Origin of the sequence: Streptomyces sp. NPDC021356, assembly GCF_040641015.1 — a bacterium.
In the GTDB taxonomy this organism is placed as follows: Bacteria; Actinomycetota; Actinomycetes; order Streptomycetales; family Streptomycetaceae; genus Streptomyces.
Window position 1 is genome coordinate 56,981 of the sequence record NZ_JBFACU010000002.1, and the last position, 111,352, is coordinate 168,332.

At 73.0% G+C, this 111,352-nt stretch carries 105 protein-coding genes, 4 pseudogenes and 1 riboswitch (1 of these 110 only partly in view); of the genes and pseudogenes, 49 read left to right on the forward strand and 60 right to left on the reverse strand.

The genetic code is table 11. From position 1 onward, the window contains the following. The first annotated feature begins 48 nt into the window (after positions 1-48). From AB0G56_RS02420 to AB0G56_RS02430, 3 genes are read left to right on the forward strand one after another with little or no spacing between them, the layout of a single operon-like run. The gene (locus tag AB0G56_RS02420; protein WP_360962392.1) at positions 49-282 is read left to right on the forward strand and encodes a hypothetical protein; all 234 of its coding nucleotides are present in this window, start codon (positions 49-51) and stop codon (positions 280-282) included. A 49-nt stretch (positions 283-331) separates the two neighbouring features. Next, positions 332-1,159, forward strand: a complete 828-nt coding sequence (locus AB0G56_RS02425) for an SURF1 family protein (RefSeq protein ID WP_360962395.1) — start codon at positions 332-334, stop codon at positions 1,157-1,159. Positions 1,160-1,209: 50 nt separating this feature from the next. After that, positions 1,210-1,965 carry an SDR family oxidoreductase gene (locus tag AB0G56_RS02430; RefSeq protein ID WP_360962398.1) on the forward strand — a complete coding sequence of 252 codons (756 nt, stop codon included), beginning with the start codon at positions 1,210-1,212 and terminating at the stop codon, positions 1,963-1,965. 137 nt (positions 1,966-2,102) lie between these two features. Here the strand turns inward: AB0G56_RS02430 and AB0G56_RS02435 are convergent, their stop codons facing one another. From AB0G56_RS02435 to abc-f, 3 genes are all read right to left on the reverse strand, one after another. Further along, entirely contained in the window at positions 2,103-2,939 is an 837-nt protein-coding gene (locus tag AB0G56_RS02435) for an enoyl-CoA hydratase/isomerase family protein (protein WP_360962401.1), read from the reverse strand. Between the two features lie 175 nt (positions 2,940-3,114). Further along, on the reverse strand, positions 3,115-3,336 hold the full coding sequence (locus AB0G56_RS02440) for a helix-turn-helix domain-containing protein (RefSeq protein WP_018567695.1): 222 nt from the start codon (positions 3,334-3,336) through the stop codon (positions 3,115-3,117). Between the two features lie 373 nt (positions 3,337-3,709). Then, a complete protein-coding gene (abc-f, locus tag AB0G56_RS02445) occupies positions 3,710-5,308 on the reverse strand; it encodes a ribosomal protection-like ABC-F family protein (protein ID WP_360962404.1) in 1,599 nt (532 codons plus the stop codon). A 233-nt stretch (positions 5,309-5,541) separates the two neighbouring features. On the opposite strand from abc-f, the gene AB0G56_RS02450 reads away from it, so the two are divergent. Beyond that, on the forward strand, positions 5,542-5,955 hold the full coding sequence (locus AB0G56_RS02450; protein ID WP_360962407.1) for a VOC family protein: 414 nt from the start codon (positions 5,542-5,544) through the stop codon (positions 5,953-5,955). A gap of 49 nt (positions 5,956-6,004) precedes the next feature. On the opposite strand, the gene AB0G56_RS02455 is transcribed toward AB0G56_RS02450, so the two are convergent. The 3 genes from AB0G56_RS02455 to AB0G56_RS02465 all read right to left on the reverse strand — a co-directional run bounded on the left by AB0G56_RS02455 (position 6,005) and on the right by AB0G56_RS02465 (position 9,966). Beyond that, on the reverse strand, positions 6,005-7,468 hold the full coding sequence (locus AB0G56_RS02455; RefSeq protein WP_360962410.1) for a hypothetical protein: 1,464 nt from the start codon (positions 7,466-7,468) through the stop codon (positions 6,005-6,007). A 432-nt stretch (positions 7,469-7,900) separates the two neighbouring features. After that, positions 7,901-9,028, reverse strand: coding sequence for an alpha/beta fold hydrolase (locus AB0G56_RS02460; protein WP_360962412.1), 1,128 nt, complete (start codon positions 9,026-9,028; stop codon positions 7,901-7,903). 107 nt (positions 9,029-9,135) lie between these two features. Next, entirely contained in the window at positions 9,136-9,966 is an 831-nt protein-coding gene (locus tag AB0G56_RS02465; RefSeq protein WP_360962415.1) for a class II aldolase/adducin family protein, read from the reverse strand. Between the two features lie 166 nt (positions 9,967-10,132). Here AB0G56_RS02465 and AB0G56_RS02470 point away from each other — a divergent pair, with 166 nt between their 5' ends. The 8 genes and pseudogenes from AB0G56_RS02470 to AB0G56_RS02505 form a co-directional block, all read left to right on the forward strand. Beyond that, positions 10,133-11,434, forward strand: coding sequence for an inorganic phosphate transporter (locus AB0G56_RS02470; protein WP_360962418.1), 1,302 nt, complete (start codon positions 10,133-10,135; stop codon positions 11,432-11,434). 48 nt (positions 11,435-11,482) lie between these two features. After that, positions 11,483-11,704, forward strand: a complete 222-nt coding sequence (locus AB0G56_RS02475; protein ID WP_360962421.1) for a hypothetical protein — start codon at positions 11,483-11,485, stop codon at positions 11,702-11,704. Between the two features lie 274 nt (positions 11,705-11,978). Next, positions 11,979-12,123, forward strand: a riboswitch (cobalamin riboswitch). Between the two features lie 97 nt (positions 12,124-12,220). Beyond that, positions 12,221-13,174 (forward strand): cobalamin biosynthesis protein, encoded by a 954-nt coding sequence (locus AB0G56_RS02480; protein ID WP_360962424.1) that lies wholly within the window; start codon positions 12,221-12,223, stop codon positions 13,172-13,174. Next, the gene (locus tag AB0G56_RS02485; RefSeq protein ID WP_360962427.1) at positions 13,171-14,691 is read left to right on the forward strand and encodes a cobyric acid synthase; all 1,521 of its coding nucleotides are present in this window, start codon (positions 13,171-13,173) and stop codon (positions 14,689-14,691) included. The genes AB0G56_RS02480 and AB0G56_RS02485 overlap by 4 nt, the downstream gene beginning before the upstream one ends. A 295-nt stretch (positions 14,692-14,986) precedes the next feature. Further along, positions 14,987-17,041, forward strand: a complete 2,055-nt coding sequence (locus AB0G56_RS02490) for a putative cobaltochelatase (protein WP_360962430.1) — start codon at positions 14,987-14,989, stop codon at positions 17,039-17,041. Further along, positions 17,041-17,649, forward strand: coding sequence for a cob(I)yrinic acid a,c-diamide adenosyltransferase (cobO, locus tag AB0G56_RS02495; protein ID WP_360962433.1), 609 nt, complete (start codon positions 17,041-17,043; stop codon positions 17,647-17,649). Before AB0G56_RS02490 ends, cobO begins: the two co-directional genes overlap by 1 nt. A 7-nt stretch (positions 17,650-17,656) precedes the next feature. Then, a complete protein-coding gene (locus tag AB0G56_RS02500) occupies positions 17,657-19,192 on the forward strand; it encodes a cobyrinate a,c-diamide synthase (RefSeq protein WP_360963273.1) in 1,536 nt (511 codons plus the stop codon). A gap of 50 nt (positions 19,193-19,242) precedes the next feature. Next, positions 19,243-19,416, forward strand: a pseudogene (locus tag AB0G56_RS02505) (precorrin-2 C(20)-methyltransferase); the annotation flags it as partial. Between the two features lie 32 nt (positions 19,417-19,448). Here AB0G56_RS02505 and AB0G56_RS02510 read toward each other — a convergent pair. After that, the gene (locus AB0G56_RS02510; RefSeq protein WP_360962436.1) at positions 19,449-20,180 is read right to left on the reverse strand and encodes a ZIP family metal transporter; all 732 of its coding nucleotides are present in this window, start codon (positions 20,178-20,180) and stop codon (positions 19,449-19,451) included. Between the two features lie 95 nt (positions 20,181-20,275). On the opposite strand from AB0G56_RS02510, the gene AB0G56_RS02515 reads away from it, so the two are divergent. The 4 genes and pseudogenes from AB0G56_RS02515 to cobC all read left to right on the forward strand — a co-directional run bounded on the left by AB0G56_RS02515 (position 20,276) and on the right by cobC (position 24,357). Further along, positions 20,276-20,620, forward strand: a complete 345-nt coding sequence (locus AB0G56_RS02515) for an SAM-dependent methyltransferase (RefSeq protein WP_360962439.1) — start codon at positions 20,276-20,278, stop codon at positions 20,618-20,620. Then, positions 20,617-21,963, forward strand: a complete 1,347-nt coding sequence (gene cbiE, locus AB0G56_RS02520; RefSeq protein ID WP_360962442.1) for a precorrin-6y C5,15-methyltransferase (decarboxylating) subunit CbiE — start codon at positions 20,617-20,619, stop codon at positions 21,961-21,963. The genes AB0G56_RS02515 and cbiE overlap by 4 nt, the downstream gene beginning before the upstream one ends. Beyond that, positions 21,960-22,886: pseudogene (locus AB0G56_RS02525) on the forward strand (cobalamin biosynthesis protein); the annotation flags it as partial. The gene cbiE and the pseudogene AB0G56_RS02525, both read left to right, overlap by 4 nt. 307 nt (positions 22,887-23,193) lie before the next feature. Continuing rightward, a complete protein-coding gene (gene cobC, locus AB0G56_RS02530; RefSeq protein WP_360962445.1) occupies positions 23,194-24,357 on the forward strand; it encodes an Rv2231c family pyridoxal phosphate-dependent protein CobC in 1,164 nt (387 codons plus the stop codon). 108 nt (positions 24,358-24,465) lie between these two features. On the opposite strand, the gene AB0G56_RS02535 is transcribed toward cobC, so the two are convergent. Further along, positions 24,466-25,422, reverse strand: coding sequence for an SCO1860 family LAETG-anchored protein (locus tag AB0G56_RS02535; RefSeq protein WP_360962448.1), 957 nt, complete (start codon positions 25,420-25,422; stop codon positions 24,466-24,468). Between the two features lie 289 nt (positions 25,423-25,711). Beyond that, positions 25,712-26,809, reverse strand: coding sequence for an amidohydrolase family protein (locus AB0G56_RS02540; protein ID WP_360962451.1), 1,098 nt, complete (start codon positions 26,807-26,809; stop codon positions 25,712-25,714). Positions 26,810-26,925: 116 nt separating this feature from the next. Here AB0G56_RS02540 and AB0G56_RS02545 point away from each other — a divergent pair, with 116 nt between their 5' ends. From AB0G56_RS02545 to thpD, 6 genes are all read left to right on the forward strand, one after another. Next, positions 26,926-28,029, forward strand: a complete 1,104-nt coding sequence (locus tag AB0G56_RS02545) for an aminotransferase class V-fold PLP-dependent enzyme (RefSeq protein ID WP_360962453.1) — start codon at positions 26,926-26,928, stop codon at positions 28,027-28,029. A 275-nt stretch (positions 28,030-28,304) separates the two neighbouring features. After that, entirely contained in the window at positions 28,305-28,403 is a 99-nt protein-coding gene (locus AB0G56_RS02550; RefSeq protein ID WP_360962456.1) for a DUF664 domain-containing protein, read from the forward strand. 318 nt (positions 28,404-28,721) lie between these two features. Further along, complete coding sequence (gene ectA, locus AB0G56_RS02555; RefSeq protein ID WP_360962459.1) at positions 28,722-29,261, forward strand: diaminobutyrate acetyltransferase; 540 nt, start codon at positions 28,722-28,724, stop codon at positions 29,259-29,261. Positions 29,262-29,401: 140 nt separating this feature from the next. Next, a complete protein-coding gene (gene ectB, locus AB0G56_RS02560; RefSeq protein WP_360962462.1) occupies positions 29,402-30,673 on the forward strand; it encodes a diaminobutyrate--2-oxoglutarate transaminase in 1,272 nt (423 codons plus the stop codon). A 91-nt stretch (positions 30,674-30,764) separates the two neighbouring features. Further along, on the forward strand, positions 30,765-31,169 hold the full coding sequence (locus tag AB0G56_RS02565; protein WP_037860869.1) for an ectoine synthase: 405 nt from the start codon (positions 30,765-30,767) through the stop codon (positions 31,167-31,169). Between the two features lie 7 nt (positions 31,170-31,176). Then, positions 31,177-32,070, forward strand: coding sequence for an ectoine hydroxylase (gene thpD, locus AB0G56_RS02570; RefSeq protein WP_360962465.1), 894 nt, complete (start codon positions 31,177-31,179; stop codon positions 32,068-32,070). A gap of 97 nt (positions 32,071-32,167) precedes the next feature. Here thpD and AB0G56_RS02575 read toward each other — a convergent pair whose 3' ends face one another. The 5 genes from AB0G56_RS02575 to AB0G56_RS02595 form a co-directional block, all read right to left on the reverse strand. Beyond that, positions 32,168-33,253, reverse strand: a complete 1,086-nt coding sequence (locus tag AB0G56_RS02575) for an aminotransferase class V-fold PLP-dependent enzyme (protein WP_360962468.1) — start codon at positions 33,251-33,253, stop codon at positions 32,168-32,170. An 89-nt stretch (positions 33,254-33,342) separates the two neighbouring features. Continuing rightward, positions 33,343-34,065: a DsbA family oxidoreductase gene (locus AB0G56_RS02580; RefSeq protein ID WP_360962470.1), complete on the reverse strand. Its 723-nt coding sequence runs from the start codon at positions 34,063-34,065 to the stop codon at positions 33,343-33,345. A 101-nt stretch (positions 34,066-34,166) separates the two neighbouring features. Beyond that, positions 34,167-34,697, reverse strand: a complete 531-nt coding sequence (locus AB0G56_RS02585; protein ID WP_360962472.1) for a GNAT family N-acetyltransferase — start codon at positions 34,695-34,697, stop codon at positions 34,167-34,169. A 93-nt stretch (positions 34,698-34,790) separates the two neighbouring features. After that, entirely contained in the window at positions 34,791-35,408 is a 618-nt protein-coding gene (locus tag AB0G56_RS02590; protein ID WP_360962475.1) for a DUF1349 domain-containing protein, read from the reverse strand. Positions 35,409-35,474: 66 nt separating this feature from the next. After that, a complete protein-coding gene (locus tag AB0G56_RS02595) occupies positions 35,475-37,004 on the reverse strand; it encodes an aldehyde dehydrogenase (NADP(+)) (RefSeq protein WP_360962478.1) in 1,530 nt (509 codons plus the stop codon). A 199-nt stretch (positions 37,005-37,203) separates the two neighbouring features. On the opposite strand from AB0G56_RS02595, the gene AB0G56_RS02600 reads away from it, so the two are divergent. From AB0G56_RS02600 to AB0G56_RS02625, 6 genes are all read left to right on the forward strand, one after another. Continuing rightward, positions 37,204-37,977 (forward strand): IclR family transcriptional regulator, encoded by a 774-nt coding sequence (locus AB0G56_RS02600; protein ID WP_360962481.1) that lies wholly within the window; start codon positions 37,204-37,206, stop codon positions 37,975-37,977. Positions 37,978-37,980: 3 nt separating this feature from the next. After that, positions 37,981-38,451, forward strand: a complete 471-nt coding sequence (locus AB0G56_RS02605) for a GNAT family N-acetyltransferase (protein ID WP_360962484.1) — start codon at positions 37,981-37,983, stop codon at positions 38,449-38,451. Between the two features lie 161 nt (positions 38,452-38,612). Next, positions 38,613-39,332: a hypothetical protein gene (locus AB0G56_RS02610; protein ID WP_360962488.1), complete on the forward strand. Its 720-nt coding sequence runs from the start codon at positions 38,613-38,615 to the stop codon at positions 39,330-39,332. Continuing rightward, the gene (locus AB0G56_RS02615; protein ID WP_360962490.1) at positions 39,329-40,741 is read left to right on the forward strand and encodes a histidine kinase; all 1,413 of its coding nucleotides are present in this window, start codon (positions 39,329-39,331) and stop codon (positions 40,739-40,741) included. The genes AB0G56_RS02610 and AB0G56_RS02615 overlap by 4 nt, the downstream gene beginning before the upstream one ends. Further along, complete coding sequence (locus AB0G56_RS02620; RefSeq protein WP_360962493.1) at positions 40,738-41,469, forward strand: response regulator transcription factor; 732 nt, start codon at positions 40,738-40,740, stop codon at positions 41,467-41,469. The genes AB0G56_RS02615 and AB0G56_RS02620 overlap by 4 nt, the downstream gene beginning before the upstream one ends. A gap of 72 nt (positions 41,470-41,541) precedes the next feature. Beyond that, positions 41,542-42,990: a penicillin-binding transpeptidase domain-containing protein gene (locus AB0G56_RS02625; protein ID WP_360962496.1), complete on the forward strand. Its 1,449-nt coding sequence runs from the start codon at positions 41,542-41,544 to the stop codon at positions 42,988-42,990. Positions 42,991-43,044: 54 nt separating this feature from the next. On the opposite strand, the gene AB0G56_RS02630 is transcribed toward AB0G56_RS02625, so the two are convergent. The 13 genes and pseudogenes from AB0G56_RS02630 to AB0G56_RS02690 all read right to left on the reverse strand — a co-directional run bounded on the left by AB0G56_RS02630 (position 43,045) and on the right by AB0G56_RS02690 (position 57,074). Beyond that, positions 43,045-43,845, reverse strand: a complete 801-nt coding sequence (locus AB0G56_RS02630) for an HAD family acid phosphatase (protein ID WP_360962499.1) — start codon at positions 43,843-43,845, stop codon at positions 43,045-43,047. A 258-nt stretch (positions 43,846-44,103) separates the two neighbouring features. Continuing rightward, a complete protein-coding gene (locus tag AB0G56_RS02635) occupies positions 44,104-45,387 on the reverse strand; it encodes a pectate lyase (protein WP_360963276.1) in 1,284 nt (427 codons plus the stop codon). 116 nt (positions 45,388-45,503) lie between these two features. Continuing rightward, a pseudogene (locus AB0G56_RS02640) lies at positions 45,504-46,042 on the reverse strand (hypothetical protein). A gap of 8 nt (positions 46,043-46,050) precedes the next feature. Further along, positions 46,051-47,439 (reverse strand): sugar ABC transporter substrate-binding protein, encoded by a 1,389-nt coding sequence (locus tag AB0G56_RS02645; protein WP_360963278.1) that lies wholly within the window; start codon positions 47,437-47,439, stop codon positions 46,051-46,053. Positions 47,440-47,524: 85 nt separating this feature from the next. After that, positions 47,525-49,057, reverse strand: coding sequence for a glycoside hydrolase 43 family protein (locus AB0G56_RS02650; protein ID WP_360962502.1), 1,533 nt, complete (start codon positions 49,055-49,057; stop codon positions 47,525-47,527). After that, positions 49,054-49,899, reverse strand: coding sequence for a PmoA family protein (locus AB0G56_RS02655; protein ID WP_360962505.1), 846 nt, complete (start codon positions 49,897-49,899; stop codon positions 49,054-49,056). Before AB0G56_RS02655 ends, AB0G56_RS02650 begins: the two co-directional genes overlap by 4 nt. Beyond that, on the reverse strand, positions 49,896-51,113 hold the full coding sequence (locus AB0G56_RS02660) for a Gfo/Idh/MocA family oxidoreductase (protein ID WP_360962508.1): 1,218 nt from the start codon (positions 51,111-51,113) through the stop codon (positions 49,896-49,898). The genes AB0G56_RS02655 and AB0G56_RS02660 overlap by 4 nt, the downstream gene beginning before the upstream one ends. Further along, on the reverse strand, positions 51,110-51,982 hold the full coding sequence (locus AB0G56_RS02665) for a carbohydrate ABC transporter permease (RefSeq protein WP_360963281.1): 873 nt from the start codon (positions 51,980-51,982) through the stop codon (positions 51,110-51,112). Before AB0G56_RS02665 ends, AB0G56_RS02660 begins: the two co-directional genes overlap by 4 nt. Positions 51,983-51,990: 8 nt before the next feature. Beyond that, on the reverse strand, positions 51,991-52,926 hold the full coding sequence (locus AB0G56_RS02670; RefSeq protein ID WP_360962511.1) for a sugar ABC transporter permease: 936 nt from the start codon (positions 52,924-52,926) through the stop codon (positions 51,991-51,993). A gap of 96 nt (positions 52,927-53,022) precedes the next feature. Continuing rightward, positions 53,023-54,756 (reverse strand): L-arabinonate dehydratase, encoded by a 1,734-nt coding sequence (araD, locus tag AB0G56_RS02675; protein WP_360962514.1) that lies wholly within the window; start codon positions 54,754-54,756, stop codon positions 53,023-53,025. Beyond that, complete coding sequence (locus tag AB0G56_RS02680; protein WP_360962517.1) at positions 54,753-55,664, reverse strand: dihydrodipicolinate synthase family protein; 912 nt, start codon at positions 55,662-55,664, stop codon at positions 54,753-54,755. Before AB0G56_RS02680 ends, araD begins: the two co-directional genes overlap by 4 nt. Next, a complete protein-coding gene (locus AB0G56_RS02685; RefSeq protein WP_360963283.1) occupies positions 55,661-56,344 on the reverse strand; it encodes a GntR family transcriptional regulator in 684 nt (227 codons plus the stop codon). The genes AB0G56_RS02680 and AB0G56_RS02685 overlap by 4 nt, the downstream gene beginning before the upstream one ends. Before the next feature lie 133 nt (positions 56,345-56,477). Next, positions 56,478-57,074, reverse strand: coding sequence for a TIGR03086 family metal-binding protein (locus tag AB0G56_RS02690; protein WP_360962520.1), 597 nt, complete (start codon positions 57,072-57,074; stop codon positions 56,478-56,480). Between the two features lie 246 nt (positions 57,075-57,320). Here AB0G56_RS02690 and AB0G56_RS02695 point away from each other — a divergent pair. Further along, a pseudogene (locus AB0G56_RS02695) lies at positions 57,321-58,562 on the forward strand (MFS transporter); the annotation flags it as partial. Here the strand turns inward: AB0G56_RS02695 and AB0G56_RS02700 are convergent. Both AB0G56_RS02700 and AB0G56_RS02705 read right to left on the reverse strand, forming a co-directional pair. Beyond that, entirely contained in the window at positions 58,528-59,691 is a 1,164-nt protein-coding gene (locus tag AB0G56_RS02700) for a hypothetical protein (RefSeq protein WP_360962523.1), read from the reverse strand. The pseudogene AB0G56_RS02695 and the gene AB0G56_RS02700 sit on opposite strands and share 35 nt — an antisense overlap. Next, positions 59,688-60,629, reverse strand: a complete 942-nt coding sequence (locus AB0G56_RS02705; protein ID WP_360962525.1) for a 5-dehydro-4-deoxyglucarate dehydratase — start codon at positions 60,627-60,629, stop codon at positions 59,688-59,690. The genes AB0G56_RS02700 and AB0G56_RS02705 overlap by 4 nt, the downstream gene beginning before the upstream one ends. 242 nt (positions 60,630-60,871) lie before the next feature. On the opposite strand from AB0G56_RS02705, the gene AB0G56_RS02710 reads away from it, so the two are divergent. The 7 genes from AB0G56_RS02710 to AB0G56_RS02740 all read left to right on the forward strand — a co-directional run bounded on the left by AB0G56_RS02710 (position 60,872) and on the right by AB0G56_RS02740 (position 68,427). Next, positions 60,872-61,681, forward strand: coding sequence for an NAD(P)-dependent oxidoreductase (locus AB0G56_RS02710; protein ID WP_360962528.1), 810 nt, complete (start codon positions 60,872-60,874; stop codon positions 61,679-61,681). Positions 61,682-61,978: 297 nt separating this feature from the next. Then, positions 61,979-62,749 carry a DeoR/GlpR family DNA-binding transcription regulator gene (locus AB0G56_RS02715; RefSeq protein WP_360962531.1) on the forward strand — a complete coding sequence of 257 codons (771 nt, stop codon included), beginning with the start codon at positions 61,979-61,981 and terminating at the stop codon, positions 62,747-62,749. 112 nt (positions 62,750-62,861) lie between these two features. Next, positions 62,862-64,235, forward strand: coding sequence for a sugar ABC transporter substrate-binding protein (locus AB0G56_RS02720; protein WP_360962534.1), 1,374 nt, complete (start codon positions 62,862-62,864; stop codon positions 64,233-64,235). Continuing rightward, entirely contained in the window at positions 64,232-65,170 is a 939-nt protein-coding gene (locus AB0G56_RS02725) for a sugar ABC transporter permease (RefSeq protein ID WP_360962537.1), read from the forward strand. Before AB0G56_RS02720 ends, AB0G56_RS02725 begins: the two co-directional genes overlap by 4 nt. Beyond that, positions 65,167-65,991: a carbohydrate ABC transporter permease gene (locus tag AB0G56_RS02730; protein WP_360962540.1), complete on the forward strand. Its 825-nt coding sequence runs from the start codon at positions 65,167-65,169 to the stop codon at positions 65,989-65,991. The genes AB0G56_RS02725 and AB0G56_RS02730 overlap by 4 nt, the downstream gene beginning before the upstream one ends. Continuing rightward, positions 65,988-66,977, forward strand: coding sequence for a zinc-dependent alcohol dehydrogenase family protein (locus tag AB0G56_RS02735; RefSeq protein ID WP_360962543.1), 990 nt, complete (start codon positions 65,988-65,990; stop codon positions 66,975-66,977). The genes AB0G56_RS02730 and AB0G56_RS02735 overlap by 4 nt, the downstream gene beginning before the upstream one ends. 238 nt (positions 66,978-67,215) lie before the next feature. Next, positions 67,216-68,427, forward strand: coding sequence for a TerD family protein (locus AB0G56_RS02740; protein ID WP_360963285.1), 1,212 nt, complete (start codon positions 67,216-67,218; stop codon positions 68,425-68,427). 69 nt (positions 68,428-68,496) lie between these two features. Here the strand turns inward: AB0G56_RS02740 and AB0G56_RS02745 are convergent, their stop codons facing one another. Both AB0G56_RS02745 and AB0G56_RS02750 read right to left on the reverse strand, forming a co-directional pair. Beyond that, positions 68,497-69,081 carry a helix-turn-helix domain-containing protein gene (locus tag AB0G56_RS02745; RefSeq protein WP_360962546.1) on the reverse strand — a complete coding sequence of 195 codons (585 nt, stop codon included), beginning with the start codon at positions 69,079-69,081 and terminating at the stop codon, positions 68,497-68,499. Between the two features lie 405 nt (positions 69,082-69,486). Beyond that, positions 69,487-71,028: a hypothetical protein gene (locus AB0G56_RS02750; RefSeq protein ID WP_360962549.1), complete on the reverse strand. Its 1,542-nt coding sequence runs from the start codon at positions 71,026-71,028 to the stop codon at positions 69,487-69,489. Positions 71,029-71,335: 307 nt separating this feature from the next. On the opposite strand from AB0G56_RS02750, the gene AB0G56_RS02755 reads away from it, so the two are divergent. Next, positions 71,336-73,171, forward strand: a complete 1,836-nt coding sequence (locus AB0G56_RS02755; RefSeq protein ID WP_360962552.1) for an endonuclease/exonuclease/phosphatase family protein — start codon at positions 71,336-71,338, stop codon at positions 73,169-73,171. Positions 73,172-73,210: 39 nt separating this feature from the next. Here AB0G56_RS02755 and AB0G56_RS02760 read toward each other — a convergent pair whose 3' ends face one another. From AB0G56_RS02760 to AB0G56_RS02780, 5 genes are all read right to left on the reverse strand, one after another. After that, positions 73,211-73,930 (reverse strand): antibiotic biosynthesis monooxygenase, encoded by a 720-nt coding sequence (locus tag AB0G56_RS02760; RefSeq protein WP_360962555.1) that lies wholly within the window; start codon positions 73,928-73,930, stop codon positions 73,211-73,213. Between the two features lie 241 nt (positions 73,931-74,171). Next, positions 74,172-74,591, reverse strand: a complete 420-nt coding sequence (locus AB0G56_RS02765) for a DUF3618 domain-containing protein (RefSeq protein ID WP_360962557.1) — start codon at positions 74,589-74,591, stop codon at positions 74,172-74,174. Beyond that, positions 74,588-74,962 (reverse strand): phage holin family protein, encoded by a 375-nt coding sequence (locus tag AB0G56_RS02770; protein ID WP_360963288.1) that lies wholly within the window; start codon positions 74,960-74,962, stop codon positions 74,588-74,590. The genes AB0G56_RS02765 and AB0G56_RS02770 overlap by 4 nt, the downstream gene beginning before the upstream one ends. Before the next feature lie 132 nt (positions 74,963-75,094). Next, a complete protein-coding gene (locus tag AB0G56_RS02775) occupies positions 75,095-75,826 on the reverse strand; it encodes a hypothetical protein (RefSeq protein WP_360962559.1) in 732 nt (243 codons plus the stop codon). Next, positions 75,823-75,975, reverse strand: a complete 153-nt coding sequence (locus AB0G56_RS02780; protein WP_360962562.1) for a hypothetical protein — start codon at positions 75,973-75,975, stop codon at positions 75,823-75,825. The genes AB0G56_RS02775 and AB0G56_RS02780 overlap by 4 nt, the downstream gene beginning before the upstream one ends. A 120-nt stretch (positions 75,976-76,095) precedes the next feature. Between AB0G56_RS02780 and dapA the strand changes: the two genes are divergently transcribed. Beyond that, positions 76,096-77,097 carry a 4-hydroxy-tetrahydrodipicolinate synthase gene (dapA, locus tag AB0G56_RS02785; RefSeq protein WP_360962564.1) on the forward strand — a complete coding sequence of 334 codons (1,002 nt, stop codon included), beginning with the start codon at positions 76,096-76,098 and terminating at the stop codon, positions 77,095-77,097. 16 nt (positions 77,098-77,113) lie between these two features. Beyond that, positions 77,114-77,617: a hypothetical protein gene (locus AB0G56_RS02790; protein ID WP_360962567.1), complete on the forward strand. Its 504-nt coding sequence runs from the start codon at positions 77,114-77,116 to the stop codon at positions 77,615-77,617. Between the two features lie 73 nt (positions 77,618-77,690). On the opposite strand, the gene dapD is transcribed toward AB0G56_RS02790, so the two are convergent. The 11 genes from dapD to AB0G56_RS02845 all read right to left on the reverse strand — a co-directional run bounded on the left by dapD (position 77,691) and on the right by AB0G56_RS02845 (position 86,305). Continuing rightward, positions 77,691-78,677, reverse strand: coding sequence for a 2,3,4,5-tetrahydropyridine-2,6-dicarboxylate N-succinyltransferase (gene dapD / locus AB0G56_RS02795; RefSeq protein ID WP_360962569.1), 987 nt, complete (start codon positions 78,675-78,677; stop codon positions 77,691-77,693). Between the two features lie 44 nt (positions 78,678-78,721). Continuing rightward, the gene (locus tag AB0G56_RS02800; RefSeq protein ID WP_360962572.1) at positions 78,722-79,276 is read right to left on the reverse strand and encodes a TetR family transcriptional regulator; all 555 of its coding nucleotides are present in this window, start codon (positions 79,274-79,276) and stop codon (positions 78,722-78,724) included. After that, a complete protein-coding gene (locus AB0G56_RS02805; protein ID WP_360962574.1) occupies positions 79,276-79,596 on the reverse strand; it encodes a multidrug efflux SMR transporter in 321 nt (106 codons plus the stop codon). Before AB0G56_RS02805 ends, AB0G56_RS02800 begins: the two co-directional genes overlap by 1 nt. A gap of 114 nt (positions 79,597-79,710) precedes the next feature. Next, a complete protein-coding gene (locus AB0G56_RS02810; RefSeq protein ID WP_010039749.1) occupies positions 79,711-80,043 on the reverse strand; it encodes a metal-sulfur cluster assembly factor in 333 nt (110 codons plus the stop codon). After that, positions 80,040-80,507: a Fe-S cluster assembly sulfur transfer protein SufU gene (gene sufU / locus AB0G56_RS02815; RefSeq protein WP_360962577.1), complete on the reverse strand. Its 468-nt coding sequence runs from the start codon at positions 80,505-80,507 to the stop codon at positions 80,040-80,042. Before sufU ends, AB0G56_RS02810 begins: the two co-directional genes overlap by 4 nt. Before the next feature lie 11 nt (positions 80,508-80,518). Then, positions 80,519-81,775 (reverse strand): cysteine desulfurase, encoded by a 1,257-nt coding sequence (locus tag AB0G56_RS02820; protein WP_360962580.1) that lies wholly within the window; start codon positions 81,773-81,775, stop codon positions 80,519-80,521. After that, positions 81,772-82,536 (reverse strand): Fe-S cluster assembly ATPase SufC, encoded by a 765-nt coding sequence (gene sufC, locus AB0G56_RS02825; protein ID WP_037860799.1) that lies wholly within the window; start codon positions 82,534-82,536, stop codon positions 81,772-81,774. Before sufC ends, AB0G56_RS02820 begins: the two co-directional genes overlap by 4 nt. A gap of 7 nt (positions 82,537-82,543) precedes the next feature. Next, a complete protein-coding gene (locus tag AB0G56_RS02830; RefSeq protein ID WP_360962584.1) occupies positions 82,544-82,867 on the reverse strand; it encodes a non-heme iron oxygenase ferredoxin subunit in 324 nt (107 codons plus the stop codon). Next, complete coding sequence (sufD, locus tag AB0G56_RS02835) at positions 82,864-84,087, reverse strand: Fe-S cluster assembly protein SufD (protein WP_360962587.1); 1,224 nt, start codon at positions 84,085-84,087, stop codon at positions 82,864-82,866. The genes AB0G56_RS02830 and sufD overlap by 4 nt, the downstream gene beginning before the upstream one ends. A 59-nt stretch (positions 84,088-84,146) precedes the next feature. Beyond that, a complete protein-coding gene (sufB, locus tag AB0G56_RS02840; protein WP_360962590.1) occupies positions 84,147-85,568 on the reverse strand; it encodes a Fe-S cluster assembly protein SufB in 1,422 nt (473 codons plus the stop codon). Then, positions 85,565-86,305 carry an ArsR family transcriptional regulator gene (locus AB0G56_RS02845; RefSeq protein WP_360962593.1) on the reverse strand — a complete coding sequence of 247 codons (741 nt, stop codon included), beginning with the start codon at positions 86,303-86,305 and terminating at the stop codon, positions 85,565-85,567. Before AB0G56_RS02845 ends, sufB begins: the two co-directional genes overlap by 4 nt. Positions 86,306-86,466: 161 nt before the next feature. Here AB0G56_RS02845 and AB0G56_RS02850 point away from each other — a divergent pair, with 161 nt between their 5' ends. The 4 genes from AB0G56_RS02850 to AB0G56_RS02865 all read left to right on the forward strand — a co-directional run bounded on the left by AB0G56_RS02850 (position 86,467) and on the right by AB0G56_RS02865 (position 90,098). After that, on the forward strand, positions 86,467-87,279 hold the full coding sequence (locus tag AB0G56_RS02850) for an AAC(3) family N-acetyltransferase (RefSeq protein WP_360962596.1): 813 nt from the start codon (positions 86,467-86,469) through the stop codon (positions 87,277-87,279). Positions 87,280-87,310: 31 nt separating this feature from the next. Next, on the forward strand, positions 87,311-88,234 hold the full coding sequence (locus AB0G56_RS02855; protein WP_360962599.1) for an ABC transporter ATP-binding protein: 924 nt from the start codon (positions 87,311-87,313) through the stop codon (positions 88,232-88,234). Next, positions 88,231-89,016: an ABC transporter permease gene (locus AB0G56_RS02860; protein WP_360962602.1), complete on the forward strand. Its 786-nt coding sequence runs from the start codon at positions 88,231-88,233 to the stop codon at positions 89,014-89,016. Before AB0G56_RS02855 ends, AB0G56_RS02860 begins: the two co-directional genes overlap by 4 nt. A 68-nt stretch (positions 89,017-89,084) precedes the next feature. Beyond that, positions 89,085-90,098, forward strand: coding sequence for a COX15/CtaA family protein (locus AB0G56_RS02865; protein WP_360962605.1), 1,014 nt, complete (start codon positions 89,085-89,087; stop codon positions 90,096-90,098). 33 nt (positions 90,099-90,131) lie between these two features. Here AB0G56_RS02865 and AB0G56_RS02870 read toward each other — a convergent pair whose 3' ends face one another. The 3 genes from AB0G56_RS02870 to AB0G56_RS02880 form a co-directional block, all read right to left on the reverse strand. Further along, positions 90,132-91,238, reverse strand: a complete 1,107-nt coding sequence (locus AB0G56_RS02870) for an amidohydrolase family protein (RefSeq protein WP_360962608.1) — start codon at positions 91,236-91,238, stop codon at positions 90,132-90,134. 85 nt (positions 91,239-91,323) lie between these two features. Beyond that, positions 91,324-91,656: a hypothetical protein gene (locus AB0G56_RS02875; RefSeq protein WP_360962611.1), complete on the reverse strand. Its 333-nt coding sequence runs from the start codon at positions 91,654-91,656 to the stop codon at positions 91,324-91,326. Positions 91,657-91,779: 123 nt separating this feature from the next. Next, entirely contained in the window at positions 91,780-92,733 is a 954-nt protein-coding gene (locus AB0G56_RS02880) for a heme o synthase (RefSeq protein ID WP_360962614.1), read from the reverse strand. 433 nt (positions 92,734-93,166) lie between these two features. On the opposite strand from AB0G56_RS02880, the gene tkt reads away from it, so the two are divergent. From tkt to pgl, 5 genes are read left to right on the forward strand one after another with little or no spacing between them, the layout of a single operon-like run. Next, positions 93,167-95,269 (forward strand): transketolase, encoded by a 2,103-nt coding sequence (tkt, locus tag AB0G56_RS02885; protein ID WP_360962616.1) that lies wholly within the window; start codon positions 93,167-93,169, stop codon positions 95,267-95,269. A 34-nt stretch (positions 95,270-95,303) separates the two neighbouring features. Further along, positions 95,304-96,422: a transaldolase gene (tal, locus tag AB0G56_RS02890; RefSeq protein WP_360962619.1), complete on the forward strand. Its 1,119-nt coding sequence runs from the start codon at positions 95,304-95,306 to the stop codon at positions 96,420-96,422. Positions 96,423-96,426: 4 nt separating this feature from the next. Continuing rightward, on the forward strand, positions 96,427-97,950 hold the full coding sequence (gene zwf, locus AB0G56_RS02895) for a glucose-6-phosphate dehydrogenase (RefSeq protein ID WP_360962622.1): 1,524 nt from the start codon (positions 96,427-96,429) through the stop codon (positions 97,948-97,950). Then, positions 97,947-99,005: a glucose-6-phosphate dehydrogenase assembly protein OpcA gene (gene opcA / locus AB0G56_RS02900; RefSeq protein WP_360962625.1), complete on the forward strand. Its 1,059-nt coding sequence runs from the start codon at positions 97,947-97,949 to the stop codon at positions 99,003-99,005. Before zwf ends, opcA begins: the two co-directional genes overlap by 4 nt. Next, positions 99,002-99,784: a 6-phosphogluconolactonase gene (gene pgl / locus AB0G56_RS02905; RefSeq protein WP_360962628.1), complete on the forward strand. Its 783-nt coding sequence runs from the start codon at positions 99,002-99,004 to the stop codon at positions 99,782-99,784. Before opcA ends, pgl begins: the two co-directional genes overlap by 4 nt. A 206-nt stretch (positions 99,785-99,990) precedes the next feature. Here pgl and AB0G56_RS02910 read toward each other — a convergent pair whose 3' ends face one another. The 9 genes from AB0G56_RS02910 to uvrC form a co-directional block, all read right to left on the reverse strand. After that, on the reverse strand, positions 99,991-100,326 hold the full coding sequence (locus AB0G56_RS02910; protein ID WP_003957010.1) for an RNA polymerase-binding protein RbpA: 336 nt from the start codon (positions 100,324-100,326) through the stop codon (positions 99,991-99,993). Between the two features lie 209 nt (positions 100,327-100,535). Further along, positions 100,536-100,772 carry a preprotein translocase subunit SecG gene (secG, locus tag AB0G56_RS02915; RefSeq protein ID WP_360962631.1) on the reverse strand — a complete coding sequence of 79 codons (237 nt, stop codon included), beginning with the start codon at positions 100,770-100,772 and terminating at the stop codon, positions 100,536-100,538. Between the two features lie 107 nt (positions 100,773-100,879). Continuing rightward, positions 100,880-101,656, reverse strand: a complete 777-nt coding sequence (gene tpiA, locus AB0G56_RS02920; protein WP_360962634.1) for a triose-phosphate isomerase — start codon at positions 101,654-101,656, stop codon at positions 100,880-100,882. A gap of 5 nt (positions 101,657-101,661) precedes the next feature. Next, positions 101,662-102,873 carry a phosphoglycerate kinase gene (locus AB0G56_RS02925; RefSeq protein WP_360962637.1) on the reverse strand — a complete coding sequence of 404 codons (1,212 nt, stop codon included), beginning with the start codon at positions 102,871-102,873 and terminating at the stop codon, positions 101,662-101,664. 164 nt (positions 102,874-103,037) lie between these two features. Then, complete coding sequence (gap, locus tag AB0G56_RS02930; protein ID WP_360962640.1) at positions 103,038-104,045, reverse strand: type I glyceraldehyde-3-phosphate dehydrogenase; 1,008 nt, start codon at positions 104,043-104,045, stop codon at positions 103,038-103,040. Between the two features lie 432 nt (positions 104,046-104,477). After that, entirely contained in the window at positions 104,478-105,467 is a 990-nt protein-coding gene (whiA, locus tag AB0G56_RS02935) for a DNA-binding protein WhiA (RefSeq protein WP_360962643.1), read from the reverse strand. Then, positions 105,458-106,552 carry a uridine diphosphate-N-acetylglucosamine-binding protein YvcK gene (gene yvcK, locus AB0G56_RS02940; RefSeq protein ID WP_360962646.1) on the reverse strand — a complete coding sequence of 365 codons (1,095 nt, stop codon included), beginning with the start codon at positions 106,550-106,552 and terminating at the stop codon, positions 105,458-105,460. Before yvcK ends, whiA begins: the two co-directional genes overlap by 10 nt. Continuing rightward, positions 106,549-107,706: an RNase adapter RapZ gene (gene rapZ, locus AB0G56_RS02945; RefSeq protein ID WP_360962649.1), complete on the reverse strand. Its 1,158-nt coding sequence runs from the start codon at positions 107,704-107,706 to the stop codon at positions 106,549-106,551. Before rapZ ends, yvcK begins: the two co-directional genes overlap by 4 nt. Further along, positions 107,703-109,907 (reverse strand): excinuclease ABC subunit UvrC, encoded by a 2,205-nt coding sequence (gene uvrC / locus AB0G56_RS02950; protein WP_360962652.1) that lies wholly within the window; start codon positions 109,905-109,907, stop codon positions 107,703-107,705. Before uvrC ends, rapZ begins: the two co-directional genes overlap by 4 nt. Before the next feature lie 383 nt (positions 109,908-110,290). Here uvrC and AB0G56_RS02955 point away from each other — a divergent pair, with 383 nt between their 5' ends. After that, positions 110,291-111,238 carry a hypothetical protein gene (locus AB0G56_RS02955; protein WP_360962655.1) on the forward strand — a complete coding sequence of 316 codons (948 nt, stop codon included), beginning with the start codon at positions 110,291-110,293 and terminating at the stop codon, positions 111,236-111,238. 28 nt (positions 111,239-111,266) lie between these two features. Here the strand turns inward: AB0G56_RS02955 and AB0G56_RS02960 are convergent, their stop codons facing one another. Further along, on the reverse strand, positions 111,267-111,352 hold the 3' end of the coding sequence (locus AB0G56_RS02960) for a Rieske (2Fe-2S) protein (RefSeq protein ID WP_360962658.1). It continues 343 nt past the right edge of the window; 86 of the gene's 429 nt are visible here — the last part of the coding sequence; the start codon falls outside the window, past its right edge; its stop codon occupies positions 111,267-111,269.

The window sequence follows — 111,352 nt, forward strand, 5'->3', positions numbered from 1 at the left end:
CCCGCTGCCCGCTCGCCCGCGCGGCGGTCACGGCTCACCCTGTGGCGCATGGCGAGATGTGAAGTATGCGGCAATGACTACGGTATGACCTTCGAAGTGCACGCCCAGGGCGCGGTGCACGTCTTCGACTGCTTCGCCTGCGCGATCCACCGCATGGCACCGATCTGCGAGCACTGCCGTGTGCAGGTCATCGGCCAGGGCGTGGAGGTCGACGGCCACTGGTACTGCGGCGGCCACTGCGCCCGCGCGGAGGGGAGGGTCGGAATCGTCGACAGTGTCTGAGGGCACCCCTGCCGGAATCGCCCGGTGGCCCGGAAGGTACCGTCGTGGGGTGTACCGCTTCCTGTTGACCCGCCAGTGGGTGATCCTGACGATCATCGCGATCGCACTGATCCCGACGATGATCTGGCTGGGCTTCTGGCAGTTGCACCGTCACGATCACCGGCAGGCGCTGAACAAGGTGATCGCCGCTTCGCAGGCGGCGAAGCCGGTGCCCGTCGAGACGCTGACCTCGGTCGGCGGCTCGGTCGCGCACGAGGACATCTACCGCACGGTGACGGCGAAAGGGCACTTCGACGCGGCGCACGAACTGGTCGTGCGCCGGCGCACGAGTGCCGACGACAAGGTCGGCTACCACGTCCTGACCCCGTTCGTCCTGGACGACGGCAAGGTGCTCCTCGTCAACCGCGGCTGGATCCCCTCACCCGACTCGCAGACCGCCTTCCCGCGGATCCCGGCCCCCGCCCAGGGCGAACTCACGATCACCGGCCGGCTGATGCAGAACCAGACGACGGCGGCCAGCGGCATCAAGAACGTGAAGGGACTGCCGGACCGCCAGATCATGCTGATCGACAGCGAGCAGGTGGGCACACTGCTGCGTGACTCGGGCGACGCCTCGGCCAAGGCGGTGCTCGGCGGCTACGCCGACCTGCTCACCCCGGCGCCCAAGAGCGGCAGCCCCGAGCTGATCCCCGCGCCCCAGGGGGACACCAGCTGGATCGGCAACGCGGACGTCAACCTGCCGTACGCCGTCCAGTGGTGGCTGTTCGCGGCGTGCATCCCGGTGGGCTGGCTGATCCTGGCCCGGCGCGAGCTGCGGGACCGGACAGGCACGGCCAGGGAAGCCGTGCGGGAGGAATCGGAACCCGCCGCGGTGTAGCCGAGGTCCCGGCCCTCGCCCTGTTCGAGGCCAGCGGGCAGGATAGGGCCATGGATCTTGGACTGAAGGACCGGGTGTACGTCGTCACCGGGGCCACCCGCGGGCTGGGCCACGCCGCCGCACGTGAGCTGGTCGCGGACGGGGCGAAGGTGGTCGTCACCGGACGCGACGAGAAGCGGACCGCCGACGCGGCGGCCGAGCTGGGCCCGAACGCCGTCGGCGTGGCCGTGGCCAACGCGGACCCCGAGGCCGCCGCACAGCTGATCGCCGCCGCGCGCGAGCACTTCGGCGGCTTCGACGGCGTTCTCGTCAGCGTCGGCGGTCCGCCGCCGGGCTTCGTCGCGGACAACACGGACGAGCAGTGGCAGGCGGCGTTCGAGTCGGTGTTCCTGGGCGCGGTGCGGCTGGCCCGGGCAGCGGCGGCGGAGCTGGAGGAGGGCGGTGTCATCGCCTTCGTGCTCTCCGGTTCGGTGCACGAGCCGATCGCCGGGCTGACCATCTCCAACGGTCTGCGGCCCGGTCTCGCGGGGTTCGCCAAGTCCCTCGCGGACGAGCTGGGCCCGCGCGGCATCCGGGTCGTCGGCCTGCTGCCCGCCCGGATCGACACGGACCGCGTGCGCGAGCTGGACGGTCTGTCGGCGGACCCGGCGGCGACGCGGGCCGCGAACGAGTCCCGCATCCCGCTGCGCAGGTACGGCACCCCGGAGGAGTTCGGGCGTGCGGCGGCCTTCCTCCTCTCCCCGGCCGCGTCCTACCTGACGGGCGTCATGCTGCCCGTGGACGGTGGTTTCCGGCACGGCTTCTGACCCGGCAGGCGCCCGCCCGGCCGCCTGCCCGCCGTCGCCCTCGTGACCACGGCAGGCACAGCGGCCACGGCGGCCACGACGGGCTGTCGGCCGGGCGGCGGCGGAGACGCCGACGGGTGCCGCGGGTGCCGGGTGGGCTATTCGCCGAGGCCGGCCAGGTCCCGCAGGCGGCGGGCCTGGGCCTGCCGTTCGGCGGCGCGCTGCTCCTCGTACGAGCGCCCCTGGGCGCCCTGGAGCAGGGCCTTGGTCTCGATGACCGCGCTACGGGGCGCGGCGAGGACCGCCGAGGCGAGGTCGGCCGCGGCGGCGTCCAGCTCGTCCCGGGGCACGGCGAGGTTGGCCAGCCCGGTGGCGACCGCCTCCCCGGCGGTGACGAAGCGGCCCGTGGCGCAGATCTCCAGCGCGCGGCCGTAGCCGACCAGGCCCACCAGCGGGTGCGTGCCGGTGAGGTCGGGTACCAGGCCGAGGCTGGTCTCGCGCATGGCGAACTGCACGTCGTCCGCGACGACGCGCAGGTCACAGGCGAGCGCCAGCTGGAAGCCGGCGCCGATGGCGTGGCCCTGCACGGCGGCCACGGACACGACGTCACCGCGCCGCCACCAGGTGAACGCCTCCTGGTACTCGGCGATGGCCGCGTCCAGCTCGGCGTCGCCGCCGCGTGCCAGGTCGAGGAAGGACGGCTCGCCGTCGAAGCCTTCGGGCGTGAACGCCTGCCGGTCGAGCCCGGCGGAGAACGACTTCCCCTCGGCGCGCAGCAGCACGACGCGGACGGAGCCCGGCAGCAGCCGACCGGCCTCGGTGAGCGCCCGCCACAGAGCGGGGCTCTGCGCGTTGCGCTTGGCCGGGTTGGTCAGCGTCACCGTGGCGACCGCGCCGTCCACGGTGAGCCGTACGCCGTCCTTGGCGAGAACTGTGTCGAGTACTGATGTGTCGAGTACCGGTTCGAGGTTGTGCTCGTTTCCGGGCGAAGCCATGGTGCGCCTCCGGTGGGTGCGGTCAGCCTGGACGCCGTACTTTCGCACTGCTGTACCGCTGCACTGCTGTACGAAGGCGTACGGGAATCCGTAAGTGACTGCACAGTAACCACCCGGCCGACCGGTCAGCCGACCGGGTGGCCACCATCGAAGCCGATGGACCGCCCGCGGTCGGTCAGGCCGATGCGGCCTTCTTGCCCCGGGTCGCGCCGCCACGCCCACGGAGCGTGACGCCCGACTCGCTGAGCATCCGGTGCACGAAGCCATACGAGCGGCCGGTTTCCTCGGCCAACGCCCGAATGCTCGCACCGGCGTCGTACTTCTTCTTCAGGTCTGCCGCGAGCTTGTCGCGCGCGGCGCCGGTCACCCGGCTGCCCTTCTTCAGAGTCTCGGCCACCCGTGCCTCCTCATGGGAAGTGCGCTCTGGTCCCCTCATGATCACCCCTCCGGGGCCTCATGGCCACCCATTCGGCAAGGTCCGTGAGACAGGGTTGTGACGACAGGAGCGCGTCCCCACATGCGGAATCTCGAATTCCGCGCCCTGTCGTCCGTACGGCCGAACGGGTTGTTCCGCGAAGTGCCAGGTCAGGGACGCACGACGGCCGAGCCCTTGGTGCATAAGGGCTCGGCCGGAAAAACCGGGGAGGACACACCCCGATACGAGGAGATCTCACGCAGATGATGGATCACCGATGGGCCGAATGATCCATACGCCGTCGACCGGGCTCCCGGTCGCGGCCCCGACCTCGGTGGCAGAGCCTCGGCCGGGGTCAGGCGAGGGCGACGAGGTCCGCGTAGCCCGCGCCCCACAGGTCCTCGACGCCGTCGGGCAGCAGGATGATGCGCTCCGGCTGCAGCGCCTCGACCGCGCCCTCGTCGTGCGTGACGAGGACGACGGCGCCCTTGTAGGTGCGCAGCGCACCGAGGATCTCCTCGCGGCTGGCCGGGTCGAGGTTGTTGGTGGGCTCGTCGAGCAGCAGGACGTTGGCGGACGACACGACCAGGGTGGCCAGTGCCAGCCGGGTCTTCTCGCCGCCGGAGAGGACGCCGGCCGGCTTGTCGACGTCGTCGCCGGAGAACAGGAAGGAGCCGAGCACCTTGCGGACCTCGACGAGGTCCATGTCGGGGGCCGCCGAACGCATGTTCTCCAGGACGGTGCGGCCCGGGTCCAGGGTCTCGTGCTCCTGCGCGTAGTAGCCGAGCTTGAGGCCGTGCCCGGGGACGACCTGGCCGGTGTCGGGCTCCTCCACGCCGCCGAGCAGACGCAGCAGGGTGGTCTTGCCCGCGCCGTTGAGGCCGAGGATGACGACCCGGGAGCCCTTGTCGATGGCCAGGTCGACGTCGGTGAAGATCTCCAGCGAGCCGTACGACTTCGACAGGCCCTCGGCCATCAGCGGGGTCTTGCCGCAGGGCGAGGGCTCGGGGAAGCGGAGCCGGGCGACCTTGTCCTCCCGGCGGACCTCCTCCAGGCCGGACAGCAGCTTCTCGGCACGGCGGGCCATGTTCTGCGCGGCGACGGTCTTGGTGGCCTTGGCGCGCATCTTGTCGGCCTGGGAGTTGAGCGCGGCGGCCTTCTTCTCGGCGTTGGCACGCTCGCGCTTGCGGCGCTTCTCGTCGGCCTCGCGCTGCTGCTGGTACAGCTTCCAGCCCATGTTGTACACGTCGATCTGGGAGCGGTTGGCGTCCAGGTAGAACACCTTGTTGACGACCGTCTCGACCAGGTCGACGTCGTGGGAGATCACGATGAAGCCGCCGCGGTAGCTCTTCAGGTAGTCGCGCAGCCAGATGATCGAGTCCGCGTCGAGGTGGTTGGTCGGCTCGTCGAGCAGCAGCGTGTCGGCGTCGGAGAAGAGGATCCGCGCCAGCTCGATCCGGCGGCGCTGACCGCCGGAGAGGGTGTGCAGGGGCTGGCCGAGCACCCGGTCGGGCAGGTTGAGCGCGGCAGCGATCGTGGCGGCCTCGGCCTCGGCGGCGTAGCCGCCCTTGGTGAGGAACTCCGTCTCCTGGCGCTCGTACTGCTTCATCGCCTTGTCGCGGGTGGAGCCCTTGCCGGTGGCGATGCGCTGCTCGTTCTCCCGCATCTTGCGGATCAGGACGTCCAGGCCGCGGGCGGAGAGGACGCGGTCGCGGGCGAGCACGTCGAGGTCGCCGGTGCGGGGGTCCTGCGGGAGGTAGCCGACCTCACCGGAACGGGTGATGGTGCCCGCGGCGGGGATGCCCTCGCCCGCGAGGCACTTGGTGAGCGTCGTCTTGCCCGCGCCGTTGCGGCCGACGAGCCCGATGCGGTCGCCCTTGGCGACGCGGAAGGTGGCGTTCTCGATGAGGATGCGGGCACCGGCGCGCAGCTCGATGCCGGAAGCGGAGATCACGGACAGACTCCAGGGCAGGTCGGGGCGGGTTTGGGCGGCTGAGGACGTTCCCGCCGTCTAATGCGCGAGGAGAATGGCCATGGGAAACAGTCTAACGGGGGTGTGCAAGCAGTTTTCCCGGGTGTTTGCGAGGGGGCGCGACGCTCGCGCCGGGGCATTGTCGGTGGCCGGTGCCAGACTGGTCGGCGCACCGGACTTCCCGGGCGAGCACGAGTCACGAGGGAGTGATCGGCATGGCAGACACGGCCGGCGGACGCCCGAGCATCTACCCGACGCTGCTGTACGCGGACGCGAAGGCCGCCGTCGAGCAGCTCACCGAGGCCTTCGGTTTCACCGAGCTGTCCGTGTACGAGGGCGAGGACGGCCTCGTGCACCACGCCGAGCTGGTGCAGGGCAACGGCGCGGTGATGCTCGGTTCCAAGGGGCACGGCGGCCGCTTCGACGAGGCGATGCGCGGCTGCGGGCCGGTGGGGGTCTACGTCGTGGTGGACGACGTGGACGGCCACCACCAGCGGGCGGTGGACCACGGCGCGGAGATCCTGATGCCCCCGACGGACCAGGAGTACGGCTCCCGGGACTACATGGCCCGGGACGCCGAGGGCAACGTCTGGAGCTTCGGCACGTACGCGCCGCGGACGGAGGGCTGAGCCCCCGGGCCGGAGGGCTGCCGGCACGCGGGTGCCGCCTCCGTCGGCGCTAGCTGCCGCCGGTGTGCACCTGGAAGGCGGCCCTGCGGACGGCCTTGGCGAGGGCGGGGTCGGGGTGCGCGGCGGCGAGGGCGACCAGCACCTGCACGGTGCGGGGGTGCCCCACCGAGCGCACCTCGTCCAGCAGGGCGGGGACGGTTGGCTGCAGCGCCGACTCCAGGTGCCGCACCAGCATCGGGGACTCACCGTGATCGGCGACGGCGGCGGCGGTGTCCACCCACAGCCACGTGGCCTCCTCCCGGGTGAGGACCTCGTGGGCGTCCTCCGGGTCGACGCCGTCGTGCTCGGCCAGCCACAGCAGGGCGTACGGGCGCAGGGCGGGCTCGTCCAGCACGGCCCGCACCTCGGGCTCGGCAGGGGCGCCGACCACCCGCAGCGCCTCGAAGGCGAGGCCGCGCAGCAGGGCGTCCTCGCCGCGGGCGGCGCCGAGCAGCTCGGTGATGGCGCTGCCCACGGGGCGTGCGGCGAGCCAGGCCCGGTACTCGGCGCGGGCCGCGTTGGGGCGCAGCTGGGCGCAGCCGCGCAGCATGTCCTCGGCCGCCTGCTCGATGTTGCCGGCGGGGCTCTGGGCGGCGACGCAGATCTGCTCCAGCTTGACCCAGACCGCCCAGCTGCCCAGCGGGGTGAGCGTGGCCTGCCCGTCGCCGTAGGTGAGCGCGCCGACGGAGGCGAGGGCCCCCAGCGCCCAGTCGAGCAGCGGGGCGAGGGGGGCCGGCGGGGCGGACCGCGCGGCCTCGGACGGCGCGGTGTGCGGCGGGGTCCCGGCCCCGGTGTCCGGCGCGGAGGTCAGGGGCCGGGCGGGTTCGAGGTGCGGGTCGTAGGGGACCTCGCAACGTTCGGTGCGCAGCTCGGTGACGCGCTGTTCCAGGAGGTCGAGGAGCTGCGCGACGGGGACGGGGCCCGCGGAGAGCTGGAGGAAGGAGAGCACCTGCGGCATGGCCGAGACGACCTCGGCGACCGCGGCGGCTTCGTGCCCGTCGGGTTCCGGGCAGGCGAGCGACCAGGCGTCGAAGAGGGCGACCCAGCCGCGCAGCACCGCGCTGTCGTCGCGGTCCCAGGCCCGCAGCCGCCAGCCGGGGCGGGCGTTGCCGCCGTGCACCTCGATGAGTCCGGCGAGGCGGGCGGTGTCCCACTCGGCGCGGACCTGAGCGGAGGTCAGGCCCAGGTCGTCCGCCGCCTGTCGGGCGGTGCCGGCGGAGAGGGTGGCCTTGCCGTCGGCGGTCGCGCCGGCCCGGCCGGGCCCGAGGGCGGCGTCGGCCCAGCGGGCGACGCGGGCCGCCCCGGCCAGGCCGGAGCGCGCCATTCTGGCCAGCTCCGCGGGTGCCGGGGTGCCCTCCGGGGGGCGCGGGGCGGGGCGGCGCGAGCGCCGCTGGTTCACGGCTCGGGGGGCGGCGGCCAGGGGTCGCGGGCGGACGAGTCGAAGCCTGGAGTCGCGCGGGATACGGGACGTCACGGGTGCAGTCTTCCGGTTGACGGTCCGAAAACCCAAACGGAATGTCACGGCGGGCAATGGAGAAGGCCAAGGCAGGCGCCCGGAAGGGCGTCGGCACCCGGGGGAACAGGCCGTCCCCGCGAGCAGAACCGGAACCTTCGGCACGGCCCTCGCGGCAGGGTGGCGGCGGGGGCCTGAGGACGTCCGGTCGGCCTGGGCCGCCGCGGGCGTGCGGGACGGTCGGGGCGCCCGACGCGCCCGGGGACCGACGGTGCCGGAGCGGCCGGGGGCGGCAACCGGGCGCCCTCGTCAGGGCGACGCCTCCGGACGCCGCAGGGCGCCGTCGGCGGCCGCCTCCGGCCCGGGGCCCGGTAGGAGTCGGGGCGGCGTCGGCCCGCCGTGCTCCCACCCGGTGCCCCGGCGGAGGGCCGGGGCTTCCCGGCCCTCCGGGGTTCACATCAAGGGGGTCAGGAAGCGGCGCAGGGCTTCCTCGTAGCCCTTGGGGTCGGCGTTCCACATGGCGCCGTGGGGGGCCTCGCGGACCGTGTGGAGGGCGATGAGGTTGGGGCGGCGCTCGGCCAGGCGGCGGGAGAAGCGCCAGGGCGCCACCTCGTCGCCCGGCCCGTGGAAGATCAGCGTGGGGGCGGTGAGCCGCGCCGGGTCGGTGGTGTCGGCGAGCCGGTCGGCGTACAGGCCCGTGCGTCCCTGGGCGGCGCGCACCGCGAGCGGCAGCAGGGGGCCCGGGGTGTGCCGTGCCCTGGCCAGGGCACGCAGGGTCGCCTCCCAGTCGAGCACGGGCGAGTCCATGATCAGCCCGGAGACGCGGTCGCGCAGCTCCGAGTGGAGGGCCGCGCGCAGCGCCATCGTGGCGCCGATGGACCAGCCGTGCAGGACGACGCGCTGGGCGCCGTGGTCGACGGCATAGCGGATCGCGGCGTCCAGGTCGCGCCACTCGGTCTCGCCGAGGTGGTTCAGGCCGTCCGCCGGGCGGGGGGCGCCGAGGTCGCCGCGGTAGGTGACGTCCAGCACCGGGAAGTGTCTGCGGTGCAGGAACTTCATGATGTTCAGGGGGTGTTCGCGGGTGGCGCCCAGGCCGTGCACGGTGATCACCCAGGTCTCGCGGACGCCGGGCACGAACCAGGCGGGCAGCGGGCCGAGTTCGCCGGGTACGTCGATGTCGGCGTGGTCGAGGCCGAGGGCGGAGCCGGGGTCGCCGACGTACAGGTTGGGCGTCAGCCAGACCCGGTCGCGGGGGTGCAGCAGCCCGTGGGTGACGCGTTCCAGGCGGCGTACGACGGTGTCCGGCAGGTGCGGGGCGCCTTGCAGGACGGGACCGACGACGGCGTGGGAGCCGTCGCCGGCCAGGCCGTAGGTGCCCGGGCGCAGCGAGGCCAGGTCCCGGGTGAGGGTGATCTGCCCGGCGGCCGTGCCGTGCACGGTGAGCCGGGGCTCGGTGGGCAGGGGCCGGCCAGGAGGTGCCTTGAGCGCGGCGTCGCTGGCGAGCCGGCCGGCGGCGACGCTCGCCGCGCCGGCCGCCAGGGCCGCGGTGACGGCCGCGGCCGTCGCTTTGACTGTGCGCACGGGTCCAGTGTCCTGGCGTACCGGGTCACCGGCCAGCGGAAGGAACGGTCGGGGTGACATGCCCGTGCGAGTTCCAGAAACGGCGGCCTTCATCCCTGCCGCGGTCGTCAGGCTTCCGGCCGGAGCTCCGGCCGGCCGTATCCGCGCAGCCGTTCCTCCGCCCGTGCCAGCTCTTCCGGGGAGAGCAGGGAGGGGGTCAGGCCGGGGACCGAGGAGGCGGTCAGCCACAGGCGGCACATCCACTCCAGCTGGGCGGTGCGGTCGTACGCCTGGTCGAGGGTGGCGCCGTGGGTGAGGGTGCCGTGGTTCCGCAGCAGGCAGCCGGAGCGGTCGGCGAGGGCGCGCAGCACGTGCGCGGCCAGTTCCTCGGTGCCGTAGGTCGCGTAGGGGGCCACGCGCACCGGGCCGCCGAGGGCGCCGGCCATGTAGTGGATCAGCGGCAGTTCGGGGACGAGCGTGGAGACGGCCGTGGCGTGCACGGCGTGGGTGTGGACGACTGCGCCTGCGGAGGTGGAGCGGTGGACGGCGAGGTGCATGGGCAGCTCGCTGGTCGGCAGCAGGGTGCCGAGCACCTGCCGGCCGTCGAGGCCGACGCCGGTCACGTCGTCCGGCGTGAGCCGGTCGTACGGGACGCCCGACGGCGTGACCAGGACGGTGTCCCCCACTCGCACGGACACGTTGCCGGAGGTGCCGACGACCAGTCCGTCCGCCACGGTGCGGCGGGCGGTGGCCACCAGGTCGCGCCACGCGCGGCGCTCGTCTTCCCGGGGCTCGCGTGGCGCTCGGGGCTCGTGTGACTCCTGGCGCTCAGGGGGCTCATGGGACCACTCGGAGGGCTCACGGGACCCGCGTGACCCCTGCGGCCCGCGCACCGCCTGTGCTTCCCGCGGCTCCCGCGCGTCCCTCGTGTTTCCTGTGTCCCGCTGCTGTTCGGCCATGCGGCGATCCTGCCAGCCGTCTGCCGGAGCGCCGGGCCGCCCGGCCCGCGGACGGGAGGGAAGCCAGGAGAACCGGACACCGCCGCGACCGTCCCAGTTCATCTTCCGTTCACCCGGGTTACCTACGTTCGACGAGCCAATGACGCTCGAACGATTGCCTGGGTAAATGGAAAGCTTCTCGCTGATCCTCGCGATTGTGGTGGTTACCGCACTCGCGTTCGATTTCACGAACGGTTTCCACGACACCGCCAACGCGATGGCCACCACCATCTCCACCGGCGCACTCAAGCCCAAGGTCGCGGTGGCCATGTCCGCCGTGCTCAACCTGGTGGGCGCGTTCCTCTCCGTCGAGGTCGCCAACACGATCTCCAAGGGTCTCGTCGACGAGACCGGCATCCGCCCCGAGGTCATCTTCGCCGCACTGGTCGGAGCGATCCTCTGGAATCTGCTGACCTGGCTGGTCGGACTCCCGTCCAGCTCCTCCCACGCCCTCCTGGGCGGTCTGATCGGCGCCACCATCGCCTCGGCCGGCGTCGGCGCCGTGCACGGCGACGTCCTGATCACCAAGGTCATGCTCCCGGCGGTCGCCGCCCCCGTCGTGGCGGGCGTCGCCGCGGTGGCCGCGACCCGGCTGTCGTACACGATCGGCCGGAAGACGGAGGGCAAGGCGGCCGAGAAGGGCCACCGGGTCGGACAGATCGCCTCTGCCGGGCTCGTCTCGCTGGCGCACGGCACCAACGACGCGCAGAAGACGATGGGCATCATCACCCTCGCCCTGATCGCCGGCGGCGCCATCGCCCCCGGCTCCAACCCTCCCACCTGGGTCATCCTCTCCGCGGGCCTCGCCATCGCGCTGGGCACCTACATCGGCGGCTGGCGCATCATCCGCACCATGGGCACCGGCCTGACCGACCTCCAGCCGCAGCAGGGCTTCGCCGCCCAGACCAGTGCGGCGGCGGCCATCCTGGCCTCCTCCCACCTGGGCTTCTCGCTCTCCACCACCCATGTGGTGTCGGGCTCGGTGATGGGCGCGGGCCTCGGCCGCAAGGGCGGCGTGGTCCGCTGGTCCACCGCGGGCCGCATGGCCGTCGCCTGGGTGCTCACCCTGCCGGCCGCGGCGGTGGTCGGCGCGGGCGCGGAGGCCGTCACCGGCCTCGGTGACTGGGGCACCGCGCTCGTCGCCGTGTTCCTGGTGGCCGCGAGCGCAGCGATCTGGAAGATCTCCCGCCGCCAGGTCGTCGACCACACGAACGTCGCCCCGGCCACGCCCGCCACGGGCGCGACCGCGGCCGAGGAGCCGGCCGGTGTGGTGACCCAGGCGATCGCCGCCGTCTCCCCGCCTCCGGCGGCACCTGTGCCGGACGGCCTGACGGCCACCATCCCCGCTCCGGCGTCCGCGCTCGGCGCGGTGCCGGCGCCTCCCGCGAGCCCGGCGACGGCGGCGTCCCCGCCCGCCGCGGCGGTCTGACGCCCGCCCCTCCACCCGGTTATCGAGCATCGAGAAAGCAGCTTCGACATGAAGATCGACTGGGCAGCCCTCGGCTCCGTCTTCGGCGTCAGCCTCGTGGTCACCGTCGGCCTGGTGGCCCTGTTCACCCTCGGCATCGCGGGCCTGTCCCGCCGGGAGGCGGCGTCGACCCGCGGCGATTCGGCCGCGGCCGCGACCGCCGGCGCGTATGCGTGTTTCGCCCTGTGTGCGGCAGCCGTCGCCTACGGAATCTCCCTGATTCTGGGCTGACAACGATTCTGGGCTGACGAGAGGAAACGCCCTGGCCACAGGGGGCGCGTGGTCACGCCTCGCACCTTCTGCACCAACCCCCGTAAGCCCTTCTGGGGCGCTTACGGGGGTTTTTGCCGCATTCGGCTCGCCTTCGGGAGCTCAACCGAGAGGCGTCTTCCTCGCTTCACCGCGCGGAAAGAGGCCGAAAGCAGCCGTTTCAAGTCACTGACCGTGTGTCAGGGCTATGAGCCTCGGCACACCACCCCACCGCAGGTCAACGGCAAGTTGACGGCTGTTCCGGAGGCGTGGTGGACTTCCGGGGCCATGTACGGCGGCAGAAGAGGAAGCCGGTGCGAATCCGGCGCGGTCCCGCCACTGTCACCGGGGACGAACACCCCCGGGAGCCAGGAACTCTCTCCGCCGGTCTCGTCGAACCAGGGCGCGGACACCCTGAGTGAGGACCCATCGCCATGCGCGGCTGCCGACCGAGGTTCATCAGCGACTTCCTGACCGACCCCGCGGCCGGCTGACCCAGTGGGTGCCGATCGCGTCTTCGCGTACGGTGCCGCCGCCGGCCTCCTCGGTGACCTGCTCCTCGGCGATCCCCGCCGTGGGCATCCGGTCGCCGTGTTCGGGCGGGCCGCGGGCGCCGTGGAACGTGTGCTGTGGCGGGACCACCGCGGACGGGGCGCGCTCCACACCGCAGTGTGCGCCGGTGGCGCCGTCGCACTGGGGGCCGCCGCGGCCCGCGCCGTCCGCTCCTCCCCCACCGGCTCCGTCCTGCTGACCGGCGCCGCCACCTGGGCCGTCGTCGGCGGTACTTCGCTCGCCCGCGAGGCGGGCGCCATCGGGCGGGCGCTCAGGTCGGGTGACGTCGAGGCCGCCCGGGCGCGGCTGCCGCACCTGTGCGGGCGCGATCCGCAGGCCCTGGACGCCGACGGGATCGCCCGCGCGGTCGTCGAGTCGGTCGCCGAGAACACCTCGGACGCGGTGGTGGGTGCGCTCACCTGGGGCGCCCTCGCGGGCGTGCCGGGCCTCCTCGGCTTCCGGGCCGTCAACACCCTGGACGCCATGGTCGGTCACAAGTCACCGCGGTACCGGCGCTACGGGTGGGCCTCCGCCCGGCTCGACGACGTGGCGGGCTGGCCCGGTGCCCGGCTGACCGCTGTCCTGGCCACCGTGGCAGGGGGCGACCCGCGGGGGGCCGTACGGGCCTGGCGCGCCGACGCCGCCCGGCATCCGAGTCCCAACGCGGGGCCGGTGGAGGCGTCCTTCGCGGGGGCGCTCGGTGTGCGCCTGGGCGGCACGTTGTCGTACGGGGGGCGGGTGGAGCACCGGCCGGTGCTCAACGGCCGAGGGCGCGCCGTCCAGGTGGGCGACGTCGACCGGGCCGTACGGCTCTCACGGCGCGTGAGCTGGCTCGCGCTCGGCACGTGCGCCGCCGCGAAGCTGCTGTGCAACCGTCTGACGAAGGGACGTACGTCATGAGCAGCGGTCGGGGCGGCGGTCTGCTCGTCGCCGGGACCACCTCCGACGCCGGGAAGAGCGTCGTGACCGCCGGGATCTGCCGGTGGCTGGTGCGACAGGGCGTCAAAGTGGCGCCGTTCAAGGCGCAGAACATGTCCCTCAACTCGTTCGTCACGCGGGAGGGCGCCGAGATCGGGCGGGCGCAGGCCATGCAGGCGCAGGCCTGCCGGATCGAGCCGACCGCGCTGATGAACCCGGTGCTGCTCAAGCCGGGCGGCGAGCAGAGCAGCCAGATCGTGCTGCTGGGCCGGCCGGTGGGCGAGATGAGCGCCCGCGGCTACCACGGCGGACGCCAGCGGCAGTTGCTGGGGACCGTCCTGGACTGCCTGACCGAGCTGCGGGACGCCTACGACGCGGTGATCTGCGAGGGGGCGGGCAGCCCGGCCGAGATCAACCTGCGCCGGACCGACATCGTCAACATGGGGATCGCACGGGGCGCCGGGCTGCCCGTGGTCGTCGTCGGCGACATCGACCGCGGCGGTGTCTTCGCCTCCTTCTTCGGTACCGTCGCCCTGCTGGCCCCGGCGGACCAGGAGCTGGTCGCCGGGTTCCTGGTCAACAAGTTCCGGGGTGACGTCTCGCTGCTGGAGCCCGGCATCGACATGCTGCGCGGGCTCACCGGCCGGCGGACGTACGGGGTGCTGCCCTTCCGGCACGGGCTCGGCATCGACGAGGAGGACGGCCTGAGGGTGTCACTGCGGGGCGCCGTACGGGAGTCCGCGGTCGCGCCGCCGGTCGGTGAGGACGTGCTGCGGGTCGCCGTCTGCGCCCTCCCCCTGATGTCGAACTTCACCGACGTGGACGCGCTGGCCGCCGAACCGGGCGTGGTCGTGCGGTTCGTGGACCGGCCCGAGGAGCTGGCCGACGCCGACCTCGTGGTGGTCCCGGGCACCCGGGGCACCGTACGGGCGCTGGACTGGCTGCGGGAGCGGGGCCTCGCCGGCACGCTGCGGCGCAGGGCGGCCGAGGGGCGGCCGGTGCTCGGGATCTGCGGCGGCTTCCAGGTGCTCGGCGAGCACATCGAGGACGAGGTCGAGAGCCGTCGCGGGCACGTCGACGGGCTCGGCCTGCTGCCGGTACGGGTCCGGTTCGCCGCCGGCAAGACCCTCGCCCGGCCGGTGGGCGAGGCCCTCGGCGAGCGGGTCGAGGGGTACGAGATCCACCACGGGGTCGCCGAAGTCACCGGCGGTGAGGCGTTCCTGGACGGTTGCCGGGTGGGGCCCGTCTGGGGCACGCACTGGCACGGTTCGCTGGAGTCGGACGGTTTCCGGCGGGCGTTCCTGCGGGAGGTCGCCTCGGCCGCGGGCCGTCGTTTCGTGCCCGCGCCCGGCACGTCGTTCGCCGCGCTGCGCGAGGAGCAGCTGGACCGGCTCGGCGATCTGGTCGAGGAGCACGCGGACACGGACGCGCTGTGGCGGCTCATCGAGTCGGGCGCGCCGCGCGGACTGCCGTTCATCCCGCCGGGGGCACCCGCATGAGCACGGTGCCGCCGTCGGCGACCGCCGGCACCGGCCTGCCGGCGGCCCGCGCCTCGGGTACCTCCTGCCGGACACACCCCGTCCCGCGTGCGGGGTGGCCGGCCCGCGCCGGTCGGCGGCCGTGCGGCGGCACGGCCGCGAGGGTGCCCGGGAGACCGCGCCGACCGCGGACCACCTGTCCGGCCACGACGCCCCGGCGGGCGTGGCCGGCGACCGGATGTACGAGAAGCTCGGCGCGGAGTACGTCTCCGACGCCGGGAACGGAGCTCGAGGGCGACTTGGAGGGCGAGGAGAAGTGAGTACCGCGTTTCCGTTCACGGCCGTCGTGGGTCAGGACGACCTGCGGCTGGCGCTGCTGCTGAACGCCGTCTCCCCGGCGGTCGGCGGGGTGCTGGTGCGCGGTGAGAAGGGCACCGCGAAGTCCACCGCCGTGCGGGCGCTGTCGGCGCTGCTGCCCGCGGTGGACGTCGTCGCCGGGTGCCGTTTCTCCTGCGACCCGGACGCTCCCGACCCCGGCTGCCCGGACGGGCCGCACGAGCCGGGGGCGTTCGAGACGCGGCCGGCGCGGATGGTCGAGCTGCCCGTGGGGGCGTCCGAGGACCGGCTGGTCGGTGCGCTGGACATCGAACGGGCGCTGGCGGAGGGCGTGAAGGCGTTCGAGCCGGGGCTCCTCGCCGACGCCCACCGGGGGATCCTCTACGTCGACGAGGTCAACCTCCTCCACGACCACCTCGTCGACCTGCTGCTGGACGCCGCCGCCATGGGTGCCTCCTACGTCGAGCGCGAGGGCGTCTCCGTACGGCACGCCGCGCGCTTCCTGCTGGTGGGGACCATGAACCCCGAGGAGGGCGAGCTGCGCCCGCAGTTGCTCGACCGGTTCGGGCTGACCGTCGAGGTGGCCGCCTCGCGCGAGCCGGAGCAGCGCGTGGAGGTCGTGCGCAGGCGGCTGGCGTACGACGACGATCCGGCCGCCTTCGCCGCGCGCTGGGCCGACGACGAGGCCGGCGTACGGGCGCGGATCGTGGCCGCGCGGGAGCTGCTTGCGCAGGTGCGGCTCGGCGACGGGGCGCTCACGCAGATCGCGGCGACCTGCGCCGCCTTCGAGGTGGACGGCATGCGCGCCGACATCGTGATGGCGCGTACGGCGACCGCGCTGGCCGCGTGGGCGGGACGCACGGACGTGCTCGCCGAGGACGTGCGGCAGGCGGCGCTGCTCGCGCTGCCGCACCGGCGGCGCCGCAACCCCTTCGACGCCCCCGGACTCGACGAGGACAAACTCGACGACACCCTCCGGGAGTTCGGCGGCGGACCGGAGGACGACGATCCGCACGACGACGGCCCCCATGACGACGGCCCCGGCACGGACGGGCCCGGTGGAGGAGGCGGGCAGCCCGCACCCGACGACGGTGCCCCGCAGGACGGGAGCGGCGCCCTGCGGGACGAGGACGCCGGGCGGCCCGAGGACGAGGAGAGCGGCGGTCGGCCGCAGCCGTCCGGGGCCGGCGCGGGCGAGCAGTCCGCGGTACGGGCCGCGGAGCCGTTCCGCACCAAGGTGCTCAGTGTTCCGGGCCTCGGCGAGGGCGCGGCCGGGCGGCGGTCGCGGGCGCGGACCGAGCACGGGCGGACGACCGGCGCGCGGCGCCCGCGCGGCACGCTGACCAAGCTGCACCTGGCGGCGACGGTGCGGGCGGCCGCACCGCACCAGCGGGCGCGGGGCCGGTCCGGTCCGGGGCTGGTGGTGCGGCGGGACGACCTGCGGCAGGCGACCCGGGAGGGCCGCGAGGGGAACCTCGTGCTGTTCGTGGTGGACGCCTCCGGGTCGATGGCGGCGCGGCAGCGGATGAGCGCGGTGAAGGGCGCCGTGCTGTCCCTGCTGCTGGACGCCTATCAGCGGCGGGACAAGGTGGGGCTGGTGACCTTCCGGGGGACCGCGGCGGACCTCGCGCTGCCCCCCACCTCGTCCGTGGACGCGGCGGCGGTGCGGCTGGAGTCGCTGCCCACCGGCGGGCGTACACCGCTGGCGGCCGGGCTGCTGCGGGCGCACGACGTGCTGCGCGTGGAGCGGCTGCGGGACCCGGCGCGGCGGGCGCTGGTGGTCGTCGTGACCGACGGGCGGGCCACCGGGGGCCCGGAGCCGGTCGCGCTCGCGGAGCGGGCGGCGCGGCTGTTCGCCGCCGAGGGGACGGCGTGTGTGGTCGTGGACTGCGAGTCGGGGCCGGTGCGCCTGGGCCTGGCCGGGCGGCTCGCCGGTGAACTGGGCGGTACGGCGGTGACGCTGGACGAGCTGCGCGCCGACAGCATCGCCGGACTGGTACGGGATGTGCAGGGGACTTCGAGGAGGGCCGCGTAATGCCGCAGGGACAGCCGAGTGTCGTACCGGACGACGGACTGACGACCCGTCAGCGCCGCAACCGGGCGCTGGTGCTCGTGCACACGGGCGTCGGCAAGGGCAAGTCGACCGCCGCGTTCGGGCTTGCGCTGCGCGCCTGGAACCAGGGCTGGCCGATCGGGGTGTTCCAGTTCGTCAAGTCGGCGAAGTGGCGGGTCGGCGAGGAGCGGGCGCTGCGCGTGCTCGGCGACTCGGGCGAGGGCGGCAGCGTCGTGTGGAACAAGATGGGCGAGGGCTGGTCCTGGGTCCAGCGGGACATCCAGGGTGACAACTCGACCAACGAGGCCAAGGCCCGCGAGGGCTGGGAGCAGGTCAAGCGGGACCTGGCCGCCGAGACGTACCGGCTGTACGTGCTCGACGAGTTCGCCTACCCGCTGCACTGGGGCTGGATCGACACCGCCGAGGTCGTGCAGGTGCTGCGCGACCGGCCGGGGACCCAGCACGTGGTGATCACCGGGCGGAACGCGCCCCAGGAACTGGTCGACTTCGCCGACCTCGTCACCGACATGTCCAAGGTCAAGCACCCGATGGACGCGGGGCAGAAGGGCCAGAGGGGCATCGAGTGGTGACGCCGTGGTGACCTCCTCCTCGCCGTCCGCGCCCCGGCCGGCGCCCTCCCCCGCCGCCGTGCCCCGGCTGGTCGTCGCCGCGCCCGCCTCGGGCAGCGGCAAGACCACCGTCGCCACGGGGCTGATGGCCGCGCTGGCCCGGCGGGGGCTCGCCGTGTCCCCGCACAAGGTCGGCCCGGACTACATCGACCCGGGGTACCACTCGCTCGCCACCGGGCGGGTGGGGCGCAACCTGGACGCCTACCTGTGCGGGCCGGACCTGGTCGGGCCGTTGTTCCTGCACGGCGCGCGCGGGTGCGACATCGCCGTCGTCGAAGGCGTCATGGGGCTGTTCGACGGGGCGGCGGGGCAGGGCGAGCTGGCCTCCACCGCGCAGGTGGCGAAGCTGCTGCGGGCGCCGGTGGTGCTCGTGGTCGACGCCTCCTCCCAGTCGCGGTCGGTGGCGGCGCTGGTGCACGGGTTCGTGTCGTGGGACCCGCAGGTGCGGATCGGCGGCGTGATCGTGAACAAGGTCGCCTCGGACCGGCACGAGGCGCTGGTGCGGGAGGCGCTGGAGTCGGTCGGGGTTCCGGTGCTGGGGGTGCTGCGGCGGGCGCCGCAGGTGGACACGCCGTCGCGGCACCTGGGACTTGTGCCGGTCGCCGAGCGGCGGGGCGCCGCGGTGGAGGCGGTCGCGGCGATGGCGGCGCAGGTGGAGGCGGGGTGCGATGTCGCCGCGCTGGTGGCGCTGGCGGGGAGCGCGGGGACGTTGTCGGGTGCGGCCTGGGACGCGGCCGAGGTGGTGGGGGTCTCGCCCCCGGCGCCCCTTCCCGCCCCGGACCCGGGGGCCGGCGCCCCCGGAGCCCCGCTTCGGCCCGGACGGCCCCGTCCTCAGGTTCTCCCCCACTCTTCGAGCGGGGGGTGCCCCCAGGACGGGCTGACAGACGCCGGTCAGGGGACACCGGTGAGGGTCGCCGTCGCCGGCGGGCCCGCCTTCACGTTCTCCTACGCCGAGCACACGGAGCTGCTGTCCGCCGCCGGTGCCGACGTCGTCCCCTTCGATCCGCTGCGGGACGAGGAACTGCCCGAGGGGACCCGCGGTCTGGTCATCGGGGGCGGGTTCCCGGAGGTCTACGCCGCCGAGCTGTCCGCCAACGAACCGCTGCGCGAGGCCGTCGGCGACCTCGCGCGCGCCGGTGGCCCGGTCGCGGCCGAGTGCGCCGGGCTGCTGTACCTGTGCCGGGAGCTGGACGGGAAGCCGATGTGCGGGGTGCTGGACGCCTCCGCGCGGATGAGCGGGCGGCTGACTCTGGGCTACCGGGACGCCGTGGCCGTGAGTGACAGTGTGCTCGCGCAGGCCGGGCAGCGGATGCGGGGGCACGAGTTCCACCGGACGGTCGTGGAACCGGGCGCCGGCGCCGCCCCCGCCTGGGGGCTGCGGACGCCCGTCCGGCGGGTCGAGGGGTTCGTGCAGGACACCGTGCACGCGAGTTACGTGCACACGCACTGGGCCGCCGCGCCCGGTGTCGCCCGTCGCTTCGTGGAGAGGTGCCGGACGTCGTGAACGGCAGGCCGGCCGGCGCGGGCGCCTGGGACGCCGCCGGGGAGCGGGCGCGGGCGGGCGATACGGTCGAGGCGCCGCGCGAGGGCGGGCGGATCGGTGCCGCCGTGCGAGGGCCGGCGCCGGCGCTGTCGCAGGAGCCGGTCCGGCCGGCCGCCGCGCTGCCCTGCCCGTCGACGCGCATCGCGCCGGCCCGGCGCGCGGGCGGGCGGGGCGGCAGGCCGTGAGTCCCGTGTGCGGGCTCCGCGCGCGGTCGCGCTCAGGCCGCCAGGCCCACCACCAGCCAGATGAAAGCGGCGCCCGCGATCGTGCACAACAGGGTCGAGCGGGCCGGGTGCTCGTGGTGGGCCTCGGGCAGGATCTCGGCGGCGGCGAGGTAGAGCAGTACGCCGCCGAACAGGCCGAGGTAGCCGCCGAGGAACCATTCGGGGATGCGGACGAAGGCCGTCGAGGCGGCGCCCACCACGGGGGCCAGCGCGTCCGCGACGAGCATCGCCACCGCCTTGCGGCGGGCGTTGCCGTAGAGGCTGGTGAGGGTGAAGGTGTTGAAGCCGTCCGCGAAGTCATGGGCGATGACCGCGAGGGCGACGGCGGCGCCCATGCCACCGCCGACCTGGAACGCGGCGCCTATCGCCACGCCGTCCATCGCACTGTGGCCGACCATGGCGGCCGCCGCCGTGAGGCCGACCTCGGGGGCGCGGTGCTGATGGTGTTCGTCGCCGCCGTGCGCGGCCTGCCGGGCGGCCAGCAGGCGCTCCACCAGGTGGGCCAGCAGGAAGCCGGCCACGAAGAGCAGCAGGGCCGCGGGTACGCCGAACACCTCCCGGCCCACCGCGCGCAGTGCCTCGGGCAGCAGGTCGAGACCGACCACACCGAGCATCAGGCCGCCGGCCAGTCCGAGGACCAGATGGCGGCGGTCGGTGACCCGCTGTGCCGTCCAGCCGCCGGCCAGCGTCATCAGGAACGCGCCGAGCGCGACGAAGACCGCCATGTGCCCTTGCTATCCGATCACCCCCCGATCGCGCACATCCGGCCATGGCCCGACCCCCGCACACCATGACATTCCGTACGAGAGGACCCGTCCCCATGGTCGATGCCCTCACCGCCGAGGTGACCTTCGCCGGTGCCGGTCCCGGCGCCGCCGACCTGCTGACGTTCCGCGCCGCGCGCGCGATCGCCGGGGCCGACGTCGTGACGCAGGCGGCCGGCCTCGCCCGGGCCGACGCGCTCGGACACGCCCGCGAGGGCGCGGACACCGTGGACGTGGCGGCGACGCCGGTGCCGCCGGGCGAGGAGGTGTGCGAGTCCGGCCGGCACGGCGCCGCCCCGGCCGTCCTCCCGCCGGCGGCCCGCAGCGGCCGGCGGGTGCCGGAACCGCTGGGCAACTGCCCGGCCCGCGGGGCCCTGCGCGCGCGGGGGGCGAGTTCGTGATCACGGTCATCGGCACGGGTACGGGGGCGCCTGCGGACAGCGGGGCGCTCGACGGCGCCGACCTCGTCGTGGGCGGACGCAGGCACCTGGAGGCCGTACGACTGCCGGAAGGCGTCCGTCGGGTCGTGCTGGGGCCGCTTCCGCCCGCCCTCGACGTGATCGAGCGGTACACCGGTGCGGGGCGGCGCGTGGTCGTGCTCGCCTCGGGAGATCCGGGGTTCTTCGGGATCGTACGGGCGCTGGCGGAACGGTTCGGTGCCGGGGCGCTGGAGGTGCGGCCGGGGGTCTCCTCCGTCGCCGCCGCCTTCGCGCGCGCCGGGCTGCCGTGGGACGACGCCGTGGTGGTCAGCGCGCACGGACGGGAGCTGCGGACGGCCGTCAACGTGTGCCGGGCCCGGCCGAAGGTCGCCGTGCTGACCGGGCCGGGCGCCGGGCCCGCCGAGCTGGGGGCCGCGCTGGCCCGTACCCCGTCCGGCGAGCGGGTGCTGGTGGTGGCGACGGCGCTGGGCGACCCCGCCCGCGAACGCGTCGAACGGGTCACGCCCGCCGAGGCCGCCGCCCGGGACTGGGGGACGGCCGTGAACGTGGTGCTCTGCCTGGACGAGGAGCGGGCCCTCGGTCCCATGCCGACGCTCGCCGGGCCCGAGGCGCCCGGCGCGGGCTGGGCGCTGGAACAGGACGCCTTCGCGCGCCGTGAGGCGGGCGTCACCACGGTGGAGGTGCGGGCGCTGGCCCTGGCCCGGCTCGGTCCGCGCCCGGGCGACCTGGTCTGGGACGTCGGCGCCGGGACGGGCCCGGTGGCCGTGGAGTGCGCCCGGTTCGGTGCGGCGGTCGTCGCGGTCGAGGAGGAGGCGGACGGCGCCGCACGGGTGCGGGCCGACGCCGCCGCCCGCGGGGTGGACGTCGCGGTCGTGCAGGGGGCGGCGCCCGGGGCGCTGTCCGGGCTCGCCGACGATCCCGACGCCGTGTTCGTCGGGGAAGGGGGCGGGGGCCGGGGCGGGGACCTGCCGGTCGTCGTCAGCGCCTGCGCGCGCCGCGCCCGGCGGACCGTGGTCGTCGCCCTCGCCGCCCCCGACCGGGTGCCGGCCGTCCGTCAGGCACTCACCGACGCCGGTCTGACCTGCGACGGCGTGGTGCTCCAGGCGTCCCGGCTCGCGCCGCAGCCGCCGGAGGAGGTGAGCCGGCCGGCGGCGGACCCCGTTTTCCTGCTGTGGGGCGTACGGCCCCCGGCGGCCGGGTCCGTACCCGGGTCCCGATCCGGGGCCGCGGCCGCCTCCCGGTCCGGGTCCGGGTCCGGGTCCGGGTCCGGGTCCGGGTCCGGGTCAGAAGGATTCGACCGGTGATCGGCCTCATGTCCGCGGGCGTGGCGGGGGCGGTGGCATGCGGCCGGCTCGCCGCGGCGTGGCCGGAGCGTGCCCGGACCCACGCCGGAGGCGTCACGGAGGCCGTACGGGCCGCCGTCGCCGAGTGCGAACAGCTCGGGTGCCCCCTGGCCGCGGGCGCGGTGGCCGGGCTGGTCGAGCCGCTGCCCGGCGGGCACGACGGCGGCGCCGGCGTCCTCGCCGACGCGGTCGCCGCCGTGCCGGGAACGGCTTGGGTGGTGACGACCGCGACGGACGCCGTGGGCGCGGCCGGGTTCCTCGTCCGGCTGCCGGTGGAAGGGGATGTGGCCGGGGTGTCGCGGGCGCTGCTGGACCGTGAGCCGGTGGCCCTCGCCGCCGAGGTGCCGTGGTCGCTGCCCGTGCTGCCCCCCGCGCCCGGGGGAACGGCGGCGGAGTACGCCGTCCGGGTGACGGACCGGGCGCTCGCGCCGGGCGGGCGGGAGGTGGTCCCCAGGCCGCGGTCCCTCGTCGTCGGGGTGGGCGCCTCCACCGGAGCGCCGGCCGACGAGGTGCTGGGGCTGATCGAGGGCACGCTGCGGGACGCGGGACTGTCCGCGCGCGACCTCGCCCGGCTGGCCACCGTGGACACGAAGGCGACCGAGCCCGGCGTCGTCGCGGCGGCCGAACGGCTGGGGGTGCCCCTGGTGACGTACTCCGCAGGGGAGCTGGCCGGGGTGGCGGTGCCCAACCCGTCCGCCGCGCCGCTCGCCTCCGTCGGCACCCCGTCGGTCGCGGAGGCCGCCGCGCTCGCCGGCGGCGGCGAACTCCTCGTACCCAAACGGAAGTCGCGGCGGGCGGACGGGCGTCCGGCCATGGCGACGTGCGCGGTCGTACGGCGGCCCGTGCGCGGGCGGCTCGTGGTGGTCGGCCTCGGGCCCTGCGCCGGGAACGCGACCGTGCTGCCGGCCGGGCCCGGCTCGACCGACCCGGACGCCGGCGCCGAGGTGTCCAGGGCGGCACGGCCGCTGTGGGAGGGGCGCGGGTGCGCGGGCGTGGAGACCGCGGTCCTGCCCGACGGGGTCCGGCGGCAGACCTCTGAGCAGGCGGCTGCGCACCCGGAGGCCGAGGCGCGCCGGCCGCACTGTCACCCGGAGAGCGAGGCGCGCCGGCCGCACTTCCCCCCGGACGAGGACGGACGGCACGGGCACCACCACCACGAGCACCTCCCTTCTGAGGGGCACAGGCATCCGCATGCGCAGTGAGGACCACCAGATGGCGTACCAGGACGGCGGGCACGACCTGCGGCACCACGGCGACGCGGAGGTGCGGGACGACGGTTCCGCGCTGGTCGATCTCGCCGTGAACGTGCGCACCGGCACCCCGCCCCCGTGGCTGCGGGAGCGGATCGCCGACTCGCTGGGCTCGCTGGCCGCCTATCCGGACGGGCGGTCCGCGCGGGCCGCGGTGGCCGCCCGGCACGGGCTGCCGGTGGAGCGGGTGCTGCTGACGGCGGGCGCGGCGGAGGCGTTCGTGCTGCTGGCGCGGGCGTCGGGGGCGCGCCGGCCGGTCGTCGTGCATCCGCAGTTCACGGAGCCGGAGGCGGCGCTGCGGGACGCGGGGCACCGCGTGGACCGGGTGCTGCTGCGCGAGGCGGACGGCTTCCGGCTGGACCCGGCGGACGTCCCCGAGGACGCGGACCTCGTCGTGGTCGGCAACCCGACGAATCCGACCTCGGTGCTGCATCCGGCGGCGGTCCTCACTCAACTGGCGCGGCCGGGGCGGACGTTGGTGGTCGACGAGGCGTTCATGGACGCGGTGCCGGGCGAGCGGGAGGCGCTGGCCGGGCGGACCGACGTGCCCGGCCTCGTGGTCCTGCGCAGCCTGACCAAGACCTGGGGTCTGGCCGGGCTGCGGATCGGGTACGTGCTGTCCTGCCCGGAGACCGTCGCCGCACTGGAGCGGGTCCAGCCGCTGTGGCCGGTGTCCAGTCCGGCGCTGGCCGCGGCCGTGGCCTGCGTGGAGCCGCGGGCGCTGGCGGAGGCGGCGCACGCGGCGCACCGGATCGCGGCGGACCGGGCCCACCTGGTGGCGGGCCTGGCCTCCTTCGCCGAGCGCGGGGTGCGGGTGGCCGGGCCCGCCGAGGGCCCGTTCGTGCTGGTGCGCGTGGCCGGGGCGGTGGAGGTACGGCGGCGGCTGCGCGCGCTGGGGTACGCGGTGCGGCGCGGGGACACGTTCCCGGGGCTGGGGGAGGATTGGGTGCGGGTGGCCGTGCGGGGGCGGGGGGTGACGGAGGGGTTCCTGGACGCGCTGGACACGGCGCTGGACGCCGTGCCGGGTGCCGCGTCGGGTGCGGTACCGCGCGCCGCGTCGCGCTCCGTGCCCGGCCGGCCGGGCACGGAGCACACGCCGGGCTGATCTCCCCAGGCCCTTGGCCCTTGGGCCGCCCGAACGCCCGTGCCCGCGCCCGCGCCTGAGGCCGTGTCCGTGCCCCGGGGCCCGTGGCGCGGGCGCGGGCGCGCCGGCTCAGCCCCTGCGCCTGCGGGTCAGCGCGACCGCTCCCCCGCCGACGGCCAGCAGCACCGCCGAGCCCGCCGCGAGGTAGGGCGTCAGGGAACTGCCTCCGGTCTCCGCCAGGTTCGCGTCCGCGGCCTTCGTGGGCCTGGCGGACGGCGTCGGGTCGACGGCCTCGGTGGCGGCGGCGCCCTGGGGCTCCGGGTGCGCGGCGGGGGTGGTGGCGGGCTGCGGTGACTCCTCGGGGGCCGCGGGGGACTCGCAGGTCGCCCGGGCGAGGGTGAGCGTGCCCTCGACCTCCGCCACGTTGAGCTTGAGCGGGTTGACGGAGATCTTGAGCCGCAGGGCCGTCGCCGCGGCCGTACGGGAGGCCGTCTCGTGCTGGGACAGGTCGAGGCGGACCTCGCCCACGGCCGGGACCCGCACGCGGGTCGCGCCCCCCGCCAAGAGCGTCACCTTCTTGCCGAGCACCGTCACGGCGCCCAGGACGTCGCTGGTGGCGACCGGCGGCTTGCCGGCCGCGCAGGTCGCCCTGGCGGTGACCTGGTCGACCTCGATGACGGACAGCAGGGGCAGACCGGGCACGTGGACGCGGGCGTGGGCGAGGTCGACGCTGCCCTCGGCCCTGTCCGCCGAGACCGTCGCGTCCGCCTTCGCCACGTCGGCGCGCAGCACGCTGAACGGCTTGCCGCCGTCGACTCCGTCGAGGTGGGCGCCGAGCGCGGTCTCCCGGGCGCTCGCCGGTGCCTGGACCTCGTCGAGGGAGAGGGCGAGCGGGACGTTCACCGTCTTGTTGAGCAGGGAAACGTCGAGGTCGGTGCGCAGGACGGAGGCGCTCGCGCGGCCGTGGTCGGCGCTCGCGTGGGCGGAGCCCGCGCCGGCCAGCGTCACGGGGCCTGCGGCCAGGACGGTGGCCGCGGCCGCGGTGACGAGGCGGCGTGCGGGCATGCGGAAGATGTGGCCGTTCACGGTGTGGGACCCCCAGAGAGGATTGCTTGGGACCCGGAAAGAATTACGCACCGAGAGTGAACGGTCAGCGATCCTGGGTGACTTCACTCCTTCGTGGGGTTTCCGTCCTCGTTTTCGATTTGCCCGGTACGGGTGTTCGCCTCTTCCACCCTCCGGTTCCCCTCCCGCGAGCGCCCGCCCGGACGCACCGGCGCGCGCGACGGAGTGCACAACGATCCACACGGGGCGACGGTCACCTTCGGTCAACCCGCCGGACCGGCCGCGGCGACCCCGCCGAGCCCCGTTCCGGCTACGCGACGACGCGGCCGTTCAGGACCACCCGCCGTGGCCCCGCCAGCACCCGTACGTCCGCCCGCGGGTCGGCCTCGTACACCACGAGGTCGGCCGGCGCGCCCTCGTCCAGGCCGGGCCGGCCCAGCCACGACCGGGCGCCCCACGTCGTGGCCGACAGGGCTTCGAGGGCCGGGATGCCGGCGGTGACCAGTTCGGCGACCTCGGCGGCCACCAGGCCGTGCGGCAGCGAGCCGCCCGCGTCCGTGCCGACGTACACCGCGATCCCGGCGTCGTGGGCGGCGCGGACGGTGTCGTAGCGGCGCTCGTGGAGCCGGCGCATGTGCGCCGACCAGCGCGGGAACCTGCTCTCGCCGCCGGCCGCGAGCGAGGGGAAGGTGGCGATGTTGACCAGGGTGGGGACGATGGCGACGCCCCGCTCGGCGAAGAGGGGGATCAGGTCCTCGGTGAGGCCCGTGGCGTGCTCGACGCAGTCGATGCCCGCCTCCACCAGATCGCGCAGGGAGTCCTCCGCGAAGCAGTGCGCGGTCACCCGGGCGCCCAGCCGGTGCGCCTCGGCGATCGCCGCCTCGGCCGCCTCGCGGGGCCAGCAGGCGGACAGGTCCCCGAGGTCGCGGTCGATCCAGTCGCCGACCAGTTTCACCCAGCCGTCGCCGCGCCGGGCCTCCTGGCCGACGTACGCGACCAGGTCCTCGGGTTCGATCTCGTGGGCGTAGTTGCGGATGTAGCGGCGGGTGCGGGCGATGTGGCGGCCGGCCCGGATGATCTTCGGCAGGTCGTCGCGGTCGTCGGTCCAGCGGGTGTCGGAGGGCGAGCCCGCGTCGCGCAGCAGCAGCGCCCCGGCCTCCCGGTCGGTGAGCGCCTGCTTCTCGGAGACGTCCTCGGGTACCGGGCCGTGCGCGTCGAGGCCGACGTGGCAGTGCGCGTCGACCAAGCCGGGCAGCGCCCAGCCCTCGACGGTCCGTACGTCCCGGGCGCCGGGCGGGCGCTCGTAGGAGATCCGGCCGCCCACCACCCACAGTTCGTCACGGACCTGGTCGTCGCCGGGGCCGGCGAGGACCCTCCCCTTCACGTGCAGCACCGCGCCATCGCTCATGCACCGCACCCTAGCCCTGGCGGCCCGGTCGGGGCCGGGCCGGCCGGGAGGCGGGCGCCGGATACTCTCGACTGCGTCGACTCCACCGACCTCGTGACCGAGAAGAGAGCACTGCCGTGACCCACCCCTTCCTGGACCTCGCCCCGCTGAGCGCCGCCCGCTTCGCCTCGATCGAGGACCGGGTGGCACGGCTGCTCGGCACCGCGCAGGACGTCGTGATCACGCAGGGCGAGGCGCTGCTGCCGCTGGAGGGCGCGATCCGGGCGACGGCGGGCCCAGGGACGACGGCGCTGAACGTGATCACCGGGCCGTACGGGCAGACGTTCGGCGACTGGCTGCGCGACTGCGGTGCGACGGTGTACGACCTGTCGGTGCCGTTCCACACGGCGGTGACCGCCGAGCAGGTCCGCGCGGCCTTCGCCGAGCACCCGGAGATCGACTTCGTGTCGCTGGTGCACGCGGAGGCGGCGACCGGCAACACCAACCCGGTGGCGGAGATCGGCGAGGCCGTACGGGAGCAGGGTGCCCTCTTCTACCTGGACGCGGTGGCCTCGATCGGCGCGGAGCCGGTGCTGCCGGACGCGTGGGGCGTGGACCTGTGCGTGATCGGGGCGCAGAAGGCGATGGGCGGCCCCGCCGGGGTGTCGGCGGTGTCGGTCAGCGAGCGCGCCTGGGCCCGGATGGCGGCGAACCCGCGGGCGCCGCGCCGCTCCTACCTGTCCCTGCTCGACTGGAAGGAGCGCTGGATCGACGGCGGCCGCACCACGCTGCTGCACGCCCCGGCCCAGCTCGAGATGCTCGCCCTGGAGGCGTGCGTCGAGCGGATCGAGGCGGCCGGCCTGGACGCCGTGATGGCCCGTCACCGACGTGCCGCCGCGGCGACCCGCGCCGGTGTCCAGGCCCTCGGCGGGGGCCTGGAGCCGTACGTGCACAAGGCGTCCGAGGCGGCCCCGGTCGCGACCACGCTGCGCGCCCCCGCGGGTGTCGCGGCCTCTGACCTGGTGGCCCGCGCCCTCGAGTCGGACCCGGGCCTCCCGCTCGCCGCGGGCGGCGGCCCCCTGGCCAAGGAGATGATCCGGGTCAACCACTACGGCCCGGACGCGACGCCGGAAACCGTCGAGGCGACCCTGACGGCCCTGGCCGCCGCCCTGACCACCGTCTCCGGCACGGCCGTCGACCTCCGGACCGCCCACGACGCCGCCGCCGGCGCCTGGCGGTAGAGCCTGTCCTGGCCGCCCCGCGGGCCCGGACAGGCGCGGGCCCCCGGGCAGAAGCACGGTTGCCGAAGCCGCCACCGGTGCCATGCCGCCCGCATGCCCCCGGACGTTCCGCAGACGCCGCCCGACGGCCGCCCCCTCCCCCTCATGCCGGGCGCGGAACGGCCCGGGCCGGCGAGCCGGCTCGCCTCCACCGCGCCGCCCTGGAGGCGAAGTGCGCCGGGCCGAAGGACACGGGGCGGATCGGCGACGGACCCATGGCGGGGTGCGAGGCCGGCGTGCGGTGGGTTCTCATCCACCTGATCGAGGAGTACACCCGGCACGACGGGCACGCCGGCATTCTGCGGGAGCGGATCGACAAGGTCATCGGGACGTGAAATCAAAGGGGGTAATTCCTGGAATTCAATTCGGGCAGCTGCCCGTCTTCTTCTGCCCCGTTTTCCTATTCCTAAACGCGACGATTCCACGAACACTCGGCGACGTAATTCCAAGGCTGTCACGGGCGCACCGGCAGGGCTACTCCATTGTGATGCACTCCACAATCACACCCGTTTTGTACAGGTAATAACGGGAGCAACCGGGCATCTCACCTCGGTCTCGCGCGACCGCGCGCCCGCGCGATAACACATATGCCCCGGGCATGTAAGGGCGACGGGCGATGCATTTTCCAATTCAGCTCGGTAAGTTCAATTCGCATGACTGCCGCACAAGCAGACCTGCGAACCGACCGCACGGAAATACCGGATGCCGTGTCCATCGAGCGCCCCGCCGTCGCCGACGGCGCCGCTCTGTGGAGGCTCGCCAAGGACTCCGGGACGCTGGACGTGAACTCCTCGTACAGCTATCTGCTGTGGTGCCGCGACTTCGCCGCCACCTCCGCCGTGGCGCGCGACGCCGACGGGGAAGCCGTGGGTTTCGTCACCGGGTACGTGCGGCCCGACCGCCCCGGCACGCTCCTGGTGTGGCAGGTCGCCGTCGACGCCCGCCACCGCGGCCGCGGCCTGGCCGCCCGGCTGCTGGACGCGCTCACCGCCCGCGTCGCCACCGAGAGCGGTCTGACGACCGTCGAGACCACCATCACCCCCGGCAACACCGCCTCCGAACGCCTCTTCGCCTCCTTCGCGGAGCGGCACGGCGCCCGCGTCGAACGCGAGGTCCTGTTCGGGACGGCCGAGTTCCCCGACGGGCCGCACGACCCCGAGGTGCTGCACCGCATCGGCCCCCTCGCCCGCTGAGCTTCCTTCGAGACCCCGCCGCCTCCGCCGAGCCCGCCCGGCCCCGCCGGGCCCCGCGAGCCGCCGGAACCCGCGGACCCCTCCTTCGATCCGCCGACCCGACCGACCTCCCACTCCCCACACACGAGGAGCGATTCGTCGTGACCATCACCCAGCCCGACCTGAGCGTCTTCGAGACCCTGGAGTCCGAGGTGCGCAGCTACTGCCGCGGCTGGCCCACCGTCTTCGACCACGCGCGCGGCAGCCGCATGTACGACGAGGACGGCCACGAGTACCTCGACTTCTTCGCCGGCGCCGGTTCCCTCAACTACGGACACAACAACCCCGTGCTGAAACGGGCGTTGATCGACTACCTGGAGCGCGACGGCGTCACGCACGGACTCGACATGTCCACCGCCGCCAAGCGCCGCTTCCTGGAGACCTTCCAGAACCTGGTGCTGCGTCCGCGCGACCTGCCGTACAAGGTGATGTTCCCGGGCCCGACCGGCACCAACGCCGTGGAGTCCGCGCTGAAGCTGGCGCGGAAGGTGGAGGGGCGCGAGGCCATCGTGTCGTTCACCAACGCCTTCCACGGGATGTCGCTGGGCTCACTGGCCGTGACGGGCAACGCGTTCAAGCGGGCCGGCGCCGGCGTCCCGCTGGTGCACGGCACGCCCATGCCGTTCGACAACTACTTCGACGGCACGGTCCCGGACTTCCTGTGGTTCGAGCGGCTCCTGGAGGACCAGGGTTCCGGCCTGAACAAGCCCGCCGCGGTGATCGTGGAGACCGTGCAGGGCGAGGGCGGCATCAACGTCGCCCGGCCCGAGTGGCTGCGCGCGCTCAAGGAGCTGTGCGAGCGCCAGGACATGCTGCTGATCGTCGACGACATCCAGATGGGCTGCGGACGCACCGGCGCCTTCTTCTCCTTCGAGGAGTCCGGGATCGTCCCCGACATCGTCACCGTCTCGAAGTCCATCAGCGGCTACGGCCTGCCGATGTCACTGTGCCTGTTCCGGCCCGAGCTGGACGTGTGGGAGCCGGGCGAGCACAACGGCACCTTCCGCGGCAACAACCCGGCGTTCGTCACCGCCACCGCCGCCCTGGAGGCGTACTGGACGGACGGGGCGGCGATGGAGAAGCAGACCCGCACCCGCGGTGAACTGGTCGAGCAGTGGCTGGTCTCCATCACCGAGGAGAACCTCGCCGACGTCAAGGAGTACCGGGGCCGCGGCCTGGTGTGGGGCCTGGAGTTCCACGACAAGGGCCGGGCCGGGCGGGTCGCGCGGCGCGCCTTCGACCTCGGCCTGCTCATCGAGACCTCGGGTCCCGAGAGCGAGGTCGTCAAACTGCTGCCGGCCCTGACCACCACCCCCGAGGAACTGGACGAGGGCATGAGCGCCCTCGCCCGCGCGGTCCGCGAGACCGCCTGACCGGCTTCCGGTGCCCCGCCCCACGGTCCCCGGGGCGGGGCACCGGGAGACCGTATCCATCGAGAAACCCCGCAAGGAGGCACGTACCACCGTGATCGTCCGTTCGTTCAAGGAGATCGAAGGCACCGACCGGCACGTGAAGGCGGCGTCCGGCACCTGGGAGAGCAAGCGCATCGTCCTCGCCAAGGAGAAGGTCGGCTTCTCCGTGCACGAGACGATCCTCTACGCCGGCACGGAGACGTCGATGTGGTATGCGAACCACATCGAGGCCGTCGTCTGCACCAGGGGCGACGCCGAACTGACCGACCGCGAGACCGGGAAGACGTACCACATCACGCCCGGCACCATGTACCTCCTCGACGGCCACGAGCGGCACACGCTCAAGGTCAAGGAGGACTTCCACTGCATCTGTGTCTTCAACCCGCCCGTGACCGGACGGGAGGACCACGACGAGAACGGCGTCTACCCCCTGCTCACCGAGCCCGAGGAGGTGTGAGGAACCCATGACCACCGCCACCGTGAAGGACCTCTACCCGACCCGCGGCGCCACCGAGGTGAGCGTCCCCCGCCAGGACCCGGTCCTCTGGGGCTCCCCGGACACGCCCGGACCGATCGCGGGCGCCGACCTCCAGGCGTTCGAGCGCGACGGGTTCCTCGCCGTCGAGGAGCTGATCGGCGCGGACGAGGTCGCCGTCTACCGGCAGGAGCTGGACCGGCTGGTGGCCGATCCGGCGATCCGGGCCGACGAGCGGTCGATCGTCGAGCCGAAGTCCAAGGAGATCCGCTCGGTCTTCGAGGTGCACCGGATCAGCGAGGTGTTCGCGAACCTGGTGCGCGACCCGCGCGTGGTCGGCCGCGCGCGGCAGATCCTCGGCTCGGACGTGTACGTCCACCAGTCCCGGATCAACGTCAAGCCGGGCTTCGGCGCCAGCGGCTTCTACTGGCACTCGGACTTCGAGACCTGGCACGCCGAGGACGGCCTGCCGAACATGCGGACGGTGTCCGTCTCGATCGCGCTGACCGAGAACCTCGACACCAACGGCGGGCTCATGATCATGCCCGGCTCGCACCGGACGTTCCTGGGCTGTGCCGGGGAGACGCCCGAGGACAACTACAAGAAGTCACTGCAGATGCAGGACGCGGGGACGCCGTCCGACGAGGCGCTGACCGCGCTCGCGGGCGAGCACGGCATCAAGCTGTTCACGGGCAGGGCCGGCTCGGCGACCTGGTTCGACTGCAACTGCATGCACGGCAGCGGCGACAACATCACGCCGTACCCGCGCAGCAACGTCTTCATCGTGTTCAACAGTGTGGAGAACACGGCGGTGGAGCCGTTCGCGGCACCGGTGCGACGCCCCGGCTTCATCGGGGCCCGGGACTTCACTCCGGTGAAGTGACCCGTCGGTGAGCCGGGAAAGGGGCCTCCTCGTGTGAGGCCCCTTTCCCGTGTGGCGGGACCGCGGGAGGGACCCTGCGCGGGCCTCCCGTGTGCGCTCACCCGGCCAGGACGTCCAGCAGGCGGTCCACGTCCGCTTCGGTGTTGTACAGGTGGAAGGCAGCCCGCAGGTTGCCCGCGCGGGCGGACAGTTCGATGCCCGCGCCGCTCAACTCGCCCTGCCGGTCGCCGAGTCCGGGCACGGAGACGATCGGGGCCCCGGGCGCGGCGACCGGCTCGTGGCCCAGGGAGCGCAGTCCGGCGCGGAACCGGTCGGCCAGCGCCAGGTCGTGGGCGCGTACGGCGGCCACGCCCAGCTCCTCCACCAGTTCCAGGGACCGGCGCCCGCCCGCGTAGGAGAAGAGCGCCGGGCTCTCGTCGAACCGGCGTGCCGAGCGGGCGAGTTCGCCGACCGGGCCGTAGCAGCTGTCCCAGGGCCGCTCCCCCGCCACCCAGCCGGCGAACAGCGGCTGGAGGCCGCCGAGGTCCTCGGGGACGACCAGGAAGGTCACGCCCCGGGGGCACAGCAGCCATTTGAAGGCGACGGCGGCGACGTAGTCGTATGCGTCCGCGTCGAGGTCGAGCCACCCGGCGGCCTGGGAGGCGTCGACGTACGTGCGTGCCCCGTGCTCGCGCGCCGCCGCGCGCAGCGCGGGCAGGTCGGCGATCCGGCCGTCCGCCGACTGCGCGGCGCTCACCGCGACCAGCGCCGTCCCCGGCCGTACGGCCTCGGCGAGCTGCTCCAGCGGAACGCTGCGCACCTTCAGGTCGCGGCGCATGTGGAAGGGGTTCACCACGGAGCTGAAGTCGCCCTCGGCGGTGAGGACTTCGGCACCCTCGGGGAGCGAGGCGGCGATGACGCCGCTGTAGACGGCGACGGAGGCGCCGGCGGCCACCCGGTGGTCCGGCACCCGCGCCAGCCGGGCGAAACTCGCGCGGGCGGCCTCCACGTCGGCGAACATGTCGGTCGGCTGCCCGGTGGCCGCCGCCTCCACCGCGGTACGCAGGGCCGCCACCGTACGGGCCGGGAGCAGCCCGAGGCTCGCGGTGTTCAGGTAGGTGTTCTTCGGGGCGAACTCGGCACGGACGAGGCTCTCGAAGGTCTCCATGGGACCACTGTGCGGCCCCGGGAAGTCGAAGTCCATCGCGGATTTCTGCCCGGTTCCTCCAAGGGCCTCTTATGCATGGGCGCTGACCTGGGAGGATGCGCCCCCTGGCGGCGGCCGGGCCGGCCTCAGGCCTGCGGCACCGCGCAGCCGTCCGGCCCGCAGGCCTCGGCGCCGCCGTTCCCGTCCTTGAGCAGGGTCAGCGGTGCGCGGTCGCCCCATGCCTGGGTGAGGGCCTGCCCGAACACCTCGGCGGGCTGGGCGCCGGAGACGCCGTACGTGCGGTCGAGCACGAAGAACGGCACCCCCGTGGCGCCGAGCTGGGCGGCCTCGCGCTCGTCGGCGCGCACCTCGTCGGCGTAGGCGTCCGGGTCGGCGAGCACCGCCCGGACGGCGGCGGCGTCGAGCCCGGCGCCGACGGCCAGCTCGACGAGCCGGTCGTCGCCCTCGGCGAACACGGACCGCTCCTCGGCGAAGTTCGCCCGGTACAGGGCGTCCAGCAGCTCGTCCTGCCTGCCGTGCTCCTTGGCGAGGTGCAGCAGGCGGTGCATGTCGAAGGTGTTGCCGTGGTCGCGGTCGCGGGTGCGGTAGTCGAGCCCCTCGGCGGCGGCCTGGGCGCCGAGGTCGTCCTCTCCGGCCTGCGCCTGCGCCTGGCTCATGCCGTACTTCCTGGTGAGCATGGTGAGCACGGGTTCGACGTCGCCCTTGGCGCGCTGCGGGTCCAGTTCGAAGGAGCGGTGCACGACCTCGACCTGGTCCCGGTGCGGGAAGGAGGCCAGCGCCTTCTCGAAGCGGGCCTTTCCGACGTAGCACCAGGGACAGGCGATGTCAGTCCAGATCTCGACGCGCATGCTCTCGGCTCTTCTCCAGGTCGTACGGGGGCGGAGGGGGTCTCGTCGCCGATCCGTGAACGTTCAAGCAGCCGCGTTCATTCCCCGGTTCATTTCCCGGATCATTCCCCGGTCCGTTCCCCGGTCACGGTGAACCGCAGGTCCAGGTGGTGGTCGCCCTCGGCCGGCGGGTTCTCCGGGTCGGGGAACCAGCCCTGGCGGGCGTAGAAGGCCTGGGCGCGGGCGTTGTCCGCGTGGACGTCGAGGACGGCCGTGCGCCTGCCCTCGGCCCGCCACCGTTGCACGCAGGCCCGGTGCAGGGCCGTGCCGATGCCGGCCCGCCAGTGGCCGGGGTCGACGTGGAACTGGAACAGTCTGACCGTGTCGGCGCGCGCGCCGTCCGGGGTGCGGAAGGAGGCGATGCCGACGATCCGGTCCCCTTCGACGGCGCACAGCACCTGCGTCTGCGGGCGCTCGATGGAGCCGCGCCAGGCCTCGCGCCAGTCGACGTCCCCCTGCGGAACGCCGTCCGGGTAGTACGTCGAACGGGCCCGGAGGTGCAGGTCGGCGATGACCTCGACCTCGTCGGGCAGGGCGGCGCGGATCACCGGGGCGCCGTCCGCGCGTTCACCGCTCACGTGTTCTTCGATCATGCGGGAAAGGACGCCCCGGCGGCCACGGCCGGTTGCGGCCCGGCCCGGAAGCCGGCCCTCGCTGGTCCTGCCTGAAGCCGGCTCTCGCCGATCCTAGCTGCCGTCCCGCAGGTCCGCGAGTCCTCGCGGCCGGAAACCGATGTGGTCCCAGGTGACCGTGCACCCCTCCCCCACCGGCGACTGCGCCATGAAGCCGACCAGGGTGCCGTCCGCCTCCTCGGCCCCGTCCAGGGTGAAGACGCGGACGAAGGTCCAGCGCGCGCCGTCGCGGGAGGCGTGGAAGGCGAACGCGCGTCCGGTGCGGCTCACCCGCAGCCACAGCGAGTCACCGTCCACGGTGAAGGAGTTGGCGTCGTCGGAGTGCCCGCGGGTGACCACCGTGCACACGGTGGGCACGTCCGGGGACAGCTCCAGGCACAGCTTGGCCCAGGCCCGCTCGCCGACGTGCACGTAGAGCACGCCCGCGTCGAAGGCCGCGCCGAAGCCGACCGTGACACGGGCGACCAGCTGGAAGTCGCCGTCCGGGGCGCCGAGCAGGCGGGGGGCGTCGCAGGCGGGGTCCAGCGCCTGGCCGGCGGGCGGCACGAAACGGTCCTGCCCAGGGCCCGCCCGGCCGGTGAGGACCCCGTCCGCGCAGGACCACCGGCCGTCGGGCCCGTAGGGGCGCAGGGTGAAGGGGAGGGCGGGCAGTTCGAGGCGTTCGGCGTCCATTGCCGAAGTCTCCCAGCCCGCCTGCCGACGGCCCGCCGCGGGGCCGCCGACAGGCGCGCCCCGCCGTCAGCGTTCCAGGCGGCCGTCGTAGCGGCGCGGCAGGCCGAGCGGGTTGTCGTCGCGCAGTTCCGGCGGCAGCAGGGCCTCGGGGGCGTTCTGGTACGCCACCGGCCGCATCCACCGTTCGACGGCGGTGCCGCCCACGGAGGTGGACGTGGAAGTGGTCGCGGGGTAGGGGCCGCCGTGGTGCTGGGCCGGGGCCACGGCGACGCCGGTGGGCCAGCCGTCGACGAGGACGCGCCCCGCCAGCGGGGTGAGTTCGGCGAGGAGTTCGGCTCCGCGTCCCTCGCCGGCCGCCTCCTGGGCGGAGAGGTGGACCGTGGCGGTGAGGTTGCCGGGCAGGCGGGACAGGACGGCCGTGGCCTCGCTCTCGCCGGTGTAGCGGGCCACCACGGTGACCGGCCCGAAGCACTCCTCCAGGAGCAGGTCGTGGGCGCCCTCCGCGGTCAGCTTCCCGGCCGGGACGGTCAGGAAACCGGCGCTCACCGTGTGCTCGCCGCCCGCGCCGGGAGCCAGGGGGGACTCCACGTCGGGCAGGGCGGTGCGTTCGGCCACGCCGGCCAGGAAGTTGTCACGCATGCGGTGGTCGAGCAGGACGCCGTCGCCGGTGCCGCCGACGGCGTCCGTCAGGGACTTCACCAGGCGGTCGCCGGCCGCGCCCGCCGGGACGAGCACCAGGCCGGGCTTGACGCAGAACTGCCCGACGCCCAGGGTCATCGACCCGGCCAGCCCGGCTCCGATGGCCTCCGCCCGCTCGCCGGCCGCCGCCTCGGTGACGAGGACGGGGTTGAGGGAGCCCAGCTCGCCGTGGAACGGGATCGGCACCGGGCGCGCCGCGGCGGCGTCGAACAGGGCCCGCCCGCCGCGCACGGACCCGGTGAAGCCCGCGGCGGCGACCAGCGGGTGCCCGATCAGCTCGATGCCGGACCGGAAACCGTGGACCAGGCCGAGTACGCCCGCGGGGATGCCGTGCTCGGCGGCGGCGCCGCGCAGCACCTCGGCGACCTGCTCGGACAGGGCCGGGTGGTCGGGGTGGGCCTTGACGACGACCGGGCAGCCGGCGCCGAGCGCGCTCGCGGTGTCGCCGCCGGCGACGGAGAAGGCGAAGGGGAAGTTGGAGGCGGAGTAGACGGCGACCACCCCGAGGGGCACCTTGTAGCGGCGCAGGTCGGGGATGGGCGGGGTCGCCGTGTCGTCGGGATGGTCGATGATCACGTCGAGGAAGGCGCCCTCGTCGACGATGCCGGCGAAGGCCCGCAGCTGGTAGCAGGTGCGGGCGAGTTCTCCGGTGAGCCGGGCCGGGCCGAGCGCGGACTCGGCGTCGGCGGTCTCCACGAGCCGGTCCCGGGCCGCCTCCAGCCGGTCGGCGGCGGTGCGCAGGAAGGCCGCGCGGACGGCGCGGTCGGCGAGCGCGCCGCGCGCGTCGTGCGCGGCGCGGACGGCGGCGTCCACGTCCTGGGCCGTGGCCTCCACCGCAACCTGTTCGCGCTGCTTCCCGGTACGGGGATCGACACTCCAGACTGGTGCTGCTGCCACCGCGGTTCCCTCCACATGTGTTGCCGCTCTTGCTGCTCTTGCTGCTCTTGTGCTGTTCCCGCGGTTCCTGCCGCGGTACGTGGGCCGTATGCGGGCCATACGCAGGTCATCCACCGGAGTCGTTCGATATACTGAACGCCGTCTCTGATGATGAATGCACCAGGAGACTATTTCTCGTCGAACGAAGGGGTCAAGGGCGATGTCGGCAGGCGAGAGTGGCGGCGGGGCACAGGTCAAGTCCGCGGTGCGGACCGTGGAATTGCTGGAGTACTTCGCCGGCCGGCCCGGAATGCACTCCCTGGCCGCGGTCCAGGAGGCCGTCGGCTATCCGAAGTCCAGCCTGTACATGCTGCTGCGCACCCTCGTCGAACTGGGCTGGGTGGAGACCGACGCGACCGGCACGCGGTACGGCATCGGGGTGCGCGCGCTGCTGGTCGGCACCTCCTACATCGACGGCGACGAGGTGGTCGCGGCGGCCCGGCCCACGCTGGACCGGCTCTCCGACGACACCACCGAGACGATCCACCTCGCGCGCCTGGACGGCACCAACGTCGTCTACCTCGCCACCCGGCAGTCGCAGCACTACCTGCGCCCGTTCACCCGGGTCGGGCGCCGCCTGCCCGCCCACTCCACCTCGCTCGGCAAGGCCCTGCTGAGCACGTACACCGACGAGCAGGTCCGCAAGATGCTCCCCGAGGCGCTGCCCGCGCTGACCGAGCACACCATCACCGGCCGCGAGAAGCTCATCGAGGAGCTGCACCAGATCCGCGAGCAGGGTTTCGCCGTGGACCGCGAGGAGAACACGCTGGGCCTGCGCTGCTTCGGCGTGGCGATCCCCTACCGCACCCCGGCCCGGGACGCGATCAGCTGCTCGATCCCGGTGGCGCGTCTGACGCCCGCGCACGAGCAGATGGTGAAGGATGCCCTCTTCGACGCCCGTGACCGTCTGACGCTCGCCACCCGGAGGCTCTGAGCCATGCACGTCGCGCTCCGCGAGGTCCACGACAGCGACCTGCCGGTGTTCTTCCGGCAGCTGAACGACCCGGAGTCGCTGCGGATGGCCGCCTTCACACCGAAGGACCCGGCCGACCGCGACGCCTTCGACGCCCACTGGCTGAGACTGCGCTCCTCCGAGGACGTGCTGCGCACGATCCTGGCGGACGGGGACGTGGTCGGCAGCGCGGCGGTGTACGGCGAACCCGGCGAGCGGGAGGTCACGTACTGGGTGGACCGCGCGTACTGGGGCCGGGGCATCGCGACGGCGGCCCTGCGCACCCTGCTGACCGAGGTCCCCGAACGACCGCTGTACGCACGGGCGGCGGCGGACAACGCGGGGTCCCGCCGGGTCCTGGAGAGGTGCGGCTTCCAGCAGACCACGACGGCCCGCGGGTACGCGCAGGCGCGCGGGGAGGAGATCGACGAGGTGGTGCTGACACTGCGGGGGTGAACAGGGCCCAGTAGGAGTCCGGGCGTTCGGGGCCCCCGCGGTGGCGGCCTGGCCGGGCGGGGCGGGGTCCGTACGGAGGAGGCGGCCCTCCCCCGTGCGGCGGAGGTGGATCGTCGGCAGGTGGGAGGCGGGTCGGGCGGCCCGCGCGGGAGCGTGGGCGCATGGTGCGGTCATCCCTCCTCCGGCACTCGGACGCGCCCGTGTCCGCCGGCCTCCCGGTCGGCCGGTCCCGCCGTGCGCCGCGCGCCCCCGCCGCCGCGGCCTGCCCGCCGTACCCGTGTCTCAAGGCCGCCCGGACCGGCGGCAGTCACGTCCGCGTCCCGGGCGGCGGACCGCCGCTCGCCCACCGCACGACGGCGACCGCCGTCAACAATCTCCCTGTCCGCGCCCCGGCCCGGGTGCTCGTCCCGCCGGTGCGTGCGGTCACCGGGCTGCTCGCGCCGATCATGCCGGGATCCCCGCCGCGATCGCTCGCGCGGGCGGCGGACGGCACGGTGAACCGGTCGGGCAGGACCACGGGCCCCGGCCCGGGCCGAGCCGCCGACCGCGCCGCCGGCGGCCGCGTCCTCGACGTCACCGACGTCTGCTTCACGCCGGCCGCGGTCGCCGGCGCGTACCTGCCCGCCGGCCGGGGCGGACGGCACCTGCCGGGGAACCTCCCGCTCGCGGCGGCCCGGGCCGGCTCGGGCGTGCCCGCCGGCCTGGGCGGGCGGCCCACCCTGGCGTCCTCGCCCTCGCAGGCGGAACTCACCGACCTGCCCCCGCCGTTGACGATCCTCACCTACGCTGACCAGGTGATCGTCGGCTTGCAGGTGGCCGCCCCGTGCGTCCGCGTCCTCACCGGGCGCCCGGCGGAGCACCCGAACGGGCAGGTGACATGAGGAAGGCCCTCCGGCCGCTGCTCGGCCGCCGGGCGCGGCGCCGCTGGATCCACCTGATCCTCGGCGGCGCCCTCGCCGTGCCCTACGTGCTGGTCGGCACGGTCGTCGTCGGCCCGGTCATCGGCTCCTCCGAGGTGCTCACCTCCTTCCCGCTCCAGCTCCTCTCGTTCGCCGTCGGGTTGCCGCTGGCCGCGGTCACCTCGCTGTTCCCGCTGACCCGGCCCATGTCGGTGGCGACGGTGCGCGCGCTGTGCGGGGTGGAGGCGGCCCGGCTGGCCGAGGGGCCCGCCCGGACACGGGCCGCGAAGGGGCGTACGGCGGTCTGGTTCACGCTGCACCTGGCGCTCGGCGGCATCGTGTCCGGCATGTCCCTGGCGGTGCCGCCGTTCGGGGCGGTACTGGTCGTGCTGCCGCTCGTCCCGGGGCTGCGCGACACCCCGGCGCCCGTGCTCGGCACCTTCGACCGCTCCTGGGCGCCGCTGCTCGCGCCGGTCGCGGGTGTCGCGACGCTCACCGCGCTCGCCGCCTGCGCGGCGGGGTGCGGCGCCCTGCTGGCCCGCTGGGCGCCCGCCCTGCTCGGGCCCGGTCCTGAGGACCGGCTGGCCGCCGCCGAGGCCCGCGCCGCCGACCTCGCCGTGCGCAACCGGCTCGCCCGCGAGCTGCACGACTCGGTGGGGCACGCGCTGAGTGCCGTCACCCTCCAGGCGAGCGCGGCCCGCCGGGTGCTCGACACCGACCCGCGGTTCGTGCGCGAGGCGCTCGCCGCGATCGAGGAGACCACCCGGCGCACGGTCGGTGAACTCGACGCCGTGCTGGGTGTGCTGCGCGGCGGCGAGGCATCCGGGACGGCCCCGGCCCCCACGCTCGCCGACGACCTCGACGGCCTGCTGCGCCGCACCCGTGCGGGCGGACTGCGGGTCACGGCCGAGGTGGCGGCGGACACCGGGGCGCTGCCGCCGACCGTCTCCCGGGAGGCGTACCGCATCGTCCAGGAGGGGTTGAGCAACGCGCTCAGGCACGCGGGCCCGGGGGTCGCGGTCACCGTCCGGGTCCGGGCCGCCGCCGGCCGTCTGGAGATCGCCGTGGAGAACCCCGTCACGGAGGCCGTGCGCGAGGCGGCCTCCCGGCCCGGCGGCGGCCACGGCCTGCGCGGCGTCGCGGAACGGGCGGCGCTGCTGGGCGGAGCCGCGACCGCCGGACCGGCCACCGGGGTGTGGCGCCTGTCCGTACGACTGCCGTTGAACGAACCGGTCGAACCAGTCGAACCGACCGGAATCGACGGACTCGACGGACTCGACGGACCGAATGAACCGGATGAACCGGATGGACAGAATGAACCGGACGGGCCGGATGGACCGGGCGAACCGAACGGACTGGAACGACCGCGAGCCCCGGAAGGAACCACATGACCGCCGCGCCCGCCCCCTCACCCGAGCCCGCCCTCACCCCCGCGCCCGCTCCCGCGCCCACGCCCCCTCCCCCGCCCACGACCGCCCCCCTGCGGATCGTCCTGGCCGATGACGAGCGCATGGTGCGCACCGCGCTGCGCGCGATCCTCTGCGCCGAGCCGGACCTGACCGTCGTGGGCGAGGCGGCGACCGGGGCCGAGGCGGTGTCCGTGGTGCGGGAAGTGCGGCCGGACGTGGTGCTGATGGACGTCCGCATGCCCGGCGTCGACGGCATCCGGGCCACCGAGCGGATCCTGGCCGGCCTCGCCGAGCCGCCGCGCGTCGTCGTCGTCACCACCTTCGAGAACGACTCCTACGTCTACGACGCCCTGCGCGCCGGGGCCGCCGGCTTCCTGCTCAAGCGGGCCGACGCCGACACGCTGGTGCGAGCGGTGCGGCTGGTCGCGCACAGCGACACCCTGCTGTTCCCGGCGGCGGTGCGGGCGCTGGCCGTCGAGCACGCGCGCGGCGCCCCCGCGCCCTGGGTGGCGCGGCTCACCGGCCGGGAGGGCGAGGTGCTGCGGCTGATGGCGGCCGGGCTGACCAACGCGGAGATCGCCCGGCGCATGGAGGTCGGCCCCGCCACGGTGAAGTCGCACGTGGCGGCCGTGCTGGCCAAGACCGGCGCCCGGGACCGGACCCAGGCGGTCATCGCCGCGTACGAGGCGGGGTTCATGAACATGCGATGAGAAAACAGCGGAACAGGAACGATTCGGTCCGTTCCGTTCGTCGTCCTCACCGGGATGACTGGGATGAACGGGATGAACAAGACGATCAGGCGGTCCGCCGTCTTCACGCTGCTGCTCGTGATCGCCCTGCTGGCCAGAGCGACATGGGTGCAGTTCTACGACAGCAAGGCCCTCGCGGACGACAAGGACAACCGGCGCCGGGCGATCGAGACGTACGCCCAGCCGCTGGGGAACATCATCGTGGGCGGCAGCGCGGTCACCGGCTCCGCGCGGACCACGAGCGGCGACCTCGCGTACAAGCGGACGTACGAGGACGGCAAGTTGTACTCGGCCGTCACCGGCTACAGCTCGCAGGTCTACGGCGCGACCCAGTTGGAGGGCGTGTACCAGGACCTGCTGGACGGGTCCGACAGCCGGCTGAAGTCCCCGCTGGACACCGTCACCGGCAAGCGGGCCACGCCCGGGGACGTGATCACCACCATCGACCCGGCCGTGCAGAAGGCCGGTTACAAGGCGCTCGGCGACAAGAAGGGCGCCGCCGTGGCGATCGACCCGGCCACGGGGAAGATCCTCGCGGTGGTCTCCACGCCGTCGTACGACCCGACGGCGCTCAGCACCGGTGACGGCGGCGCCTGGAAGAAGCTCACCGAGGACCCCGACAAGCCGATGACGAACCGGGCGCTGCGCCAGCCGCTGCCGCCGGGCTCGACGTTCAAGCTGGTCGTCGCGTCGGCTGCGCTGGAGGACGGACTGTACGCGTCGGTGGACGTGAAGACCGACAGCCCGGACCCCTACCGGCTGCCGGGCACCACCCGCGACCTGGCCAACGAGAACCCCTCGGCACCCTGCGAGAACGCCACGATCCGCACCGCGCTGCAGTACTCCTGCAACAACGTCTTCGCGAAGATGGCCGTCGACCTCGGCCAGGACAAGGTGCGGGCGATGGCGGAGAAGTTCGGTTTCGACGACACGTCGCAGGACGTGCCCGTGCGGGCCTACACGAGCGTGTACCCGTCCGGGATGGACAGGTCCCAGACCGCGCTGACCGGCATCGGCCAGTTCGACGTGACCGCGACCCCGCTGCAGATGGCCATGGTGTCGGCGGCCATAGCCCACGGCGGCACCCTCGTCTCCCCGCACATGGTGTCGCGCACCACGGACGGCAACGGCGACGTGTTGCAGAACTACGACGACCCGGACAGCAAGCGGATCGTCAGCGCCGCCACGGCCGCCCAGCTCCAGTCGGCGATGCGGACGGTGGTCGAGCAGGGCACCGGCACGAACGCGCGGATCGACGGCGTGACGGTGGGCGGCAAGACGGGCACGGCGCAGCACGGCGAGAACAACAGCCAGGTGCCCTACGCCTGGTTCACCTCGTACGGCACGTCGGACGCCACCGGCAGGCAGGTGGCGGTCGCGGTGGTCGTGGAGCAGTCGGACGCGGCCCGCTCGGAGGTCAGCGGCAACGGTCTGGCGGCGCCGGTGGCCCGCGCCATGATGGCGGCGGCGCTACAGGACTGACGGCCGGGCGGGGTGCGCACGGGGGCGCCGCGGCGGGCGCCCCCGTGACGCCTGCTAGCCGACGAAGTAGGTCGGGTTGGGCAGCTTGTAGGTCCGGTCGGCGTACCCGCCCTCGAGGTCGGAGTACTGGTCGCCGAAGTTGGCGACGATGTCGTACCCGAGGCTCTCGATGTGCTTGCGGGTGCCGGACTTGAACTGCACGGTGGTGCACTTCCAGGCCCCCGGCGCGGCGCAGCCGCTCAGGTACGCGGGCGGGTTGGCCGCGTCCTTGAGGAACATGTGGCCGGCGTCGAGGTTCACATCGGCGCCGACCTTCTTCAGGTTCTTCACGGCGGCGGAGCGCTGGGCCTCGCTCAGGCCGGAGTTGTAGAAGACGGCGACGCCCTTCTTCGCGGCGTAGCGCACCAGCTCGGGGCTGCCGAAGACCTCCGGCCGGTCGGCCTTGTCGACGTAGGCGGCCCAGGTGGTGCCGTTGTAGCCGTAGTTGTTCTTCTTCTCGTAGTCCAGGCTGAGCAGCAGCGTGTCGTCGATGTCGAACACGACGGCCGGCTTCTTCCCCCGGTGCCCGTGCTGCGCCGCCCGCGCCGCCTTGTCGATCTGCCGCCGGGCCGCGGCGTCGATCCGCGCCAGGTCCTTCGCGTACGGGCTGTCCGCCGACGCCTGGTAGACGCCGTCGGCGTCCGGCGTCGTGCCGTAGTAGGTGTCGATGTCCTTGGTGAGCTGCCCGATGTTGTACGGCTCATGGGTGGAGTTGACGGTGGACTGCCCGGCGGTGGCGGCACCGGCGCCGTAGAGGACGCCGCCGGTGAGGGCGCAGGTGGCGGCGATCGCCGCGAGACGCAGTGGCTTATTCATGACAGGTTTCTACGCGCGTCACCCCCGTGGGCGCGAGCCTCGTTGCCCGATCGATATCTACCGGCGCCCGATCGGCGGACGGGCGGCCGGAGCTTCGCGGACGCGGGTCCGCGCCGACCGGCCCGCCGTCAGGAGCAGTGCCAGGGCGTCCAGTTGGCCAGATACGCCTCCCGCGTCGCCGCGCTCGCCTTCGGGAAAGTTCCTGACGGGTGGGGGCCGGGGCGGTGCGCGACCGCCCCGGCCGGTGTCCTGGAGACGTCAGCGCAGGTGTCCCGCGCCCGCGCGGTGGTCGACGAGGGCCGGGACGGACCGCGGGGGGTCCACGTGCGTGCGCAGGACCGGGGTCCAGCCCGCGCCCGGCTGGAGGACCTCCGAGGGGACCTCGGCGTTGTGGACGGCGATCAGGTCGGTGCGCCTGCCGTTGACGTAGTTGTCGGCGGCCGTCACCGGGGCCTCCTTCCACTTCTTCAGGATCAGGCCCGCGCCGACTTTGCCGGGCAGCGTGAAGGCGTTGTGCTCGGCGACGAGTTGCGACTCCATGCCGATGCCGTAGCTGTAGCCGTAGCCGGCGCCCGCCACGAAGTGGTTGTCGTAGGAGTCGACCTGGCCGAAGCGGATCCGCGGGGCGCGCTCGACGAGGTCGGCGAAGAGGTTGTGGTGGAAGGTGACCTTCAGGTGGCCGCGGTCGACGGCGGCGGTCGCGGCGCTGTCGCTGTTGCCGATCAGGATGGTCTTGTCGTGGTCGGCGAAGACGTTCCAGGACGCGGTGACGTAGTCGGCGCCCTTGACGATGTCCAGTTCGCCGTCGTGCTGTTCGTAGATCCGGCCGTAGTAGTGCGGCAGGGTGCTGTCGGGGTGGTCGCCGTCGGTGAAGGTGTCGTGGTCCATCCAGACGTGGGTGGCGCCGTAGACGACCGCGCTGTCGTACTCGGAGTTCCAGTTGCCGTCGGCGGTGTCGGTCGGGTCCCACTGCGGGAAGCAGTCCAGCGGGCTCTCGAAGGTGAGATTGCGGACGATGACGTCGTCGACGCCCTTGACCTGGAGGCTGGCGCCCTTGAACCCGGCGTCCTTGCCGACGCCGATGATGGTGGTGTGGGCGGGGACGTAGGCCTTGACGAAGGCGTCCTGGCGTGCCTGCGAGGCGCGGCGCAGGCCCTCGGGGCTGCCGTCCGGCTCCGCGGAGAGGTCCTTGTCGCGGCCCCAGGTCTCGGGGGCGTACGTCTTCAGGTACGTGGCGAAGTCGTAGCCGGGGACGGCGAAGGAGTCGCAGCCCGGACCGTCCGCGTCGATGGTGCCCTTGACCTTGATGATCTTCGGGGCGTCCCCGGCGGCGGCGAGGGCGGCCTTGAAGGCGTCCCAGGTGGTGACGGTGTAGACGTGGGCGGCGTCGGCCCGCGCGCCGCCCGTGGTGCCGGTGCCGTAGGAGCCCCAGCCGTCCTTGGCGGCCAGCGTCTGACGGGCGGGGTCGGTGTCGTGGCCGGCGTGGCGGGGCCGGGCGGTGGCGGTGGCGGTGGCGGCCAGCACCAGTGCCGCGCAGGTCACGGCCACCGCGGCCGCCCTGCCGACGCGGGCCACGGACGTTCCGCTGTCGTGACCCACGGGCCCATAAATGACGCGATCATGACATTCAGAGGTAGGCACTGTGCGGTTCTCCTCGTTTACGGGGCCGAAGCCGGCCAGGTGATCCAGGACGGGGGAATCTCCTCGTGCAACCGGACGACGTCGTGCGGCGCGAGCGCACGGGTGCGCAGCAGCTCCCGGGCGGCCGGCCGCGCCACGGCGATCGCGCCCGGCGGGTCGAAGTGCGTGTTGTCCTGCTCGGTGGCGGTCCGGTTGAAGTACGGGCCGGGTCGGCGGCCTTCCCGTCGTTGTGCGCGAACTGGACGAGCAGGACGTCGTGCGGACGGATCACGGAGAGGATCGCCGCGAGCCGCCCCTCGTCGGCGAAGCTCTTCGAACTCCGCCCGTTCACCGCGTGGCCGGCGACCCGCACCCCCTCGCGGAGGAAGAACGGCAGGGCCGTGCCCCAGCCGGTCTCGGGGGCCTCCTCGGCGTACTTCTGGGCGGCGGTGGAGTCGCCGGCGAGGTACAGGGTGCGGGGGCGGCGGCCGGCGGCCCGCGCCGTGCCGGGCGCCGCGAGCGCGGCGGGCACGGCGGCGAGGGCCGTGGCGGTGGCCTGTCTGCGGGTGAGTGACACGGCGCCGGTCAGCCCTTCTGCTGCTTCCACTCGGCCTGCGCCTTGTTCAGCTGGTCGGCCAGCGTGTCCAGGAACTGCTTCGCGGTCATCTTGCCGAGCAGCAGCTTCTGGAAGTTCGGCTCGTTGTCGGCCTTGGAGATGGTGTTCCAGTCGGGCAGGTAGTACGGCAGCTGCACGATCTTCGTGCTGCCGCCGTTGAGCGCCTCGGCCGCCAGCTTCGTCGGCTCGGACCGCTGGATCCAGGCGTCCTTTGCCGCGTCGGTGTTGGCGGGCACCTGCCCGGCGGACTCGTTGAACTTGGAGTTCTCCGCGGCCGAGACGGCGAACTCGATGAACTTCCAGGCCGCCGCCTTGTTCTTGCCCGCCTTGAAGAGGCTGAGTCCGTCGACCGGGTTGGAGACCTGCACCCGGGTGCCGTCCGCCAGCGTGGGGTTGGGGACACCCCGGAACTTGTCCTTGCCCAACGCCTTGAGGTGGTCCTGGTACGAGCCGAGGTTGTGGCTCAGCATGCCGATGGTGCCGCTGTCCCACTGGGCGACCATCTTGGTGAAGTCGTTGTTGACGTCGGCGGACGGCGTGTCCTTCTTGTACAGCGCGACGTACTTCTCCAGGGCGGCCACGTTCTTCGGGTCGTCGACGGTGGTCTTGTCGCCGTCCCAGAACGAGGTGATGCCGCTCTGCCCGTACACGGCGTCCAGGGCCGGCGCGATGGCGCCCTCGCCGCCGCGGATGGTGAAGCCGAACGCGTTCCTGCCCTTGTCGGTGAGCTTGTCGGCGGCCTCGTAGAACTTCGGCCAGCTGGCCGGCGCGTCGAGACCGGCTTTCTGGAACAGGTCCGTGCGGTACCACAGGGTGCCGTTGTTCACGGAGGTCGGCACCTGGTAGAGGGTGTCGCCGCCGCCCGCCGCCTTGCTGACGCCGAGCAGGTTCCGGCTCAGCTTCCCCTTCAGCGTGCTCTTCTCCAGCCGCCCGTCCAGCGGCTCCAGCGCGCCCTGCGCGGCGATCTCGGCGAGCATGGCGGTGCCCACGCCACCGACGTCGGGCAGCCCGCCGCCCTGGATCGCGGTGTCGTACTTGGACTGGGCGCTCGCGGCCGGGATGCCGACGTAGTGGACCTTGATGTCCGGGTACTTCTTCTCGAAGTCGGCGATGACCTGCTTCCAGATGTCGGTGCGCACACCGCCGTTGTTGTCCCAGAAGGTGATCTCGCCCTTGCCGGACCCCTCGGCCCCCTTGGCGCCGCCCGCGGCGCTGCCGTCGTCGCCGCAGGCGGTGGCGGTGAGCACGAGCACGGAGCCCAGGGCGACGGCCGCGGCGGTGCGGCGCCTGCTCCGGTGGAAGGTGGTCCGCTCTGATCGGCTCTTCGTCGATCGGCTTCTCGTCGTTCGGCTGTTCATTGATCGGCTGTTCATCGTTCGGCTCTCTTCTTCCGGATGCGACGCGGGTCGTGCGGCGGTGAGCTGGTGAGCTGGGGCGGGCGCCTTACGGAGCGGTGACGCGGAAGCGGGTGAAACCGGCCGTGCCGGCGTGTCCCGGCCCGGCGGGCGCGCACGCGAACAGGCCGAGCAGCGCACCCACCCAGCGCCAGGGCGTGGCGGCGAAGACCTGGCCGGAGGGCCGGAAGCCGTCGCCGAGGTCGTAGGAGAACCGGCAGCGCGCCCCGGCGCCGACCTCGACGCGCAGCCGCACCCGTCCTGCGGGGGCGGGCCGCGCGTGCCCGGCGTCGCGTTCGCCGCCGGCCTCCTGTTCGGCGAACCGGTGCACCAGGCGGACGGTGCCGTCCTCCTCGCGCCGCAGCCCGATCCAGGTGTACGCGTCCCCGAGGACGGCGAGTCCCGCCCGCGCCCCCGCCTCGGGGCTGTCCAGGCGCAGTTCGGTCTCGACCGCGCAGGGCCGGCCAGGCAGCCGCTGGGTGAGGACGTGCGGCAGGGCGCGCAGGTCGCCACAGGCCTGCGAGCGCACGCACGTCAGCCGGAGGCCGTCGCCCGAATGCTGGGTGGCCCAGCCGTCCCGGGGGTTGGCGGTCCACTGCCACTGCCGGCCGTACCGTCCGCCGGGGAAGTCGTCGTCGGTGGCCGGCGCGGCGGGCGGCTGCGGCGGCAGGGCGGGTTTGCGGTGGGCGGCGACGGGGGCGCCGTCGTCGCCGATGACCGGCCAGCCCTCCGCGCGCTCCCAGCGCATCGGCTGGAGGTGGACGACCCTGCCGTACGCGCCGCGCTGCTGGAAGTGCAGGAACCAGTCCTCGCCGTGCCGGGTGCGCACCCAGCCGCCCTGGTGGGGGCCGTTGACGTCGGTGTCCTTCTGCTCCAGGACGACCCGGTGCTCGTAGGGCCCGAAGAAGCCGCGCGCGCGGAAGGCGCCCTGCCAGCCGGTGCCCACTCCCCCGGCGGGGGCCAGGATCCAGAACCAGCCGTCGTGCCGGTAGAGCTTGGGGCCTTCGAGGGTGAACCAGCCGGGGATGCGGTCGGCGTCGACGATCACCTTGCCCTCGTCGAGGACTTCGGTGCCGTCGGGGCGCATACGGTGGCCGGTCAGGCGGTTCTTGACCCCGGAGCGGGAGCGGGCCCAGGCGTGCACGAGGTAGGCCTCGCCGCTCTCCTCGTCCCACAGCGGGCACGGGTCGATGAGCCCCTTGCCCGCCTTGACGAGGTGGGGGCGGGTCCACGGGCCGCGGAAGGCGGGGGCGTTGACCTGGTAGATGCCGTGGTCGGGGTCGCCCCAGAAGATCCAGAAACGGTCGTCGTGGTGGCGCAGGGACGGTGCCCAGACACCGCGGTCGTGGGCCGGGGCGCAGAACTCGGCGGCGGGTTCCAGGCGTTCGAGCGCGTGCCCGACCAGGGTCCAGTTGACCAGGTCGCGCGAGTGCAGCAGCGGCAGGCCCGGGGCGCGGCCGAAGCTGGAGGCGGTGAGGTGGTAGTCGTCGCCGACGCGCAGCACGTCGGGGTCGGACCAGTCGGCGTCGAGGACGGGGTTGGTGTAGATGCCGACGCCGCGGTCGGCGCTGGGCAGGCTCACTCGGTCACCGCCTCGCGGGCCAGGGCCGCCGCCTCGTCGCGGTCGAGCCGGCCGTCGGCGACGACGGTGACGATCCGGCGTACGACACTTCGACCGGGTTCGACGGGAAGCCGCTCGGCGGCGGCCAGCGAGGAGCCCACGCCCGGGTACTCGGCGGCCCGTACGAACCAGGGGTCGCGGCGGGTGGTGCCGCTCGCACCGGCGAAGACCAGGGTCCAGGTGCGGCCGGCCAGGGCGAGCCAGTCGGCGCGGGTGCCGTGCACGGCGGCCTCGCCCTCGCCGTCGGCGGTGAAGGCGTGCGGGGGCTCGTCCTCCTTGCGGGCCCGCCAGAAGAAGCCGCCGTAGGCCGCGCCGGGGCGCCCGTTGGTGGCGGGGCTGCCGAGGGAGAGCGTGGCGCTCGTGATGTTGGTGAGGCAGAAGGTGAGGTCCAGCGACCAGGCGGTGCCGGTGAGGGGGCGAGCGGCGACGGTGCGGCGCTCCCTGAGCAGTTCGCGGCCCGCGGCGACCCAGCGCAGCTCCTCCGCGAAGCCGTCCGGTTCGCGCAGCGGGAAGCCGGTGTGCCGTTGCGCGCCGTGGTTGTCGAGTTCGGCCGGCCCCCGGTCGCGCACGAAGGTGCGTCCGCCCCAGAAGTTGTGCCCCTCCACGTCGGGGACGGCGACACCGGCGCCGAGGTGGTGGAGGTGGTCGGCGGGGCCGCGCTCGGTGACGGCGGTGCCGGACAGGGTGGTGACGGGGTGCAGGTGGGGGCGGGGGGCGAGCCGGTCGGGCAGTTCGGGCCGGGTGACGTAGCGGGCCACCGGGCGGCCGGCGATCCGCAGCACCGGGGAGTCGTGCGGTGTCATCCGAGGGTCGCCTCCTTCGGCCGGGCCCAGGCGGCGCCCAGTTCGGAGTAGAGGGAGAGGGTGTCGGCGGCGGCGGTCACCAGCCCGTCGACGCCCGGCACGGTCCGGCGGTGTCCGCCGGGGGCCGTGCGCCACGCTCCGGCGGGCAGTGCGGCGGGCTCCGGGCCGGTGCGCACGGCTTCGACGAGCCGCATGAAACCGCCCGTGGTCTCGGGCGGGACCAGGAGTCGCGCACCTGTGGCGAGATGCGCGAGGAGGTTCTCCAGCAGGTCGGTGCGACCGTGGCGGAACTCCTGCGGCCCGTGGCCCGCGCGTTGCAGCAGCACCCGGTCCTGCTTGTACCAGAAGGTGATCCGGCCGCTGGTGCCGTGCACCATGACGTACGGCTCGCCTGGGTGCTCGGCACACAGGGTCGCGGCGACGGTGACCGGGCCGCGAGCGGTGGTGAGGCGGGCGCAGGAGGTGTCGTCGGACTCGATGGCGTTGGCCCGCCACAGCTCGGTCTCGACGCCGGTGACGTCATCGGCTCCGGTGGTCGCGAGCAGGGCGAGGGCGGTGGCGGTGATGTGGGCGAGCGGGTTGGTGAGGACGCCGTCGACGACGTCGGTGCCGCCCAGGCGGCGCCTGCCCGCCCAGGGCGCGCGCCGGTAGTACGCCTCGTCACGGGCCCACGCGCCGGCGCCGCCCGCTCCGGTGACCTCCCCGATGGCGCCCTCGGCGATCAGCCGCCGGACAGCGGGCACGGCGTGCGAGCCCAGCGACTGGAAGCCGATCTGGCAGGCGACGCCGGCCTGCCGGACCCCGTCGGCCAGGCGCCGGTACTCGGCGAACGACGGCGCGGGCGGCTTCTCCAGCAGCACGTGCACGCCGCGCGCGGCGGCGGTGAGCGCCAGGTCGGTGTGGGTGGGGATGGGGGTGCACAGCACGACGACGGCCGCGCCGGTGGTGTCCAGCAGGGCGCCGAGGTCGGCGGACTGCGCGGGGGCGCCGAGCCCTTCGGGGATCTCGTCGGCGCCGAGCGGGGTCAGTTCGCAGATGCCGGCCAGCCGGACGCGGTTCTGCCGCTGGAGGCGGCGGATGTTGTCGAGGTGCCGGCGGCCGTGGCCCCGGGCACCCGCGAGCACGACGGGCACGGGCGCTGACTCGGGAGCGGGCGCGGGCGCGAGCGCGAGCGCGGGGACGGAACCGCGTACGGGCACGGATTCGGTGGTCATCCCTTCACCGCCCCCGCGCTGAAGCCGGTGATCAGCCACTTCTGGATGAAGGCGAAGACGACGACCACCGGGACGGCGGCGACGATGCCGCCCGCGGCCAGCGCGCCCAGATCGACGCTGTCCGCGCTCATCAGGGTGTCGAGGCCGACGGGGATGGTCTGCTTGCCCTGGTCGGACAGGAACATCAGGGCGAACAGGAAGTGGTTCCAGGCGTGCACGAACGCGAAGGAGCCGACGGCGATCAGGCCGGGCCGCAGCAGCGGCAGCACGACGATCCGGAAGGCGGCGAACCGGTTGCAGCCGTCCACCCAGGCGGCCTCCTCCAGGGAGGGCGGCACGTTCCGGATGAAGCCGCTGATCAGGATCATCGACAGCGGCAGCTGGAAGACGGTCTCGGCGATGATGACGCTGCCCAGCGAGTTGATCAGGGACAGCCTGGCGAAGATCTGGAAGAGCGGGACCAGCAGCAGCGCACCGGGGACGAACTGGGAGCACAGCAGCCCCAGCATGAACGCCCGCTTCATCCGGAAGTCGAACCGGGCCAGCGCGTAGCCGCCGGCCAGCGCCACGACCGTGGTGAGGACCAGCGTCGCCAGGCCGACCAGGACGCTGTTCTGGAAGTAGGTGCCGAAGCTCCGCTCGGTCCACACCTTCTCGAAGTGGTCGAAGGTGACCGGCCAGGGGACCAGGGACGTGGAGCCGGCCGGGCGCAGCGCGAACAGCAGGATCCAGTAGAACGGGACCAGGGTGAAGACCAGGTAGACCGACAGCGGCAGGTAGATCTGCCAGCGCGGCACCTCGTCCCAGGCCCGGCGCCTGCCGCGGGGCGGCGGGGGCGCGGGGGCCGCCCGTTCGGGCGCGGGGGCGATCTCGGTGATCACTTCTCGTCACCTCCGAACTTGCTCAGCCGCAGATAGACGATCGAGCAGAAGAGCAGGATCACGAACGCCACCGTGGTCAGGGCGGAGGCGTAGCCGAAGTTGTGGGCGTCGACGCTGGTGTTGGCGATGTAGAGCGGCAAGGTGGTGGTCTCGCCGGCCGGGCCGCCGCCAGTGAGGGTGTAGAGCAGGTCGACGTTGTTGAACTCCCACACCGCGCGCAGCAGCGTGGACAGGACGATGGCGTCCTTCAGGTGGGGCAGGGTGATGTGCCGGAACTGCTTGAGGCGGCTCGCCCCGTCGACCTCGGCGGCCTCGTACAGGTCCCGGGAGACGGACTGGAGGTCGGCGAGGATGAGGATGGCGAAGAAGGGCACGCCCCGCCACAGGTCGGCGACGACCGCCGCGGGGAAGACGGTGGAGGTGTCCGACAGCCAGCTGGTGCCGTAGGAGCCGAGGCCCATGTCGGCGAGGTAGCGGCTGATGCCGGTCTGGGAGTTGAAGAGCAGCACCCAGATCGCGGAGGTGAGCACGCCGGAGACGGCCCACGGGGAGAACACCAGCGCCCGGCCGAGCGAGCGGCCCACGAAGGTCTGGTTGACGATCAGGGCGAGGGCGAGTCCGAACAGCAGCTGGAGCCCGACCTCGACGACGACCCACTTGGCGCTGAAGGTCAGCGTGTCCCAGAACTGGGGGTCGTGGCGGAAGGCCTGAGTGAAGTTGCCGAGGCCCGCCCAGCCGTTGCGCCACGGTTTGGTGGGGTTGTAGTCGCGCAGGCTGTAGTAGAAGACGCTGAGCACCGGGTAGGCGATGAAGCCCAGCATGAGCAGGGCGGCCGGGGCGATCAGCAGGTACGGGAGCCTGCGCGGGGTGGCGGAGGCCCGGCGCCGCCGGGGTGGCGCGGGCGGCTTCGCCACGGCTGCGGCTTGGGCCATGGATGTTCTCCGTTCGCAGTGGGGCGGATACAGCGCGTGCGGGAAGCACTTGCTGTGTACACATGACCGAGGAGCTCCCCCGGGCGCGGCCGGGGGTCAGCCCGCGTACGGGTCCGGCACGGTGCCCGGCCGGGCCAGGAACTCGAAGTCGCAGCCGGTGTCGGCCTGGGTGATCTGGTCGGAGTAGAGGGCCCCGTAGCCGCGTTCGTAGCGCCTGGGCGGCGGCGTCCACGCGGCCCGGCGGCGCGCCAGTTCGTCGGCGTCCACCTCCAGGCGCAGGGTCCGCGCCCGGACGTCGAGGGTGATCAGGTCGCCGGTGCGCACCAGGGCGAGCGGGCCGCCGATGTACGACTCGGGTGCCACGTGCAGCACGCAGGCGCCGTAACTGGTGCCGCTCATCCGGGCGTCGGAGATCCGGACCATGTCGCGCACCCCCTGTTCGAGGAGGTGGCGGGGGATCGGGAGCATGCCGTACTCGGGCATGCCGGGGCCGCCCTGGGGGCCCGCGTTGCGCAGCACCAGCACGCTGTCGGCGGTGATGCCCAGCGACGGGTCGTCGATGGTGCGCTGCAGGGTGCGGTAGTCGTCGAAGACGACGGCCGGGCCGGTGTGCCGCAGCAGGTGCGGCGCGGCGGCGATGTGCTTGATGACGGCGCCGTCGGGGCAGAGGTTGCCGCGCAGGACGGCCACCCCGCCCTCGGGTGCGACCGGGTTGTCGCGGGGCCTGATCACGTCGTCGTCGTGGACCCGGGCGCCGGCGAGCTGTTCGCGCAGGCTGTCGTGGGCGACGGTCGGCCGGTCCAGGTGGAGCAGGTCGGGGATGCGGGAGAGGAAGCCGGGCAGGCCGCCCGCGAAGTGGAAGTCCTCCATGAGGTACTTGCTGCCGCCGGGACGGACGTCGGCGAGGACCGGGACCGTGCGGGCGATGCGGTCGAAGTCGTCGAGGGTGAGCTTCACCCCGGCCCGCCCGGCCATCGCGATCAGGTGGATGACCGCGTTGGTGGAGCCGCCGAGGCCGAGGACGGTGGTGACGGCGTCCTCGAAGGCCTCGCCGGTGAGGATGTCGCTCAGCCTGCGGCCCTTGTGGACGAGGTCGACGATCGTCATCCCGGCCCTGGCCGCCATCCGGTCGTGCCCGGAGTCCACCGCCGGGATGCTGGAGGCGCCGGGCACGGTCACCCCCAGCGCCTCGGCGGCGGCGGTGAGGGTGGAGGCGGTGCCCATCGTCATGCAGTGGCCTGGCGAGCGGGCGAGGCCGCTCTCCAGTTCGGCCATCTCGCAGTCGCCGATGAGGCCGGCCCGCTTGTCGTCCCAGTACTTCCACATGTCGGTGCCCGAGCCGAGGACCTCGCCGCGCCAGTGCCCCGGCAGCATCGGCCCGGCGGGCACGAACACGGCGGGCAGGTCGACGCTGGCCGCCCCCATGAGCAGGGCGGGCGTGGACTTGTCGCAGCCGCCCATCAGCACGGCGCCGTCGACCGGGTAGGAGCGCAGCAGCTCCTCGGTCTCCATGGCGAGCAGGTTGCGGTAGAGCATCGGCGTCGGCTTCTGGAAGGTCTCGCTGAGCGTGGCGACCGGGAACTCCAGCGGGAAACCGCCCGCCTGCCACACCCCGCGCTTGACCGCCTGGGCGCGGTCGCGCAGGTGGACGTGGCAGGGGTTGATGTCGGACCAGGTGTTGAGGATCGCGACGACCGGCTTGCCCAGGTGTTCCTCGGGCAGGTAGCCGAGCTGGCGGGTGCGGGCGCGGTGGCTGAAGGAGCGCAGGCCGTCCGTGCCGTACCACTGGTGGCTCCGCAGGTCTTCGGGACGCTTGCGCGGCGCGCTCATATCGACCACCCGGCGGCGATGGCGGCGACCTCGGCGCGCCCGCTCTCGGGCAGCGGCTTGCTCGGCGGGCGCACGTCCCGGCGGCACAGGCCGAGCGAGGCGAGGGCCTCCTTGACCACGGTGACGTTGTCGGCGGAGCCGCCCGCGGCGCGCAGCTCCTCGAAGCGGCGGATCTGCTCCCACACCTTCATCGCCGCCGGGTAGTCACCGGCCCGCAGCGACTCCAGCATGTTCAGGGAGACGGCGGGGGCCACGTTGACCAGGCCGGAGGTGAAGCCGGTGGCGCCGGCGGAGAAGTACGAGGGGGCGTACGGCTCGGCGAGGCCGGCCACCCAGACGAAGCGGTCGAGACCCGCGTCCCGGGCGAACGCGGCGAAGCGGGCCGCGTCCGGGACGGCGTACTTGACTCCGACGACGTTGGGGCAGGCGTCGGCGAGTTCGGCGAGGCGGGCGCCGGGCAGCTGGGCGTTGCGCAGGTAGGGCACGACGCCCAGTTCGGGCACGGCCTCGGCGATGGCGCGGTGGTAGTCGACCCAGCCGGCCTGGGAGACGTAGGGGTGCACGGGCTGGTGGACCATGACCATCTGCGCGCCCAGCTCGCGGGCGTGCCGGGCGCAGGCGACGGCGGTGGGGATGTCGTGGCCGACGCCGACGAGAACGCTGGCCCGGCCGGCGCTCTCCTCGACGGTCAGTTCGGTGACCAGCCGGCGCTCCTCGGGCGTGAGGGCGTAGAACTCGCCGGTGTTGCCGCACGGCGTGAGGGTGGTGATGCCGCCGTCGAGCAGGCGGCGCAGCAGGGCCCGGTGGGTGGGCCGGTCGACGGATCCGTCCGCGGCGAACGGTGTCACCGGGATCGCCACCACGTCGGCGAGGGCCGCCCGCTGGGTCTCGAAGGTCGCGCCGCTCATTTCCGGCCCTCCTCGGCGGGGGTGTCGAGCGGGTCCGGGGTGTCGAGGACCCCGGGGAAGGCCCGGTGCACGAAGGAGGCGATGTGGGCGTGGAGGGCGCGGGCCGCGCCGTCCGCGTCGCCGGCCAGGGCGAGCCGCAGGATCTCCCGGTGCTCGGCGGCCTCCTGTTCCCAGGAGGGGTCGGCGGACCAGGCCACCGCGGAGACGAGGGCGGCCTGGTCGCGGACCTCGTCGAGCATCCGGCCGAGCAGCGGGTTGCCGCAGGGCAGGTACAGGGCGCGGTGGAACTCGCGGTTGGCCAGGGAGCGTTCGGCGGTGTCCGCGGCCGCGTCGGCGCGCCGCAGCGCGTCCTGGGCGGCGTCGAGGGAGGCGGTACGGCGTACCGAGCGCCGCAGCGCCTCGGGCTCCAGCAGCAGCCGCACGTCGTAGACCTCGCGCGCCATGTCCGCGTCCACCATGCGCACGGTGACGCCCTTGTACTGGTTCATCACCACCAGTCCGGTGCCGGCCAGGGTCTTGAGCGCTTCGCGCACCGGGGTCTTCGACACCCCGAACTGCGCGGCGAGTTCGGTCTCGACCAGGGCCTGGCCGGGCGTCAGCCGCCCGGTGAGGATGCGGTGCTTGATCCCCTCCAGCACGAACTGCGTGCGGGAGGGGATCGGCGTGGGCACGGAGGTCATGAGCGCCTCTCGGATCTCGCGTATCACGTCTCATATATGACGTACGAAGTACGACGCGATGAAAGTAAGAGGGGCGCTGTGTTTCGTCAACGCTTCTGACAAAGAAATCCGGGGCTTGTGCTGTGCCGGTCGGTCAGGGACGCGGCCGCCAGTGCGGATCGCGGCCGCTCAGGCCCACCGCGCGGTCGAGGAGCGGGGCGTCCTCGGGAACGGGGACGACGGGGCCGAAGATGCCGCCGCCCTGCCCGGCGTTCCGGTCGGCCGCGGCGCGCAGGAATCCGTGCGCCGCCCGCAGCGCGGCCGGGTCCGGCTCGTAGGCCTGGCCGGTGGCGCGGGCCAGGTCCCAGCCGTGGACCACCAGCTCGTCCGCGACGACGGCACCGGCGACCCCGCCCGGCAGGTCGACGCCGCCCGCGCGGGTCATGCCGGTCCAGGCGGCCGGGTCGCGCCAGGCCTCGGCGAGGGCGTCGAGCACCCGGGGCAGTTCCTCGCGCCAGCCGGGGCCGATGTCGGGCACGGTGGTGTTCGGGCGGGTGTCGGTCGTGGCGCCCAGGTTCTTGCGGGCCGCGTCGCGAAAGGCGACGGACAGGCCGAGCAGGTGCCCGAGCAGATGCCGGGTGGCCAGGTCGGGGCAGGGCGTCGGGGCGGCGAGGTGCTCCTCGCCCACCCCCTGCGCCAGCCGCACCACGATGCGGGTCTGCGGTCCGAGGTCGAGGATCGGTTCGGTCATCGCATGCTCCTTGAGATCGCGCGGACGTCTTCCCTCGCAGGTGCGGACCGCCGCCGGCGGCGGAACTCATCGGGGGCGCCGCGAGGGAGGGTGTGGGCGTGCGCACGCCTCAGGAGGGCGGGTCTCCGGCAGGCGGGTCTCGGGAGGATGACCGGCCCCAGGGCGCCGGATTCCCGTCGTCCGACGCGGAACCCGGGGCATCCGCCCCATCCGCGCGGCGGGGCCTCAGCCCCACGATCGGCAGGCATGACGACGACTGACGTGACGGTGCCGCCGCTGCTCCGGGTGGTGCGCGACCGGCGGGCCGGCCTGTGCCTGACCGCCGTGGTGGTCTCCGGGTTCGGCACATCGGCGCTGTGGCTGGCATGCGGTGTGTGGGTCGAGGACCTCACCGGCTCCACCGGGCTGGCCGCGCTGTGCCCGCTCGCCATGTGGGCGCCCACCCTGGCCGGGCCGCTGCTGGGCACGCTCGCCGACCGCGCCCGCCGGGGGCCCCTGCTGATCGGCGTGAACCTGTTGCTCGCGGCGCTGCTCCTGCCCCTCCTCGCCGTCGGCTCCCCCGGCCGGCTCTGGCTGCTGTACGCGGTGCTGTTCCTCTACGGCGCCTTGGGCCTGGTGGCCGACGCCGCCCAGTCCGCGCTGGTCGCCGAGGCGGTCGCCCCGGCGCTGCTCGGTGACTTCAACGGGCTGCGGACGACCGCGACGGAGGGCATGAAGCTGCTGGCCCCACTGGCGGGCGCGGGACTGTACGCCGCGTACGGCGGCGCCTGCGTGGCACTGCTGGACGCGGCCACCTTCGTCCTGGCGGCAGGCCTGTACACGCTGCTGCGCGTCCGCGAGCAGCCGCCGGAGCGGCCGTCCGGGTCCTGGCGGGAGCACACCGCCGAGGGCGTGCGACGCCTCTGGTCCCACCCGCGGCTGCGCCCGCTGGTGCTGGCCGGCGGGGCGACGATGCTGTGCGCGGGCGTGAACGGCGCGCTGGTCTACGCGATCGTGGACTCGCTCGGCCACGCGCCCGCGTACGCCGGAGTGCTGTACGCCGTCCAGGGCGCCGGTTCGGTCCTGACCGGGCTCGTCTCGGGGTCCTGGCTGCGCCGCCTGGGCGGGCGCCGGTTCGCGGCGTACGGCATCGCCCTCACCGCTCTCGCGGTGGCCCTGCGGGCCGTACCGTCCGATCCGGTGGCCCTGGCCTGCGGCGCGGCCGTCGGAGCAGGGCTGCCCTGCGTGCTGATCGCCGTGTTCACCGCCGTGCAGCACGAGACTCCGGGCGAGCTGGTCGGCCGGGTGACGGCGACCGCCCAGACCCTCGTCCTCGCCCCGAACGTCGTGGGCCTGGCGGCCGGGGCATGGCTGGTCGCAGCGGTCGACTGCCGCCTCCTGCTCGCCGCCCTGGGCTCGCTCCTGCTGGCGGTGTCGGCGGCCCTGACCCGCGCCCCCGCACACCCGCTCCCCCTCACAACCTCCCGAGTGCCTCCCGTACCGCCCTCAGGTCCGCGTCCGAGGCCAGACCGGCGTGGTAGAGCCGGAGTTCGCACGCGCCGAGGTGCCGGGCGTGGGTGGCGTCCGTGGCGAGGCCGGCCGGGTTGCCGCCCAGGCCGGAGACGATCGTGAGGTTGGCGGCCAGGACGGCGTCCGCGCGGCCCTGTCCGGCGAAGGGCGTGAGGAGGTCCGCGCCGCCCGTGCAGGGCACCACGACACCGTCCGCCACGGCCAGGACGTGTGCGGGGTCGACACCGGCGTTGGCGCCGCAGTGGTAGGAGACCGGGTCGGCGTGCAGCAGCACCCGGAAGCCCTCGGGTGCCGCCGCCCGGACCGCCGCGACGGCCTCCTCCTGGAGGGTGCGCGCCCTGTCGTCGCGCCACGCGCGCGTGCCCGCGGCCTCGCGCGCGCCGAGCAGCTTCTCGACCGCCGGCCAGCCGCCGGTGGAGGGCGCCCCCCGCCACACCGGCTCCAGCGCGGTGCGTACGGCGTCCGCCAGCGCGTCGGCGTCCAGGTCCTGTTGCCCGTAGCCCGCCCGGCAGGTGGGGCAGAAGCACAGGGACATCAGGTACTGCCCGGCGTCGCCGAGGCCGACCCCTGCGGTCTTGTCGTGGGCGTGCAGGTGGGCGAGGCCGTACCAGCCGAGGGACTCCAGTTCGGTGCCGCGGGCGCCGGGCCGTACGGCGGCCTCGGCGGCGAGGTCGACGAGGTAGGCGCGCGTGGCGGGCTGGGCGATGCACGGTGCCCACGGGTAGCGGTCGCCGTAGGCGTTGACGACGGAGGTGTCCGGGTGTTCGGCGCCGAGCCGGGAGTTGTGCGCGAGGACCACCCAGGTGTGCACCTCCAGACCGGCCGCGGTCAGCGCCTCGGCCGCCTCGCCGTACGCGTCCCCGGGCGCCCAGTCACCGGCGGGGTGGGGCCGCGGGGTCCGCCCCTGCCAGCGGCTGCCGGGCGGGTAGAGGACGGCCGCGTACTCGGCGGTGACCACGCGGTGGCGCGGGTGGCGGGGGGTCAGCGCCCGCGTGGAGTGGTAGGCGGCGGCGAGGGTCGCCTGCGCCACGCCGAGCGCGGCGACGCGCCCGGCTGCCGCGGGGTCGCCGTTGACGTCCCAGGGGTAGACGAACGCCGACGCCCTCACGCGTCCCCCTCCAGCAGCGCGTACCCGCGCTCGATCAGCCGGGCGAGCTGCTTGACGTGGTCCTCGGCCGGTTCGTGCAGCGGCGGGCGCACCTCGCCGACGTCGAGTCCGCGCAGCCGTACGCCCGCCTTGACCAGGGAGACGGCGTACCCCCTGCCCTGGGCGCGCAGTTCGACGAACGGGCGGTAGAAGCCGTCCAGGAGCCGGTGCGCCGTCGTGTCGTCGCCGTCGCGCAGCGCCCGGTGGAAGGCGAGGGCGATCTCGGGGACGAAGCAGAAGACGGCGGAGGAGTAGAGGGTGATGCCCAGGCCCCGGTAGGCGAGCTGGGTCTGCTCGGCGGTGGGCAGGCCGTTGAAGTACAGGAAGTCGCCGGGGGCCTCGGTGCGGACGGCGCTGACGACGCGCTGCATGAGGTCCAGGTCGCCGAGGCCGTCCTTGAGGCCGATGACGCCGTCGGTGCGGGCCAGTCGGACGGCGCTGTCAGGGGTGAACACGGCGTTGTCGCGCTGGTAGACGATGACGGGCAGGGCGGTGGCGGCGGCCACTTCGCGGTAGTGCCGCAGGAGCCCTTCCTGCCCGGCGACGACGAGGTAGGGCGGCATGGCGAGCAGTCCCTCCGCCCCGGCGGCCTCGGCGAGGCGGGCGTAGCGCACGGCGAGCGCGGTGCCGTACCCGGCGCCCGCCACGACCGGGACGCGCCCCTCGGTCGCCTCGACGGCCGCGCGGACGCAGATCTCGAACTCCTCGGGCGTCAGCGCGTGGAACTCGCCGGTGCCGCAGCAGGCGAAGACGGCGGCGGCACCGGCCTCGACGCCCCCGCGCACATGGGCGCGGTAGGCGTCGAGGTCGAGGGCGCCGTCGGGGCCGTAGGCGGTGACGGGGAAGAACAGCGGACCGCTGGGGATGCTGAGGCGTTCGGCGAGGGGGGCTGACGGCACGGGCTCTCCCTAGGGCAGTCACTCACGTTTCTGATCTGCGTCCATATTCATGAACACACTCACGCTAAGCGGCCCCGCCCCGGCCGGTCAAGCGGGCAAACCGGCAAGCGGCAGCGGATTTCGCCCGCAGGCGCCACCCCGTGCACGCGGCACACTTGACGGCGTGCGCCCGGGATCCCTAGCGTGTCCACGCATGTGAACTACAGCCACGCATGCGGCTGGTTGACGCAAGGAGACCGAGGATGCCCGCTCCCCGCACCGTTCTGCTCACCGGCGCCGCCGGCGGACTCGGCACTCTGATGCGCGACCTGCTGCCGCAGTACGGCTACACGCTCCGCCTCCTCGACATGCGGCCGATCGAGGGCGAGCCGGACGCCGTCACCGCCGACCTCGGCGACAAGGCGGCCCTGCGGGCGGCGGTCCGCGGCGTCGACGCGGTCGTCCACCTCGCCGGCATCTCGCTGGAAGCCCCCTTCGAGAAGATCCTCAAGGCCAACATCGAAGGCACGTACAACCTGTACGAGGCCGCCCGCGAGGAGGGCGTCGGGCGCGTCGTCTTCGCCTCCTCCAACCACGCGATCGGCCACACGCCCCGCCCGCGCGGCGACGACCCGCTGATCCCCGTCGACACCCCGCGCCGCCCCGACACCTTCTACGGCCTGTCGAAGTCGTTCGGCGAGGACCTCGCCCAGCTCTACTGGGACAAGCACGGCCTGGAGACCGTCTCGGTGCGCATCGGCTCCTGCTTCCCCGAGCCGACCAGCGTGCGCATGCTCTCGGTGTGGATGAGCCCCGCCGACGGTGCCCGCCTCTTCCACGCCGCCCTCACCGCCGAGAACGTCGGCCACACCGTCGTCCACGGCTCCTCCGCCAACACCCGCCTGTGGTGGGACCTGTCGACCGCGCGGGCGCTCGGCTACGAGCCGCAGGACGACTCCGAGCCGTACGCCGCGAAGCTCATCGCCGAGCAGGGCGAACTCGACCCGGCCGACGAGGCACACGCCTACCTGGGCGGCCACTTCGTGACCGACCCCCCGATCTGGCCCCACTGACGGCCCCGCGGGCCCGCCGTACGGCGCGAAAACACCGCTCCGCGAGGCGGGCGGGCACCGAACGGGCCCGCCCGCCTCCGCGTACGGGCATCCGCCATGCCCGAAACCACCTCCGCCCGGACAGCCCCGCAGGTCCGCGACAAACACGCGCCCGGGCAAACGGGCGCACCCGGGCAGCATCGAGCCCGCAACAGACCTGGTCGGCGCCGCGCACCCGCTGTACAACTGTGCCCCGAGGGCCCCACCGGGCCCGAACGGGCCCGAACGGGCAGCAGGCCAGGAAGGCAGGTGCAGGCGATGGGCGCGCGGACGGCGGAGGAACGGCAGCGGGAGATCGTGCGGGCCGCGCGGGCCACCGGCCAGGTCGACGTCACCGCGCTGGCCGGCGAACTCGGCGTGGCCAAGGAGACCATCCGCAGGGACCTGCGCGCCCTGGAGGACCACGGCCTCGTCCGCCGCACCCACGGCGGGGCCTACCCGGTGGAGAGCGCGGGGTTCGAGACGACCCTCGCCTTCCGGGCCACCAGCCACGTGCCCGAGAAGCGCCGGATCGCCGCCGCGGCGGCCGAACTGATCGGGGACGCCGAGACGGTCTTCGTGGACGAGGGCTTCACCCCGCAGCTCATCGCCGAGGCCCTGCCCAGGGACCGGCCGCTGACCGTGGTCACCGCGTCCCTGCCGGTCGCGGGCGCCCTCGCCGAGGCCGCGAACGTCTCGGTGCTGCTGCTCGGCGGCCGGGTCCGCGCCGGGACGCTCGCCACCGTCGACCACTGGACGACGAAGATGCTCGCCGGCTTCGTCCTCGACCTCGCCTACATCGGCGCCAACGGCATCTCCCGTGAACACGGCCTGACCACGCCCGACCCGGCGGTGGGCGAGGTCAAGGCACAGGCGATGCGGGCCGCCCGGCGCACCGTCTTCGCCGGGACGCACACCAAGTTCGGCGCGGTCAGCTTCTGCCGGTTCGCCGAGGTCGGCGCGGTGGAGGCGATCGTGACCAGCACCCTGCTCCCGGCGTCCGAGGCCCACCGGTACGCCCTGCTGGGGCCGCAGGTCGTCCGGGTCTGACCCCCGGTGGCCCGGCCCGCCGGACCACACCGCCCTGCCACCCCTGCCGCACACCCTGCTGAACCCCTTATGTACGGATATAAACCACCTCCCCTATGTCCAGGAGCGATCCATGCGAACCCAGAGCCGACGGCGGCCACCGCGAGCGACACTCGCCCTGGCCGCCGCAGGGACGCTGCTCGCCCCGCTGCTCTCCGGCTGCTGGGTCGGGGCGGGCGGAGCCGGTTCCGGCGGCGACTCCATCAACGTGCTGATGGTCAACAACCCGCAGATGACGGAGTTGCAGAAGCTCACCGCCGCGCACTTCACCAAGGAGACCGGCATCAAGGTGAACTTCACCGTGCTGCCGGAGAACGACGTGCGCGACAAGATCAGCCAGGACTTCGCCAACCAGGCGGGCCAGTACGACGTGGCCACCCTGTCCAACTACGAGATCCCGATCTACGCCCGCAACGGCTGGCTGCACGCCATGGACTCCTACGTCGCCCGGGACCGGGCCTTCGACCAGGGGGACGTCCTCGCGCCGATGCGCCAGTCCCTCACCGCCGACGACGGCAAGCTCTACGGCGAGCCGTTCTACGGCGAGTCGTCCTTCCTCATGTACCGCAAGGACGTGTTCGCGGCCAAGGGCCTGACCATGCCCGCGCACCCCACCTGGCAGCAGATCGCCGGCCTCGCGGCGAAGGCCGACGGCGCCCGGCCCGGGATGAAGGGCATCTGCCTGCGCGGACTGCCCGGCTGGGGCGAGCTGATGGCACCGCTCACCACGGTCGTGAACACCTTCGGCGGCACCTGGTTCGACAAGGACTGGAAGGCGCACCTGGACTCGCCGGAGTTCACCGAGGCGACCAAGTTCTACGTCGACCTGGTCCGGCAGCACGGTGAGTCGGGCGCCGCGCAGTCCGGTTTCGCGGAGTGCCTGAACAACATGACCCAGGGCAAGGTCGCCATGTGGTACGACGCCACCAGCGCGGCCGGCTCCCTGGAGGCCAAGGGATCCCCCGTCAAGGGCAAGGTCGGCTACGCCCCCGCCCCGGTGGAGAAGACCAAGTCGTCCGGCTGGCTCTATACCTGGGCCTGGGGCATCCAGAACGCCTCCCGCAACCCCGACAAGGCCTGGAAGTTCGTCTCCTGGGCGTCCGGCAAGGAGTACGAACAGCTGGTGGGCAAGACGTACGGCTGGTCGAACGTACCGGCCGGCAAGCGCGCCTCGACCTACGAGAACCCCGCCTACCGCCAAGAGGCCGCCGCCTTCCAGGAGATGACGAAGAACGCCATCGAGAACGCCCGCCCGAACGACCCCGGCGTGCAGCCGCGCCCCGCGCCCGGCATCCAGTTCGTCGACATCCCCGAGTTCACCGACCTCGGCACCAAGGTATCCCAGGAGATCAGCGCGGCCGTCGCCGGACGCCAGTCCGTCGAGTCGGCCCTGAGGAAGTCCCAGCAGCTCGCCGAGAAGATCGCCAAGGAGTACGAGGGACGATGACCGCCACGACCACGGCCCCCGTGGCCGCCACCGAGCCGCTCACACCCCGGCAGCCCTCCCCCAGGCTGCGCGCCTGGGCCACCCGCGCCCCGCTGCTGCCCGCCCTCGTCTTCATGATCGCCGTGACCCAGCTCCCGTTCGTGGCCACGCTGGTGATCTCCTTCTTCGACTGGAACGCGCTCTACCCGAAGGCCCGCCGCTTCACCGGCCTGGACAACTACCAGCAGGTGCTCACCGACGCGGACCTGCGCCACTCGGTGTGGACGACGGTCCTGCTGACCGTGGCGGTGGTGCTGGCCAGCCTGGTCCTCGGCCTCGCGCTCGCCCTGCTCCTGGACCGCCGCTTCCCCGGCCGGGGCGCCGTGCGCACCCTGCTGATCGCCCCGTTCCTCGTCGTGCCCGTCGCCGCCGCCCTGCTGTGGAAACACGTGCTCTACAACCCCGAGTACGGCCTGCTCAACGGCCTGCTGCACTACGTCGGCGGGCCCCAGCCCGACTGGATCTCGAACACCCCGCTGCTCGCGGTCGAGGCCTCCCTGGTGTGGCAGTGGACGCCGTTCATGATGCTGATCCTGCTGGCCGGGCTGCAGAGCCGCGACCAGCAGCAGATCGAGGCCGCCCGGGTGGACGGGGCCGGCGACTGGCAGATCTTCGTCCACCTCACGCTGCCGCACCTGCGCCGCTACCTCGAACTCGGGGCGCTGCTCGGCTCGATCTACATCGTCCAGAACTTCGACGCGGTCTTCACCCTCACCTCCGGGGGCCTCGGCACCGCCAACCTGCCCTACACCGTCTACCAGAGCTTCTACCAGGCCCACGAGAACGGCCTGGCCTCCGCCGCCGGTGTCCTGGTCGTCATCGGTTCCATCGTCATCGCGACCTTCGCCCTGCGCGTGGTCTCGTCCCTGTTCCGCGAGGAGGCGTCCCGCGCATGAACGTCCTCAAGCGCAACGGTCTCGGCCTTATCGCCTGGCTGGCCGGCATCGTCTTCTTCCTGCCCATCGCCTGGATGGCGCTGACGTCCTTCCACTCGGAGGCGGACGCGGCGACCAACCCGCCCTCCTTCGCCGCCTCCCTCACCCTGGACGGCTACCGCGACTTCTTCGGCAGCGGCGGCGGCCCCAGCCCCTGGCCGGCACTGGCCAACTCGGCGGTCGCCTCGGTGGTGTCGACGCTGTTCGTCCTGGTCCTGGCCCTCCCGGCGGCGTACGCGCTGTCGATCCGGCCGGTGAAGAAGTGGACGGACGTGCTGTTCTTCTTCCTGTCCACCAAGATGCTGCCCGCGGTGGCGGGACTGCTGCCGATCTACCTGTTCGCCAAGAACGCCGGGATGCTCGACAACATCTGGCTGCTCGTCATCCTCTACACCTCCATGAACCTGCCGATCGCGGTGTGGATGATGCAGTCCTTCCTCGCCGAGGTGCCCGTCGCGGTGATCGAGGCGGCCCGGGTGGACGGCGCGCGCCTGCCCACGATCCTGGCCCGGGTGGTCACCCCCATCGCCGTCCCCGGCATCGCGGCGACGGCACTGATCTGCTTCATCTTCAGCTGGAACGAACTGCTCTTCGCACGGGTGCTCACCGGCGTGGTCGCCGAGACCGCCCCCGTCTTCCTGACCGGCTTCATCACCAGCCAGGGCCTGTTCCTGGCGAAGGTGTGCGCCGCGTCGCTGGTCATCTCCCTGCCGGTGCTCGCCGCGGGGTTCGCCGCCCAGGACAAACTGGTCCAGGGCCTGTCGTTGGGAGCCGTGAAATGAAGGCCGCCGTCATCGAGTCCGTGGGCCGTGCCGTCGTCACCGAGGTCCCCGACCCGACGCCCGGGCCGCGCGAGGTCGTCGTGGAGGTCGCCGCCTGCGGTCTGTGCGGGACCGACCTGCACATCCTCCAAGGTGAGTTCGCGCCCAAGCTGCCGATCGTGCCGGGCCACGAGTTCGCCGGGCGCATCGTCGCCGTCGGCACCCAGGTCACCGAGGTCGCGGCGGGCGACCGGGTGGCGGTGGACCCGTCCCTGTACTGCTACGAGTGCCGCCGGTGCCGCACCGGCCACAACAACCTGTGCGAGCGCTGGGCTGCGATCGGCGTGACGACCGCGGGCGGCGCGGCACAGTACGCGGTGGCCCCGGTCGCCAACTGCGTCAAGCTCCCCGAGCACGTCCGCACCGAGGACGCGGCCCTGATCGAGCCGCTGTCCTGCGCGGTGCGCGGCTACGACGTCCTGCAGTCCCGGCTCGGCGCCCACGTCCTGATCTACGGTTCCGGGACGATGGGCCTGATGATGCTGGAGCTGGCCAAGCGGACCGGCGCGGCGAGCGTGGACGTGGTCGACCTGAACCCCGCCCGCCTGGAGACGGCCCGCGGCCTCGGTGTCTCGGCAGCGGCCGCGAACCCGGACGAACTGGACCGCCCCGAGGGCTGGGACCTGGTCATCGACGCGACGGGCAACGCGGCGGCCATCCAGGACGGCCTGGGCCGGGTCGCCAAGGCGGGCACGTTCCTCCAGTTCGGCGTGGCCGACTACGCCACGCGCGTGGAGATCGACCCGTACCGCATCTACAACCAGGAGATCACCATCACGGGCTCGATGGCGGTCCTGCACAGCTACGAACGCGCGGCCGAGCTCTTCGCAGGCGGCGTGCTGGACCCGGACGTCTTCATCAGCGACCGGCTCCCGCTGGAGAGCTATCCGCAGGCGCTGGAACAGTTCGCGGCGGGGGTCGGCCGCAAGATCGTGGTCGTGCCGTAGGGCGCTCTTCCAGCCGGTCCGGGGGTCCCCCCTGCTCGAAGAACTCGGGGGGTCCGAGGACGAGGCCAAGGCCGATCAGCGGGGTGGGGGCAAAGCCCCAGGGACGGGAAGGGAAGGGGCGGCGGGGGCGAACTCCTTCGGGCCGCTGCGGTCCGCGCCCGCCGCCACCCGGACGGCCTCTTCCCGCTGGGTAAGGGAACGGCAAAGTGCCCTCGCTCGTTCACCCGGCATGACAGCTATGACCCCCGGCTCGAACATCCCCCTCCCCACCACCCGTGTCACGGTGGACGTGGCCGCTCCCGTGCGGCTGGACGTTTCGGGCCTGCTGCTCACCGGCGACGGCAAGGTGCGCTCGGACGACGACTTCATCTTCTACAACCAGCCCTCCGGGCCGGGCGTGACCTACCGCTCCGGCGGCGGCACCGCGCCGGACGCGATCGTCGTCGACACGGCCGCCGTACCGCCGGGCATCGAGAAGATCGTGGTCACCGCCAGCCCGGACGCCGCCGGGCAGACCTTCCAGGGCATCGAGCCCACGGCCACCATCCGCGACGCGGACGACGGCTCCCCGCTGGCCACGTTCACCCCGCCCCGGCTCGGCACCGAGACGGCGCTGGTGGTCGTGGAGATCTACCTGCGCGGCGGCCAGTGGAAGGCGCGGGCCGTCGGCCAGGGGTACGCCGACGGGCTCGCGGGCATCGCGACCGACTTCGGGGTGAGCGTGGAGGAACCGGCGCCCGTCCCGCAGCGGCCCGTTGCCCCGCCGCACCCGGGCACCCCGCCGCAGCCGACGGCTCCGCCGCCCGCCCCGCACACCCGGGTCGCCCCCTCGGACGCTCCCCCGCCCCCGGCCCCGCCCGCTCCGGACTCCGGGAAGGTCAACCTCGACAAGGGCCGGGTCAGCCTCCAGAAGAACCAGACGGTGTCCCTGGTCAAGGGCGGCCGTCCCCTGCTGTCCCAGGTGAAGATGGGCCTGGGCTGGGAGCCCGCCTTCCGGGGCGCTGACATCGATCTGGACGCCTCGGTCATCGCCTACGGCCCGCAGCGCAACCACATCGACAGCTGCTACTTCGGCAAGCTGTCCATCCTGGGCGGCGCGGTGAAGCACTCCGGCGACAACCTCACGGGCGAGGGCGCGGGCGACGACGAGGTCATCGTGGTCGACCTCGGGCGCATCCCCCAGGAGGTCACCGGCCTGGTCTTCACGGTCAACTCCTTCTCCGGCCAGAAGTTCACGGAGGTGGCCAAGGCCTACTGCCGTCTCCTCGACGCCGGCACCGAGGAGGAACTGGTCCGCTTCGACCTCACCAACGCCGAGGCCCAGACCGGCGTGATGATGGCCAAGCTCATCCGGCAGTACTCGGGCGAGTGGGAGATGACGGCGATGGGCGACTTCGTCAAGGCGCGCACCGTGCGGAACATGGTGAAGCCGGCGGCCCAGGCGCTGTAGGCGCGGCGGCAGCGGTGTGGGCGCCCCGGCACCGCCCGGCGCGGGGGCGCCCACGGCCGGTCACCGTGCTCACGCCGCCGCCCGCAGCCCCTCCAGCAGCAGGGTCAGATAGCGGCGGATGTGTGCCGCCTGCCCCGCTCCCCGCCCGTCGGCCAGCTCGGCGGCCGTCGTCACCCCGTGGGCCAGCCGCAGCAGTTCGATCGGGTCCAGGTCCGTCCGCAGGGCCCCCTCGCGCTGCGCGGCCGCCACCAGCCGGGTCGCGGCGCCCTTGAGCGACGTACCGCACACCGTGACCGCCGCCGCGCCGCCGTCCGCGACGGCCGAACCCAGCAGCGCCTTCAGACCGCGCGCCTGGATCGTCCAGACGCACAGCTCGTTCAGCCACGCCGTCAGCGCTTCGCCCGGCGGCAGCCGCCCGGCCAGCTCGCCCGCGCGGGCGGCGATCGCCTCGATCCGGTCCACGTAGGCCGCCTCCAGGAGGGCCTGCCGGTTCGGGAAGTGCCGGTACAGCGTGCCGGAGCCGACCCCGGCACGCTTGGCGATGTCGTCGAGGGAGGCGTTCTCCCCGTGCTCGGCGAAGGCCTGGGCCGCCACCCGGAGCAGCCGCTCGTAGTTGCGCCGGGCATCCGCGCGCATGGGTCTGACCTGCGCCATCCAGATCCTCCTCGCGAAGCGGAGCCGTCTGCCCAATTTACCGGGTGCCGCGGGACACGAGGCCGGCCGCCGCCAGTAACCGCTGCCTGCGCACCGGGCACCCACCATGAGCTGCGCCTCCCGAGATCAGTTCGGCAGCGGCGTGGATTCTGTGCGAAGAAGTAGCCGCGGCCCGCGCACCGGGAGGTGCGTGAAGTATTCGGTGTCCAGAGATCGAGGGCGGCTGAACCGACGTGTGGTGCTCTGCCTCTGAGCTGCACCGGCGCGTGGTGCCGGTGGCGGGATTCGAACCCGCGGCCTCCCCATCATGAGTGGAAGTAGGTCCTGCCTGTCGCACCTGGACGTACGTCACTCTAGGAGGGAGGCCGCGGGAGGGGCGAACGAATCAATCGTCCCCCGGTGCGGTCAACCGCCGTGCGCGGAGCGCGCCTTGAAGGCCGCCTTGCGGGCCTCCTTCGCGATCTTCTTGTCCGGGTGCAGCCGCCCCATCGCCTCCAGCACGTCAGCCGTGTGCGGGTGGTCCACCCGCCAGGCCGCGGCGAAGAAGCCGCTGTGCTGCTCGGCCAGGCCCTGCACCAGTGCGTGCAGTTCGTCGGACTCGCCCTCGGCGGCCAGTTGCGCGGCCACCGTGTCGATGGTGAGCCAGAAGACCATGTCCTGGGTGGGCGGGGGGACGTCGGGAAGGCCGCGCTCGGTCAGCCAGACCCGGGCGAGCCCGCCCAGTTCGGCGTCGTCGAGCACCTCGCGCAGCGCCGGTTCGGCCACGGCGCCCACCAGGGACAGGGCCTGCTGGCAGCGGAGCCGGCGCAGCGGGGCCCCGGCGTCCGTGCCGCGCGCGGCGGCGAGCAGCTCGCGCGCGGCGGTCAGGGGCTCGCGGCGCGCGAGCCACTGTTCGGTCTCGGCGTGCGTGGCCGCGGGCGGGAAGCCGGCGGTGCCGTCGAGCAGCGCGTCCGCTCCCTTGTCCGCGAGGTCGCCGACGGCCGGGGCGTCGAAGCCGGCCTCCAGGAGCCGGGCGCGCATGCCGTACAGCCCGAGCGGGGTGAGCCGCACCATGCCGTAGCGGGCGACCTCCACCTCGTCGTCGGACACCGTCGTCCCGTCGGCCGGCTCCCCGGCCCGCCCGCCGCCGGCGCCCCCGGCACTCCCGCCGTCGCCGGAGTCACCGGCACTCCCGCCGTCGCCGGAATCACCGAAGTCCCCGGCGTCCTGGGCGTCCCCGGCGTCCTCCAGAAGGGCCTCGTCCACCGGCCGGTAGTCGACGAGCCCGACCGGCTCCAGCAGCCGGAACTGGTCGTCCAGCCGCATCATCGCGTCGGAGACCTGTTCCAGTATGTCGTCGGTGGGCTCCCCCATGTCGCTGGGCACGATCATGGAGGCGGCCAGCGCCGGCAGTGGCACCGGTGCGCCGGCGGGCCCCTCCTCGCCCACGGTCAGCAGGTACAGGTTGGCGAGCACACCGTCCAGGAACTCCGCCTCGGCCTGGGGGTCCCACTCCAGCGTGGAGAGGTCGACGGCGCCGCCCTCGTCCATCGTGTCGATCAGGCCGTCCAGGTCGGGCACGCTCGCGTCGGCCAGGACGGCCTCCAGCGCGGTCAGCCAGACGGTGAGGACGTCGTGCGGCGAGCCGCCGGTGAGCAGCCGCAGTTCCGCGCCCGCCGTGACGGTGCCCTCCTCCTCGTCGGTGATCTCGACGAGGCCGGTGTCGACGGCCATCCGCCAGGCCTCGCTCGCCCGGTCTGCCGCGTCGTCGCCGCTCAGCCCCAGTTCCCCGGCGGCGGCGGGCAGTTGCTCCGGGACCAGGGCGCCACCCGCGTCCACCCGGGTCCCGGGGCCGGCCCAGCGGGCGAGCCGGGCGGCCCGGGACAGGAGCGGGGTGGCGAGGGCGTCCCGGGCCAGCTCCGGTTCAAAAGCCAGCCGCACCGGCGGCAGCGGGGACGTGTCTGACATCGGCTGGTTCTCCTAGCGGACCTGGTGACCCGGGGGTTCGGCACCCCGGGCCGAAAAGCCTGACGACTCAACCGCTCAGCCTAGACGGATTTCCACCCATGCCGCCCGGTTCATCTCCCGGACGCCGTCCGTACATGGCCGAAACCTTGACAACCCCCCTGGCCGCGCAGGAGATTGACGCGCGTAGAAATTCGGGGGACAGCTGTTCACCGACTGCTCTGCGCGCCGCGCCGCCCACCGGTCGCGGCACCCGGTTCCACGCTCCACCCTCGTCCCGGCGCTCCTGTACGTCCCCGGAGGGATTCCGTTGCCGAGCAAGTCTTCCGCGCGCCTCGCCGCGCTGACCGTCGCCGCCGTCTGCTCCGCGGCGGCACTCACCCAGATGATCGTCCTGCCCGCGCCCGCGCACGCGGACTCCGTACGCATCCACGACATCCAGGGCACCACCCGGATCTCCCCGCACGCCGGCCAGAAGGTCTCGGACGTGGCCGGAATCGTCACCGGCGTCCGTCCCTACGGCGCCTCGAAGGGCTTCTGGATGCAGGACCCCGCCCCTGACGCGGACCCGGCCACCAGCGAGGGCGTGTTCGTCTTCACCAGCTCCGCCCCGAAGGTGGCCGTGGGCGACTCCGTCACGGTCACCGGCACGGTCTCCGAGTACGTCCCCGGCGGCACCTCCTCGGGCAACCAGTCGGTCACCGAGATCACCAAGCCCGCCGTCACCGTGCTCTCCTCCGGCAACGCCGTCCCGGCCCCGGTCGTCGTCGACGCGAAGTCGGTCCCGGCCGCCTACGCCCCGGCCGGCGACAGCGCGGCCAACGGCTCGGTCAACGCCCTGCCGCTGCGCCCCTCGCGCTACGCCCTGGACTACTACGAGTCCCTGGAGGGCATGAACGTCCAGGTCACGGACGCCCGCGTGGTCACCGCCACCGACCCGTACACCGAGCTGTGGGTCACCGTGAAGCCGCACGAGAACGCCACCCGGCGCGGCGGCACGGTGTACGGCTCCTACGACTCCCAGAACACCGGCCGCCTCCAGATCCAGTCGCTCGGCGCCACCGCCGACTTCCCGGTGGCGAACGTCGGCGACACCCTCCAAGGCGCCACCACCGGGCCTGTGGACTACAACCAGTTCGGCGGCTACACGCTGGTCGCGAACCGGCTCGGCACGCTGAAGAGCGGCGGCCTGCGGCGTGAGTCGACCCGCGCGCAGTCCCGCGACGAGCTGGCGGTGGCCACCTACAACGTGGAGAACCTGGACCCGTCCGACACCACCTTCGCGGCCCACGCCTCCGCGATCGTGAACAACCTCCGCTCGCCCGACATCGTGTCCCTGGAGGAGATCCAGGACGACGACGGCGCCACCGACGACGGCACGGTGACCGCGGGCGTGACGATGGCCAAGCTGATCGACGCGATCGTCGCGGCGGGCGGCCCGCGCTACGAGTGGCGCTCGATCGACCCGGTCGACGACCAGGACGGCGGCGAGCCCGGCGGCAACATCCGCCAGGCCTTCCTGTTCAACCCGGCCCGGGTCTCCTTCACCGACCGCCCCGGCGGCACCTCCACCACCGCCGTCGGCGTGACCCGCGTGCACGGCAAGGCCGCCCTGACCGCCTCACCGGGCCGCGTCGACCCGGCGAGCGAGGCCTGGAAGTCCAGCCGCAAGCCGCTGGCCGGCGAGTTCGTCTTCCGGGGCCGCACGGTCTTCGTGATCGCCAACCACTTCGCCTCCAAGGGCGGCGACCAGGGGCTGACCTCGCAGTACCAGCCGCCGGCGCGCAGCTCGGAGACCCAGCGCCACCTCCAGGCGGCCAAGGTGAACTCCTTCGTGAAGGACATCCTGAAGGTCCAGCGGAACGCGGACGTGATCGCCCTCGGCGACATCAACGACTTCGAGTTCTCCGGCACCGCGAAGATCCTTCAGGGCCGCGGCGAGCTGTGGTCGGCGATCAAGTCGCTGCCCGCGAGCGAGCGGTACACGTACGACTACCAGGGCAACGCGCAGGTCCTGGACCAGATCCTGATCAGTCCCTCGATCCGGCACGGCCGGCGCTTCGCGTACGACAGCGTGCACATCAACTCCGAGTTCCACGACCAGATCAGCGACCACGACCCGCAGGTGCTGCGGTTCCGCCCCTAGCGGGCGACGCCCGCCCGGTCTCGTCCGCGCCGGCCGCCTTCAGGCGGGGACGAGACCGAGCGCGTGCTCGTAGCGCCTGACGGTGCTGTTCTTCAGTCCGGGCCAGTTCCGTACGCGCTGCCACTGCGCGGTCGCCGACCCGACGCCCTCACCGGGAGCCGACAGCGCTTCGGCGTGCGCCTCGGCGCTCTCCCACTGGGCGTAGTTCAGGACACGCCTGCCGTCGGTGCTCAGGTGGAAGTGGGCGGCCATCCCTGCGGGGTGCGGGGCCGGCTCCGCGGCCAGGGCCTCGAGGACCGCGTCGGCCCAGGCGCGCTGCCGGTCCGCGTCGGGGCCGTCGAACTCGACCTCGACGATGACGACGCACCCGGGGGCCCGCCCGTCCGGGCCGGCCGAGGCGCCGCGGTAGTACCGGTAGCGGCCGAGCCCGAGGCGCTCGATCCCGGGCACGGCGGTGTCGATCTCGTCGACCCGTTCCTGCCGCAGGGTCCGTACGAACGCCTCGTACGCCTGCTCGCTCGCCCACTGCGAGTGGTGGAGCAGCGTCGAGCCGTCCTCGCCCGCGTAGACGTGGTACGAGAGCAGGCCGTCCGCCGGCCAGGGCCGTCGGCCCCAGGCCTCGGCGACGGCGTCGACGGTCTGCCGCTGCCGGTCGGGCGTCCCCACCCGCCAGGTGCTGAAGAAGGGCGCGCCGACCCGCGGATCGCCGAGGTCGGGGTGGGTGCTGGTGCGGCGGGGCGTACGGGGTACGGGACTCATCGGGGCGGCCCTTCGCTGATCGGCGTCTGACGCGGACGCCCCCACTCTCCGACCTCGACCAAGGTCGAGGTCAAGGCCGGGACTGCCGCCTCGCCGAAGACGACCTGCGCCGGCCTTGCACCCTTGCGCAGCTCGCCGCCCGGGTCCACACCGCCTGCCGGTTGCCCGGGACCAACGGCTTGCCGACGCCTGCGAAGGAAGCCGCCCCGCCCGGGGTCGGCCCGGAACGCCCACCGCCCCCTCAGCAGATGTGTGCCCGGCGCCGCCGCCTCAGCAGCCCCGCCGTCAGCACCGCCACTCCCGCCGCGCCCACGAGCAGCAACGGCCGGGGATGGCGCCGGCAGGCCCGCGCCGCGTCGCTCACCGGCCCTGAGGCGGAGTGCCGGGTGCGCCGCAGGGCGCGGGCGGCCCGTTCCTCCGCACGGTGTCCGGCCTGGGCGGCGCCGCTGCGCAACTGGACGCCCATCGCCCCGGCCCGGTCCCGCAGATCGGCCGCCCGGGCCCTGGTGCGGCCCTTCACGTCGGCCTTCGCCGCCAGTTCCTCGACGGTGTCGCCGAGGCGGCTCCTGGTCCGCTCGATCTGCTCCCGCAGCTCGTCCGGCCCCTTCGCGCCGAGGGCCCGTGCAGCCCCGCCGCCCGCCCCCTGCCTGCTGTCGGTCATCGGTGGTGTGCCCTTTCCTTGAGTTCCTCGACGTCCGCCTTGACGCTGCCGAGCGCCTCCTGCGGCTTGGGCGGCCCGGCGCGGCGCAACTGAGCGCGCCCGGTGAGGGCCAGGACGCCCGCGATCGCGAACAGCGCGCCGGTCACGATGAGCGCGGCGGCCCACACGGGCAGCACCAGCGCGAGCGCGGCGACGGCCGTACCGGCGAGCGCGAACACTCCGACGTACGCGACGGCACCCGCTGCGCCCAGCAGTCCGCCGCCCCGCCCCACGCGCCGGCCTTTCGCGGCCAGTTCCTCCTTGGCGAGGGCCACTTCCTGCCGTGCCAGCAGGGAGAGCTGTTCCGTGGCGTCATGGACGAGTTCGCCCACCGACCGGTCGCTCTCGGGGCGGACGGCCGCCGCGGCGTGCCGCGTCCGGACGGGTCTGGCATCGATGGTCCCGGTCACGGTGTCCCGCCTCCTCTCGGTCCGGGACGACCGGGTACCCCTCGGGCGCCTGGGCTACCCCTCGCCCGTCCCGCCGGGCCCGCGCTCGCCGAGCAGGGCCAGCTGGGTCTGGAACCAGTCGAGCCGGGCCTGCAACAGGGCGGCCTCCGCGGCGAGTTCGGGTACGCCGAGTTCGCCGCCCCCCGCCGGGGCGGGCATCGGCGCGGGTGCGCCCCCGGTGACGGCGGCCACCGGCTCCGCACCGGCCGGCGGGGCCCCGGCCGTCACCCGCAGTCCGTCTCCGGCCAGCCGGGCGAACCCGGCGAGGGTCACGGCCGTACGGCCGCTCGCGCAGCCCCCGCAGGCGGCGGCCAGCGCGCGTCGGCCGGGCCTGCCCCAGCCCGCGTCGGCCAGTGCGACGGCGGGCGCGCCGCACGCGCACGGCCCGACCGTCATGGTCCGCACCCGCTGGCGGGCGTAGCGGTAGCCGCGTTCGAAGCGGATGTAGGAGCCGAGGACCGAGACCTCCAGGAGGACGGCGGCCCGGTGCTCGGCCGTGCACAACAGCTCCTCGGCCACGGCGCGTTCGTGCACGCAGTGGAAGCCGCAGTCGCACAGGCGGGCGGGCGGCCGGTGGCGGCGTCCGTAGACGCAGCCGGCGTCCGCGACGACGCCGTACGGCAGCGCGCCGCCGAGCGACACTCCGGTGAACCCGGCCCGGGTGCCGTCCTGCGACAGCACCGGGTGGGCGATCTTGTAACCGGTCGGCGGCTCCGTCGGGCGTTCCGTCGGCAGCCGCAGCCTCATCGGGCGGCCGGGACCTCTTCGGACTCGGTGGTCTGCGGCTCCTGAGGGACCTCCACGGCCACGGTCCGTACGGGAGTCTCCTCCTCGGCGGCCCGCGGCTGCTCCTCCTCCTGCGCGACTCCGGTGGCCAGTGCCTTGCCGAGCTTCATGACGCCTCCCATGAGCTGCCCGTCAGTGACCTTCTCCCCCATGGTGACCCATACCGCCGACTTTGGACACAGCACACCGTCTTTCCAGCATCGCTTATCAATATCCGGTAGGAGAATTAAGTGGAGCTTCATCGAAGGGCTGCCGAGACTGTCTCCATGACGACGACCTCCCAGAGCGAAGAGAGCGCGGAGAACGCGGAGGGCCCGGCGAGCGCGGCGAGCGCCGACAGTCCCGCCCGCCCCGTCGGCCGCGCCCTGTGCGCCATGGTCACGCCCTTCACCCCGGCCGGCACCCTCGACCTCGACGGCGCCCAGCGCCTGGCGGACCGCCTGGTGAGCGGCGGATGCGACGGCCTCGTGCTGAACGGCACCACCGGCGAGTCCCCGACCACCACGGACGCCGAGAAGGCGGAACTCGTACGGGCCGTCCGGGAGGCCGCGGGGGACCGCGCCGCGATCGTCGCGGGCGTGGGCACGTCCGACACGCGGCACACCGTCGAACTCGCCCTGGCCGCCGAGAAGGCCGGCGCCGACGCCGTGCTGGTCGTGACGCCGTACTACAGCAGACCCCCGCAGGACGCGGTCGAGGCGCACTTCCGCACGGTCGCGGACGGCTCGGGGCTGCCGCTCGTGCTCTACGACATCCCGGCCCGCACCGGCACCCGCATCGAGCCCGGCACCCTGCTGCGGCTGGCCGAGCACCCCCGGATCGTCGCGGTCAAGGACTGCTCCTACGACTTCCTCGGCGTCCAGAAGCTGCTGGCGCGCACGGACCTGTCGTTCTACGCGGGCTGCGACGAGCACAACCTCGCCCTGTACGCGGTCGGCGGCGCCGGATACGTCAGCACGGTCGCGAACCTCGTCCCCGGCCGGCTGCGCGCCGTCCTGGACGCGTTCGACGCGGGCGACACCCTGCGGGCGGCCCGGGCGCAGCAACAGGCCACGGAGCTGATCGAGTCGACGACAGCCTCGGGGCTGCCCGGCGCGGTCACCGTCAAGGGCCTGCTCGGCGCGCTCGGCCTGCCCGCGGGCCCGGTCCGCGCGCCGCTGCGGCCCGCCGGCCGCGAGACGGTCGACGGCCTGCTGGCGGCCTACGAACGGCTCACGTCCTCGGCGCCCTGAGCCGTACGCTGGCCGTGTGAGCCGCCCCCTGCTCTTCCTCGACGTCGACGGCCCCCTCAACCCCTGGGCCGCACAGCCGGAACGGCGGCCCGAGGGCTACACCACGATCCGGGCGTCCCCGCACCCGGGCCGGGTGCTGCGCGTCTGGCTGAACCCGGCGCACGGCCCGGCACTGCTGGGTCTCGGTTACGAGCTGTGCTGGGCCACCACCTGGATGGAGGCGGCGAACCGCTGGATCGCCCCGGTCGTCGGACTGCCCGAGCTGCCGTACGTCGACTTCGGCGCGGGCCTGTTCGCCCTACGGCCCGACGGGGTCCACTGGAAGACCGAGGCGATCGTGGCGTACGCGGCGGGCCGCCCGTTCGCCTGGGTGGACGACGAGCAGAGCCCGGCGGACACGGAGTACGTGAGGGCCGGACACCCCGGCCCGGCCCTCCTCCACCACGTCGATCCCCGCGTGGGCCTGCGCGAGAGCGACTTCACGGCCCTCGCGCGGTTCGCGGACTCGATGGCGCCGTAGACGGCGCCGTAGACGGGGCGAGGCGCCCTCCCGCCATGGGGAGGGCGCCTCGCGCGAGCCGGCGCTCGCCGCGTCAGTTGTGGCTGTGCAGAACCTCGTTGAGGCCGCCCCAGACCGCGTTGTTCGGGCGGGCCTCGACGGCGCCGGTGACCGAGTTGCGGCGGAAGAGGATGTTGGAGGCGCCGGAGAGTTCGCGGGCCTTGACGATCTGCCCGTCGGGCATGCTGACACGGGTGCCGGCGGTGACGTACAGACCGGCCTCCACGACGCACTCGTCGCCGAGCGCGATGCCCACGCCCGCCTCCGCGCCGATCAGGCAGCGCTCGCCGATGGAGATGATCACGTTGCCGCCGCCGGAGAGCGTGCCCATGGTGGAGGCGCCGCCGCCGATGTCCGAACCGTCGCCGATCACGACACCCGCGGAGATGCGGCCCTCGACCATGGAGGTGCCCAGGGTGCCCGCGTTGAAGTTCACGAAGCCCTCGTGCATCACGGTGGTGCCCTCGGCGAGGTGCGCGCCGAGCCGGACCCGGTCGGCGTCGGCGATGCGGACGCCCTTGGGGGCCACGTAGTCCGTCATGCGCGGGAACTTGTCGATGGAGGTCACCTGGAGGTGCAGGCCCTCGGCGCGGGCGTTGAGCCGCACCTTCTCGACGTCGTCGACGGCGACCGGGCCGAGCGAGGTCCAGGCGACGTTGGCGAGGAAGCCGAACTGGCCCTCCAGGTTCAGGCCGTGCGGCTTGACCAGGCGGTGGGAGAGCAGGTGCAGGCGCAGGTAGACGTCGTGCGCGTCGACCGGCTTCTCGTCGAGCGAGGCGATGACCGTGCGGACCGCGACCACCTCGACGCCCCGGCGGGCGTCCGGACCGGTCGCCGCGGTCGCGCCGCCGCCGAGCAGTTCGGCGGCGCGCTCGGCGGACAGCCGCTCGGTACCGGCCGGGCCGGGCTCGTCCGTCAGCTCGGGAGCGGGGAACCAGGTGTCGAGAACGGTGCCGTCGGCGGCGATCGTGGCGAGTCCGGCGGCGACGGCGCCGGTGGTGCGGGGAGCAGTGTCGGTCATGGGGAAAACCTAACGTGGCGGCGGGTGCGGGAGCGAACCCTGTCTCACGTGCCGGGCGGCCTCGGTGGGATCACCCGAGCCAGCACCTCGCGGGCGTACTCCTCGTCGTACGAACCGCCCGTCAGCAGCACCTGGAGGCAGATGCCGTCCACCAGGGCGACCAGGGCGCGCGCGGTGACGGGGTCGGTGTGGCGGGACAGGAGGGCGGCGAGGCCGTCGGCCCACTCGGCGGCGACGGGACGCAGGGCGGGGCGGCGCAGCGCGGCCAGGTACAGCTCGTACTCCAGTTCGACCCCGGTGCGCTCCCCGGCGAGCCACTCCCCCATCGCGGCCGCGAGTTCCCGCGCCAGGTCGGGGTGCGGGCCGGACAGGGCGCCGTGTGCGGCGACCGCCTCGGCGAAGCCCTCGTTGGCCTGGCGCAGCGCGGCGACCAGCAGGTCGTCGAGGGTGGCGAAGTGGTACGTCGTGGAGCCGAGCGGCACATCGGCCTCGGCGGCGACCGTGCGGTGGCTGAGCCCGGCGATGCCCTTCTCCCCCACGACCCGGATCGCGGCGTCGATGATCCGCTGCCGCCGGCCGGGGTCGTAGCGCCGGGACATCAGTGCGCGCCGCCCAGGTTGAGCACCACCACGCCGACGATGATCAGCGCTATTCCGGCGACCTTGGTGAGGGTCATCCCCTCGCCCAGGAAGGCCACGCCGATGGTGGCGATCGCCGCGGTGCCGATGCCGGACCAGATGGCGTACGCGGTGCCGACGTGGAGGGTCTTGAGGGTCTGGGCGAGCAGCGCGAAGGAGATCAGGTAGCCGAGCGCGGTCAGCACCGAGGGGGCCGGCCTGCTGAAGCCCTCGCTGTACTTCATGGCGGTGGTCCCGGCGACCTCGGCGGCGATGGCTCCGGCCAGGAACAGGTATCCCATGTGTACGAGCGTACATAACGAGGGCGTACGGAAACAGGGTCGTGCCCGGACAACCGAACGGCGGCACCCGAGGGGTGCCGCCGTTTTGTTCCGCCGTTCCTGAAGCAGGGTCTCTCAGACGTTGAAGCCGAGCGCCCTCAGCTGCTCGCGGCCGTCGTCCGTGATCTTGTCCGGGCCCCACGGCGGCATCCAGACCCAGTTGATGCGCAGCTCGTTGACGAGACCGTCCGTGGCGGACTTGGCCTGGTCCTCGATGACGTCGGTGAGCGGACAGGCCGCCGACGTCAGGGTCATGTCGACGGTCGCGATGTTCGACTCGTCGACGTGGATGCCGTAGATCAGGCCCAGGTTGACGACGTCGATGCCCAGTTCGGGGTCGACGACGTCCATCAGGGCCTCGCGGAGTTCCTCCTCGGAGGCCGGCTTCATCTCCACGGTCTCGCTCATGCGGTCTTCCTTTCGGCGTCGGCGCCGTCCAGCGCCTGGGCCGTCGCGTCCTTCCAGGCCATCCAGCTCAGCAGGGCGCACTTGACCCGGGCCGGATACTTGGAGACCCCGGCGAACGCCACCGCGTCCTCCAGGACCTCCTCCATCGCGTCGTCCGGCTCGATCTTCCCCTTGGACTGCATCAGCTCCAGGAAGGTCTCCTGGATCTTCTGCGCGTCGGCCAGCTCCTTGCCGACCAGGAGGTCGTTCAGCACGGAGGCCGAGGCCTGGCTGATGGAGCAGCCCTGCCCCTCGTAGCTGACGTCCTCGATCGTGGTGCCGTCGTACTTCACACGGAGGGTGATCTCGTCGCCGCACGTCGGGTTCACGTGGTGCACCTCGGCGTCGCCGTCCCTCAGACCACGCCCGTGCGGGTGCTTGTAGTGGTCCAGGATGACGTCCTGGTACATGGAGTCCAGCTTCACGCCTCAGCCCCTCATCCGAAGAAGTTCCGTACGTGCTCCAGGCCGTCGACCAGGGCGTCGATCTCGGCCGGCGTGGAGTACAGATAGAACGACGCTCGCGTGGTCGCAGGAATTCCGTAGCGCAGGCAGACCGGCCGCGCGCAGTGGTGGCCGACCCGGACGGCGATGCCCTGCTCGTCGAGGACCTGGCCCACGTCGTGCGGGTGGATGTCGCCGAGCGTGAAGGAGATCGCGGCGCCGCGGTCCTCGGCCGTGGTCGGGCCGATGATGCGCAGGTCGGGGACGTCCGCGAGCCGCTTCACCGCATACTCGGTGAGCGCGTGCTCGTGGGCGAGGACCTTGTCCATGCCGATCGCGTTCAGGTAGTCGATCGCCGCGCCCAGGCCGATGGCCTGCGAGATCGGCGGAGTGCCCGCCTCGAACTTGTGCGGGGCGGGGGCGTAGGTCGAGGAGTGCATCGACACCGTCTCGATCATCTCGCCGCCGCCGAGGAACGGAGGCAGGTCCTCCAGCAGTTCCTGGCGGCCCCAGAGCACGCCGATACCGGTCGGGCCGCACATCTTGTGGCCGGTGAAGGCCACGAAGTCGGCCTGCAGGGCCTGTACGTCCAGCGGCATGTGCGGGGCGGCCTGCGAGGCGTCGATGCAGACCAGGGCGCCGACCTCCTGGGCGCGGCGCACTATCGCCTCGACCGGGTTGAGGGTGCCGAGGATGTTGGAGACCAGCACGAAGGAGACGATCTTCGTCTTCTCCGTGATGACCTCCTCGATGTTCGACAGGTCCAGGCGGCCGTCATCGGTCAGGCCGAACCACTTCAGCTTCGCGCCCGTGCGCTGCGCCAGCAGCTGCCACGGCACGATGTTGGAGTGGTGCTCCATCTCCGTGATGACGATCTCGGTGTCGTGGTCCACCCGGTAGGGCTCGTCGGCCCAGCCGAGCATGTTCGCCACGAGGTTGAGCGACTCGGAGGCGTTCTTCGTGAAGACCACCTCGTCGCGGCTCGGCGCGTTGATGAACGCCGCGACCTTGTCGCGGGCGCCCTCGTACAGCGCCGTGGCCTCCTCGGCGAGCACGTGCACACCGCGGTGCACGTTGGCGTTGTGCTGTTCGTAGTACTCGGCCAGCACGTCGAGCACCTGGCGCGGGGTCTGCGAGGTCGCCGCGTTGTCCAGGTACACGAGCTTCTTGCCGTCGTGGACCAGTCGGTCCAGCACGGGGAAGTCCTTGCGGATCGCCTCGGTGTCGAGGAGGCCCGGCAGCTGTGTCACGCGGATGCGCCACCCTTCACGTATGCCTCGTAGCCCTCGTTCTCCAGCTTGTCCGCCAGCTCGGCGCCGCCGGACTCGGCGATGCGGCCGTCGGCGAACACGTGGACGAAGTCGGGCTTGATGTAGCGCAGGATGCGCGTGTAGTGCGTGATCAGCAGGGTGCCGACCTCGCCGGTCTCGCGGACGCGGTTCACGCCCTCGGAGACGATCCGCAGCGCGTCGACGTCCAGGCCGGAGTCGGTCTCGTCGAGGATCGCGACCTTCGGCTTGAGCAGTTCGAGCTGGAGGATCTCGTGGCGCTTCTTCTCACCGCCGGAGAAGCCCTCGTTGACGTTGCGCTCGGCGAAGGAGGGGTCCATGTGGAGCCGCTCCATGGTCTCCTTGACCTCCTTCACCCAGGTGCGCAGCTTGGGGGCCTCGCCGCGGATGGCGGTGGCGGAGGTGCGCAGGAAGTTGGAGACCGAGACGCCGGGGACCTCGACCGGGTACTGCATCGCCAGGAACAGGCCGGCGCGGGCGCGCTCGTCGACGGACATCTCCAGGACGTCCTCGCCGTCGAGGGTGACGGTGCCGCCGGTGATCGTGTACTTCGGGTGACCCGCGAGCGAGTAGGCGAGGGTCGACTTGCCGGAGCCGTTGGGGCCCATGATGGCGTGCGTCTCGCCCTGCTTCACGGTGAGGTCGACGCCCTTGAGGATCTCCTTCGTGGCGTTGTCGGCCTCGACGGTGACGTGCAGGTCTCGGATTTCAAGCGTTGCCATGGGTGCCTCAGGACTCCTGGGAGAGGGAGACGAGCACGTCGTCCCCTTCGATCTTTACGGGGTATACGGGGACGGGACGCGTCGCCGGAAGACTGTCGGGCTTGCCGGAGCGCAGGTCGAAGCGCGAGCCGTGCAGCCAGCACTCGATGTGGCAGTCGTCGACCTCGCCCTCGGCGAGCGAGACGTTCGCGTGCGAGCAGATGTCGTGGATCGCGAACACCTCGCCCTCGGTGTGCACCACGGAGATGGGCGTGCCGTCGAGTTCCACCCGCTTGGGGGTGTCCTCCTCCAGCTCGCTCAGCGCGCACACGCGTACAAAGGCACCGCTCATGCGACGGACGCCTCCAGCTCCTCCTCGATCTTGGCGAGCAGGCGCTCCTCGATGTCGGTGACACCGATCTGCTGGACCAGTTCGGCGAAGAAGCCACGGACGACGAGGCGGCGGGCCTCGTGCTCCGGGATGCCGCGGGCCATCAGGTAGAAGAGCTGCTCGTCGTCGAAGCGGCCGGTGGCGGAGGCGTGGCCGGCGCCGACGATCTCGCCGGTCTCGATCTCCAGGTTCGGCACGGAGTCGACGCGGGCGCCGTCCGTGAGGACCAGGTTGCGGTTCATCTCGTAGGTGTCGGTGCCCTCGGCCCTGGCCTCGATGAGCACGTCACCGATCCACACGGCGTGCGCTTCCTCGCCCTGGAGCGCGCCCTTGTAGACGACGTTCGACTTGCAGTGCGGGGCGTCGTGGTCGACGAAGAGCCGGTGCTCCTGGTGCTGGCCCGTGTCGGTGAAGTACAGGCCGAGCATCTCGACCTCGCCGCCGGCGCCGGTGTACGTCACGCGCGGGTGCAGCCGGACGACGTCGCCGCCGAAGGTGACGACGACCGACTTGAAGGAGGCGTCCCGGCCGACCAGCGCGTTGTGCTGGCCGACGTGGACGGCCTTGTCGTCCCAGTCCTGGACGGAGACGACGGTGAGCTTGGCGCCGTCGCCCAGGAGGTAGTCGACGTTGGCGGCGAGCACCGCGTCACCGGTGTGGTCGATGACGACGACGGCCTCGGCGAAGGCGCCCAGCTCGACGACCTGGTGGCCGTAGGCGACCCCGCCCTCGCCGTGCACCGCGATGCGGATCGGCTCGGTCAGGACGGTCTCCTTGGGGACGGTCACGACCGAGGCCTGCTCGAAGGCGGAGTAGGCCTGGGCGGCGACGCGGTCGACCGGGGTGCCGGCCTTGCCGAGCCGCGCGTCGTCGCGGCCGACGCTCTCCACGGTCACGCCCTCGGGGGCCTGGACGTCCACCTTCACGCCGGTGCCGGTGGCGGTCGCGGTGCCGTCGTGCAGGCCGCGCAGCCGCTCCAGCGGGGTGAACCGCCATTCCTCCTCGCGGCCGTGCGGGACCGGGAAGTCCGCCACGTCGAAGGAGGGGGGCGCGCTCATGCGCGTGGCGACGGTCGACTCCGCGGCCACCGCGATCTGGCCTGCGGTGGTGGAGCCCACAGGTGGGGGCGCCCCCTGTCCGGGCGGAGTCGAGGACTGGGGGGAGTTCTGGGCCTCAGCCATGGCTGTCGGTCTGCTCTCTTCCTACGTCAGTGTTCGCTGGCTGTCTCGGCGGGCGGTCGTCAGCCGACCGCGCCTTCCATCTGCAGCTCGATCAGCCGGTTCAGCTCCAGCGCGTACTCCATGGGGAGTTCCTTGGCGATCGGCTCGACGAAGCCGCGCACGATCATCGCCATCGCCTCGAACTCGGACAGACCGCGGCTCATCAGGTAGAAGAGCTGGTCCTCGGAGACCTTGGAGACGGTCGCCTCGTGGCCCATGGACACGTCGTCCTCGCGGACGTCCACGTAGGGGTAGGTGTCGGAGCGGGAGATGGTGTCGACGAGCAGCGCGTCGCACAGCACGTTGGACTTGGAGCCCGCGGCGCCCTCGCCGATCTCCACCAGACCGCGGTAGGAGGTGCGGCCGCCGCCGCGCGCCACCGACTTGGAGACGATGTTGGAGGAGGTGTTCGGCGCCATGTGGACCATCTTGGAACCGGCGTCCTGGTGCTGGCCTTCGCCCGCGAAGGCGATGGACAGGGTCTCGCCCTTGGCGTGCTCGCCCATCAGATAGACGGCCGGGTACTTCATCGTCACCTTGGAGCCGATGTTGCCGTCGATCCACTCCATGGTCGCGCCCTCGTAGGCGACGGCGCGCTTGGTGACCAGGTTGTAGACGTTGTTCGACCAGTTCTGGATGGTCGTGTAGCGGCAGCGGGCGTTCTTCTTGACGATGATCTCGACGACCGCGGAGTGCAGCGAGTCCGACTTGTAGATCGGGGCGGTGCAGCCCTCGACGTAGTGCACGTAGGCACCCTCGTCGACGATGATCAGGGTCCGCTCGAACTGGCCCATGTTCTCCGTGTTGATGCGGAAGTAGGCCTGGAGCGGGATCTCCACGTGCACGCCCTTCGGCACGTAGATGAAGGAGCCGCCGGACCACACGGCGCTGTTCAGCGAGGCGAACTTGTTGTCGCCGACCGGGATGACGGTGCCGAAGTACTCCTTGAAGAGCTCCGGGTGCTCCCTCAGCGCGGTGTCGGTGTCCAGGAAGATGACGCCCTGCTCCTCCAGGTCCTCGCGGATCTGGTGGTAGACGACCTCCGACTCGTACTGGGCGGCCACGCCGGCGACCAGGCGCTGCTTCTCGGCCTCCGGGATGCCCAGCTTGTCGTAGGTGTTCTTGATGTCCTCGGGCAGGTCCTCCCAGGACTCCGCCTGCTTCTCCGTGGAGCGCACGAAGTACTTGATGTTGTCGAAGTCGATCCCCGACAGGTCCGAGCCCCAGTTCGGCATGGGCTTCTTCTCGAAGAGCCTCAGGCCCTTGAGGCGGAGCTTGGTCATCCACTCCGGCTCGGACTTCTTCGCGGAGATGTCCTTGACGACGTCCTCGTTCAGACCGCGCCGCGCGGAGGCACCGGCCGCGTCGGAGTCGGCCCAGCCGTATTCGTACTTGCCCAGGCCCTCGAGTTCGGGGTGGGCAGTCTCCGTGGGGAGAGTCATGCGGGGTTCCTCCCGGCCGTGCTTGCGGATGCGTTGTCTGTCTGGGAAATCCTGGGGATGAACGTCGTGCAGACGCCGTCGCCGTGGGCGATGGTCGCCAGTCGCTGGACATGGGTACCCAGCAGCTCGGCGAAGATCTCCGTCTCCGCCTCGCACAGCTGGGGGAACTGTTCCGCGACGTGGGCGACCGGGCAGTGGTGCTGGCAGAGCTGCTCGCCGACCGGTGCGCTGCGCGCCGTAGCAGCGTACCCGTCCAGGCTCAGGGCCTTGGCTAGCGCTTCGGCGCGTTCGTCGGGGCCGGCCGCCTCGATCGCCCGGCGGTAGGCGCGCGCCTGCGCGGCGATGCGGGCCCGGGCGAAGGCGGCGACCGCTTCCTGGCCGCCCTCCCGCTCGGCGATCCAGCGCATGGCGTCCGCGGCGAGCTTGTCGTAGGACTGGTCGAAGGCGTCCCGGCCGCAGTCGGTGAGCGCGAAGACCTTGGCGGGCCGCCCGCGCGTCCGCGCGCCGTACACCCGCCGTTCGCGTGCTTCCACGACGTCGTCGGCGACCAGCGCGTCCAGGTGGCGCCGCACGGCCGCCTGGGTGAGCCCCAGCCGCCCGGCCAGCTCGGCGACGGTCGAGGGACCGTGGTCCAGGACGGACCGCGCGACCCGGTTGCGCGTGGAACGCTCCCCGGTCGCGAACTCCTCCTGCGGGGCCCCCGTGGGGGTCTCCCGAGCCTCGCCGACGTTTTTCACAACGCCATTGTTGCGTAATTCATCGGACCCTGACAAGCGCCGCCGGTCGGGGCGGCCGGTGCCCTGCGTCACTTAGGTGGACCTAATCCGACCTGCGGAAACGATCTCTGATCGATCGAACGGGTGGCACACTCCGGCCCGGTGCGCCAGACTCCCGGACCATGCCCACACCCCCTCCGACCGGCCCACTCGTGACGCGCGGCACACTCGCGGGCGCCCTGCGCCGGCTCGGCGTCAGGCCCGGCGAGATCCTGCTGGCGCACTCCTCCCTGAAGTCCCTGGGCTGGGTCTGCGGGGGCCCCGTCGCCGTCGTGCGGGGGCTGCTGGACGCCCTGGGCCCGGACGGCACGCTCGTCGTCCCCGCCCACAGCGGCGACCTCTGCGACCCGGCGCTGTGGGGCGACCCGCCGGTCCCCGAGGAGTGGTGGGACGCCATCCGGGCCACCATGCCCGCCTACGACCCGCCGACCACCCCCACCCGCGGGGTCGGCGTCGTCCCGGAGACCGTCCGCACCTGGCCGGGCGCCCACCGCAGCGCCCACCCCCAGACGTCGTTCGCCGCGATCGGCCCGCGCGCGCGGGAGATCACCGACGCCCACGCCACCGACTGCCGGCTCGGCGAGCGCAGTCCGCTGGCCCGGCTGGAGGCCGCCGGCGCCCGCGTGTTGCTCCTCGGCGCCGGATACGACGCCTGCACCTGCTTCCACCTCGCCGAGTACCGCATTCCCGCGCCCCGCGTGCGCGAGGGCAGGCCCGGACCGCACGGCTGGGAGACCGTGACCGAGGTGTCCATCACCTCCGAGCGGTTCGACGAGCTGGGGCACGACTTCGAACGGGACCGGCCCGTCGCCAGGGGAAAGGTCGGCGCTGCCGACGCGCGGCTGTTGCCCCTGGCCGACGCCGTGGCCTACGCAGAACACTGGCTCGCCCTGCACCGTCCCCGTGAGGAGGACTTCACGCACCCGCCCGCCTGAACCGCCCGGCGCGTCCCTAGACTCTGGACCCATGCGAAGTGAGCCAGTGGTCCAGGTCCAGTCCCTGGTGAAGCGGTACGGCACCAAGACCGCGGTGGACGGCCTCGACCTGGTGGCCCGGGCGGGCGTGACCGCCGTGCTCGGCCCCAACGGCGCGGGCAAGACGACCACGGTCGAGACCTGCGAGGGGTACCGGAAGCCGGATACCGGCACGGTGCGCGTCCTGGGCCTCGACCCGGTCGTCCAGTCCGCCGCACTGCGCCCCCGCATCGGGGTGATGCTCCAGTCCGGCGGGGTCTACTCCGGGGCCAGGGCCGACGAGATGCTGCGGCACGTCGCCAAGCTGCACGCCCACCCCCTGGACGTGGACGCCCTGATCGAACGGCTCGGGCTCGCCGGCTGCGGCCGGACGGGCTACCGGCGCCTGTCCGGCGGCCAGCAGCAGCGCCTCGCGCTCGCCATGGCCGTCGTCGGCCGCCCCGAGCTGGTCTTCCTCGACGAGCCGACCGCGGGACTCGACCCGCAGGCCCGCCGGGCCACCTGGGACCTGGTCAACGACCTGCGCGCCGACGGGGTCTCCGTGATCCTCACCACGCACCACATGGACGAGGCCGAACAACTCGCCGACGACGTCGCGATCATCGACGCCGGCCGGGTCATCGCCCAGGGCTCCCCGGAGGAGCTGTGCCGCGGCGGCGCGGAGAACACCCTGCGCTTCACCGGCCGCCCCGGCCTCGACGTCGGCTCCCTGCTCAAGGCCCTGCCCCCCGAATCCTCCGCCGCCGAGCTGACGCCCGGCGCGTACCGCGTGGCCGGCGAGGTCGACCCGCAACTGCTCGCCACGGTGACGTCCTGGTGCGCGCAGCACGGCGTGATGCCCGACCGGATCTCGGTGGAGCGGCACACCCTGGAGGACGTCTTCCTGGAGCTGACCGGCAAGGAGCTGCGCTCATGACCACCGCCACCGGCTCATCCACCGGTACGTACTCGCCCAAGCCCGGCGCGGCCCCGCTGACCCGCATGATCGCGGCGCAGGCGGCGCTGGAGACGAAGATGCTGCTGCGCAACGGCGAGCAGCTGCTGCTCACCGTCGTCATCCCCACCCTGCTGCTGGCGCTGTTCAGCTCCGTGGACATCGTGGACACCGGCGCGGGCAAGGCCGTGGACTTCCTCACACCGGGCGTGCTGGCGCTCGCCGTGATGTCGACGGCGTTCACCGGCCAGGCCATCGCCACCGGCTTCGAGCGCCGCTACGGCGTGCTGAAGCGGCTGGCGTCCTCACCGCTGCCGCGCTGGGCCCTGATGACCGCCAAGACGGTGTCGGTGCTGGTCACCGAGGTGCTCCAGGTGATCCTGCTGACGGTGATCGCCTTCGCGCTCGGCTGGTCCCCGCACGGCAATCCCCTCGCCGTGCTGGTGCTGCTGGTGCTCGGCACGGCCGCCTTCTCCGGGCTCGGCCTGCTGATGGCCGGCACGCTGAAGGCCGAGGCGACGCTGGCCGCCGCGAACCTGGTCTTCCTGCTGCTGCTGGTCGGCGGCGGCGTGATCGTCCCGCTGGACAAGTTCCCCTCCGGCGCGCAGGACGTGCTGGGCCTGTTGCCGATCTCGGCGCTGTCCGACGGGCTGCGGGACGTGCTCCAGCACGGCGCCGGCATGCCGTGGGGCGACGCCGGGATCCTCGCCGTGTGGGCGGTCGTGGCGCTGGCCGCGGCGGGGAAGTTCTTCCGCTGGGAGTAGGGGCCGCGGACATCCCATGGACCCTTGAGACGGACCCTCGTGAAAGTGTGCACAAGCGGCGGCCTACGATGGAACGCGTGCCGAACCTGACCCGCGACGACGCCGTATCCGCCGTGCGCAACCCGCTCGCCTTCATCGCCGAACGCTGGACCCCGCAGCCCCGGACCGTCCGGCGGGCGGCCCTCGCCGCGCTCGTCATGGCGGTGGTCATCGTCGTCACCGGCGGTGCCGTGCGGCTGACCGGCTCGGGCCTGGGCTGCCCCACCTGGCCGACCTGCACCGACGACTCGCTGACCACGACCCGCGCGATGGGCTTCCACGGCGTGATCGAGTTCGGCAACCGCATGCTGACGTACGTGCTGTGTGCCGCGGTCGGCTGGGCGATCATCGCCGCCCGCTCGGAAAAGCCGTGGCGGCGCGGTCTGACCCGGCTGGGCTGGGCGCAGTTCTGGATCGTGATGGGCAACGCGGTGCTCGGCGGCATCGTGGTCCTGGTCGGCCTGAACCCGTACACGGTCGCCGCGCACTTCCTGCTGACCACGGCGCTGATCGCGGTCGCGACGGTGATGTGGCAGCGCACCCGGGAGGGTGACGGGGAGCCGCGTCCGCTGGTGGGCAAGGCGGTGCAGCAGTTGGTGTGGTTCCTGGTCGTCGCGAGCGTGCTGCTGATCGCGGCGGGCACCGTGGTGACCGGCGCGGGCCCGCACGCGGGCGACTCCGCGGAGGTCGAGCGGATCCCGCTCGACTGGGAGACGGTCGCCAAGGCGCATGCGGTGCTGGCGTGGATCGTGGTGACGCTGACGTTCGCCCTGTGGTTCGTCCTGAAGGCCGTCGACGCCCCCAAGGGGCCGCTGGACCGCACGCGCGACCTGTTCCTGGTCCTGCTCGCCCAGGGTGTGGTGGGCTATGTCCAGTACTTCACGCACCTGCCCGAGGTCTTGGTGGGCGTCCACATGCTGGGGTCGTGCCTGATGTGGATCGGCGTGCTGCGGGTGCTGCTGTCACTGCGCGAGCGGCCCGATGCGGCGGGCGACGGGCTGCCGGCGGCATCCGTCGAGACGGGCTCGCTGACCAAGGCGTAGCGCCCCGCGGGTCACCGCAGCCCGCGGAGGCGGTCACCCCAGCCCGTACACCCGCCGGGCGTTGCCCGCCGCGACCATCCGTGCCACCCGCTGCGCGTCCTGCGGTGACCAGGCGCCCTGGGCCACCCAGGCACCGAGCACCCGGCCCAGCGCCTCCCGGAACAGCCGGGCCCCCACCACGTGCAGCTCGGGCAGCCCGCGGGCGCCGCTGGAGAAGAGGATCTTGCCGAAGGGGGCCAGCTCCAGGATCTCGGCGAGCACGGTGGCGGCCCGTGCGCCCGTGCGCGCCAGCGCGGCCCCCGAGTCGGTGTACACGTGCGGGAAGACGGCGGCCAGGTGCGCCGCGTTGCGGTGGTACGGGTACCCGTGCAGCAGCACCAGGTCCGTGCCCAGTCCCGCGGTCGCCCGGACGAAGTCCGTCAGCAGCACCGGGTCGGTGCGGTCGGTGCGCAGCCCCGGCTCGCCCAGCCCGGCGTGCAGCTGGAGCGGGCGCCCGGAGGCCACCGCGATCCACAGCAGGTGGCGCAGCAGCACCGGATCGCTCAGCTCCCCGCCGACGCCCCGCCGCGCCAGCCAGCGTCCCGCGGCGCCCCGCACCTCCCCCGGCCCCGGTGGCTCGGGCGCGAGCGCGAGACCGTGCCGCAGACCCGCCACGGAGGTGAAGGCGACCGCGTCCGCGGCGGCGCCGTGCACCGCCTCGGCGAGGTTGGACAGGAAGGCCTCGACGGTTCCCGAGGTGTCGGCGACCTGCTCGGCCAAAAGTTCCAGGCGGACCACCTCGTGGGCGGCGGCGGCCCCCGCCGAGGCCATCTCGCCCGGTCCCGTGAGGTCCCCGGGCAGCCCCGTGTCCACGAGGTAGTCGGTGATGCCGCTGCCGCGCAGCAGCCTGCGGCCGGCCTCCAGGACACCCAGCTCGCGGCGCCGGGCCAGATAGCGGGCGGGCGGGCAGTGCGGCTCCAGGCCGAGCAGCGGGGGGCACCAGCGGCGTACGGCGAAACCGGTCTGGGTGTCGAAGAGGGTGGTGCCGGGCGCGGGCGGGCCCTCGGTCCGGGCCAGCTGGGCCTCGAAGGTGCCGAGGCCCAGTTCCGTCCGCAGCACGCCGTGGCAGTACTGGTCCACGAGGGACGGCGTTTCGATCATCCGGTCTCCCCCGGCTGGGACCACTTCCTGCGTGAGTCCTAACGGGTGAACCGGCTCTCAGGTGTTGCCCGCCCGGCGGCTTTGTTCAGCCGTTCGCGGGGCCACCGAGCTGGATGCCCGCCATGCGGGACCACTCGTACGGGCCCGTCCTGACCTTGGCGGCGAACTCGCCGTCGAAGGACTCGTGGACGGTGATGCCGGACTTCGCCACCGCCTGCTCGGCGATGGCGTACGTGGGGGCCACGACGTCGCCCCAGGTGCCGTCCTCGCCGACGAGGACGATCCGGGCGCCGCGCTGCCCGAGGTACGCGACCTGGCCCTCGGCACCGCCGTGCGCCCGGGAGAAGGAGCCGATCCGCCGGGCGAGGCGGGCCGCCTTGCGCTCGGCCTTGGGGTCAACCTGCTGCGTGTCTGCCATGGCCAGGATGCTACCGACGGGTAGTGGTTACTGCGACGGGCGGGGTACGTGGCCTCGGCCACGCTCCCCCAAGCCCTTCGAGCAGGGGGTGCCCCCACCGCCCGCAGGCGACGTCTGCGGAGGTCAGCGCAGGAAGGGGTCCACCGCCACCGCGACGAAGAGGATCGACACATAGGTGATCGACCAGTGGAACAGGCGCATCTCCTTCAGCTTCACGCCGGTCACCTCGGCCTTGGCGCGGTTCTGCAGCCCGTGCGCCTCCCACAGCCAGAAGCCGCCGGCCAGGAGGGCGACCACGGTGTAGAACCAGCCCGTGTAGCCGAGCGGGGTCAGCAGCAGCGAGACGAGGACCATCACCCAGCTGTAGATGACGATCTGCCGGGCGACCACCTTGTTGGAGGCGATCACCGGGAGCATCGGCACGCCCACGCGCGCGTAGTCCTCCTTGACCTTCATGGACAGCGGCCAGTAGTGCGGCGGCGTCCAGAAGAACATGACGAGGAAGAGGATGACCGGCGCCCACGACATCGAGTCCGTGACGGACGACCAGCCGATGAGCACCGGCAGGCAGCCGGCGATGCCGCCCCAGACGATGTTCTGCGAGGTGCGCCGCTTGAGGATCATCGTGTAGACGACGACGTAGAAGAGGAGCGCTCCGAGCGACAGCCACGCCGACAGCCAGTTGACGGTGAGCCCGAACAGCAGGGTGGAGACGACCGCCAGGGAGATGCCGAAGGCCAGGCACTCGCGCGGGCTGACCATGCCGGTGACCAGCGGGCGCTGCGAGGTGCGGTCCATGAGCGCGTCGATGTCACGGTCGATGTACATGTTGAGCGCGTTGGCGCCGCCCGCGGACAGGTAGCCGCCGACACAGGTGAGCAGCACCAGCTTCAGGTCGGGCACACCCTGCTGCGCCAGGAACATCACCGGAACGGTGGTGATCAGCAGCAGCTCGATGATCCGCGGCTTGGTCAGTGCCACGAACGCCTTGACACGGGCCCCGAACGGCCGGTGGCTCGGGCTCTGGCCTGCACCGAGTAGTCCCGCTGGACGGGATTCGACGGCCGTCACGCACACCCCTGACAGAGACTCCCAGCGAGCCCCACCCCTGTGAACACAGGGTAAAGACTCGCGCGTACCACGCCACTGTAGACGTTGCCCAGACCCGGACATTCGCGGGGGTGGGGTCGTGTTGGCACCGCCCGCGCGGCAGGCCCCCGGCGGTGGTTTGGGGGTGCCGCCGGGACGGCGTCCGGAAAGGGTTTCCGACGGGCGCACGACGGCTCGAATGAGCGATCGGATGAGCGCCCCCGTATTCACTTGCCGAATAGGGGAAGGAGCCGGTCGGCAGGCGGATTTCCCGGAGTCCCGGCACTCTTGAATGACTCGAAAAAACGCACGTCTTTACGGGGGTAGGCTCAACAACGGCCGGCCGACGCCAGAACGCCGGCAGCCGGTGCGTGGACACACGCGTCGGCATCCGACATGTGGAGAGGAGCCCTGAACCAGGGTGAGCACCAAGCCGACCACCACAGACCTCGAGTGGACCGAGTTGGACCAGCGCGCGGTGGACACCGCGCGCGTCCTGGCCGCCGATGCCGTACAGAAGGTCGGCAACGGCCATCCGGGTACGGCGATGAGCCTGGCTCCTGCCGCCTACACCCTGTTCCAGAAGGTGATGCGGCACGACCCGGCGGACCCGCAGTGGGTGGGGCGAGACCGCTTCGTGCTGTCCGCCGGTCACTCCTCCCTGACCCTCTACACCCAGCTCTACCTGGCCGGGTTCGGCCTGGAGCTGGAGGACCTGGAGTCCTTCCGCACCTGGGGTTCCAAGACCCCGGGCCACCCGGAGTACGGGCACACGGCCGGTGTGGAGACCACGACCGGCCCGCTGGGCCAGGGCGTCGCCAACGCCGTGGGCATGGCCATGGCCGCCCGCTACGAGCGCGGTCTGTTCGACCCGGAGGCCCCCGCCGGGGAGTCCCCGTTCGACCACTTCGTCTACTGCATCGCCGGTGACGGCTGCCTCCAGGAGGGCATCTCCGCCGAGGCGTCCTCGATGGCCGGCCACCAGAAGCTCGGCAACCTGGTCCTGCTGTGGGACGACAACCACATCTCGATCGAGGGCGACACCGAGACGGCCGTCTCCGAGGACACCGCCAAGCGGTACGAGGCCTACGGCTGGCACGTGCAGCGCGTGGAGCCCAAGGCGGACGGCGACCTGGACCCGCAGGCCATCTACGCGGCGATCCAGAAGGCCAAGGCGGTCACCGACCGGCCGTCCTTCATCGCGATGCGCTCGATCATCGCCTGGCCGGCCCCGCACGCGCAGAACACCGAGGCCGCGCACGGCTCGGCGCTGGGCGAGGACGAGGTCGCGGCCACCAAGCGCGTCCTCGGCTTCGACCCCGACAAGCACTTCGACGTCTCCGACGAGGTCATCGGCCACACCCGCCAGGCGCTGGAGCGCGGCCGGCAGGCGAAGGCCACGTGGGAGAAGTCCTTCCAGGCCTGGCGCGAGGCCGACGCGGAGCGGGCCGCCGAGTTCGACCGCATCGCCGCCGCCGAACTGCCCGCCGGCTGGGCCGAGAAGATCCCGGTCTTCGAGGCGGGCAAGAGCGTGGCCACCCGCGCGGCCTCCGGCAAGGTGCTCCAGGCGCTCGGCGAGGTGCTGCCCGAGCTGTGGGGCGGCTCCGCCGACCTGGCCGGCTCCAACAACACCACCATCGACAAGACCTCGTCGTTCCTGCCCGAGGGCAACCCGCTGCCGGAGGCGAGCCCTTACGGCCGCACGATCCACTTCGGCATCCGCGAGCACTCGATGGGCGCAGAGCTGAACGGCATCACGCTGCACGGCAACACGCGCGCGTACGGCGGCACCTTCCTGGTGTTCTCCGACTACATGCGCAACGCGGTGCGCCTGTCCGCGCTGATGCACCTGCCGGTGACGTACGTGTGGACGCACGACTCCATCGGCCTGGGTGAGGACGGCCCCACCCACCAGCCCGTCGAGCACCTCGCCTCGCTGCGCGCCATCCCGGGCCTGAACGTCGTCCGCCCCGCCGACGCCAACGAGACCGCCCTCGCCTGGACCGAGATCCAGCGCCGCTGGACCAAGGAGTTCGGCAAGGGCGCCCCGCACGGCCTCGCGCTGACCCGCCAGGGCGTGCCGACGTACGAGCCGAACGACGACACCGTGCGCGGCGGCTACGTCCTGTTCGAGGCCGAAGGGTCCGACGGGCAGAGCGCGCAGCCTCAGGTCGTCCTGATCGCCACCGGCTCCGAGGTGCACCTGGCCGTCGAGGCGCGCGAGCAGCTCCAGGCCGACGGTGTTCCCACGCGCGTGGTGTCCATGCCGTGCGTCGAGTGGTTCGAGGAGCAGGACCAGGGGTACCGGGACAGCGTGCTGCCCCCGGCCGTGCGGGCGCGTGTCGCGGTCGAGGCCGGTGTCGCCCTGTCCTGGCACAAGTACGTCGGGGACGCCGGACGCATTGTCTCCCTGGAGCACTTCGGTGCTTCCGCCGACGCCAAGGTGCTGTTCCGCGAATTCGGTTTCACCGCCGAGAACGTGGTCGCCAAGGCCCGGGAATCCCTCGCCGCCGCCCAGCGCTGACGCTCATATACGACACGTAGGAGATGCAATTTCCATGACAGACGCACTCAAGCGCCTCTCCGATGAAGGCGTCGCGATCTGGCTGGACGACCTGTCGCGCAAGCGGATCACGTCCGGCAACCTCGCCGAGCTGATCGACCAGCAGCACGTCGTCGGCGTCACCACCAACCCGACGATCTTCCAGAAGGCGATCTCGCAGGGCGACGGCTACGACCAGCAGGTCTCGGACCTCGCCGCCCGCCGGGTCACCGTCGAAGAGGCAATCCGCATGATCACCACGGCGGACGTCCGCGACGCCGCCGACATCATGCGCCCGGTCTTCGACGCCACCGACGGCCAGGACGGCCGGGTCTCGATCGAGGTCGACCCGCGCCTGGCGCACAACACCAAGGCGACGGTGGCCGAGGCCCGCCAGCTGGCCTGGCTGGTGGACCGCCCGAACACGCTCATCAAGATCCCGGCCACCGAGGCGGGTCTGCCGGCCATCGCCGAGACCATCGGCAACGGCATCAGCGTCAACGTCACGCTGATCTTCTCCCTGGAGCGCTACCGCGCGGTCATGGACGCCTTCCTGACCGGCCTGGAGAAGGCCAAGGAGCGCGGCCTGGACCTGTCCAAGATCCACTCGGTGGCGTCCTTCTTCGTCTCCCGCGTCGACACCGAGATCGACCGGCGCATCGACGAGATGGGCACCGACGAGGCCAAGGCGCTGCGCGGGAAGGCGGGCGTGGCCAACGCGCGCCTGGCCTACCAGGCGTACGAGGAGGTCTTCTCCTCGGACCGCTGGAGCGTGCTGGAGAACGCGGGCGCGAACAAGCAGCGTCCGCTGTGGGCCTCCACCGGTGTGAAGGACAAGGCGTACAAGGACACCATGTACGTCGAGGAACTGGTGGCGCCGAACACCGTGAACACCATGCCGGAGGCCACCCTGGAGGCCACCGAGGACCACGGCGAGGTCCGCGGCGACGCCGTGCGCGGCACCTACGAGCAGGCCCGTGCCGACCTCGACGCCCTGGAGAAGATCGGGATCTCCTACGACGACGTGGTCCAGGTCCTGGAGGACGAGGGCGTCGAGAAGTTCGAGTCCTCCTGGAACGACCTGCTGAAGTCGACCGAGGCGGAGCTGGAGCGCCTCGCCCCCGCGGAGGGCTGACACCTTGTCCAGCGGTAACCCGCTGCGTGACCCCGCAGACCGACGGCTCCCGCGTATCGCGGGGCCGTCGGGCCTGGTCATCTTCGGCGTGACGGGCGACCTGTCCCGCAAGAAGCTCATGCCCGCGGTGTACGACCTCGCCAACCGGGGGCTGCTGCCGCCGGGCTTCTCGCTGGTCGGCTTCGCCCGGCGCGACTGGGAGCACGAGGACTTCGCGCAGGTCGTGCACGACGCCGTCAAGGAGCACTCGCGCACGCCCTTCCGCGAGGAGGTCTGGCAGCAGCTCAGCCAGGGCATGCGGTTCGTGCAGGGCACCTTCGACGACGACGAGGCGTTCGAACGGCTGCGCGGCACCATCGAGGAGCTGGACAAGGCGCAGGGCACGGGCGGCAACTTCGCCTTCTACCTGTCCGTCCCGCCGAAGTCCTTCCCGGTCGTCATCCAGCAGCTGAAGAAGCACGGCCTGGCGGACCAGACCGGCGGCTCCTGGCGGCGCGCGGTCATCGAGAAGCCGTTCGGCCACGACCTGGAGTCCGCCGAGGAGCTGAACAAGGTCGTCCACGAGGTCTTCGCCCCGGACCAGGTCTTCCGCATCGACCACTACCTGGGCAAGGAGACCGTCCAGAACATCCTGGCCCTGCGCTTCGCCAACACCATGTTCGAGCCGATCTGGAACCGGTCCTTCGTGGACCACGTGCAGATCACCATGGCCGAGGACATCGGCATCGGCGGCCGGGCCGGCTACTACGACGGCATCGGCGCCGCCCGTGACGTCATCCAGAACCACCTGCTCCAGCTGATGGCGCTCACCGCGATGGAGGAGCCCGCCTCCTTCGGCGCGGACGCGCTGGCCGCGGAGAAGGAGAAGGTCCTCGGTGCCGTCCGGCTGCCCGGGGACCTGGGCGCGACGACGGTGCGCGGACAGTACGCGGCCGGCTGGCAGGGCGGCGAGAAGGTCATCGGCTACCTCGAAGAGGACGGCATCGACCCGAAGTCGAAGACCGACACCTACGCGGCCGTCAAACTGGAGATCGACAACCGCCGCTGGGCGGGCGTCCCCTTCTACCTGCGCACCGGCAAGCGCCTCGGCCGCCGGGTCACCGAGATCGCGGTGGTCTTCCAGCGCGCCCCGCACTCCCCCTTCGACACCACGGCGACGGAGGAGCTGGGGCAGAACGCGGTCGTCATCCGCGTACAGCCCGACGAGGGCGTCACCGTGCGCTTCGGCTCCAAGGTGCCGGGCACCTCGATGGAGATCCGGGACGTCTCGATGGACTTCGCCTACGGCGAGTCCTTCACGGAGTCCAGCCCGGAGGCGTACGAACGGCTCATCCTGGACGTGCTCCTCGGCGACTCCAACCTCTTCCCGCGCACGGAGGAGGTCGAACTCTCCTGGAAGATCCTCGACCCGATCGAGGAGTACTGGGACACGCACGGCAGGCCCGCGCAGTACGCGTCCGGGACATGGGGGCCGGACGAGGCGGACGAGATGCTCGCACGAGACGGACGGAGCTGGCGCCGGCCATGAAGACGGACCTGACCGACACCACCGCCGGGAAGATCAACAAAGCGCTCGTGCAGGGCCGCCGGGCGATCGGCACACCCGCCGTCGGCATGGTGCTCACCCTCGTCATAGTCACCGACGAGGAGAACGCCTACGACGCCCTCAAGGCCGCCGGTGACGCCTCCCGCGAGCACCCCTCGCGCACCCTGGTCGTCATCCGGCGGGTCTCGCGCACCCTGCGCGACCGCACCTCCTCACGGCTGGACGCCGAGGTCCGGCTGGGCGCGGAGGCGGGCACCGGCGAGACGGTCGTGCTGCGGCTGTACGGCGAGGTCTGCGACCACGCCCAGTCCGTGGTGCTGCCACTGCTGCTGCCGGACGCGCCGGTCGTGGTCTGGTGGCCGGTGAACGGCCCGCTGGCCCCGGCCGAGGACCCCCTCGGCGCGCTGGGGCAGCGCCGGGTCACCGACGCCTACGCCTGCGAGGAGCCGGTGCGGGAACTGGCCGCGCGGGCCGAGGCGTACACCCCCGGCGACACGGATCTGGCGTGGACCCGGATCACGCCGTGGCGTTCCATGCTGGCCGCCGCGCTCGACCAGGTGACCTGCGAGGTCCGGTCCGTCGAGGTGGAGGGCGAGGAGTTCAACCCGAGCTGCGAGCTGCTGGCGATGTGGCTCGCGGACCGGCTGGACGTACCGGTCAAGCGCTCGCTGTCCGCCGGGCCGGGGCTGACCGCGGTCCGCATGGACACCAGCTGCGGCCCGGTCAAGCTGGACCGGGCCGACGGCAGGCTGGCCACGCTGTCCGTCCAGGGGCAGCCGGAGCGTGCGGTGGCGCTGAAGCGGCGGGAGACGGCCGAACTGATCGCGGAGGAGCTGCGGCGGCTCGACCCGGACGACACCTACGCGTCGGCGCTGCGCTTCGGGGTGGAACGGCTGGACGGCTCGGCGCCGCAGGCCACCGCGGAGGCGGCGGTCGCGGTGGCCACACCGGAGGAGGAGGCGGCGAAGGCACCCGCGCGGCGTGCCGCCGCCAAGACCGCCAGGAAGACCCCGACCCGGAAGGCGGCGGCCAAGTGAGCACTCCGCAGCTGGTCGTCCACCGTGACAAGGAGCTGATGGCGCAGGCCGCCGCGGCCCGGCTGATCACGAAGATCGTGGACGCGCAGGCCTCCACGGGCTCCGCGTCCGTGGTCCTGACCGGCGGCCGCAACGGCAACGGCGTCATGGCCGCGCTGGCCTCGGCACCCGCCCGCGACGCCGTCGACTGGGGGCGCCTGGACCTGTGGTGGGGTGACGAGCGGTTCCTGCCGGAGGGCGATCCCGAGCGCAACGTCACACAGGCCAAGGAGGCGTTGCTGGACTCCGTACCGCTGGATCCGAAGCGGGTGCACGTGATGCCCGCCTCCGACGGGCCGTGGGGCACGGACGTCGAGACGGCGGCGGAGGCCTACGCCGAGGAGCTGGCCCACGCGGCCGGCCCCGCCAACCACGGCGCGGTCCCCACCTTCGACGTGCTGATGCTGGGCGTCGGCCCGGACACGCACGTGGCGTCCCTGTTCCCGGAGCACCCGGGGGTGCGGGAGACGGAGCGCACGGTCATCGGCGTCCACGGCTCGCCGAAGCCGCCGCCCACCCGCATCTCCCTGACCCTGCCCGCGATCCGCTCGGCCCGTGAGGTGTGGCTGCTCGCGGCGGGCGAGGACAAGGCGAACGCGGTGGCGATGGCGCTGTCCGGCACGGGCGAGATCCAGGCCCCGGCGGCGGGCGCGTACGGCCGCGCGCGCACGCTGTGGCTGCTGGACACGGCGGCGGCGTCGCAACTGCCCCGGTCGTTGTACCCGCCGGCGTCGGCCTGATCGACCACCGGTCACCACCGAGTACGGGACGGGGGCGGCGCGGGCACCACAGCCCGCACCGCCCCCGTTTCCGTGAGGGCGCGTGGAGGCGACCGCCGCGCGGCCGTCCGGGCGTCGTCAGCCGTCCACTCGGCCGGCCCCGGTGAGGAACGAGCCACGCCGGACTCCCCCGAGTGCCGAGGCGGCACCCGACGGGGCGTCAGCTGTCAGATCTCGCCCCGCAGTTTGGCGAGCGCCTCGGCGAGGATGGCCTCGCCGTCCGCGTCGCTGCGCCGCTCGCGCACATAGGCGAGGTGCGTCTTGTACGGCTCGGTGCGGGGCGGGTCCGGCGGGTTGTCCCGGTCCTGACCGGCCGGGAAGCCGCAGCGCGGGCAGTCCCAGGTGTCGGGCACCTGTGCGTCGCTGGCGAAACTGGGCTGCGTCTCGTGCCCGTTGGAGCACCAGAAGGAGATGCGCAGGCGCGGCGCGGACTCGCCGCGCTCGGCCTCGCCCATCGGCCCCGCCCCGACCCGGCTTCCCCGGATCGCGTTGCCACTTGCCACGGTCGTAACTCCCTGCGTGATGGTGCCGCGAAACGAGTCGGCGTACCGCTTCGCTGCGAGCGCCTCAGTCTACGTAAGGCCCAACGCGCGTCCAGTGATGGGAGTTACCGTCCCCCGCACACAGACGCAAGCCCCATGATAGGCCGCGCTGTGGAGCGCGTACCGACCATGGGGCCTTCCGTGCGGAATGTACGGTGTTCGCCGGCTCGTCAGCTGTTGGACTTCATCAGGATGCCGAGGACGATGATGCAGGCGATCCACAGCAGACCGACCACGACGGTGATGCGGTCGAGGTTGCGCTCGGCGACGGAGGAGCCGCCGACGGAGGACTGCATGCCGCCGCCGAACATGTCGGAGAGGCCGCCGCCCTTCCCCTTGTGCATCAGCACCAGCAGCATCAGCAGCAGGCTGAAGACGATCAGGGCGATCGAGAACCCCAAAACCACGGCTGGACCAACTTCCTCGGATACGGATGGACGACGGGGACACAGCACCTTGGCTGTGCCCCCGCCAGGGTACGACGTATCGCCGCTACCGCCTACTCACGGCCGGCTCACTGCTCGCGGAACCTGATGATCTTGACGAACTCGTCGGCGTCCAGCGAGGCGCCGCCGACCAGGGCGCCGTCGATGTCGGCCTGGCCCATGATCTCGGCGACGTTGCCCGACTTGACCGAGCCGCCGTACTGGATGCGGATCTTGTCGGCCACGTCCTGCGTGTACAGCTCGGCGAGCTTGGCGCGGATGGCGGCGCAGACCTCCTGCGCGTCCTCGGCGCCGCAGACCTTGCCGGTGCCGATGGCCCACACGGGCTCGTAGGCGATCACGACCGACTCGGCCTGCTCGGCCGGGAGGTCCTTCAGACCGCCTTCGACCTGGGCGAGCGTGTGCGCGACGTGGTTGCCGGCCTCGCGGACGTCCAGTTCCTCGCCGACGCAGAGGATGGGGGTCAGGCCGTGCTTGTAGGCGGCCTTGACCTTCGCGTTGACCAGTTCGTCGGTCTCGTCGTGGTACTGCCGGCGCTCGGAGTGCCCGATCACCACGTAGGTGCACTTGAGCTTGGCCAGCATGGGGCCGGAGATCTCGCCGGTGTAGGCGCCGGAGTCGTGCTGCGAGATGTCCTGGGCGCCGTACTTGATCTTGAGCTTGTCGCCGTCGACCAGGGTCTGCACGGAGCGCAGGTCGGTGAAGGGCGGCAGGACGGCGACCTCGACGGCGTCGTAGTCCTTGTCGGCCAGGGCGAAGGCGAGCTTCTGGACGTGCGCGATGGCCTCGAGGTGGTTGAGGTTCATCTTCCAGTTGCCCGCCATCAGCGGCGTGCGGGTGGTCATTGAGGTCAGTCCTCCAGTGCGGCGAGGCCGGGGAGCGTCTTGCCCTCGAGGTATTCGAGGGAGGCGCCGCCGCCGGTCGAGATGTGGCCGAATGCGTTCTCGTCGAAACCGAGCGTACGGACGGCCGCGGCGGAGTCGCCGCCGCCGACCACGGTGAAGCCGTCGGAGTGGACGAGGGCCTGGGCGACCGCCTTGGTGCCCTCGGCGAAGTCGGGGTGCTCGAAGACACCCATCGGGCCGTTCCAGAAGACGGTGGCGGCGTCGGCGAGCTTCGAGGCGTACAGCTCACGGGTGCGCGGGCCGATGTCCAGGCCCTCCTGGTCGGCGGGGATCTTGTCCGCGTCGACCGTGTTGTTCTGCGTCGGCGCCTTGGTCTTCAGGTCCGGGAACTCCCGGGAGACCACGACGTCGACGGGAAGCAGCAGCTCGACGCCCTGCTTCTCGGCGCGCTCCATGTACTCGGTGACGGTCGGGACCTGGTCCTCCTGGAGGAGGGAGATGCCGACCTCGTAGCCCTTGGCCTTGAGGAAGGTGTACGCCATGCCGCCGCCGATGAGCAGCCGGTCGGCCTTGCCGAGGAGCTGGTCGATGACGGCGAGCTTGTCGGAGACCTTGGCACCGCCGAGGGCGACGACGTAGGGCCGCTTGACGTCCTCGGTGAGCTTCTTCAGGACGCCGACCTCGGTGGCGATGAGGTATCCGGCGTAGTGCGGCAGACGGGCCGGCAGGTCGTAGACCGAGGCGTGCTTACGGTGCACCGCGCCGAAGCCGTCGCCGACGTAGACGTCCGCGAGGGCGGCGAGGGCGTCGGCGAACTCGCCGCGCTCGGTGTCGTCCTTGGACGTCTCGCCGGGGTTGAAACGCAGGTTCTCGATGACCGCGACCTGGCCGGGCTCCAGGCCGTCCACGGCACCGTGCGCGGCGGGGCCCACGGTGTCCTGGGCGAAGGCCACGGGGGCGCCCAGCAGTTCACCGAGGCGCTCGGCGGCGGGCAGCAGCGAGAAGGCGGGGTCCGGGGCGCCCTTGGGGCGGCCCAGGTGCGAGGCCACGATCACCTTGGCGCCGGCACCGGCGAGCGCCTTGACGGTGGGCAGCACGGCGCGGATGCGGCCGTCGTCGGTGATGACACCGTCGGCCAGCGGCACGTTGAGGTCGGCGCGGACGAAGACCCGCTTGCCGTCCACGCCTTCGCTGAGAAGTTCGTCGATCGTCTTCATGGGAATGGGACTCCTGAGGAGGGGCTCTTGATCGTACGAGGGCCGGTCGATCCGCACGCGGGCGGGCCGAGGGACCCGGCCCGCCGTACGCGCGTCAGGGCCCGGACCGCGCGGTGGTGCGCTGCCCGAGCCCTGTTCTCACATCGAGGTGCCTGCTCTGCCGATCAGAGCTGGTTGCCGATGAAGACCGTGAGGTCGACGAGGCGGTTGGAGTAGCCCCACTCGTTGTCGTACCAGCCGATGACCTTCACGTTCTTGCCGTCCTGAACCATGGTCAGGGACGAGTCGAACGTGCAGGACGCCGGGGCGTTGACGATGTCGGAGGAGACGATCGGGTCCTCGGTGTACTCGAGGATGCCCTTCAGCTCGCCCTCGGCGGCCTTCTGGAAGGCGGCGTTGACCTCTTCCTTGGTGACCTCGCGGGAGAGCTCGACGACGAGGTCGGTGACCGAGCCGGTCGGGACCGGGACGCGCATCGCGATGCCGTCCAGCTTGCCCTTGAGCTGCGGCAGCACCAGGGCGGTGGCCTTCGCCGCGCCGGTGGTGGTCGGGATGATGTTCTCGGCGGCGGCGCGGGCGCGGCGCAGGTCCTTGTGCGGGAAGTCCAGGATCCGCTGGTCGTTCGTGTACGCGTGCACCGTCGTCATCAGACCGCGGACGATGCCGAAGTTCTCGTCCAGGATCTTCGCCATCGGCGCCACGCAGTTGGTGGTGCAGGAGGCGTTGGAGATGACGTTGTCCGTGGCGGCGTCGTACTTGTCCTGGTTGACGCCCATCACGATGGTGACGTCTTCGTTCTTCGCCGGGGCGGAGATGATGACCTTCTTGGCGCCGCCCGCGATGTGCTTCTCGGCGTCTTCCTTCTTGGTGAAGATGCCGGTGGACTCGATGACGATGTCCACGCCCAGCTCACCCCAGGGGATGTCGGCCGGGTTGCGCTCGGAGAGGACCTTGATGGTCCTGCCGCCGACGGTGATGGTGTCCTCGGTGTGCGTGACCTCCTGCTTGAGGCGGCCGAGGATGGTGTCGTACTTCAGCAGGTGAGCGGTGGTCGCGGTGTCACCCAGGTCGTTGACAGCCACGATCTCGATGTCTGCACCCTGCTCCAGCAGCGCGCGGAAGTAGTTACGACCGATGCGGCCAAAGCCGTTGATGCCTACGCGGATCGTCACGAACCGATCTCCTCGTTGGTACGCCGGTTTCGACGCCGGCGAGCTGTATTGGGATGTCCCCGACCACCCCCGACCCTACCTCCCTGAGGCCTTCGAAGTGACATTCGGAGACCCCCTGAACGGCATGGCGACCCGTACCCGTCAGTAGGGGTGCGGGCCCCCGCGGCCCGGCGTCCGGTTCACTCCTTTTCAGTACGGAGTGTCCGTACGCGTTGACCGCATTCATCACTCTTTCGTGCAGACCCCGGCTCACTTGTCGAGTACGGCGATCTCCCGCCCCGGAGAAGCCGTCCGGTCGGCCGCGCCCCTCGGCGTCGAGGGGCGGCAGCGGCCGTCGGCCGCAAGACGGCGGTGGGGCTCCCGGCGGCGTCCGGAGGCAGGTGCGGCGGGGCCCGTCCGCGCGGCCGGGCCCCGCCGCGCGGCGCACGCCGGTCAGCCCGCGAGGTTGTCCGCCAGCTCCTCGCTGAGGTTGGCCTCCGTGCCCGGGACACCCAGGTCGGAGGCGCGCTTGTCGGCCATGGCCAGCAGCCGGCGGATGCGGCCCGCGACGGCGTCCTTGGTCAGCGGCGGGTCGGCGAGCGCGCCCAACTCCTCCAGGGAGGCCTGCTTGTGCTCCATGCGCAGACGTCCCGCCGCCGCCAGGTGCTCGGGCACGTCGTCCCCGAGGATCTCCAGCGCGCGCTGCACCCGGGCTCCGGCGGCGACCGCCGCGCGGGCCGAGCGGCGCAGGTTGGCGTCGTCGAAGTTGGCCAGCCGGTTCGCCGTGGCGCGGACCTCGCGGCGCATCCGCCGCTCCTCCCAGGCCAGTACGGACTCGTGGGCGCCCAGTCGCGTCAACAGCGCGCCGATCGCATCACCGTCACGGACGACCACCCGGTCCACCCCGCGTACCTCACGGGCCTTGGCGGCGATGGACAGTCTGCGGGCGGCGCCTACCAGGGCGAGCGCGGCCTCCGGACCCGGGCAGGTCACCTCCAGGGACGAGGAACGGCCGGGCTCGGTGAGCGAGCCGTGCGCGAGGAACGCCCCGCGCCAGGCGGCCTCCGCGTCGCAGGTGGCCCCCGAGACCACCTGCGGCGGCAGGCCGCGGATCGGACGGCCCCGGCCGTCGACCAGACCGGTCTGGCGGGCCAGCTGGTCGCCGCCCGCGACGACCCGGACCACGTAGCGCGAGCCGCGGCGCAGGCCGCCCGGCGCCATCACGATCAGTTCCGAGCTGTGCCCGAAGATCTCCAGGATGTCCCGCTTCAGGCGCCGCGCCGCCATCGCGGTGTCCAGTTCCGCCTCGATCACGATGCGCCCGCTGACCAGGTGGAGGCCGCCGGCGAACCGCAGAATGGCGGAGACCTCCGCCTTCCTGCAGCAGGTCCGGGTGACGGGGAGCCGGGAGATCTCGTCCTTCACCGCTGCCGTCATCGCCATGGGCCGATCCTTCCATGCATCCGAAAAATACGGTCGTACGCGGCGGCCAGCAGCTCCGGGTCATGCCGCGGAGTTCCGTCCCTCCGGGCCACCGGCGCCAGCTCGACCGCGGCGCCGAACCGCTTGGCGGCCTCGGTGAGGACTTCGCGGTCGGGCACGGCGGCCTCGTCGGCGAGCACCACGTCCAGGGCGAGTTTAGGGGCGTGTCGTCCCAAAACCTCCAAATGACGCTGCGGGGAGAAGCCGGCGGTTTCTCCCGGTTGCGGGGCGAGGTTCAAGGAGAGCACCCGGCGCGCCTTCGTCTCGGTGAGCGCGTCGAGGAGCTGGGGCACGAGCAGGTGCGGGATGACCGAGGAGAACCACGAGCCGGGGCCGAGCACCACCCAGTCCGCGTCCAGGACCGCCGCGACGGCCTCGGGCACGGCGGGCGGGTCGTGCGGCACGAGGTGCACGGACTGCACCTCGCCCGGGGTGAGCGCGACGGTCGCCTGACCGCGGACCGTGTCGACGTCGTCGGGCCGGTCCGGGTCGTGCCCCCTGACCAGGGCCTGCAACTCCAGTGGTACGGCGGACATGGGCAGCACGCGTCCGTGCGCGCCCAGCAGCTTGCCGACCAGGTCGAGGGCCTGGACGTGGTCGCCGAGCTGCTCCCACAGGGCGACGATCAGCAGGTTGCCGACCGCGTGGTCGTGCAGGTCGCCCTGGGAGGTGAAGCGGTGCTGGATGACGCGGGCCCAGGTCTGGCCCCAGTCGTCGTCGCCGCACAGCGCCGCCAGCGCCTTGCGCAGGTCGCCGGGCGGCAGAACACCCAGCTCGTCGCGCAGGCGCCCGCTGGAGCCGCCGTCGTCGGCCACGGTGACGACGGCGGTGAGGTCTCCGGTGATGCGGCGCAGCGCGGCGAGCGAGGCGGACAGGCCCATGCCGCCGCCGAGGGCGACCACCTTGGGCTGGGCACCCCGGCGGCGCGGCCGGGCGCCTCGGGCCTCGGCGGGCCGGCCGGCCTGCCCCTCGGCCGCCAGACGTGCCGCGCGGCCCTCGGGGACCGCGCGGCGCAGTCTGCTCAGCCTCGGCGTACGTCCACTCACTCGCGCCCCATGTCCCGGTGGACGACGACGGTCTCCACACCCTCGGCCGCCAGTCGTGCGGCAAGCTTCTCCGACATGGCCACCGAGCGGTGCTTGCCGCCCGTGCAGCCGATGGCGATGGTCACGTACCGCTTGCCCTCACGGCGGTAGCCGGCCGCGACGAGCCGCAGCAGTTCGGCGTAGCGGTCCAGGAACTCCTTGGCGCCGGGCTGGTTGAAGACGTACCCGGCGACCTCCTCGTTGAGGCCGGTGTACGGGCGCAGCTCCGGCACCCAGTGCGGGTTGGGCAGGAAGCGCATGTCGGCGACCAGGTCGGCGTCGACCGGGAGGCCGTACTTGAACCCGAAGGACATCACGGTGGCCCGCAGCTCGGGCTCCTCCTCGCCCGCGAACCGGGCGTCCATCTTGGCGCGCAGTTCGTGGACGTTGAGGCTGGAGGTGTCGATGACGAGGTCGGCGTCGCCGCGCAGTTCGCGCAGCAGTTCCCGCTCGGCGGCGATGCCGTCGACGATCCGGCCGTCGCCCTGGAGGGGGTGGGGGCGGCGCACCGACTCGAAGCGGCGCACCAGCGCCTCGTCGGAGGACTCCAGGAAGACGATCCGCCGCGTGACGTTGCGTGCCTCCAGGTCGGCCAGTGACTCGCGGAGGTTGTCGAAGAAGCGGCGGCCGCGGACGTCGACGACGACCGCGATGCGCGCGACGTTGCCCTGCGAGCGCGCGCCCAGCTCCACCATGGTGGGGATCAGCGCGGGCGGCAGGTTGTCGACGACGAACCAGCCGAGGTCCTCCAGGCACTTGGCGGCCGTCGAGCGGCCGGCCCCCGACATGCCGGAGATGATCACCAGTTCGGGGATGGCCGCGTCGGGGACGCCTGCCGTGTCGATGCCCGTACTCACCTGTGCTCCGTGTTCCTGGACCGGATGCTGCGTCCGGTCCTCGTGCGTGTCCGCGCCGGCGTCCTCGTGCGTGTCCGCCTGAGTCTTCGCGGGCGTGTCCGCCTGCGTCCGCGCGGGTGTCTGCTGTCGGGACGCCGTGCGGGCCCGGTCGGGTTGCGCGGCGGGGTCGTGATCCCGTCCGGCCGCGGGGTCGTGATCCCGTCGTGGCCCGGGTGCCTGATCTCGTGGTGCTGCGGGCTGCGTCTCGTGCTCGGTCATGTCTCCTGCCCCCGTCGTTCGGTCGGGGCGCCCGTGGGCACGGGCTCCCCTGCGGTGCCCGCCGTCGTCTCGGGCGCCGTCTCTTCCACGTCTTCCATGATCTCTCCGGTCGCCGTGTTCACGGCGGGTGCGGCCGGGGCCGCCTGGGCCAGTGCCACGGCGATCGTCTCGGCCGTCTTGCGGCCTATGCCGGGTACCTCACAGATCTGGTCGATTGTGGCGGACCGCAGCCTTTTCACCGAACCGAAATGCTTGAGCAGGGCCCGCTTGCGCGTCTCGCCCAGACCGGGCACGTCGTCCAGGGGGCCGGCCCTGAAGCGCTTGGCCCGTTTGGTGCGCTGGTAGGTGATGGCGAAGCGGTGGGCCTCGTCACGGACGCGCTGCAGCAGGTACAGCCCCTCGCTGCTGCGGGGCAGGACCGCCGGGTCGTCCTCGCCGGGCAGCCACACCTCCTCCAGGCGCTTGGCCAGCCCGCACACCGCGATGTCGTCGATGCCCAGCTCGTCCAGGGCCCGCTGGGCGGCGGCGACCTGCGGCTGCCCGCCGTCGACGACGACGAGCTGCGGCGGGTAGGCGAACCGCTTGGGGCGCCCGTCGTCCTCGGTGAAGCCACCGGCCGGCCCGTCCACCAGGGCGTCGGACGGGTTGTCGACCGCGTCGCCGGGTGCCGCGTCGGGTGCTCCGGCGGGCGAGCCGTCGACGGCGGGGCCGGCCGACGGGAGGGCCGCTGTCCCGGCGGGCGCGGCTGCCGTCCCGTGGGGCACGGCGGCCTCCTCGCCGTCGGTCCACTCTCCGGTGCGCTCCTTCTCCGCCAGGTAGCGCCTGAAGCGGCGGGTGATCACCTCGTGCATGGAGCGGACGTCGTCCTGCCCCTCGAAGCCCTTGATCTGGAAGCGCCGGTACTCGCCCTTGCGCTGGAGCCCGTCCTCGAAGACGACCATGGAGGCCACCACGTCGTCGCCCTGGAGGTGGGAGATGTCGTAGCACTCGATGCGCAGCGGGGCGCTGTCCAGGCCGAGGGCGTCGGCGATCTCCTCCAGCGCGCGCGAGCGGGTCGTCAGGTCGGAGGCCCGCTTGGTCTTGTGCAGGGCGAGCGCCTGCAGGGCGTTGCGCTGCACGGTCTCCATGAGAGCCTTCTTGTCACCGCGCTGCGGGATGCGCAGGGACACGCCCGCGCCACGGCGGTCGGTGAGCCACTGCTGGACCGGTTCGACCGGGTCGGGCAGGGCCGGTACGAGGACCTCCTTGGGGACGGCGTCCCCGCTCTCCTCGCCGTACAGCTGCTGCAGGGCGTGCTCGACGAGGGCGCCGGTGGTGACCTCCTCCACCTTGTCGGTGACCCAGCCGCGCTGGCCTCGCACGCGCCCGCCGCGCACGTGGAAGATCTGCACGGCGGCCTCCAGCTCGTCCTCGGCGACGGCGATGAGGTCGGCGTCGGTCGCGTCGGCGAGCACGACGGCGTTCTTCTCCATGGCCTTCTTCAGGGCCCCGATGTCGTCGCGCAGGCGGGCGGCCCGCTCGTACTCCATCTCCTCGGCCGCCTCCGTCATCCGCTGCTCCAGGCGGCGCAGATAGGTGCCCGTGCGGCCGGCCATGAAGTCGCTGAACTCCTCGGCCAGTTCCCGGTGGTCCTCGGCGGAGATCCGGCCGACGCAGGGCGCGGAGCACTTGCCGATGTAACCGAGCAGGCAGGGGCGGCCGGTGCGGGCGGCGTTCTTGAAGACGCCGGCCGAGCAGGTGCGTACGGGGAAGACGCGCAGCAGCAGGTCGACGGTGTCGCGGATGGCCCACGCGTGCCCGTACGGCCCGAAGTAGCGCACGCCCTTCTTCTTGTGGCCGCGCATGACCTGGACGCGCGGGAACTCTTCGTCCATCGTCACCGCGAGGTAGGGGTAGCTCTTGTCGTCGCGGTACTTGACGTTGAACCGGGGGTCGAACTCCTTGATCCAGGAGTACTCCAGCTGGAGCGCCTCGACCTCGGTGGACACCACGGTCCACTCCACGGAGGCGGCCGTGGTCACCATGGTGCGGGTGCGCGGGTGGAGGTTCGCCAGGTCCTGGAAGTAGTTCGCCAGGCGCTGGCGCAGGCTCTTCGCCTTTCCGACGTAGATCACCCGGCGGTGCTCGTCGCGGAACTTGTACACCCCGGGAGAGTCCGGGATCTCTCCCGGCTTGGGGCGGTAGCTGGAGGGGTCGGCCATGTCTCACACCCTACTGGCGCGGTGTGACAGGGCGATGAGCCTGTGGACAACCCCCACGGCCGCGCGGCCGCACGGGGTGGACAGACGTACGACTACCTGCTGTGACCAGGCGTCTTCGCACGGTGCGGGGCCTGGCGCGGAGGTACCTCTCCGGGTCGGCGCAAAGGTGCGGACTCGGCCAGGTGTGCCTTCCGCCGGGTCGCAGGTGTTGTCGGGGCTTGGTCAACACGCTTCAATGCGGGGGACGTCGGGGCCGCGGACGACGGCATGCGGGCCTGCACGGAGGCGAAACGGCTCCCGTGCTCCCGCTCGCGGGCGGTCTCCGGCGGTCCGCGTGAACGGTCTGACCAGCCGTTGTGCACCTTTCACAGAGAGGCCCGTGCATGCCGCACGCCACCCAGCAGGCGGACGTCGCCACCGCGGAACTGGACACGGCCCTGCGGGGCGGTCCGTTCCACGTGGCGCTGCGCGCCGCGATCGCCGCCCGTGGGCTGCCCCTGCAGCGTGTGCAGCACCACCTGTCCCGCTACGGCGTCAAGGTCGGGGTCACCAGCCTGAGCTACTGGCAGCAGGGCGCCCGGCGCCCCCAGCGTCCGGAGTCGCTGCGGGCCGTGCGGGCCCTGGAGGAGATCCTGCGGCTGCCGGACGAGTCGCTGATCCGCCTGCTGGCCGAGACCGCGGAACCCGCCCTCGCCCGGCGGTCCGGCGGGCGCTCCTACCGTTCCCTCGTCGAGACGTCGGACGCCCTGCGCCGACTGCTGACCGGACTCGACGCCCCGCCCGACAGCGGTCTGCAGACCCTCGGCCACCACGAGCGCATACGGCTCGGTGCGCGCCGGGAACTCGCCGGGCGCGAGTCGCAGCACATCGTGCGCGCCCACCGGGACGGCGTGGATCGCTTCGTGGCCGTGCACCAGGGCGATACGGAGTGCGCACCGGAGTCGATGAGCGTGCACGCGCTGGAGAACTGCCGCGCCGGGCGCGTGCGCCGCGACCACGGCACGGGCCTGCTCGTGGCCGAGTTCCTCTTCGACACCCGGTTGCGGGCCGGTGACACGTTCCTCTTCCGCTACGGCGTCGAGGACGGCACGGCCGGCGTGTCCCGCGAGTACCTGAGGGCCTTCGACTCGGCCGGCGGGCAGTACGCCCTCCAGGTGCGGTTCGACGCCGACGCGCTCCCGGTGCGCTGCCACCGGTTCACCCAGCAGTCGGCGGCGGCGCCGCGCGGCGGTCGCCAGGAGCTGGCGGTGAGCCCACGGCACCGTTCGGTCCATCTCGTCGAGCCGCGGGTGCGGCCGGGGATCGTGGGGATCGCCTGGGACTGGGAATGACCGGCCGGGGTGCTGCCGGGGTGCGCGGTCAGGCGCCGGGCCCCGCGACGATCTTGCCGCCGTCGGCGCGGACCGGCAGCTCGGCCAGCGGCTCGGTGGCCGGGGACTGCACCA

What these genes read in the sequence shown, in the direction of transcription:
- AB0G56_RS02420 (WP_360962392.1), top strand. Translation starts at nt 49, where the DNA reads ATGGCGAGATGTGAAGTATGCGGCAATGACTACGGTATGACCTTCGAA.
- AB0G56_RS02430 (WP_360962398.1), top strand. Translation starts at nt 1,210, where the DNA reads ATGGATCTTGGACTGAAGGACCGGGTGTACGTCGTCACCGGGGCCACC.
- AB0G56_RS02435 (WP_360962401.1), bottom strand. Translation starts at nt 2,939, where the DNA reads ATGGCTTCGCCCGGAAACGAGCACAACCTCGAACCGGTACTCGACACA.
- AB0G56_RS02450 (WP_360962407.1), top strand. Translation starts at nt 5,542, where the DNA reads ATGGCAGACACGGCCGGCGGACGCCCGAGCATCTACCCGACGCTGCTG.
- AB0G56_RS02465 (WP_360962415.1), bottom strand. Translation starts at nt 9,966, where the DNA reads ATGGCCGAACAGCAGCGGGACACAGGAAACACGAGGGACGCGCGGGAG.
- AB0G56_RS02470 (WP_360962418.1), top strand. Translation starts at nt 10,133, where the DNA reads ATGGAAAGCTTCTCGCTGATCCTCGCGATTGTGGTGGTTACCGCACTC.
- AB0G56_RS02475 (WP_360962421.1), top strand. Translation starts at nt 11,483, where the DNA reads ATGAAGATCGACTGGGCAGCCCTCGGCTCCGTCTTCGGCGTCAGCCTC.
- AB0G56_RS02485 (WP_360962427.1), top strand. Translation starts at nt 13,171, where the DNA reads ATGAGCAGCGGTCGGGGCGGCGGTCTGCTCGTCGCCGGGACCACCTCC.
- cobO (WP_360962433.1), top strand. Translation starts at nt 17,041, where the DNA reads ATGCCGCAGGGACAGCCGAGTGTCGTACCGGACGACGGACTGACGACC.
- AB0G56_RS02510 (WP_360962436.1), bottom strand. Translation starts at nt 20,180, where the DNA reads ATGGCGGTCTTCGTCGCGCTCGGCGCGTTCCTGATGACGCTGGCCGGC.
- AB0G56_RS02515 (WP_360962439.1), top strand. Translation starts at nt 20,276, where the DNA reads ATGGTCGATGCCCTCACCGCCGAGGTGACCTTCGCCGGTGCCGGTCCC.
- cobC (WP_360962445.1), top strand. Translation starts at nt 23,194, where the DNA reads ATGCGCAGTGAGGACCACCAGATGGCGTACCAGGACGGCGGGCACGAC.
- AB0G56_RS02540 (WP_360962451.1), bottom strand. Translation starts at nt 26,809, where the DNA reads ATGAGCGATGGCGCGGTGCTGCACGTGAAGGGGAGGGTCCTCGCCGGC.
- ectA (WP_360962459.1), top strand. Translation starts at nt 28,722, where the DNA reads ATGACTGCCGCACAAGCAGACCTGCGAACCGACCGCACGGAAATACCG.
- thpD (WP_360962465.1), top strand. Translation starts at nt 31,177, where the DNA reads ATGACCACCGCCACCGTGAAGGACCTCTACCCGACCCGCGGCGCCACC.
- AB0G56_RS02575 (WP_360962468.1), bottom strand. Translation starts at nt 33,253, where the DNA reads ATGGACTTCGACTTCCCGGGGCCGCACAGTGGTCCCATGGAGACCTTC.
- AB0G56_RS02580 (WP_360962470.1), bottom strand. Translation starts at nt 34,065, where the DNA reads ATGCGCGTCGAGATCTGGACTGACATCGCCTGTCCCTGGTGCTACGTC.
- AB0G56_RS02585 (WP_360962472.1), bottom strand. Translation starts at nt 34,697, where the DNA reads ATGATCGAAGAACACGTGAGCGGTGAACGCGCGGACGGCGCCCCGGTG.
- AB0G56_RS02590 (WP_360962475.1), bottom strand. Translation starts at nt 35,408, where the DNA reads ATGGACGCCGAACGCCTCGAACTGCCCGCCCTCCCCTTCACCCTGCGC.
- AB0G56_RS02600 (WP_360962481.1), top strand. Translation starts at nt 37,204, where the DNA reads ATGTCGGCAGGCGAGAGTGGCGGCGGGGCACAGGTCAAGTCCGCGGTG.
- AB0G56_RS02605 (WP_360962484.1), top strand. Translation starts at nt 37,981, where the DNA reads ATGCACGTCGCGCTCCGCGAGGTCCACGACAGCGACCTGCCGGTGTTC.
- AB0G56_RS02610 (WP_360962488.1), top strand. Translation starts at nt 38,613, where the DNA reads ATGGTGCGGTCATCCCTCCTCCGGCACTCGGACGCGCCCGTGTCCGCC.
- AB0G56_RS02615 (WP_360962490.1), top strand. Translation starts at nt 39,329, where the DNA reads ATGAGGAAGGCCCTCCGGCCGCTGCTCGGCCGCCGGGCGCGGCGCCGC.
- AB0G56_RS02620 (WP_360962493.1), top strand. Translation starts at nt 40,738, where the DNA reads ATGACCGCCGCGCCCGCCCCCTCACCCGAGCCCGCCCTCACCCCCGCG.
- AB0G56_RS02625 (WP_360962496.1), top strand. Translation starts at nt 41,542, where the DNA reads ATGAACAAGACGATCAGGCGGTCCGCCGTCTTCACGCTGCTGCTCGTG.
- AB0G56_RS02630 (WP_360962499.1), bottom strand. Translation starts at nt 43,845, where the DNA reads ATGAATAAGCCACTGCGTCTCGCGGCGATCGCCGCCACCTGCGCCCTC.
- AB0G56_RS02645 (WP_360963278.1), bottom strand. Translation starts at nt 47,439, where the DNA reads ATGAACAGCCGAACGACGAGAAGCCGATCGACGAAGAGCCGATCAGAG.
- AB0G56_RS02655 (WP_360962505.1), bottom strand. Translation starts at nt 49,899, where the DNA reads ATGACACCGCACGACTCCCCGGTGCTGCGGATCGCCGGCCGCCCGGTG.
- AB0G56_RS02660 (WP_360962508.1), bottom strand. Translation starts at nt 51,113, where the DNA reads ATGACCACCGAATCCGTGCCCGTACGCGGTTCCGTCCCCGCGCTCGCG.
- AB0G56_RS02670 (WP_360962511.1), bottom strand. Translation starts at nt 52,926, where the DNA reads ATGGCCCAAGCCGCAGCCGTGGCGAAGCCGCCCGCGCCACCCCGGCGG.
- araD (WP_360962514.1), bottom strand. Translation starts at nt 54,756, where the DNA reads ATGAGCGCGCCGCGCAAGCGTCCCGAAGACCTGCGGAGCCACCAGTGG.
- AB0G56_RS02680 (WP_360962517.1), bottom strand. Translation starts at nt 55,664, where the DNA reads ATGAGCGGCGCGACCTTCGAGACCCAGCGGGCGGCCCTCGCCGACGTG.
- AB0G56_RS02685 (WP_360963283.1), bottom strand. Translation starts at nt 56,344, where the DNA reads ATGACCTCCGTGCCCACGCCGATCCCCTCCCGCACGCAGTTCGTGCTG.
- AB0G56_RS02690 (WP_360962520.1), bottom strand. Translation starts at nt 57,074, where the DNA reads ATGACCGAACCGATCCTCGACCTCGGACCGCAGACCCGCATCGTGGTG.
- AB0G56_RS02710 (WP_360962528.1), top strand. Translation starts at nt 60,872, where the DNA reads ATGCCCGCTCCCCGCACCGTTCTGCTCACCGGCGCCGCCGGCGGACTC.
- AB0G56_RS02715 (WP_360962531.1), top strand. Translation starts at nt 61,979, where the DNA reads ATGGGCGCGCGGACGGCGGAGGAACGGCAGCGGGAGATCGTGCGGGCC.
- AB0G56_RS02720 (WP_360962534.1), top strand. Translation starts at nt 62,862, where the DNA reads ATGCGAACCCAGAGCCGACGGCGGCCACCGCGAGCGACACTCGCCCTG.
- AB0G56_RS02725 (WP_360962537.1), top strand. Translation starts at nt 64,232, where the DNA reads ATGACCGCCACGACCACGGCCCCCGTGGCCGCCACCGAGCCGCTCACA.
- AB0G56_RS02730 (WP_360962540.1), top strand. Translation starts at nt 65,167, where the DNA reads ATGAACGTCCTCAAGCGCAACGGTCTCGGCCTTATCGCCTGGCTGGCC.
- AB0G56_RS02735 (WP_360962543.1), top strand. Translation starts at nt 65,988, where the DNA reads ATGAAGGCCGCCGTCATCGAGTCCGTGGGCCGTGCCGTCGTCACCGAG.
- AB0G56_RS02740 (WP_360963285.1), top strand. Translation starts at nt 67,216, where the DNA reads ATGACCCCCGGCTCGAACATCCCCCTCCCCACCACCCGTGTCACGGTG.
- AB0G56_RS02745 (WP_360962546.1), bottom strand. Translation starts at nt 69,081, where the DNA reads ATGGCGCAGGTCAGACCCATGCGCGCGGATGCCCGGCGCAACTACGAG.
- AB0G56_RS02750 (WP_360962549.1), bottom strand. Translation starts at nt 71,028, where the DNA reads ATGTCAGACACGTCCCCGCTGCCGCCGGTGCGGCTGGCTTTTGAACCG.
- AB0G56_RS02760 (WP_360962555.1), bottom strand. Translation starts at nt 73,930, where the DNA reads ATGAGTCCCGTACCCCGTACGCCCCGCCGCACCAGCACCCACCCCGAC.
- AB0G56_RS02765 (WP_360962557.1), bottom strand. Translation starts at nt 74,591, where the DNA reads ATGACCGACAGCAGGCAGGGGGCGGGCGGCGGGGCTGCACGGGCCCTC.
- AB0G56_RS02775 (WP_360962559.1), bottom strand. Translation starts at nt 75,826, where the DNA reads ATGAGGCTGCGGCTGCCGACGGAACGCCCGACGGAGCCGCCGACCGGT.
- AB0G56_RS02780 (WP_360962562.1), bottom strand. Translation starts at nt 75,975, where the DNA reads ATGAAGCTCGGCAAGGCACTGGCCACCGGAGTCGCGCAGGAGGAGGAG.
- dapD (WP_360962569.1), bottom strand. Translation starts at nt 78,677, where the DNA reads ATGACCGACACTGCTCCCCGCACCACCGGCGCCGTCGCCGCCGGACTC.
- AB0G56_RS02800 (WP_360962572.1), bottom strand. Translation starts at nt 79,276, where the DNA reads ATGTCCCGGCGCTACGACCCCGGCCGGCGGCAGCGGATCATCGACGCC.
- AB0G56_RS02805 (WP_360962574.1), bottom strand. Translation starts at nt 79,596, where the DNA reads ATGGGATACCTGTTCCTGGCCGGAGCCATCGCCGCCGAGGTCGCCGGG.
- AB0G56_RS02810 (WP_010039749.1), bottom strand. Translation starts at nt 80,043, where the DNA reads ATGAGCGAGACCGTGGAGATGAAGCCGGCCTCCGAGGAGGAACTCCGC.
- sufC (WP_037860799.1), bottom strand. Translation starts at nt 82,536, where the DNA reads ATGGCAACGCTTGAAATCCGAGACCTGCACGTCACCGTCGAGGCCGAC.
- AB0G56_RS02830 (WP_360962584.1), bottom strand. Translation starts at nt 82,867, where the DNA reads ATGAGCGGTGCCTTTGTACGCGTGTGCGCGCTGAGCGAGCTGGAGGAG.
- sufD (WP_360962587.1), bottom strand. Translation starts at nt 84,087, where the DNA reads ATGGCTGAGGCCCAGAACTCCCCCCAGTCCTCGACTCCGCCCGGACAG.
- sufB (WP_360962590.1), bottom strand. Translation starts at nt 85,568, where the DNA reads ATGACTCTCCCCACGGAGACTGCCCACCCCGAACTCGAGGGCCTGGGC.
- AB0G56_RS02850 (WP_360962596.1), top strand. Translation starts at nt 86,467, where the DNA reads ATGCCCACACCCCCTCCGACCGGCCCACTCGTGACGCGCGGCACACTC.
- AB0G56_RS02855 (WP_360962599.1), top strand. Translation starts at nt 87,311, where the DNA reads ATGCGAAGTGAGCCAGTGGTCCAGGTCCAGTCCCTGGTGAAGCGGTAC.
- AB0G56_RS02860 (WP_360962602.1), top strand. Translation starts at nt 88,231, where the DNA reads ATGACCACCGCCACCGGCTCATCCACCGGTACGTACTCGCCCAAGCCC.
- AB0G56_RS02865 (WP_360962605.1), top strand. Translation starts at nt 89,085, where the DNA reads ATGGAACGCGTGCCGAACCTGACCCGCGACGACGCCGTATCCGCCGTG.
- AB0G56_RS02870 (WP_360962608.1), bottom strand. Translation starts at nt 91,238, where the DNA reads ATGATCGAAACGCCGTCCCTCGTGGACCAGTACTGCCACGGCGTGCTG.
- AB0G56_RS02875 (WP_360962611.1), bottom strand. Translation starts at nt 91,656, where the DNA reads ATGGCAGACACGCAGCAGGTTGACCCCAAGGCCGAGCGCAAGGCGGCC.
- tal (WP_360962619.1), top strand. Translation starts at nt 95,304, where the DNA reads ATGACAGACGCACTCAAGCGCCTCTCCGATGAAGGCGTCGCGATCTGG.
- opcA (WP_360962625.1), top strand. Translation starts at nt 97,947, where the DNA reads ATGAAGACGGACCTGACCGACACCACCGCCGGGAAGATCAACAAAGCG.
- tpiA (WP_360962634.1), bottom strand. Translation starts at nt 101,656, where the DNA reads ATGACCACCCGCACGCCGCTGATGGCGGGCAACTGGAAGATGAACCTC.
- AB0G56_RS02925 (WP_360962637.1), bottom strand. Translation starts at nt 102,873, where the DNA reads ATGAAGACGATCGACGAACTTCTCAGCGAAGGCGTGGACGGCAAGCGG.
- whiA (WP_360962643.1), bottom strand. Translation starts at nt 105,467, where the DNA reads ATGGCGATGACGGCAGCGGTGAAGGACGAGATCTCCCGGCTCCCCGTC.
- rapZ (WP_360962649.1), bottom strand. Translation starts at nt 107,706, where the DNA reads ATGACCGAGCACGAGACGCAGCCCGCAGCACCACGAGATCAGGCACCC.
- uvrC (WP_360962652.1), bottom strand. Translation starts at nt 109,907, where the DNA reads ATGGCCGACCCCTCCAGCTACCGCCCCAAGCCGGGAGAGATCCCGGAC.
- AB0G56_RS02955 (WP_360962655.1), top strand. Translation starts at nt 110,291, where the DNA reads ATGCCGCACGCCACCCAGCAGGCGGACGTCGCCACCGCGGAACTGGAC.